The sequence below is a fragment of the Kutzneria sp. NPDC052558 genome, from assembly GCF_044547355.1.
Lineage (GTDB): Bacteria > Actinomycetota > Actinomycetes > Mycobacteriales > Pseudonocardiaceae > Kutzneria.
Genome location: NZ_JBIUAG010000030.1, coordinates 1 through 115,343, shown reverse-complemented (window position 1 = coordinate 115,343; position 115,343 = coordinate 1). Strand labels below are relative to the sequence as shown.

Annotated in this window: 55 protein-coding genes (1 of these 55 running past the window's edge); 42 read left to right on the top strand and 13 right to left on the bottom strand. The window is 71.8% G+C overall.

Translation table 11 applies throughout. The annotated features are described in order from the left end of the window. The 4 genes in view from ACIG5F_RS38380 to ACIG5F_RS38365 are tightly spaced (at most 22 nt apart) and all read left to right on the top strand, a layout consistent with a single transcriptional unit that may run on beyond the window. A protein-coding gene (locus tag ACIG5F_RS38380; RefSeq protein WP_396524956.1) for an SDR family NAD(P)-dependent oxidoreductase crosses the window boundary here: on the top strand, positions 1-5,237 show its 3' portion. Its footprint begins 1,012 nt before the window's first position; the window shows 5,237 of its 6,249 coding nt (coding positions 1,013-6,249); its start codon lies off the left edge, out of view; its stop codon occupies positions 5,235-5,237. Between the two features lie 16 nt (positions 5,238-5,253). Next, entirely contained in the window at positions 5,254-10,704 is a 5,451-nt protein-coding gene (locus ACIG5F_RS38375) for a type I polyketide synthase (protein ID WP_396524950.1), read from the top strand. Positions 10,705-10,726: 22 nt separating this feature from the next. After that, positions 10,727-11,734, top strand: coding sequence for a 3-oxoacyl-ACP synthase III family protein (locus ACIG5F_RS38370; protein ID WP_396524949.1), 1,008 nt, complete (start codon positions 10,727-10,729; stop codon positions 11,732-11,734). Continuing rightward, a complete protein-coding gene (locus ACIG5F_RS38365) occupies positions 11,734-13,479 on the top strand; it encodes a 3-hydroxyacyl-CoA dehydrogenase family protein (protein ID WP_396524948.1) in 1,746 nt (581 codons plus the stop codon). The genes ACIG5F_RS38370 and ACIG5F_RS38365 overlap by 1 nt, the downstream gene beginning before the upstream one ends. Before the next feature lie 55 nt (positions 13,480-13,534). Here ACIG5F_RS38365 and rfbA read toward each other — a convergent pair whose 3' ends face one another. Then, entirely contained in the window at positions 13,535-14,407 is an 873-nt protein-coding gene (rfbA, locus tag ACIG5F_RS38360; RefSeq protein ID WP_396524947.1) for a glucose-1-phosphate thymidylyltransferase RfbA, read from the bottom strand. A 174-nt stretch (positions 14,408-14,581) separates the two neighbouring features. On the opposite strand from rfbA, the gene ACIG5F_RS38355 reads away from it, so the two are divergent. From ACIG5F_RS38355 to ACIG5F_RS38340, 4 genes are all read left to right on the top strand, one after another. Beyond that, positions 14,582-15,193 carry a dTDP-4-dehydrorhamnose 3,5-epimerase family protein gene (locus ACIG5F_RS38355; RefSeq protein ID WP_396524946.1) on the top strand — a complete coding sequence of 204 codons (612 nt, stop codon included), beginning with the start codon at positions 14,582-14,584 and terminating at the stop codon, positions 15,191-15,193. Positions 15,194-15,203: 10 nt separating this feature from the next. Continuing rightward, complete coding sequence (locus ACIG5F_RS38350; RefSeq protein ID WP_396524945.1) at positions 15,204-16,328, top strand: DegT/DnrJ/EryC1/StrS family aminotransferase; 1,125 nt, start codon at positions 15,204-15,206, stop codon at positions 16,326-16,328. Positions 16,329-16,391: 63 nt separating this feature from the next. Then, complete coding sequence (locus ACIG5F_RS38345) at positions 16,392-17,291, top strand: proline iminopeptidase-family hydrolase (protein ID WP_396524944.1); 900 nt, start codon at positions 16,392-16,394, stop codon at positions 17,289-17,291. Position 17,292: 1 nt separating this feature from the next. Then, on the top strand, positions 17,293-18,234 hold the full coding sequence (locus ACIG5F_RS38340; protein ID WP_396524943.1) for an ACP S-malonyltransferase: 942 nt from the start codon (positions 17,293-17,295) through the stop codon (positions 18,232-18,234). A 50-nt stretch (positions 18,235-18,284) separates the two neighbouring features. On the opposite strand, the gene ACIG5F_RS38335 is transcribed toward ACIG5F_RS38340, so the two are convergent. After that, positions 18,285-18,542: an acyl carrier protein gene (locus ACIG5F_RS38335; RefSeq protein WP_396524942.1), complete on the bottom strand. Its 258-nt coding sequence runs from the start codon at positions 18,540-18,542 to the stop codon at positions 18,285-18,287. 180 nt (positions 18,543-18,722) lie between these two features. Here ACIG5F_RS38335 and ACIG5F_RS38330 point away from each other — a divergent pair, with 180 nt between their 5' ends. The 9 genes from ACIG5F_RS38330 to ACIG5F_RS38290 all read left to right on the top strand — a co-directional run bounded on the left by ACIG5F_RS38330 (position 18,723) and on the right by ACIG5F_RS38290 (position 42,675). Continuing rightward, positions 18,723-20,225, top strand: a complete 1,503-nt coding sequence (locus tag ACIG5F_RS38330; protein WP_396524941.1) for an AMP-binding protein — start codon at positions 18,723-18,725, stop codon at positions 20,223-20,225. A gap of 119 nt (positions 20,226-20,344) precedes the next feature. Beyond that, positions 20,345-21,835, top strand: a complete 1,491-nt coding sequence (locus ACIG5F_RS38325) for an AMP-binding protein (RefSeq protein WP_396524940.1) — start codon at positions 20,345-20,347, stop codon at positions 21,833-21,835. Then, entirely contained in the window at positions 21,832-23,073 is a 1,242-nt protein-coding gene (locus tag ACIG5F_RS38320; protein WP_396524939.1) for a type III PLP-dependent enzyme, read from the top strand. Before ACIG5F_RS38325 ends, ACIG5F_RS38320 begins: the two co-directional genes overlap by 4 nt. Before the next feature lie 37 nt (positions 23,074-23,110). Continuing rightward, entirely contained in the window at positions 23,111-35,764 is a 12,654-nt protein-coding gene (locus tag ACIG5F_RS38315; RefSeq protein ID WP_396524938.1) for an SDR family NAD(P)-dependent oxidoreductase, read from the top strand. Positions 35,765-35,802: 38 nt separating this feature from the next. Beyond that, positions 35,803-37,002: a cytochrome P450 gene (locus tag ACIG5F_RS38310; RefSeq protein WP_396524937.1), complete on the top strand. Its 1,200-nt coding sequence runs from the start codon at positions 35,803-35,805 to the stop codon at positions 37,000-37,002. Positions 37,003-37,170: 168 nt separating this feature from the next. Next, on the top strand, positions 37,171-38,685 hold the full coding sequence (locus ACIG5F_RS38305; RefSeq protein WP_396524936.1) for an MFS transporter: 1,515 nt from the start codon (positions 37,171-37,173) through the stop codon (positions 38,683-38,685). A 135-nt stretch (positions 38,686-38,820) separates the two neighbouring features. Continuing rightward, the gene (locus ACIG5F_RS38300) at positions 38,821-39,489 is read left to right on the top strand and encodes an ATP-binding cassette domain-containing protein (RefSeq protein WP_396524935.1); all 669 of its coding nucleotides are present in this window, start codon (positions 38,821-38,823) and stop codon (positions 39,487-39,489) included. A gap of 25 nt (positions 39,490-39,514) precedes the next feature. After that, positions 39,515-39,745 carry a hypothetical protein gene (locus ACIG5F_RS38295; protein WP_396524933.1) on the top strand — a complete coding sequence of 77 codons (231 nt, stop codon included), beginning with the start codon at positions 39,515-39,517 and terminating at the stop codon, positions 39,743-39,745. A gap of 200 nt (positions 39,746-39,945) precedes the next feature. Next, entirely contained in the window at positions 39,946-42,675 is a 2,730-nt protein-coding gene (locus ACIG5F_RS38290) for an AAA family ATPase (protein ID WP_396524932.1), read from the top strand. A 58-nt stretch (positions 42,676-42,733) separates the two neighbouring features. On the opposite strand, the gene ACIG5F_RS38285 is transcribed toward ACIG5F_RS38290, so the two are convergent. Next, positions 42,734-44,287 (bottom strand): M4 family metallopeptidase, encoded by a 1,554-nt coding sequence (locus ACIG5F_RS38285; RefSeq protein ID WP_396524930.1) that lies wholly within the window; start codon positions 44,285-44,287, stop codon positions 42,734-42,736. 195 nt (positions 44,288-44,482) lie between these two features. After that, positions 44,483-45,724 carry a CynX/NimT family MFS transporter gene (locus tag ACIG5F_RS38280; RefSeq protein ID WP_396524929.1) on the bottom strand — a complete coding sequence of 414 codons (1,242 nt, stop codon included), beginning with the start codon at positions 45,722-45,724 and terminating at the stop codon, positions 44,483-44,485. A gap of 207 nt (positions 45,725-45,931) precedes the next feature. On the opposite strand from ACIG5F_RS38280, the gene ACIG5F_RS38275 reads away from it, so the two are divergent. Both ACIG5F_RS38275 and eno read left to right on the top strand, forming a co-directional pair. Further along, positions 45,932-46,075, top strand: a complete 144-nt coding sequence (locus ACIG5F_RS38275; protein WP_396524928.1) for a hypothetical protein — start codon at positions 45,932-45,934, stop codon at positions 46,073-46,075. A gap of 28 nt (positions 46,076-46,103) precedes the next feature. Beyond that, the gene (eno, locus tag ACIG5F_RS38270; protein WP_396524927.1) at positions 46,104-47,390 is read left to right on the top strand and encodes a phosphopyruvate hydratase; all 1,287 of its coding nucleotides are present in this window, start codon (positions 46,104-46,106) and stop codon (positions 47,388-47,390) included. Between the two features lie 48 nt (positions 47,391-47,438). Here eno and ACIG5F_RS38265 read toward each other — a convergent pair whose 3' ends face one another. After that, positions 47,439-47,660 carry a hypothetical protein gene (locus tag ACIG5F_RS38265; protein WP_396524926.1) on the bottom strand — a complete coding sequence of 74 codons (222 nt, stop codon included), beginning with the start codon at positions 47,658-47,660 and terminating at the stop codon, positions 47,439-47,441. Between the two features lie 187 nt (positions 47,661-47,847). Here ACIG5F_RS38265 and ACIG5F_RS38260 point away from each other — a divergent pair, with 187 nt between their 5' ends. Together ACIG5F_RS38260 and ACIG5F_RS38255 are read left to right on the top strand one after the other, a co-directional pair. After that, the gene (locus ACIG5F_RS38260) at positions 47,848-48,309 is read left to right on the top strand and encodes a RidA family protein (protein ID WP_396524925.1); all 462 of its coding nucleotides are present in this window, start codon (positions 47,848-47,850) and stop codon (positions 48,307-48,309) included. Next, entirely contained in the window at positions 48,309-49,076 is a 768-nt protein-coding gene (locus tag ACIG5F_RS38255; protein WP_396524924.1) for a glycine betaine ABC transporter substrate-binding protein, read from the top strand. The genes ACIG5F_RS38260 and ACIG5F_RS38255 overlap by 1 nt, the downstream gene beginning before the upstream one ends. Here ACIG5F_RS38255 and ACIG5F_RS38250 read toward each other — a convergent pair whose 3' ends face one another. The 5 genes from ACIG5F_RS38250 to ACIG5F_RS38230 form a co-directional block, all read right to left on the bottom strand. Further along, positions 49,077-50,066, bottom strand: a complete 990-nt coding sequence (locus tag ACIG5F_RS38250; protein WP_396524923.1) for an Lrp/AsnC family transcriptional regulator — start codon at positions 50,064-50,066, stop codon at positions 49,077-49,079. Between the two features lie 79 nt (positions 50,067-50,145). Beyond that, positions 50,146-50,706, bottom strand: a complete 561-nt coding sequence (locus ACIG5F_RS38245) for an NADPH-dependent FMN reductase (protein WP_396524922.1) — start codon at positions 50,704-50,706, stop codon at positions 50,146-50,148. Next, entirely contained in the window at positions 50,706-51,578 is an 873-nt protein-coding gene (locus tag ACIG5F_RS38240; protein WP_396524921.1) for an oxidoreductase, read from the bottom strand. The genes ACIG5F_RS38245 and ACIG5F_RS38240 overlap by 1 nt, the downstream gene beginning before the upstream one ends. Positions 51,579-51,781: 203 nt before the next feature. Then, the gene (locus ACIG5F_RS38235) at positions 51,782-53,899 is read right to left on the bottom strand and encodes a BTAD domain-containing putative transcriptional regulator (RefSeq protein WP_396524920.1); all 2,118 of its coding nucleotides are present in this window, start codon (positions 53,897-53,899) and stop codon (positions 51,782-51,784) included. Between the two features lie 326 nt (positions 53,900-54,225). Beyond that, positions 54,226-55,209, bottom strand: coding sequence for a TauD/TfdA family dioxygenase (locus ACIG5F_RS38230; RefSeq protein WP_396524919.1), 984 nt, complete (start codon positions 55,207-55,209; stop codon positions 54,226-54,228). 190 nt (positions 55,210-55,399) lie between these two features. Between ACIG5F_RS38230 and ACIG5F_RS38225 the strand changes: the two genes are divergently transcribed. Next, positions 55,400-56,341: an ornithine carbamoyltransferase gene (locus ACIG5F_RS38225; RefSeq protein WP_396524918.1), complete on the top strand. Its 942-nt coding sequence runs from the start codon at positions 55,400-55,402 to the stop codon at positions 56,339-56,341. A 42-nt stretch (positions 56,342-56,383) separates the two neighbouring features. Here the strand turns inward: ACIG5F_RS38225 and ACIG5F_RS38220 are convergent, their stop codons facing one another. Beyond that, positions 56,384-56,638 (bottom strand): hypothetical protein, encoded by a 255-nt coding sequence (locus ACIG5F_RS38220; RefSeq protein WP_396524917.1) that lies wholly within the window; start codon positions 56,636-56,638, stop codon positions 56,384-56,386. A gap of 13 nt (positions 56,639-56,651) precedes the next feature. Next, positions 56,652-58,082, bottom strand: a complete 1,431-nt coding sequence (locus ACIG5F_RS38215; protein ID WP_396524916.1) for an amidase family protein — start codon at positions 58,080-58,082, stop codon at positions 56,652-56,654. Between the two features lie 123 nt (positions 58,083-58,205). Between ACIG5F_RS38215 and ACIG5F_RS38210 the strand changes: the two genes are divergently transcribed. From ACIG5F_RS38210 to ACIG5F_RS38150, 13 genes are all read left to right on the top strand, one after another. Next, positions 58,206-80,420 (top strand): non-ribosomal peptide synthase/polyketide synthase, encoded by a 22,215-nt coding sequence (locus tag ACIG5F_RS38210; RefSeq protein ID WP_396524914.1) that lies wholly within the window; start codon positions 58,206-58,208, stop codon positions 80,418-80,420. Next, the gene (locus ACIG5F_RS38205) at positions 80,417-90,202 is read left to right on the top strand and encodes an amino acid adenylation domain-containing protein (protein WP_396524913.1); all 9,786 of its coding nucleotides are present in this window, start codon (positions 80,417-80,419) and stop codon (positions 90,200-90,202) included. Before ACIG5F_RS38210 ends, ACIG5F_RS38205 begins: the two co-directional genes overlap by 4 nt. 72 nt (positions 90,203-90,274) lie before the next feature. After that, complete coding sequence (locus ACIG5F_RS38200) at positions 90,275-91,042, top strand: thioesterase II family protein (RefSeq protein ID WP_396524912.1); 768 nt, start codon at positions 90,275-90,277, stop codon at positions 91,040-91,042. Continuing rightward, on the top strand, positions 91,039-94,704 hold the full coding sequence (locus tag ACIG5F_RS38195) for an SDR family NAD(P)-dependent oxidoreductase (RefSeq protein ID WP_396524911.1): 3,666 nt from the start codon (positions 91,039-91,041) through the stop codon (positions 94,702-94,704). The genes ACIG5F_RS38200 and ACIG5F_RS38195 overlap by 4 nt, the downstream gene beginning before the upstream one ends. A 2-nt stretch (positions 94,705-94,706) precedes the next feature. Further along, positions 94,707-94,922 carry an MbtH family protein gene (locus ACIG5F_RS38190; protein WP_396524910.1) on the top strand — a complete coding sequence of 72 codons (216 nt, stop codon included), beginning with the start codon at positions 94,707-94,709 and terminating at the stop codon, positions 94,920-94,922. Next, complete coding sequence (locus ACIG5F_RS38185; protein WP_396524909.1) at positions 94,919-95,326, top strand: hypothetical protein; 408 nt, start codon at positions 94,919-94,921, stop codon at positions 95,324-95,326. The genes ACIG5F_RS38190 and ACIG5F_RS38185 overlap by 4 nt, the downstream gene beginning before the upstream one ends. 16 nt (positions 95,327-95,342) lie before the next feature. Then, positions 95,343-98,453, top strand: coding sequence for an amino acid adenylation domain-containing protein (locus ACIG5F_RS38180; RefSeq protein WP_396524908.1), 3,111 nt, complete (start codon positions 95,343-95,345; stop codon positions 98,451-98,453). A gap of 19 nt (positions 98,454-98,472) precedes the next feature. Beyond that, complete coding sequence (locus ACIG5F_RS38175) at positions 98,473-99,432, top strand: TauD/TfdA family dioxygenase (RefSeq protein WP_396524907.1); 960 nt, start codon at positions 98,473-98,475, stop codon at positions 99,430-99,432. Positions 99,433-99,452: 20 nt separating this feature from the next. After that, entirely contained in the window at positions 99,453-100,487 is a 1,035-nt protein-coding gene (gene sbnB / locus ACIG5F_RS38170) for a 2,3-diaminopropionate biosynthesis protein SbnB (RefSeq protein ID WP_396524906.1), read from the top strand. 12 nt (positions 100,488-100,499) lie between these two features. Then, positions 100,500-101,465 (top strand): 2,3-diaminopropionate biosynthesis protein SbnA, encoded by a 966-nt coding sequence (gene sbnA / locus ACIG5F_RS38165; protein WP_396524905.1) that lies wholly within the window; start codon positions 100,500-100,502, stop codon positions 101,463-101,465. Next, the gene (locus ACIG5F_RS38160) at positions 101,462-102,364 is read left to right on the top strand and encodes an ATP-binding cassette domain-containing protein (RefSeq protein ID WP_396524903.1); all 903 of its coding nucleotides are present in this window, start codon (positions 101,462-101,464) and stop codon (positions 102,362-102,364) included. The genes sbnA and ACIG5F_RS38160 overlap by 4 nt, the downstream gene beginning before the upstream one ends. Next, positions 102,361-103,173 carry an ABC transporter permease gene (locus ACIG5F_RS38155; protein ID WP_396524902.1) on the top strand — a complete coding sequence of 271 codons (813 nt, stop codon included), beginning with the start codon at positions 102,361-102,363 and terminating at the stop codon, positions 103,171-103,173. Before ACIG5F_RS38160 ends, ACIG5F_RS38155 begins: the two co-directional genes overlap by 4 nt. Before the next feature lie 53 nt (positions 103,174-103,226). Continuing rightward, the gene (locus ACIG5F_RS38150; protein WP_396524901.1) at positions 103,227-103,799 is read left to right on the top strand and encodes a DUF4360 domain-containing protein; all 573 of its coding nucleotides are present in this window, start codon (positions 103,227-103,229) and stop codon (positions 103,797-103,799) included. Positions 103,800-103,811: 12 nt separating this feature from the next. Here the strand turns inward: ACIG5F_RS38150 and ACIG5F_RS38145 are convergent, their stop codons facing one another. Next, entirely contained in the window at positions 103,812-105,359 is a 1,548-nt protein-coding gene (locus tag ACIG5F_RS38145; RefSeq protein WP_396524899.1) for an aldehyde dehydrogenase family protein, read from the bottom strand. Between the two features lie 153 nt (positions 105,360-105,512). On the opposite strand from ACIG5F_RS38145, the gene ACIG5F_RS38140 reads away from it, so the two are divergent. The 7 genes from ACIG5F_RS38140 (at position 105,513) to ACIG5F_RS38110 (ending at position 115,123) form a co-directional block, all read left to right on the top strand. Next, the gene (locus ACIG5F_RS38140) at positions 105,513-106,370 is read left to right on the top strand and encodes an SAM-dependent methyltransferase (RefSeq protein ID WP_396524898.1); all 858 of its coding nucleotides are present in this window, start codon (positions 105,513-105,515) and stop codon (positions 106,368-106,370) included. 217 nt (positions 106,371-106,587) lie between these two features. Then, positions 106,588-107,688, top strand: coding sequence for a glycoside hydrolase family 19 protein (locus ACIG5F_RS38135; RefSeq protein WP_396524897.1), 1,101 nt, complete (start codon positions 106,588-106,590; stop codon positions 107,686-107,688). A 95-nt stretch (positions 107,689-107,783) separates the two neighbouring features. Beyond that, a complete protein-coding gene (locus ACIG5F_RS38130) occupies positions 107,784-109,025 on the top strand; it encodes an ROK family transcriptional regulator (RefSeq protein WP_396524896.1) in 1,242 nt (413 codons plus the stop codon). Positions 109,026-109,265: 240 nt separating this feature from the next. Next, positions 109,266-110,594 carry an ABC transporter substrate-binding protein gene (locus tag ACIG5F_RS38125; protein WP_396524895.1) on the top strand — a complete coding sequence of 443 codons (1,329 nt, stop codon included), beginning with the start codon at positions 109,266-109,268 and terminating at the stop codon, positions 110,592-110,594. Between the two features lie 7 nt (positions 110,595-110,601). After that, a complete protein-coding gene (locus tag ACIG5F_RS38120) occupies positions 110,602-111,528 on the top strand; it encodes a carbohydrate ABC transporter permease (RefSeq protein ID WP_396524894.1) in 927 nt (308 codons plus the stop codon). A gap of 47 nt (positions 111,529-111,575) precedes the next feature. Continuing rightward, a complete protein-coding gene (locus ACIG5F_RS38115) occupies positions 111,576-112,382 on the top strand; it encodes a carbohydrate ABC transporter permease (RefSeq protein WP_396524954.1) in 807 nt (268 codons plus the stop codon). A 26-nt stretch (positions 112,383-112,408) separates the two neighbouring features. Beyond that, entirely contained in the window at positions 112,409-115,123 is a 2,715-nt protein-coding gene (locus tag ACIG5F_RS38110) for a hypothetical protein (protein WP_396524893.1), read from the top strand. Positions 115,124-115,343: the final 220 nt, after the last annotated feature.

The following is a 115,343-nucleotide window of genomic DNA, read 5'->3' as shown; positions in this document are numbered from 1 at the left end:
CCGATGTGGACGTTGTGGAGGGGCACGGCACCGGCACCACGCTGGGCGACCCGATCGAGGCGCAGGCGCTGTTGGCCACCTACGGGCAGGGCCGGGACGTGCCGCTGCTGTTGGGCTCGGTGAAGTCCAACATCGGGCACACCCAGTGCGCCGCCGGCGTCGCCGGGGTGATCAAGATGGTGTTGGCGTTGCGGGAGGGCATCGCGCCGCGCTCGCTCAACGCCGACCTGCCATCGTCCCATGTGGACTGGACGACCGGTTCGGTTGAGCTGCTGGGCAAGCAGACGCCCTGGCCGCAGACGGAACGACCCCGTCGGGGCGCGGTCTCCTCGTTCGGCATCAGCGGCACCAACGCCCATGTGATCCTGGAACAGGCGCCGGAGCGCGAACCGGCGACGGTCGTGCCCGATCCGCCGGCCGCCTACCCGCTGGTGCTGAGTGCGAGATCCGAGGCGGCGCTGCGCGACCAGGTCGCGAATGTGCTGGCACGCCTGGACGACAACGTCTCGTTGCTCGACCTCTGCTACTCCCTGGCCACGACCCGGGTTCCCTTCGAGCGTCGGGCCGCCGTGGTCGGGACGGACCGTGCGGAACTTCGCGACGGCCTGCGCGCGCTGTCGGGCGGGACCGCTGTGGCGCCCGAGGGCAAGGTGGCGTTCCTGTTCACCGGCCAGGGTAGCCAGCGGTTGGGCATGGGGCGGGGCTTGTACGAGGCGTTTCCGGTTTATGCGGCCAAGTTCGACGAGGTTGCGGGGTTGTTGGGTTCGGCCGTGGGGGATGTCGTCTTTGGTGATGACGTGGCGTTGCTGGATCGGACGGAGTACGCGCAGCCGGGGTTGTTCGCGGTGGAGGTGGCGCTGTTCGCGTTGCTGGAGTCGTGGGGTGTGCGGCCGGACTACCTGGTCGGGCACTCGGTCGGCGAGATCGCGGCGGCGCATGTCGCCGGCGTGTTGTCCCTGTCGGACGCCTGCCGGCTGGTGAGCGTGCGCGGTCGGCTGATGCAGGCGCTGCCCGAGGGTGGCGCGATGATCGCCGTGCAGGCCACCGAGGCCGAGGTTCTGCCGTTGTTGCCGGACGGTGTGTCGATCGCGGCGGTGAACGGTCCGGAATCCGTTGTCGTGTCGGGCGAGCAAGCCGGTGCGCTGGCCGTCAGGGATCACTTCGAGCAGTTGGGGCGCAAGACCCGCCGGTTGCGGGTGTCGCACGCGTTCCACTCGCCGCTGATGGAGCCGATGCTGGCCGAGTTCCGGGCGGTGGCCGAGTCCCTGGCCTACGAGCAGCCTCGGATCCCAGTCGTGTCAACGGTTTCCGACCAGGGCGACCTGACAACCGCCGACTACTGGGTCCGACAGGTCCGGGAGGCGGTTCGCTTCGCCGACGCTGTGACCACCTTGGCGTCACGCAACGTCCGGACGTTGCTGGAACTCGGTCCCGACGCCGTGCTGACGGCCATGGGACAGGACTGCGTCGACGGCCAGGAACACGGTTTCGTGCCGCTGCTGCGGCGCGACCGGGACGAGGCCCGCGACGTGATCGCCGGGTTGGCTGCGGCCCATGTGCGCGGCGTTTCCGTTGACTGGCAAGCATTCTACGCCGGCACCGGTGCGCAGCCGGTCGACCTGCCCACCTACCCGTTCCAACACGAGCGGTACTGGCTCAACCAGCCCCGCCTCGACGACCCGACCTCGCTGGGACTGGCCAGGGCCGGGCATCCGCTGCTGGGCGCGGCGGTCGAGCTGCCCGAATCCGGCGGTTGCGTGTTCACCACCACGCTGTCCACCCAGGCCACGCCGTGGCTGGCCGACCACGAGGTGGTGGGCGCGGTGTTGTTCCCCGGCACCGGATTCGTCGAACTGGCCGGCTACGCCGGTGATCACGTGGGCTGCCCGGCCATCGCCGACCTGACGATCGAGGCCCCGCTGGTGCTCCCGGCCGGCGGCGGGGTTCAGGTGCAGGTCGCGGTGGGCGCCCCCGACGACACCGGGGCGCGGCCGCTGAGCGTGCACTCCTGGGTCGAGCAGACGTGGGTTCGCCACGCCACCGCGACCCTGGCCCCGACCGCGGGCGACGCGCGGTTCGAGCTGACCGAGTGGCCGCCGACCGGGGCCGAACCGGTGGACGTGACCGGGCTCTACCCGCGCCTGGCCGAGTACGGCCTCGCCTACGGCCCGGTGTTCCAGGGGCTGCGGCAGGCCTGGACCCGCGAGGGCGAGGTGTTCGCCGAGGTCGCCCTGCCCGACGACGTCGACGCCGCGTCGTTCGGCCTGCATCCGGCCCTGCTCGACGCGGCCCTGCACGCCCTGGAACTCGCCGGCGCCGGCTCGGACCGGGCCAGCCTCCCGTTCGCCTGGTCCGATGTCGTCCTGTACGCCACCGGGGCGTCCATGCTCCGGGTGCGCCTGGCGCCCACCGCCGCCGACGCGCTGCGGCTGGAGGTCGCCGACGGGCAGGGCAAGGCGGTGGCGTCGATCGGCTCGCTGGTGTTGCGACCGGTCGCTGCCCCGGCCCCGACCGGCGTCCGCCGTTCGCTGTACCACCTGGAGTGGACGCCGGTGCCGGCCGGTGTCTCCGACGCCACGTGCGTTCTCGTCGGCCCGGACGAGTTCGGGCTCGGCGTCGACACCGTCGGCTCCCTGGCCGAGATCGGCGAGCCGCCCGCCCTGGTGCTCGCCGGCCTGACCGAGCCGGACCTCCGGTTCGCGCTGGCCCGGGGGCTCGACCTGGCCCAGGCCTGGCTGGCCGAGGACCGGTTCGCCGACTCGCGGCTGGTGCTGGTGACCAGGGGAGCGGCGCATCCGGCCGGCGACCTGGCCGCCGCCGCGGTCGGCGGTCTGATTCGCGCCGCCCAGACCGAGAACCCCGACCGGTTCGTGCTGGTCGACATCGACGACGACTGCACCGCATCACGGCTGCTGGCCGCCGTGGCCACCGGCGAGCCGCAGGCCGCCGTGCGCGGCGACACCGTGCTGGCCCCGCGTCTGGCGCCCGCCGCGACGGAGACGCCACTGGAGGGATCCTGGCGGCTGGACAGCAAAGCCAAGGGCAGCCTGGAAAACCTGGAGTTCATCGAGGCGCCGGAGGCGGTCGCGCCGCTGGCCGCCGGGCAGGTGCGCATCGCCGTGCGGGCCGCCGGCCTGAACTTCCGGGACGTGCTCAACGCCCTGGACATGTATCCCGGCGACGCCGGGGCCATGGGCCTGGAGGGCGCCGGCGTCGTGACCGAGATCGGGCCGGACGTGACCGGGCTGGCGGTCGGCGACCGGGTGCTGGGCATGGTCGACGGCGGCGCGTTCGGGCCCCGGGCCGTGGTCGATCGCCGGACGGTCGCGCCGATGCCCGGCGACTGGACGTTCGCCGAGGCGGCGTCGGTGCCGATCGTGTTCCTGACCGCGTACTACGGGCTGTTCGACCTCGCCGGCCTGCGCGCGGGGGAGAAGGTGCTGATCCACGCCGCCGCCAGCGGTGTCGGCATGGCGGCCGTGCAGCTGGCCCGGCACGCCGGCGCGGAGGTGTTCGCCACCGCGAGCCCCGGCAAGTGGGATGCCCTGCGCGAGCTGGGAATTCCCGACGACCACATCGCCTCGTCGCGGACCCTGGAGTTCGAGGCCAAGTTCCCGCGCGTGGACGTGGTCCTCAACGCGCTGGCCGGCGAGTTCGTGGACGCGTCCCTCGGCCTGCTCGCGGACGGCGGCCGGTTCGTCGAGATGGGCAAGACCGACCTGCGCGAGTCGCTGACCCGGCCCGACGTCCGCTACCTGCCGTTCGATCTCGGCGACGCCGGCCCGGACCGGATCGGCGAGATGCTGCGCGAGCTGCTGACCCTGTTCGAGACGGGCCCGATCCGGCCGCTGCCGGTGACCGCGTGGGACCTGCGCCGGGCCGGCGAGGCGTTCCGATTCGTCAGCCAGGCCAAGCACATCGGCAAGGTGGTGCTCACCGTGCCGACGCCCATCGACCCCGACGGCACCGTGCTGATCACCGGGGGCACGGGCGGTCTCGGCAGCCTGGTGGCCCGGCACCTCGCCACCCGGCACGGCGTCCGCAACCTGCTGCTGGTCAGCCGCAGCGGCCCGGCCGCGCCCGACGCCGACCGGCTCCGGGCGGAGCTGGTCGAGGCCGGGGCCAGCCCGCGGATCGTGGCCTGCGATGTCGCCGACCGCGAGGCCCTGGCCGGGGTCGTGGCGGCGGCGGGACCGCTGACGGCGGTGATCCACACGGCCGGTGTGCTCGATGACGGCCTGGTCGACTCGCTGACCGAGCAGCGGCTGGACCGGGTGCTGCGGCCCAAGGCCGACGCCGCCGCCCATCTGCACGACCTGACCCGAGGCGCCGACCTGTCGGCGTTCGTGCTGTTCTCCTCGGTCTCGGGCCTGTTCGGCGGGGCCGGCCAGGCCAACTACGCCGCCGCCAACGCCTTCCTCGACGCCGTGGCCGAACACCGGGTGAGCCGGGGCCTGCCGGCGGTCTCGCTGGCCTGGGGGCCGTGGTCGGCCGAGACGGGCATGGTCGGGACGCTGGACGACGCGGCCGTGCAGCGACTGGCCCGCGAGGGTTTTGTGCCACTCACGCCAGAGGCCGGACTCGCGCTGTTCGACGCGGCCTGGCAGGGACCAGAGCCGGTGCTGGCGCCGGTTCGCCTGGAGCCGCGCAGCCTGGGCGGACAGCCGTTGCTGCGCAACCTGGTCCGCACGCCGGCCCGGCGGGCCGCGGCCGGCGGACCCGGCGCCGGGCCGGACCTGGCGGCGAAGCTGGCGCGAATGTCCGAAGTGGAGCGTCGGGAGACCGTGCTGGACCTGGTCCGCTCGCACGTGGCGGCGGTGCTGGGCCACCCGTCCACCGAACGGGTCGAGCCGGACGCCGCGTTCGACCAGCTCGGCTTCGACTCGCTGACCGCGGTGGAGCTGCGCAACCGGCTGGGGACGGCGGTCGGCTCGCGGCTGCCGGCGACGCTGGTGTTCGACCATCCCAGTCCCGTCGCCCTGGCCGAGTTCCTGACCGGGCTGCTGGTGCCCGACGACGAGCCCGACGGCCCGCGGGCCCTGCGCGAACTGGACGAGCTGGGCCGGCTGCTGGCCCGGATCCGGACGGACGAGGAGACCAGGTCCACGATCACCGCCCGCCTGCACGCCCTGCTCGGCGACTGGCGCGGCGAGCAGGACGCGCCGGCGGGCCAGACCGTCGGCGTGGCCACGGCGACCGCCGACGAGCTGTTCGAACTGATCGACAAGGGCCTGTAGGAAGGGGTGGCGTGACGTGGCGGACGAGCAGAAGCTCCTCGGCTATCTGCGGCGGGTGACCGACGATCTCCAGACGGCGCAACGGGAACTGCGCGCCGCCCGGGCCCGGCAGGCCGAGCCGGTCGCGGTGGTGGCGATGAGCTGCCGCTTCCCCGGCGACGTGCGGTCCCCGGAGGACCTGTGGCGGCTGGTGGCCGATGGCCGGGACGCCATCGGCCCGTTCCCGGCCGACCGCGGCTGGGACCTGGCCGGGCTGTACGACCCGGACCCGGACGCGCCGGGCAAGCTCTACACCCGGCGCGGCGGGTTCGTGGCCGACGCCGACCGGTTCGACGCCGAGTTCTTCGGCGTCAACCCGCGCGAGGCGCTGTCCATGGACCCGCAGCAGCGGCTGGTGCTGGAGGCCTCCTGGGAGGTGTTCGAGCGGGCCGGGCTGGACCCGACCGCCATGAAGGACAGCCAGACCGGGGTGTTCGTCGGCGCCTTCGCGACCGGCTACGGCGAGGGGCTGACCGAGCTGCCCGACGGCGTCGAGGGCTACAAGATGACCGGCGTCACCACCTCGATCATCTCCGGCCGCATCGCCTACGTGCTGGGCCTGAAGGGACCGGCGCTCACCGTCGACACCGCGTGCTCGTCCTCGCTGGTGACCCTGCACCTGGCCTGCGAGTCGCTGCGGCGCGGGGAAAGCACGATGGCGCTGGCCGGCGGGGTGACGGTGTTGTCGTCGCCGGAGCTGTTCGTGGAGTTCTCCCGCCAGCGCGGGCTGTCGCTCGACGGGCGGTGCAAGGCCTACTCCGACTCGGCCGACGGCACGGGATTCGCCGAAGGCGTCGGCATGCTGCTGCTGGAGCGGCTGTCGGACGCGCGGCGCAACGGGCACCCGGTGCTGGCGGTGGTGCGTGGTTCGGCGGTCAACCAGGACGGGGCGTCCAACGGCCTGTCCGCGCCGAGCGGTCCCTCGCAGCGGCGGGTCATCCAGCGGGCGCTTGCCAACGCCGGCGTCGCGGCGTCCGATGTGGACGTTGTCGAGGGGCACGGCACCGGCACCACGCTGGGCGACCCGATCGAGGCGCAGGCGCTGCTGGCCACCTACGGCCAGGACCGGCAGACCCCCTTGTGGCTGGGCTCGATCAAGTCCAACATCGGGCACGCCCAGGCCGCCGCCGGGGTCGCCGGCGTGATCAAGATGGTGCTGGCGATGCGGCACGGGGTGCTGCCCCGCACCCTGCACGTGGACCAGCCGTCGTCCCATGTGGACTGGTCGGCCGGCGATGTCCGGCTGCTGACCGAGAACCGGCCGTGGGACAAGGAGTCGCAGCCGCGCCGGGCCGCCGTCTCGTCGTTCGGCCTGAGCGGCACCAACGCCCACGTCATCCTGGAGCAGGTCGCCGACCCGGAACCCGCCCCGCCGGCCGAGCGGCCGGCCGCCCTGCCCTGGACGGTGTCGGCGAAAACCGAGGCGGCGCTGCGGGACCAGCTCGCCCTGCTGCACGGCCATGTGACCGCCGACCCGGACCTGGACCCGGTCGACATCGCGTATTCGCTGGCCACCACCCGGGCTTCGCTGGGCCGGCGGGCCGTCGTGGTGGGCCGCGACCGTGACGAGCTGCTGGCCGGCGTGCGCGCGCTGGCCGAAGGCGACGATGCCGCCAATGCCGTGAGCGGCGCCGTCCTGGACGACAGCAAGCCCGTGTTCGTGTTTCCCGGACAGGGAGCGCAGTGGGTTGGCATGGCGGTGGAGCTGCTGGACACCTCGCCGGTGTTCGCCGCCCGGTTCACCGAATGCGCCGCCGCGATCGAGTCCCTTGTGGACTGGAAGGTCGTCGACGTGGTGCGCGGGGTCGAGGGCGCGCCGTCGATCGAGCGGATCGACGTCGTGCAACCGGTGCTGTTCGCGGTGATGGTGTCGCTGGCCGCGGTCTGGGCGTCGATGGGAGTGCGGCCCGCCGCCGTGGTGGGCCATTCCCAGGGCGAGGTCGCCGCCGCGTGCGTCGCCGGCGCGCTGTCGCTTGAGGACGCCGCGCGGGTGGTTGTGTTGCGCAGCCGCCTGTTCGCCCGGGAACTGGTCGGGCGGGGCGGCGTGGTCGCGGTCGCGATGGGCATGACCGAGCTCTCGCCGGCCCTGTCGGCCTGGGCCGGCCGGCTGTCGATCGGCGGGATGAACGGTCCGCGCTCGTCGACCGTCGTGGGCGAGGTGGCCGCGTTGGCGGAGTTCGCGGCCTGGTGCGAGCAGCGGGAGATCCGGGCCCGGATGATCGCGTCCTCCGTCGCCTCCCACTGCGACCAGGTCGACCGGCTGCGCACGGAGCTGGTCGGGCTGCTGGCCGGGATCACGCCGAGCTCCACCGACGTGCCGCTGGTGTCCACGGTGACCGGCGCGCTGGTCGACGGCGCCGATCTCGGGCCCGAGTACTGGTACGAGAACGCCCGCCGCCCGGTGGACTTCCATGGCGCGGTCCGCCGGCTGATCGAGGCCGGCCGGCGGGTGTTCGTGGAGATCAGCCCCCATCCGGTGCTCACCGTGAGCGTGACCGACACCCTCGACGAGGCCGGTGTCACCGGAGTCGCGGTCGGCTCCCTGCGGCGGGACGACGGCGGCCTGCCTCGACTGTTGTTGTCGGCGGCCGGACTACACGTGAGCGGCGTGACGGTGGACTGGGGCCTGGCCGGCCGCCGGGTCGACCTTCCGACCTATGCCTTCCAGCGTCGCCGCTACTGGCTCGACCCCGGCCCGGGCACTTCCTCCTCGGCCGCCGACGACGCCTTCTGGGACGCCGTCGAGCGGCGGGACGTCCGGTCGCTGTCGGCCGGTCTCGACCTCGACGCCGCGGCCTTCGACGCCGTGCTGCCGGCCCTGGACGAATGGCGTCGCAGCAGCCGCGACCGGGCCGCCGTCGACGACCTGCGCTACCGCGTGACCTGGACGCCGATCACGGTGCCGGACAAGGCGAAGCTCGCCGGAACCTGGCTGATCGTGACGCCGTCGGGCGACGCCGCCGACGAGCTGTCCCGGCTGGTGCAGAAGGCGCTGTCCGAGCGCGGGGCCGAGGTGCTGACCGTCGAGATCGACGGCCGGGACCGCGAGTCGCTGACCACTCGGCTGCCGGCGGAGCCGCTGGCCGGCGTCCTCGCGCTCACCGGCCTGGACGACCGCCCGCATCCCCGGCACGACACGGTCTCCCGTGGCGTCGCGGACACCGTCACCCTGGTCCAGGCCCTGCACGACGCCGAGATCTCCGCCCCGCTGTGGTGCGTGACCGCCGGCGCCGTGCCGGTGGCGGACCCGGCGGAGGTCACCAGCGTGTTCCAGGCCCAGCTGTGGGGCATGGCCGCCGTCCTCGGGCTCGACCACCCAGGGACCTGGGGCGGCGTCGTCGACGTGCCGACCGATCCGGACGAGGCCGCGGTCGACGGGCTGTGCGCCGCACTGTCCGGAGTGGACGATGAGGACCAGCTGGCGGTCCGGCCCGACGGGGTGTTCGCCCGGCGCATGACCAGGGCCCGCCCGGCCGGCACGACCGGCGAGCAGCCGTGGCGGCCGCGCGGGACCGTGCTGGTCACCGGCGGCACCGGCGGTGTCGGCTCGCACGTCGCCCGCTGGCTGGCCGGCGCGGGCGTCGAGCACCTCGTGCTGACCAGCCGTCGCGGCATGGCGGCCGAGGGGGCCGAGGCACTGGCGGCCGAGCTGACCGGGCTCGGGGCCGAGGTGACGATTGCCGCCTGCGATGTCACCGACCGGGAAGCGTTGGCGGCGCTGGTGTCCGAGCACCCGCCCAACGCCGTCGTGCACGCGGCCGGCGTCGTGCACGACCCGGCGACGCTGCCGGAGACCACCGTCGAGGAGTTCGCCGACACCGGCCGGGCCAAGATCGCCGGCGCGCTGCTGCTGGACGAGCTGCTGGCCGACCACGAGCTGGACGCGTTCGTGCTGTTCTCCTCGGGCTCGGCGGTCTGGGGCCAGTCCGGCCAGGCCGGCTACGCCGCCGCCAACGCCTTCGCCGACGCGCTGGCCGATCGCCGCCGCGCCGCCGGCCGGCCGGCGACCTCGGTGGCCTGGGGCGCCTGGGGCGGCGGCGGCATGGTCGACGCCGACACCGAGACGATGCTGACCCGCCTCGGCGTGCTCACCATGCCGCCGGAGGTCGCCACGGCCGCGTTGCGCCAGGCCGTCGACCACGACGAGTCGCACCTGGTCGTGGCGGCCATCGACTGGCGGCGGTTCGCCCCGGCCTACACGCTCAGCCGGCCGCGTCCGCTGCTGCGTGAGCTGCCCGAGGTCGCAGCCGCCCTGGCCGAGCCCGAGCCGACCGACGCCGACGGCGCCGGCCTCCGGGCCAAGCTGGCGGAAATGACCATGGAGCAGCAGAAGGAGTTCCTCCGCGGGCTGGTCGCCGAGCAGGCGGCCCAGGTGCTCGGCCACACCGGCGCGATCGGCGTCGACCAGAACTTCCTGGAGATCGGCTTCGACTCGCTGACCTCGATGGAACTGCGCAACGCCCTGAACAAGGCCACCGGCCTGCGAATGCCGGCGACCGTGGTCTTCGACTACCGCAACCCGGCCGCTCTCGCCGCCCACATCGGCGCCGAGCTCGACACCGGCCCGGCCGGCGGCGCGACCGTCGACCCGTCGGACACGCTCAGCGGGCTGCTGCGCGAGGCCGCCGGCAACGGCCGCATCCACGAGGGCCTGGCCCTGCTCGGGGCGGCGGCCGGGCTGCGCGAGTCCTTCACGAAGGTCACCGAGCTCGACGACGTTCCCGCGCCGCTGAAACTGGCCTCCGGCCCGGCCGACACCCAGATCTTCTGCTTCAGCACACCCATGGCCCTGGGCGGGGCCACGCAGTTCGCCCGGCTGGCCGCCAACTTCCAGGGCGTGCGGGACCTGTACGCCCTGCCGGTGCTCGGATTCGCCCGGGAGGAGCGCATTCCGTCCACTGTGGACGCTGCCGTGGGCTTGTGGGCCGAGAGCGTGCGACGGGTGGTCAGCGCCGACCGCCCGTTCGTGCTGCTGGGCTACTGCGCCGGCGGCAACTTCGCCCACGCCGCCGTCAAATACCTGGAGGACGCCGGACTCCCGCCGGCCGGCCTGATCCTGCTCGACACCTTCCTGCCCGGCAACGCCGTCATCGACGACCTCGGCGCGCAGATGGTCGAGGGCATGTTCGACCGCGAGGCGGCGTTCGGGCCGTTCACCAGCACCCGGCTGTCGGCGATGGGCCGCTACTACGAGCTGTTCACCAAGACGGCCATCGGCGAGATCCGGGCGCCGATCCTGTTCCTGCGCCCCGACACGCCGCTGCCACCGGTCCCGGGGACCGCCCCCGCCGATGCCGGCGAGTGGCGCGCCTCCTGGCCCACCGAACACGTCCTCGGCGAGGTCGAGGGCGATCACTTCACCATGCTGGAGGACCGCGCGCCGTCGATGGCCCGGGCCATCGAGCACTGGCTGGCCACCCGAGCCTGACCCAATCCCCTGGAGCTCACCGATGGACGTTGCCCGCGACCGGAACATCGGCATCCTCGGCACCGGCTCGTACCTGCCGGCTGAGAAGGTCTCCAACGACCGGATCGCCGAGTGGACCGGCGTGACCGAGGAGTGGATCCTGCGCAAGACCGGGGTCCGCCACCGCTGGTACGCCGCCGAGCACGAGGCCACCTCCGACCTGGCCGCCCACGCCGCCCGCGCGGCGCTGGCCGACGCCGGCATCCGGCCCGAGCAGGTCGGCTGGATCCTGGTCGCCACGTGCACCCCCGACCACCCCATGCCGCCGACCGCCTGCCTGGTGCAGGACCGCATCGGCGCGGTCAACGCCGCCGCGTTCGACGTGAACGCCGTGTGCAGCGGATTTGTCATCGCGCTGGCCGCGGCGGCCGAGCTGATGGACCCCTCGGCCGAGAACTACGCGCTGGTCATCGGCGCGGACATCTACTCGCGCATCATCGACCGCACCGACAAGCGCACCGCCGTGCTGTTCGGCGACGGGGCCGGCGCGGTGGTGCTCGGCCCGGTGCCGGCCGACCGGGGCTTCGTCGGCGCGGACGTGCGCAGCCACGGCGACCGGCACGAGCTGATCACAGTGGAGGCCGGCGGCAGCCGGCTGCCGGCGTCGACCGGGACGCTGGCCGACGGCCGGCACTTCTTCCGGATGAGCGGGCGTGCCGTCCGCGAGTACGTCGACGACGAGGTGCCGGCGGCGGTGCGGCGGGTGCTGGCCCGCCACGGCGTCGAACCGGAGCGGGTCGACCACTTCCTGCCGCACCAGGCCAACGCCGTGATGTTGCAGGACATCCGGCCGCGCCTGGGCCTGCCGGCCGCGCGGCTGCACCTGACCGTGGCCGACCACGGCAACACCAGCGCCGGATCCATTCCGCTCGCGCTGGACGAAGCCAACCGCGGCGGGCTGCTGCGCGACGGCGACATGCTGCTGCTGGCCGGGTTCGGCAGCGGCATGACGGTCGCCACGGCGCTGCTGCGCTGGGGAGGAGACACATGATGGGCAAGCCCTTTCCGACGGTCGCGGTGATCGGCCTCGGCACGGTCGGCTCGGCGCTGGCCGTGGCCATGGCGGCCACCGGCCGGCGGGTCATCGCGATCGAGGCCGACGACGCGGCGCTGTTCGCCGGCCGCCACCGGATCCGCCGGCGCATGGAGGAGACCGTGCCGGCCCAGCGGGCCGCCGAGGTGGCGGCGCGGATCCAGCCCACCGCCGAGATCGAGGCGGCGACGGTGGCGGCGCTGGTCATCGAGGCGGTGCCGGAACGGTTGCCGGCCAAGCTCGACGTGCTCACCAGGGCCGACGGGTTCTGCCCGGCCGACACCGTCTTCGCCACGACCACCACGGGCCTTTCCGTCACCGAGATCGCGTCCCGGTGCGGGCGGATGCCCAAGACGGTCGGACTGCACCTGTTCCCGTCGGCCATGCCGGCGGAGAACGGCACGGTCGAGCTGGTGTCGACGGCGGTCACCGAGTCCGGCGTGCGGGAGGCGGTGGCCGACCTGGTGGGGGAGTTGGGGTTCACGGCGATCTACGTCCGCGACCACCCCGGATTCGTCGGCGGGGCCCTGCTGATGGGCTACCTCAACGGCGCGGCCACGATGTTCGAGGAGGGCTACGCCTCCCGGGACGACATCGACACCGCGATGCGCCTGGGCTGCGGCCTGCCGAGCGGACCGCTCAGCCAGATCGACGAGATCGGCGTGGACGTCGTGCACGACACGCTGCGGGCCCTGCACGAGCGCACCGGCGACCGGACCTTCGCGCCGGCCGGCGTCCTGACCCGCATGCGGGACGGCGGCCAGCTCGGCCACAAGACCGGGCGCGGCTTCTACCAGTACGGCTGGACCGAGAAATCCCCGGCGCGGCAAGACGAAACGCCGCTCCCGCCGGTGCGCTCGATCGGCGTCGTCGGCGCCGGCACCATGGCCACCGGCATCGCCGAGGTGTGCGCCCGCGCCGGCTACCGGACCGTGCTCGCCGCGCGAAACGACGTGCGGGCCAAGGAAGCGCTCGGCGTCGTCGACGAGTCGCTGGCCCGTGGTGTCCGCCGTGGCCGGCTGACCGAGGCCGACCGGGCCGCGACCATGGACCGGCTGCTCGGCGTGGGAGCGCTCGGCGGCCTGGACGAATGCGACCTGGTGATCGAGGCGGTCGCCGAGGACCTCGACCTCAAGCGCCGCGTGTTCACCGAGCTCGACCTGGTGTGCGACGAGAAAGCCGTGCTGGCGACCTCCACGTCGAGCCTGCCGGTGCTGGCCTGCGCCGCCGCCACCGGCCGGCCGCAGCGGGTGATCGGCCTGCACTTCTTCAACCCCGCCCCGGCGATGCGCCTGGTCGAGGTGGTGCGCACGACGCTGACCTCGCCCGGCACGGCGGCCACCGCGCACGCCGTCGTTGCGTCGCTGGGCCGCACCGCCGTGGACTGCGGCGACCGGGCCGGCTTCATCGTCAACGCGCTGCTGTTCCCCTATCTCAACCGGGCGGCGGCGATGCTCCAGGAGCGCTGGGTCGGCGCGGCCGACATCGACGACGTGATGACCGGCGGGCACGGCTTCCCGATGGGGCCGCTGGCCCTGCTCGACGTCGTCGGCCTCGACGTGTCCCTCCAGATCCAGCTGAGCCTCCAGGCGGCGTTCGGCGATCCCGCGCTGGCCCCGGCCCGATCCCTGGTCGGTCTGGTCGACGCCGGCTGCCTCGGCCGCAAGGCCGGCCGCGGCTTCCACGTCCACCAACCCCGCTGAGCACCCCGCGCGACCGGTCCCGTCGCCCGCCACCGCGGGCGACGGGACCTTCGCGTCAGCCCAGTTCCCGGGCGATGGCCATCACGTAGCGGCCGTAGTCGGAATTGCCCATCCGGGCCCCGAGCCGATAACACGAGTCGGCGTCGATGTAGCCCATTCGCAGCGCCACCTCCTCGACGCAGGCGATGCGCACGCCCTGCCGGCTCTGGAGCGTCTGCACGTATTCGCCGGCCTGGAGCAGTGATTCCGGGGTGCCGGTGTCCAGCCAGGCGAAACCGCGGCCCAGATCGACCAGCCGGGCCCGGCCCTGGTCCAGGTACCGGCGGTTGAGATCGGTGATCTCCAGTTCGCCACGGGCCGACGGCGTGAGTTCCCGGGCCAGGTCGACCACGTCATTGGCGTAGAAATAGAGCCCGGTGATCGCCCGGTTCGACCGCGGCCGCGCCGGCTTCTCCTCGATGCTCACCAGGCGGCCGGTCGAATCGGTCTCGCCGACCCCGTACCGCTCCGGATCGGTCACCGGATAGCCGAACAGCACACAGCCGTCCACGTTCTTGGCGTTCTCGACGAGCAGGTCCGAGAACGCCGGGCCGTGGAATATGTTGTCGCCGAGCACCAGCGCGGCCGGGTCGTGGCCGATGTGCTCGGCCCCGATGAGGAACGCCTGGGCCAGCCCGCCGGGCGTCGGCTGCACGGCGTGGTCCACGGCCAGGCCGAGATCGGATCCGTCGCCGAGCAGGGCGCGGAAGTGCGGCTGGTCGGCCGGCGTGGACACGACCAGGATCTCCCGAATCCCGGCCAGCATCAGCACCGAGAGCGGGTAGTAGACCATCGGCTTGTCGCCGACCGGGAGCAGTTGTTTGGACATGGCGAGCGTCATCGGATGCAGACGGCTTCCTGAACCGCCGGCGAGGATGATTCCCTTCATGGAAATACCCCTTGTCCTCGTGATAACGACGAGCGGTGAATAGGGGGATGGCTAGGGGTGCCTACCCGGCCCGTGAGGGGGTTGTCGGGGATGCGTCGATGTCTTGAGAATTATCGACGACCGCTCGAATTGTAGCGGCTTGGCGGTGGTTTTCGGACCGGAGGAAGGTGTCGTGTGGAAATAGAACAGCTCGGCATCCAGGGTGTTTTCCTGGTCACGCCGACAGTGTTCCCGGACGATCGGGGCGAGTTCCTGGAGATGTTCAGCCTGCCCGCGTTCGAGCGGGCCGTCGGCCACCCGCTGGGCGTGGCCCAGGTGAACTGCTCGGCGTCGGTGCGCGGCACGGTCCGCGGCCTGCACGGCATCGCGCTGCCCGGCCAGGCCCGCTACATGACCTGCCCGGCCGGGGCGATGGTCGACATCGTGGTGGACACCCGGACCGGCTCGCCGACCTACGGCGAGCACGTGGCGGTGGAGCTGAGCGCGGCCAACCGGCAGGCCCTGTACCTGGCCGAGGGCCTGGTGCACGGCTTCGCGCCGCTGTCCGAGCTGGCCACCGTGGTCTACCTGTGCTCAAGCACCTGGTCGCCCGGCACCGCGTTCCAGATCAATCCGCTCGACGCCGACCTCGCCCTGCCGTGGCCGACCGACGTGCCGCCGGTGCTGTCGGCCAAGGACCAGGCCGCCCCGACCCTGCGCGAGGCCGAGCGGCTCGGCGTCCTGCCGACCTGGGCGCAGTGCCAGGACCGTTACGCCGAGCTGGCCGCCCTGGCCACCGTCGCCTGAGGAGACCGCGATGATCCCCTTGTTCCAGACGCCGATGAGCGAGCTGGCCGCCGCCGCGGCGGCCGACGTGCTCAGCAGTGGCCAGATCGGCCAGGGCGCCAAGGTCGCCGAGTTCGAGCGCCGGCTGGCCGAGCAGATCGGCAACCCCCGGGTGGCCACCGTCAGCAGCGCCACCGCCGGCCTGCACCTGGCCCTGCACCTGGTCACCGGCGGCGTCGGCCGCGGCCACGACCCGGACGGCGAGGTGCTGACCACGCCGCTGACCATGGAGGCCACCAACTGGGCCATCCTGGCCAACGGGCTGCGCATCCGCTGGGTGGACATCGACCCGGCCACCCTCAACGTGGACCTGGACGACCTGGCCCGCAAGATCTCGCCCCGCACCCGCGCGATCATGGTCGTGCACTTCGCCGGCTACCCGGTCGACCTGGACCGGCTGGACGCGATCCTGGACGAGGCCGAGACCCGCTTCGGCTTCCGCCCCACGGTGATCGAGGACGCCGCGCACGGCTGGGGCGCCACCTACCAGGGCCGCCCGCTGGGCACGCACGGCAACGTGACGGTGTTCAGCTTCCAGGCGGTCAAGCACCTGACCACCGGCGACGGCGGACTGGTCGTGCTGCCGAACGACGAGCTGTGGGAACGGGCCCGCCTGCTGCGCTGGTTCGGCGTGGACCGCACCGCCGACCGGCTGCGCAACCCCCCTGACGTCACCGAGTGGGGCTTCAAGTTCCACATGACCGACATCAACGCCGCCATCGGCCTGGCCAACCTGGAGTGGTCGGGGCAGGTGGTGGCCCGGCACCGGGCCAACGCCGCCTTCTACGACCGCGAGCTGGCCGACGTGCCCGGACTCCAGCTGACCGAGCGCCGCCCCGACCGCGAGTCCTCGTACTGGATCTACCCGATGAAGGTGGACCGCCGGGACGCGTTCATGAAGCGGATGGACGACGCCGGCGTGATGGTCAGCAACGTGCACGAGCGCAACGACCTGCACACCACGGTCCGTGACTACGCCGCGCTGCTGCCGGGGCTGGACCGGGTGGCCCGAAACATCGTGTGCGTGCCGGTCGGGTCCTGGGTGACCGACGAGCAGCGGGAACACATCGTCGCCACGATCCGTGAGGGCTGGTAGGGGAAGGACAGGGGAACGGTAGGGGGCCGTTGATCCCCTAGCGTCGAGAGAGTGGTTGGTGCAATGACTGTTTCTCCCACCTCCAAGGGGACCGTGCCGTTCGGCCCGCACCGGACGTGGTACCGGGTGACCGGGGACCTGGGTGTTGCCGCACCCGCCCTGGTCGCGGTGCACGGCGGCCCGGGCAGCACGCACGACTACCTGGTCGGCCTGGCCCGGTTCGCCGAGCTGGGCTGGCCGGTGGTGCACTACGACCAGCTCGGCAACGGCGGATCGACCCACCTGCCGGACCGGGGCGCGGACTTCTGGACGCCGTCGCTGTTCCTGGACGAGCTGGCCAACCTGCTGGCCCGGCTGGAGATCCGCGACTACGTGCTGTTCGGCCAGTCCTGGGGCGGGCTGCTGGCGGCCCGGCACGCCGCCGCCCGCCCGCCCGGCCTGCGCGGGCTGGTGGTGGCCAACGCCCCGGCCTCCTACCCGTTGTGGCTGCGGGAGATGAAGGTGCTGCGGGACCAGCTGCCGGCCGGCGTCGACGACACGCTGCGGCGGCACGAGGCGGCCGGCACCACCGACTCGCGCGAGTACTTCGAGGCCATGATGGTGTTCTACAACCGGCACGTGTGCCGGCTGACGCCGTGGCCGCGCGAGTTCATGGCCACCTTCATGGAGATCTACAACGATCCCACCGTCTACTACACGATGAACGGGCCCAGCGAGTTCCACGTGGTCGGCAGCCTGCGCGACTGGGGCGTGGTGGACTGCCTGCCCGACATCGCGGTGCCGACCCTGCTGATCTCCGGCCGGCACGACGAGGCCACACCGGCCACCGTGCAGCCCTACCAGGACCTGATCCCGGACGTGCGGTGGGCGCTGTTCGAGGAGTCCAGCCACATCCCGCATCTCGAGGAGCCGGAGCGCTTCACCGCGGTGCTGACCGAGTTCCTCACCGAACTGGGGCGATGACATGGAAAGCGCCTTCCGCGCCGGCACGGCGATGGTGTTCCCCGGCATGGGGCCGACCACCTTCGCCGAGGCGTCCGGCTTCATGCTCAACGACCCGACGGCGATCGAGCTGACCGCGATCGCCGACGGGGTGCTCGGCTACTCGCTGGTCGACCGGTTCCGCGCCGCCGAGCACGACTACACCGAGGCCGCTCAGGTCGCGTTCATGCTCAACTGCGTCGCGCTGGCCCACTGGGCCCGGCGCGAGCTGGGCACGACGCCCGACGTGGTCGCCGGGCCGAGCTTCGGCGGCAAGGCGGCGGTCGCCTTCGCCGGCTGCCTGCCGTTCGCCCAGGCCGTCCGGCTGACCGCCGAACTGGCCCGGTGCACGGAGGACTACTTCCGCACCGCGCACGCCGACATCGTGACCTACTCCTTCGCCCGCACGCCCGAACCGGCGCTGCGGGCCGTCCTGGCCGAGCTGGCCGAGCGGGGCTCGTGGCACGAGGTGGCCGGCCGCGTCGACCACGACTTCCACATGATCTCGTTGCCCGACAAGGAAACCGACTGGCTCTCGGGCCGGGTCCGGGCGGCCGGCGGGCTGCCGCTCTACACCATGCGCCCGCCCATGCACGCGGCCGCGTTCGCCGAGCTGCGGGACCGGGCCGAGCGCGAGGTGCTGTCCGGGCTGCGGTTCTCCGATCCGGTGCTGCCGCTGGTCGACGACCACGACGGCACGCTGGTCACCGACGCCGCCGGGGTGCGTCGGATGCTGCTCGACGGCATCACCCGGGCCCTGAGCTGGCCCTCGGTGGTCGGCACGCTCAAGCGCGCGGGCGTCGAGGACATGGTGGTGTGCGGCCAGGACCGTCTGTTCGGCCGGGTTCCGTTGAGCCGGAACAGCTTCCGCCTGCTCGCGGTCACACCGCGCCTGGCCGCCGGCGGCGCGGCCCTGAAGCGCTGATGCCGAGGAGACCATCGCGGGTCCGGTCTCGGCCGGACCCGCGCCGGCGGTCAGCTCCGCACGACGTCGCCGTCCCGCAGGCCGGCCACCGCGGTCCAGAGCACCTTGGGCGTCCGGAAGGTGTCGGCGGTCAGCAGGTCCTCGGTGAACCGGATCTGGAAGGCCTGCTCCAGCGCCCCGAGCACGTCGACGATGCCCAGCGAGTCGAGCCCGAAGTCGCGCAGGTCGATGTCCGGGTCCAGCGGCTCGTCCGCGGGAAGGAAGGGGAGGTATTGACGGAGCACGGTGTCGAACTGCTCGTTCCACATGGCGATTGTCGTCCTTTCCGGCAGCGTTCGAAAAGGGGATTCCCTGAAAGGCAACGGTATCGCCTCGCTGAGACGGTGTCCATGATTTTCCAGAATTTCTCGGGATTTCCCGGGTAGTGAAAATGGGTCGCCCGTGAATGGCTTCGCGCCAGGTGTCCACGGGCAGAGAATGGAGGAAGAATGGGGCACGCGCTGTACGAGCGCTTCCGGCGCGGACTGGCCGCGGCCCGGGACCGCGCCGCGTTCCGGGCCGGGAGCGAGCAGCTGACCTACGAGCAGGCGGACCGGCTGGCGCTGCGCTGGGCCGGCGCGCTGGCCGACCTGGCCGGCGGACGGCCCCGGGCGGTCGGCGTGCTGGCCGGCAAGGGCGTCACCGGCTACGTCGGCATCCTGGCCGCGAGCTACGCCGGCGCGGCCGTGGTGCCCCTCAACCCGGACTTCCCGGTCGTCCGCACCCGCCGCATGGCGGCGGCGGCCGGCATCGACGCCCTGATCACCGACGCGGCCGGGGAGAGCCTGGTCGACCAGTTGCCGGCGGTCCCGGTGCTGGCCACCCACCGTCCGATGCCCGGCCACACCGAGGCGGCTCCGGTGGCGGTGGCGCCGGACGACCCCGCCTACGTGCTGTTCACCTCGGGCTCGACCGGCCGGCCCAAGGGCGTGCCGATCACCCACGCCAACCTGGCCCACTACTTCGGCCTGGTCGACTGCTGGTGGACGGTGACCCCGCGGGACACCTTCTCGCAGACCTTCGACACCACCTTCGACTGCTCGATGTTCGACCTGTTCACGGCCTGGGGCGCCGGGGCCACAGCGGTCGCGGTCCCGCCGGTGGCCTACCGCGACCTGCCGGCGTTCGTCGCCGACCAGGGCATCACCGTGTGGTTCTCCACGCCCAGCGCCATCGGCCTGGTGCGGCGGGCCGGCGGCCTGCGGGCCGGCAGCCTGCCCGGGCTGCGGCTGAGCCTGTTCGCCGGCGAGGCCCTGAAGTGCGTGGACGCCGCCGACTGGCAGCGCGCGGCCCCGGACTCGGCGCTGGAGAACCTGTACGGGCCGACCGAGCTGACCATCACCGTCACCCGGCACCGCTGGTCGCCGGACTCGCCCGGCCTGGGCGTCAACGGCATGGCCCCGATCGGCCGGCCCAACGCCGGGCACGAGCACCTCCTGCTCGACGCGGCCGGCCGGCCGGCCGACACCGAGGGCGAGCTGTGGCTCACCGGGCCCCAGCTGACCAGCGGTTATCTGGATCCGGCCGAGGTCGGCGGCTACGCCCGGCGGGACGGCCGGCCCTGGTACGCCACCGGGGACCGGGTCCGGCGGGCCGACAACGGCGAGCTGGTCTACCTCGGCCGCGCCGATTCCCAGGTCCAGGTGCGGGGCTGGCGGGTGGAGCTGGCCGAGATCGACCACGCCGTGCGCGGCTGCGCCGGCGTCGAGGACGCGGTGACCGTAGGGGTGGCGGCCGGCGACTCCACCGAGCTGGTCGTCTTCTACACCGGTCAGGACTGCCCGGCCGGCCGGTTCGCCGCCCAGCTGCGCGACACCCTGCCGGTGGGGCTCATTCCACGGCATTACCGGCGGCTCGCCGATATGCCGCTCAATGCCAATCGCAAGGTCGACCGGGTGGAACTGCGGGGCCGGGCGGAAAAGATCCTGGTCGAGGCGGGCCGGGTCGATTAGGGGGACGTTAGGGGTGTGAATCGCGGTGTCGGCGCACGTACCGTCGCCGCGAGCCGGAAAAGCATTCTCAGTCACCGAGGGGTGGGTCATTGAACGGCGTGGTTTTCGACAATTCGGACGTGCTCGTTCATTCGCTGCTCGACCGGGCCGCGGCCGCGGCTCCCGACGCCGACGCGGTGCGTGACGGTCGGGGCCGCTGGGCCTATCGCGAGCTGGCCCGGCTCAGCCACGCCTTCGCCGCGTGGCTGGCCGAGCGCGGGGTGCGCACCGGGGACCGGGTCCTGGTGCGGCTGCCCAACAGCCGGCACTTGGTGGGCGTGGTCTACGGGGCGTCCCGGGCCGGGGCCGTCCTGGTGCCGCTCAACCCGGGCATGAAGGAGTTCCACCTCCGCTCGGTGCTGGCCGACAGCGAGCCGGCCCTGGCCATCGTCGCCGACGAGGACGCCTCGGCCGTGCGGAAGCTGACTTCGGTTGCCGTGCACGGGATCGGCGACGTGTGGCGCGAGGTAGAGCGGCTGGCCGACGACGGCCGCCAGGCGCCCGCGGCCGGCCCGGCGCCGCACGACATCGCGTTCCTGATCTACACCTCGGGCAGCACCGCCGCCCCCAAGGGCGTGGTGTGCCCGCACCGGCAGGTGACGTTCGCCGCGGCGGCGATCAACGCCGTGCTCGACTACCACCCGGGCGACGTGGTGTTCACCCGGCTGCCGCTGTCCTTCGACTACGGCCTCTACCAGATCTTCCTGTCCGCGTTGGGCCACGCCGAGCTGGTGCTGGCCGACGACGCGTCGGACACCGCGCTGGTCAACCGGATCCGGTCGTGCGGGGCGACGATCGTGCCGGTCGTGCCGTCGCTCGGCGCGATGCTGTCCAGCCTGGGCCGCCGCGATCCCGGCTCCACGCCGACCGTGCGCATGTTCACCAACACCGGGGCGGCGCTGCCGGCCGCCACGGTGGCCGGCCTGCGCGAGGCGTTCCCCGGCGCGCGGGTGGTCCGCATGTACGGCATCACCGAGTGCAAGCGGGTCACGATCATGCCGCCGGCCCAGGACCGCGAGCGTCCCGACGCGGTGGGGCTGCCGCTGCCCGGCACCGAGGTGCTGATCCTCGACGCCGACGGGAATCCGGCGCCGGCCGGGCAGGTCGGCGAGATCGTCGTGGCCGGCCCGACCGTGATGGCCGGCTACTGGCGCGCCCCCGAGCTCACCGACCGGTGCTACCGGCCGGCCCCGGACACCGGCGAGATCCGTCTGCACACCGGCGACTACGGCCTGCTCGACGAGGACGGCTACCTCTACTTCGAGGGCCGGCGCGACGACATGTTCAAGCGCAAGGGCCATCGCATGAGCACCGTCGAGATCGAGGCGGCGGCGATGGACGTGCCCGGCGTGCGCGCGGCCGCGGTGCTGCCGCCGACCGACCGCCACGACCTGACCCTGTTCGTGGAGAGCGATCTGGCCCCGCAGGCCGTCCTGCGCGAGCTGGCGACGAGGCTGGAGCCGCCCAAGGTGCCGGCCGTCTGCCACGTGCTGGAGCGATTCCCGTTGACGCTCAACGGAAAGAACGAGCGCCAGCAGCTGACGTCGTTACTGGAGGGCAGCACGGCATGAGTCGCAACGCCGACCTCGCCCGCCGCTTCGGTTCCCCGCTCTACGTCTACGACCTCGACCGGGTCACCGCGGCCCGGCGTGACCTGTTCGCCGCCCTGCCCGACGGCGTGGAGCTGTTCTTCTCCTTCAAGGCCAACCCCCATCCCGAGATCGCCCGCGCGCTGCGGACCGGCGGTGACCGGGTCTGCCAGGCGGAGGTCAGCTCCACCGGCGAGCTCGCGGCCGCGCTCGACGCCGGCTTCGACCCCGCCGACGTGCTCTACACCGGGCCGGGCAAGACCCAGGACGAGCTCAGGGCCGCCATCGCCGCCGGTGTCCGCACGTTCTCCGTCGAGTCGCTGTCCGACCTGCGCCACGTCGGCGCGGTCGCCACCGCGCTCGGCGCGACCGCGGACTGCCTGCTGCGCATCAACAGCGCCACCGCCAGCGCGTCGACGAGCATCCGGATGACCGGCGCCCCGTCGCAGTTCGGCCTGGACAGCGAGACGCTGCCGGAGATCCTGCCGGAACTGCGGGCCGTCCCGGGCACGCGGCTGGCCGGCATGCACCTGTTCTCGTTGAGCAACTCCCAGGACGAAGCCGGCCTGATCGACGAGTTCCGGCACACCATCGGGGTGGCCGCCGACCTGCACCACCGGCTGGGGATTCCGGTGCGGCTGCTGGACATCGGCGGCGGCTTCGCCGCCCCCTACCTGGTGCCCGGCGACCGGCCGTCCTATCCGGGGCTGCGCCCGGCGCTGGCCGCCACCCTCGACGCGCACTTCCCGGGCTGGCGTGCCGGCGCCCCGCGGGTGGCCTGCGAGTCGGGCCGGCACCTGGTCGGCGACGGCGGGCAGCTGGTGTGCACGGTGGTCAACGTCAAGCAGAGCCGGGGCCAGCGGTTCGTCATCCTCGACGCCGGCATCAACATCCTGGGCGGCATGTCCGGGCTGGGCCGGCTGCTGCCGGTCACCGTGGGCTTCGACCCGGCGGCGATGGCCGGCGACGTCGACCTGGACCAGTTGGCGCCGGCCCATCTCGTCGGCCCGCTGTGCACACCCGGCGACGTCCTCGGCCGGGGCGTGCCCACCCCGGCGCTGCTGCCCGGGGATGTCGTGACCATCCCCAACGCCGGCGCGTACGGCGTGACCGCGAGCCTGCTGATGTTCCTGGGCCGGCCGGCGCCGGTCGAGGTGGTCGTGCGCGGCGACGAGGTCGTGTCCGCGTCCCGAATCGAGTTCCACCGCAAGTACGAGTGACCTCCGACTGCCGACCGAGCACCGTGGAGCGCGCGCGATGAGCGAACCCGACCTGACCAGTTCCCCGAACGCCGCCGAGGCGCCGTTCCTGCGCGAGCTGCGGGCCGCGCCGGCCGAGGACCGCCGCCGTCGGCTGGTGGACCTGGTCGCCGGGCTGACGCGGGAGATCCTCCAGGAGCTGGTGCCCGACGCCCCCGACCGGATCGACGCCGAGCTGGGCTTCCGCGACCTCGGCCTGGACTCGTTCGGCGCGGTCGACCTGCGGGACCAGTTGGCCGATGCGGTCGGACTGCCGCTGCCGGTGACGATCGCCTTCGACCACCCGACGCCGGCGGCGGTCGCCGACTCCCTGCTGGCCGACCTGTTCGGCGCGGCCGACGGCGAGCAGGCGGTGCGGGCCGTCATCGCCTCCGACGAGCCGATCGCGATCATCGGCATCGGCTGCCGCTACCCGGCCGGCATCGACACCCCCGAGCAGCTGTGGCGGTTCGTGGTCGAGGGCCGGGAGAGCCTGACGCCGTTCCCGACCGACCGCGGCTGGGACCTGGACCGGCTGTTCGACGACGATCCCGACGCCGTCAACACCAGCTACGCCCGCGAGGGCCACTTCCTGCACAACGCCTCCGAGTTCGACCCGGACTTCTTCGGCATCAACCCGCGCGAGGCGGTCGCCACCGACCCGCAGCAGCGGCTGGTGCTGGAAACGGCCTGGGAGGCGATCGAACGCGCCGGCATCGACCCGCGGTCGCTGCGGGGCAGCCAGACCGGCGTGTTCATCGGGGCCGAGCCGCAGGACTACGGCCCCCGGCTGCACGAGGCCCCGGCCGAGGTCGAGGGCTACCTGGTCACCGGCAACGCGCCGAGTGTGGTGTCCGGCCGCGTGGCCTACGTCTTCGGCTTGCAGGGTCCCACTTTCACCGTCGACACCGCGTGCTCGGCGTCGCTGGTCGCACTGCACCTGGCCTGCCAGTCGCTGCGCACCGGGGAGACGGGGCTGGCGCTGGCCGGCGGCGTGACGATGATGTCCACGCCCGGCACCTACACCGCGTTCAGCCGGCAGCGCGCCATCTCCCCGGACGGGCGCTGCAAGGCGTTCGGGGCGGGGGCCGACGGCACCGGTTTCTCGGAAGGCGCCGGCATTCTGCTGGTGGAGCGGTTGTCGGACGCGCGGCGCAACGGGCACCCGGTGCTGGCGGTGATCAAGGGGTCCGCGATCAACCAGGACGGGGCCAGCAGCGGGCTCACCGCCCCCAACGGGGTCGCCCAGGAGCGGCTGATCCGCCAGGCGCTGGCCAACGCCGGCCTCGAACCGTCCGATGTGGACGCCGTGGAGGCGCACGGCACCGGCACCCCGCTCGGCGACCCGATCGAGGCCCACGCCCTGATGGCCACCTACGGGCGGGGCCGGGCCGAGGAATGGGCCCTGCGGCTGGGCTCGGTCAAGTCCAACATCGGCCACACCCAGGCGGCCGCCGGCTCGGCCGGCGTGATCAAGATGGTGATGGCGATGCGGCACGGCGTGCTGCCGCGCACCCTGCACGCCGACAAGCCGTCGCCGCACATCGACTGGTCGCTCGGGGCCGTGCGGCTGTTGACCGAGAACACGCCGTGGGACAAGGAAACCGGCCCGCGCCGGGCGGCGGTGTCGTCCTTCGGCGTCAGCGGCACGAACGCGCATGTGATCCTCGAAGAGTCCCCGGCCGAGCCGGCCGAGCCGTTCACGCCGTCCAGCGGTCCCGTGCCGGTTGTGGTCTCCGGTCGCACCGAACGGGCGTTGTGGGCGCAGGCCGGGCGGCTGGCCGAGCAGGTGGGCGAACTGTCCCTTGTGGACCTCGCGTACTCCTCGCTCACCACCCGGACGCAGTGGGAACACCGGGCCGTCGTGGTGGCCGACGACCGGGCGGAGCTGATCGCCGGCCTGTCCGCGCTCGGCGCCGGCGAGCCCGCGGCCAACGTCGTGCGGGGCATCGCGCGGACGGACGACGCCGGGCCGGTGTTCGTCTTCCCGGGCCAGGGATCGCAGTGGGTCGGCATGGCGGCCGAACTGCTGGACTCCTCGCTGGTGTTCGCCGAGCGGTTCCGGGAATGCTCGGAGGCGGTCGAGCAGTTCGTGGACTGGTCGGTCGCCGACGTGCTGCGGGGCGATGTGTCGCTGGACAGCATCGAGGTCGTGCAACCGGTTCTGTTCGCGGTCATGGTGTCGCTGGCCGCGCTGTGGGAGTCGATGGGGGTCAAGCCGGCCGTCGTGGTCGGTCACTCCCAGGGCGAAGTGGCCGCCGCGTGCGTGGCCGGCGGCCTGTCGGTGGTCGACGCCGCCTGCCTGGTGGTGCTGCGCAGTCGGCTGTTCGCGCGTGAGCTGGTCGGCCGGGGCGGTGTGGTCGCGGTGGCCCTCGGGGCCGACGAGCTGGCCGACGCGTTGACGCCATGGGCGGATCGCCTGTCGATCGGCGGCATGAACGGCCCGCGATCGTCCACAGTGGTCGGTGATCTCGACGCCCTGGCCGAGCTGGTCGCCTGGTGCGAGTCGCGGGACGTCCGGGCGCGGATGATCGCCTCCACCGTGGCCTCGCACTGCGCCCAGGTCGATCCCCTGCACGACGAGCTGGTCGACATGCTGGCCTGGGTCGCGCCCCGCTCCGGCGACGTGGCGTTCTTCTCCACGGTGACCGGAGAACTGATCGACACCGGGGAGCTGGGGCCGGAGTACTGGTTCGACAACGCCCGCCGCCCGGTGAACTTCCACGGGGTGATCGACCAGCTGGTGGCGGCCGGCCACCGGGTGTTCGTGGAGGTCAGCCCGCATCCGGTGCTCACCGTCAGCATCGAGGACACGCTCGCGGCGGCCGATGTCGACGGCGTGGTGGTGGGCTCGCTGCGGCGCGACGAAGGCAGCCTCAAGCGGTTCCTGCTCTCGGTGGCCGGGGCGTACGCCGGCGGTGTGAGCGTCGACTGGGGTATCGCCGGCAACCGGGTGGAGCTGCCGACCTACGCGTTCCAGCGTGAGCGCTACTGGCTGGACGAGGTCAAGCCGGTCGCGGATCTCGGGTCCGCCGGGCTGACCGCCGCCCGGCACCCGCTGCTCGGCGCGGCGCTGGCGCTCGCCGACTCCGACGGAGTGGCGCTGTCCGGGCAGGTGTCGCTGCGGTCGCACCCATGGCTGGCCGATCACGCCGCCAACGGCCAGATCCTGTTCCCCGGCACCGGGTTCGTCGAGCTCGCGGTCCGCGCCGGTGACCAGGTCGGCTGCGGCTTCCTGGAGGAGCTGACGCTGGAGGCCCCGCTGCCGCTGCCCGCGACCGGCGGCGTCCAGTTGCAGGTGCTGGTCAGCGGCCCCGACGACGCCGGCCGCCGGTCGGTGAGTGTGCACAGCCGGGTCGATGAAGGACAGCCGTGGACCAGACATGCCAACGGTTTTGTCGCCGTCGACCGGTTGCCCGAGGCGTCCGCCCGCGAGCCCTGGCCGCCGGCCGACGCGCAACCGGTTGACCTGCAAGGCTTCTACGAGGGGCTCGGCGATCAGGGCTACGGCTACGGCCCGGCTTTCCGGGGCGTGCGGGCGGCGTGGCGGCGCGGCGACGAGATCTTCGCCGAGGTGGCGCTGCCGGACGACGCCGACGCTGCGGCCTTCGGCCTGCACCCGGCCCTGCTCGACGCTGCCCTGCACGCCGAGGCGTTGCTGAATTCCCGGGCCGAGGGCGTGCGTCTGCCGTTCGCGTGGAGTGGCTATGCCCTGCACGCCGTCGGCGCTTCCGCCTTGCGGGTACGCCTGTGGTCCCCGTCGCCGGACACGGTGTCGCTGCGGCTGACCGACTCCTCCGGCGCAGCCGTGGCCACAGTGGAGTCGCTGGTCTCGCGGCCAGTCGGGAAGCCGGTGGTGCGGACCGACGCGCTGTACCGGGTCGACTGGACGCCGGTCTCCACCGACACCCCGTTCCGCGGCCTCGCGGTGGCGCTGGACGCGAACGTGCCGGGGCTGCCGACCGTCGAACGCGCCGAGGCGGTCGACGCCGACCTGGCCTTCGTGTCGTTCGCCCCGGCCGCGGATGTGCTTGGCGCGGCTTACGAAGACACCCATCGAGCCCTCCTGCTGGCCCAGTCCTGGCCGCCCGACAGCCGGGCCAAGCTGGTGTTCGTGACGACCGGCGCGGTCGCCGCCGACAGCGACGCGGCGCAGCTGGCCCACGCGCCGCTGTGGGGCCTGATCCGGACCGCGCAGACGGAGAATCCCGACCGTTTCGTGTTGCTGGACCTCGAATCGGCCGACGCGCCGATGGACGCGGTGCTGGCGGCCATCGCCGCCGGCGAGCCGCAACTCGCCGTTCGCAGCGGCACTGTGCTCGCGCCGCGGCTGGCCCCGGCAGCCACGACCGAATCGCTGGTGCCGCCGGCGGGGTCGGCGCAGTGGCGGCTGGAGTCGGTCCGGAAGGAGAGCCTGGCCGACCTGGAGCTGGTGCCGTGGCCGCGGGCGGCCGCCGCGCTGGCGCCGGGCGAGGTGCGGGTGGCGATCCGGGCCGCCGGGTTGAACTTCCGGGACGTCGTCGTGGCCCTGGGCATGGTGCCGGAGAACGACGAGCCGATCGGCGGCGAGGTCGCCGGCGTCGTGCTTGAGGTCGGCTCCGAGGTCACCGACCTGGTGCCCGGCGACCGCGTGATGGGCTTGCTGGACGGGGCTTTCGGGCCGGTCGGCGTCACCGATCGCCGCCTGCTGGCCCGTGTGCCGGAGGGCTGGTCGTTCACCCGCGCCGCCTCGCTCCCGGTCGTCTACCTGACCGCGTACTACGGGCTGTTCGACCTCGGCCGGCTCCGGGCCGGCGAGTCGGTGCTGATCCACGCCGGGGCCGGTGGCGTCGGCATGGCCGCCGTTCAGCTGGCCCGGCACGTCGGCGCGGAGGTGTTCGCCACCGCGAGCCCGGCCAAGTGGGACACGCTGCGCGGCCTCGGTCTCGACGACGACCACATCGCCTCGTCGCGGACCCTGGAGTTCGAGGCCAAGTTCGGCGACGTCGACGTGGTGCTCAACTCGCTGGCCGGCGAGTTCACCGACGCCTCGCTGCGGCTGCTGTCGCCGGGCGGCCGGTTCCTGGAGATGGGCAAGACCGACAAGCGGGATCCCGCCGACCTGCCCGGCGTCGAGTACATCCCGTACTCGCTGATGGAGGCCGGGCCGGACCGCCTTCGGGACATGCTGACCACCGTGCTGGCGCTGCTGGAACAGGGCGCGGTGCAGCCGCTTCCGGTGCTGACGTGGGACATCCGCCGGGCTCGCGACGCGTTCCGGCTCATGTCCCGGGCCCAGCACACCGGCAAGGTCGTGCTGACCATGCCGCCGACCCTGGACCCGAGCGGGACGGTGCTGATCAGCGGGGCCGGCACGCTCGGCGGCATCGTGGCCCGGCACCTGGTGACGGCGCACGGCGTGCGGAACCTGGTGCTGGCCAGTCGCAGCGGCGCCGGCGCGGACATCGTCGCCGAGCTGGCCGAGCTCGGCGCCTCGGCGACGGTTCGCGCGTGCGACCTCTCCGACCGGGACGCGCTGGCCGGCCTGCTGGCGGACATTCCGGCGCTGACCGGGGTCGTGCACACGGCCGGCGTGCTCGACGACGGCACGCTCGGATCCCTGACCCCGGACCGGATCGACACCGTGTTCCGGCCGAAGGTCGACGCCGCCTGGCATCTGCACGAGCTGACCCGCGACCGGGACCTGGGGCTGTTCGTCCTGTACTCCTCGGCCGCCGGCATCCTCGGCGACGCCGGCCAGGGCAACTACGCGGCGGCCAACACCTTCCTGGACGCCCTCGCCGCGCACCGCCGCGCCGTGGGACTGCCGGCGGCGTCGCTGGCCTGGGGCTTCTGGACGCAGCGCAGCGGCATGAGCGCCCACCTGGCCGACGCCGACGTGGCCCGGATGGAACGCGCCGGCAGCCGGGGCATCACCGCCGAGGAGGGCATGGCGCTGTTCGACCAGGCCCTCCTGATCGACGAGCCGCTGCTGGTGCCCATTCCCTTGCACACCAAGGCCATGCGGGACGCCCCGGCGCTGCTGCGCGGGCTGGTCCGCGGGCCGTCGCGACGGGCCGTGGCCACCGACGCCACCGCCGTCACCGGCTCGGCCCTCGAACAGCGGCTGGCCGGATTGCCGGCTACGGAACAGGATCGCCTGCTGGTGACCCTGGTCCGCACCCAGGCTGCCGCCGTGCTCGGCCACGCCACGCCTGACGCGGTGGATGCCCGCCGCGCGTTCCGTGATCTGGGCTTCGACTCGCTCACGGCGGTGGAGCTGCGCAACCGGCTCAACGCCGCCACCGGCCTCCGGCTGCCGGCCACCGTGGTGTTCGACCACCCGAACGCCGTCGAGCTGGCGAGACTGCTCCGGACCAAGGTGCTCGGCGCCGTCACGGCCGTGGAGACCGCGGCCCCGCCAGCGGTGTCGAACGACGACGACCCGATCGTCATCGTGGCCATGAGCTGCCGCTATCCGGGCGGCGTCGAGTCGCCGGAGGACCTGTGGCGGCTGGTGGTCGACGGCGGCGACGCCATCTCCACCTTCCCGTCCAACCGCGGCTGGGACCTGGCCGGGCTGTACCACCCGGACCCGGCCAACCCCGGCACCAGCTACTCCCGCGAGGGCGGGTTCCTGCACGACGCCGGCGAGTTCGACGCCGCCTTCTTCGGCATCTCGCCCCGGGAGGCCCTGGCCACCGATCCCCAGCAGCGGCTCACGCTGGAGGCCGCGTGGCAGGTGCTGGAACGGGCCGGCATCGACCCGCATTCCCTGCGCGGCAGCGCCACCGGCGTGTTCGTCGGCGCGACGGCCACCGGCTACGCCGAGGGCCTGTCCACCCTGCCCGACGGTGTCGAGGGGTACCTGACGACCGGCGTGTCGACCTCGGTGATCTCCGGTCGGGTGGCGTATGTGCTCGGCTTGGAGGGGCCGGCGGTCACCGTGGACACCGCCTGCTCGTCCTCGCTGGTGACGATCCACCTCGCCGCCGAGTCGCTGCGGCGCGGCGACAGCACGCTGGCCATCGCCGGCGGCGTGACCGTGCTGTCCTCGCCCGGGCTGTTCGTGGAGTTCGCCCGACAGCGGGGACTGGCCGCCGACGGGCGCTGCAAGGCCTACTCCGACGCCGCCGACGGCACCGGCTTCGCCGAGGGCATCGGGATGGTGCTGTTGGAACGGCTGTCCGACGCCGAACGCCACGGCCACCCGGTGCTGGCGGTCGTGCGGGGCTCGGCGGTCAACCAGGACGGCGCGTCCAACGGCCTGTCCGCGCCCAGCGGCCCGGCGCAGCAGCGGGTGATCCGCCGCGCGCTGGCCGCCGCCGGGATCTCGGCGTCCGATGTGGACGTTGTCGAGGGGCACGGCACCGGCACCACGCTGGGCGACCCGATCGAGGCCCAGGCGCTGCTGGCGACCTACGGCCAGGACCGGCCCGACGGGCGGCCGCTGTGGCTGGGCACGGTCAAGTCCAACATCGGCCACACCCAGTGCGCGGCCGGGGTCGCCGGCGTGATCAAGATGGTGATGGCGCTGCGCCACGCGGTGCTGCCGCGCACCATGCACGCCTCGCCCCGATCGTCCCATGTGGACTGGGAACTGGGCTCGGTCGAACTGCTGGGCGAGAACCGCCCGTGGGACAAGGACTCCGGCCCCCGCCGGGCCGGCGTCTCCTCGTTCGGCATCAGCGGCACGAACGCCCACATCATCCTCGAACAGGCGCGGCCCACGCCGGTCGTGGACACCGCCGAGTTCGCCGGGCCGCTGCCGGTGCCGGTCTCGGCCCGGTCCGAGGCGGCGCTGCGGGCCCAGGCCGCCCGCCTGCTGGAGATCGACCGCCCGAACCTGAGCGACCTCGCCTATTCCCTGGCCACCACCCGATCCGCCTTCGAGTGCCGGGCCGTCGTGCTGTCCGACGACCTCACGCGGGGCCTGACCGCGCTGGCCGACGGAGCGGCGTCGGCCGAGGTGATCAGGGGCGAGGTGTCCGAGGGCAAGGTGGCGTTCCTGTTCACCGGCCAGGGCAGCCAGCGGCTGGGCATGGGCCGTGGCCTGTACGAGAGGTTTCCGGTCTACGCGGCGAAGTTCGACGAGATCCTGGCGTTGCTGGACCCGGCGCTGCGTGACGTCGTCCTCGGCGACGACGCGGAGTCGCTGGACCGGACCGAGCACGCCCAGCCGGCGTTGTTCGCGGTGGAGGTGTCCCTGTTCGCGTTGCTGGAGTCGTGGGGCATCCGGCCCGATCACCTGGCCGGCCACTCGATCGGCGAGATCGCGGCGGCACACGTCGCCGGCGTCCTGTCCCTGCCCGACGCCTGCCGGTTGGTGAGCGCCCGTGGCCGGTTGATGCAGGCGCTGCCCGGCGGCGGCGCGATGATCGCCGTGCGGGCCACCGAGGACGAGGTGCTGCCGCTGCTCACCGATGGCGTCTCGATCGCCGCGATCAACGGCCCGCAAGCCGTTGTCGTGTCGGGTGAGGACGATGCCGCTGAGGCGGTGGCTCGGCACTTTGCCGCCCTGGGGCGCAAGACTCGGCGGCTGCGGGTGTCGCACGCGTTCCACTCGCCGCTGATGGAGCCGATGCTGGCCGAGTTCCGGGCGGTGGCCGAGTCGTTGAGCTACAAGGAACCGAGCATCTCGATCATGTCCACTCTGGACGGTTACGCCGATGTCACCGACCCGGAGCACTGGGTCCGCCAGGTCCGCGGCGGCGTTCGCTTCCTCGACGCGGTGCGGCGCCTGGACGAGGCCGGGGTGACGACCTTCCTTGAGCTCGGGCCGGACGGTGTGCTGTCGGCGATGGCCCAGGACTGCCTGCCGGGCGACGGGAACCGCGCGTTCACGCCGCTCCTGCGCAAGGACCGCGACGAGGCCCAGACCGCCGTCGCGGCGCTGGCCTCGGCTTTCACCCGTGGTGTCGAGGTGAACTGGGCTGGCGTGTTCGGCGGCGGGCGGCGGATCGACCTGCCCACCTACGCCTTCCAGCGGGAGACCTTCTGGCTGACCGGTGACGGCGCGGTGGGCGACGCCTCCGGGTTGGGGCAGCGGGCGGTCGAACATCCGCTGCTGGGTGCGGCCGTGGCGCTGCCCGGGTCCGATGGCGTGGTGCTGACCGGCCGGTTCTCGGCCGGCGCCCAGCCGTGGCTGGCCGATCACGTCATCCTCGACACGGTCCTGTTCCCTGGCACCGGCTTCGTCGAGTTGGCGCTGCGGGCCGGCGACCAGGTCGGGTGCGACTCGATCGAGGAGTTGACACTCGAGGCGCCGCTGGTGCTGACCGGTCACGAGGCCGTGGACGTGCACGTCACGGTCGACGCCGCCGACGATGCCGGCCGGCGCTCGATGTCGGTGCACTCGCGAGCCCTTGGCGGACCGTGGATCCGGCACGCCGCCGGTGTGCTGGCCCCCGCCGGCGACCAGCCGGAATATGACCTGGGGGAGTGGCCGCCGGTCGAGGCGGTCCCGATCGAGATCGACGGCCTGTACGGCCGAATGGCCAGCGAGGGCGCGGCCTACGGCCCGTCGTTCCGTGGGCTCAGCGCGGCCTGGCGACGCGGGGACGAGGTGTTCGCCGAGGTCACGCTGCCGGCGCAAGCCGGTGACGCCGGTCGGTTCGGGGTGCATCCGGCGTTGCTCGACGCCGCCCTGCACACGATCGAGCTGGACGGGCAGTCCGCCTCCGACCAGCCGCTCCTGCCGTTCGCGTGGACGGACATCGCCCTGCACGCGACCGGCGCGACGAAGGTTCGGGTCCGAATGGTTCGAACCGACAGCGGGGCGGCCGCGTTCCAGCTGGCCGACACGACCGGCAAGCCGGTGGCGACGGTCGGCATGCTGGCCATGCGCCCAGTGTCCCCGGACCAGCTCGGCGCCGTCACGGACGACTCGCTGTTCCGGGTCGAGTGGACCCGAGTGCCGCCCGCGCCCGCCGGTTCCGACGCTGTTGTCCTCGTTGGGGAACCGGGCCGGCTGGCCGCTGCCCTGCGCTCCGCCGGGGTCGCCGTGGCGGACTCCGACGGGCCCGCCCTGTTCGACGCGGGCCAGGCGTCGTCGGCCAAGGAGCTCACCCGACGCACAATGGAGTTCCTGCAAGGCCGGCTGCGAGACGAGCAGGCCCCGGTCCTCACCGTGGCGACATCGGCGGCGGTCACAGCCCGCCCGGAGGATGCCCTGGTCGACCCTTCCCACGCGGCGCTGTGGGGCCTGGTGCGGGCGGCCCAGGAGGAGAACCCCGGCCGCTTCAGGCTGATCGACATCGACGACACCGAGGCGTCCTACCGGGCACTGCCGGCGGCGCTGGCCGGTGACGAGCCGCAGCTGGCCCTGCGGGAGGGCGAGCTGCTGGCGCCGCGCCTGGCCCGAGCGTCCGATGCGGACATGCTGGCCGTGCCGGCCGGGCCGTGGCGGCTGGGCCTCACGGCCAGCGGGACCCTGGACAACCTCGCCCTGGTCGCCGCCGACAGCGATCGGGACCTGGCCCCTGGCGAGGTGCGGATCGCCGTGCGGGCCGGCGGCGTCAACTTCCGGGACGTCCTGATCGCCCTGGGCATGTACCCGGCGCAGGCCGACCTCGGCTGCGAGGCCGCCGGTGTCGTGGTGGCCGTCGGCTCGGAGGTCACCGAGTTCGCCCCCGGCGACCGCGTGCTCGGCCTGTTCGACGGCGGCTTCGGCCCGTACGCCGTCGCCGATCAGCGGATGATCGTCGCCAAGCCGGCGGGGCTGACCTTCGCCGAAGCCGCGTCCGTGCCGGCGGTGTTCGCCACCGCCTACTACGGCCTGGTCGACCTGGCCGGACTGCGGGCGGGCGAGAAGGTGCTCATCCACGCCGCCGCCGGTGGCGTCGGCATGGCGGCCGTGCAGCTGGCCCGGCATCTGGGGGCCGAGGTGTTCGGCACCGCCAGCGCGGCGAAGTGGTCCGTCCTGAGTGGACTGGGCGTCGCGCCGGATCACATCGCTTCCTCCCGGGATGTCGGCTTCGCCGCGCGCTTCGCCGACGTGACCGGGGGAAGCGGTGTCGACGTCGTGCTGAACTCGCTGGCCCGCGAGTTCGTCGACGCCTCCTTGGAGCTGCTGCCTCGGGGCGGCCGGTTCGCGGAGATGGGCAAGACCGACGTCCGGGAGCCGGAGCGGGTCGCACGCGACCATCCCGGCGTGGCCTACCGGGCTTTCGACCTGTCCGACGCCGGCCCGGACCGGACCAGGGAGATCCTGACCGAGATCGTCGGCCTGATCGAGCGGGGCGTGCTCACGCCGCTGCCGCTGCGGGCCTGGGACGTGCGCAAGGCCCCGGACGCCTTCCGGTATCTGGCCCAGGCCCGGCACGTCGGCAAGGTCGTGCTCACCGTGCCGAACACGGACCCGATCGGCGGCGCCGTGCTGGTCACCGGCGGCACCGGCGGCCTGGGCAGTCTGGTCGCCCGACACCTCGTCACCGAGCACGGCGTGCGGGACCTGCTGCTGACCAGCCGGCGCGGCCTCGAAGCGCCCGGCGCTCGGGAGCTGACCGAGGAATTGACCCGACTGGGCGCGAATGTCCGGGTCGTGGCTTGCGACGTGTCGGACCGCGACCAGCTGGCCGCGGTGATCGACGGGGTCGACCTGACCGCGGTTGTGCACACGGCCGGCGTGGTCGACGACGGCGTGTTCGAGTCGCTCACGGCCGAGCAGTTGGACCGCGTGTGGGACCCGAAGGCCGACGCGGCACGGCATCTGCACGAGCTGACGCGGCACCGCGATCTCGACGCGTTTGTCCTGTTCTCCTCGTCGGCGGGCACGCTCGACGGGGCCGGCCAGGGCAACTACGCGGCGGCCAACGCCTTCCTCGACGGCCTCGCCACGCGTCGCCGGGCCACCGGCCGGCCGGCGGTGAGCCTGGCCTGGGGCATGTGGTCGCCCGAGGTCGGCGGCATGACCGTGAACCTGGCCGATGCCGACATCCACCGGCTCAACCGCTCCGGTGTGCTGCCGCTGTCCGGACAGCACGGATTGGCGTTGCTGGACAAGGCATTGGCCCGCCCCGAACCGACCGTGGTCCCGATCCGGCTCGACCTCGCGGCGCTGCGCTCGCGAACCGAGGGCGGGGCGGCGATCCTGCGCGGCCTGGTGGGCGGGCCCGCCCGGCGCGCGGTCGCGGCCACGGCCGCCGGGGCCGAACTGACCCTGGCGGAGCGGCTGGCTCCGCTGCCCCGGTCCGGCCGGGCCCGCCTGCTGACCGACCTGGTGTGCGAGCACGTGGCCGTGGTGCTCGGGCACGCCGACCGGACGTCGGTGGATCCGGGCCGACCGTTCAAGGAACTGGGCTTCGACTCGCTGACCGCCGTGGAACTGCGCAACCGCCTCAGCGCGGCGGCCGGCGTCCGGCTGCCGGCGACCCTCATCTTCGACTATCCGACCCTGACCGCCGTCGCCGACCTGATCCGGGTCGAGCTGCTGGGCGAGGACGAGCCGGAGCCGTCGCCGATCGAGGTCGGACTGGCCCAACTTGAGTCCATTGTGGACGAAGAGACGGCCGGCGGCGCGCGGCTGGACGACGGGCTGCGCGACCGCGTGGAAGCCCGGCTGCGGGCGCTGGCCATGCGGTGGGCCGAGAAGACCGGCCGGGCCGCCGAGGAGAACGACCGTGAGGACATCGAGACCGCGACTGCCGAGGACCTGTTCGACATCCTCGACGGCGAGCTCGAGACGTTTCGCTGAGCACCGCCCTGGGGGCGTCTCGTGAGAGGAGAACACGAATGACGGGTGCACTACCCGCGTTTCCGATGGGCCGCCAACCGGCGTGCCCGTTCGCCCAGCCCGACGGCTACGCCGAGCTGCGCGGCCCGATCACCCGGGTCGAGCTGCCCACCGGCGGCTCCGCCTGGCTGGTGACCAGGCTGGCCGACGCGCACGCCGTGCTGAGCGATGCTCGCTTCAGCAACAACTCCACCCGCCCGGGCTATCCGGTGCTGCAACCGGGGCAGGCGCCCGCGGCCGACGAGCGCACGCCGATGTTCGTGGAGATGGACCAGCCCGACCACACCACCTACCGGCGGATGCTCATCCCCGAGTTCACGGTGCGGCGGGCCAAGCAGATGCGGGCGGAGATCGAGCGCTACGCCGAGGGGCTGGTCGACGAGATGCTCGCCGCCGGCGACTCCACCGACCTGGTGCAGACCTACTCGCTGGCGCTGCCGTCGCTGGTGATCTGCGGCCTGCTCGGAGTTCCCTACGAGGATCGGGACTTCTTCCAGTCCCGGGTGTCGGCGGCGGTCAGCCTGGCCTCGTCGCCGGCGGACTTCGAGGCGGCGTTCGGCGACATCGTCGCCTATATCGGCAAGCTGGTGGCCGACAAGATGGACCACCCGACCGACGACGTGATCGGCCGGCTGGTCACCGGCCCGATGGCCGAGGGCGCGCTGGACCATGAGCAGCTGTCCAGCATCGGTGCGCTGCTGCTGGCCGGCGGGCACGAGTCCACGGCCAACATGATCTCGCTGGGCATCGTGCACCTGATCCGGTCGCCGCAGCTGCGGGCGATGCTGCGCCGGCAGCCCGAACGCTATCCGGACGTGGTCGAGGAGTTGCTGCGCTACCACTCGATCGCCGATGTCAACGTGGCCCGGGTCGCGCTGGCCGACGTCGAGGTGGGCGGCCGGCTGATCAGGGCGGGCGAGGGCGTCGTGGTGTCGCTGGGCGCGGCCAACCACGACGAGTCGGTGTTCCCCGGTGCGGCCGAGTTCGACCCGGATCGGGGCTACCGGCGGCACATCGCGTTCGGGCACGGCTACCACCAGTGCCTGGGCATGAGCCTGGCCCGGGTGGAGCTGGAGATCGCCTACCGGGTGCTGTTCGACCGGATCCCCGAGCTGCGGCTCGGGCAGCCGTTCGAGGAACTTCCCTTCAAGTACAACGGAATGCTGTTCGGGCTGCACGCGCTGCCGGTGAGCTGGTGACGGCGGAGCGGCCCCCGGTGCGGTGACGAGACGGAGTCCAGGGCCGGTGCGGTCCTGGACTCCGTCGCGCGCCTGTGTCGAGGAGTGCTCGTATAACGATTTCCCTTGACGTGCAATGGTTTCATCCGGCCTGCCCCGGAAAAGCCTTGCCACGCGTAGAGTTTGGCCATGACGAGCGTTGTCGTGAAAGCCGGGCCGCGCCAGTGGCTCGGACTCGTGGTGCTCATCCTGCCGGTGTTGGCGATCTCGGTCACCGCCACCGTGCTCAGCTTCGCGCTGCCCTTCGTCAGCGCGAGCCTGGCCCCGAGCAGCGTCGAGCTGCTCTGGATCGTCGACGTCTATGCCTACGTGCTGGCCGGACTCCTGCTGGTGATGGGCAGTCTGGGCGACCGGATCGGCCGGCGCCGGCTGCTGCTGATCGGCTCGGTCGTGCTGGCGCTGTTCTCGGTCGCGGCCGCGGTCACCACCGTGGCCTGGGTGCTGGTGCTGGTCCGGGCCGTGCACGGGGCCGCGGCGGCGGCCGTGCTCCCGTCCACGTTGTCGCTGATCCGCACGATGTTCCAGGACGGGCAGCAGCGCCGGTTCGCGATCGCGGTGTGGGCCGGCACGTTCGCCGCCGGCGGCGCGCTGGGCCCGATCGCCGGGGGCCTGCTGTTGCAGCATTTCCCCTGGGGCTCGGTGTTTCTGGTCAACGTCCCGCTGCTGCTGCCATTGCTGCTGATCGGCTGGCGCCTGCTGCCCGAGTACCGAGATCCCCGGCCCGGCCCGTTCGACCTGCTCAGCGCGACGCTGTCGCTGGCGGCGGTGCTCCCGGTGATCTACGGGGTCAAGACGATCGCCGCCGACGGCTTCGCCTGGCCGGACATCGGTTTCATCGTGGTCGGGTTGGGCGTCGGCGCGCTGTTCCTGCGCCGCCAGCGCCGGCTGGAACGGCCGATGCTCTCCCTGGCGCTGTTCGGCAACCTGCCGTTCACGACCGCGCTGATCTCCAGCACCATGGCCGTGTTCGCGCTGGTGGGCATGTTCTTCTTCGTCGCCCAGTACCTCCAGTCCGTGCTGGGCTTCGGGCCGCTGGCGGCCGGCCTGTGGACCCTGCCGGCGGCCGTGCTGGCCGGTGTGGGCTCGGCTGGCGCGGCCGCGCTGGCCCGGTGGATCTCCCCCGGCGTGCTCATCGCCGGGGGAATGGTGCTGGCGGCCGTCGGTTTTGTGTTCATCGCCGGCGCCGGCCTGGTCGCCATCGTGGTCGGGCTCTCGTTGGTGGGTCTGGGCATTGGCGTCGTGCAGGCGTTGGCCTCGGACGTGGCCGTGGCCAACGCGCCGGTCGAACGGGCAGGCGCGGCATCGGCGGTGCTGGAGGCCGGTTCGGAGTTCGGCGGCGCGCTCGGGGTGACGATCCTCGGCAGCGTCGGCGCGGCGACCTACCACCTCGAACTGGCCCGGGGCGCCCCGCCCGGCCTGCCCGAGGCCACCGTGCGCGCCGCCGGCCAGACCCTCGGCGACGCGGTGGCGCTCGCCGAGCAGCAGGGCGGGGACACGGGCGCGTTGCTGCTTTCCGCGGCCCGTACGGCCTTCAGCGACGGCATGCACGCGGCGGCGGTGGTGGGAGCCGTCCTCATGATCGCCGCGGCGCTGCTGGCGGCGGTGGTCGCGACCCGGCGGTCGTCCGACGACCGGACCAGTTAGGTTCGGCCGTTGGGGGGTAGGTCTATGTCCCCAGGGTAGTTGAGGGATTACTCGGGGTATCCTCCGGATGTGCTCGTCGGTCGCCGGTCCCTAGGGTCGGTCACGACGAAGTGGTTGTGGCGCATGGAGGTTCTGATGCTCTCTTCGGTTTCGACGGTGTCCCCGCCGGCCCGCCGGCCCCGATCCGCGCCGGCCGTGCTGATCACCGGGCTGCACAAGCAGTTCGGCGACGACGTCGTGGTGACCGGGCTCGATCTGCGGGCCCGGCCGGGAAGCGTGGTCGCGGTCGCCGGCCGGGGCAAGACGACGCTGCTGGCCATGCTGGCTGGAGTGCTGCCGCCGGACGAGGGCAGCGTGCGGGTGTTCGGCGTCGACGTGTGGCGGGAATGGGATCGCGCCACCCGCCTGGTGGCCAGCACTCCGCTGGACGGCGGCGCGCCGTCGCGGGCCGAATCCGGCTGGGCGATGCTGACCGGGGCCGGCCTGCTGCACGGGCTGCGCGCGGAGGAAGTTGTTGCGGCGTCAACGGAACTGCTGGACCTGACCGGGCTCGGCGATGCCGCCGACGAGCCGGTCGCGCACTACACGCCGGGCATGCGCAGCCGGCTGCACCTGGCCCGGGCGCTGCTGACCGGTCCGCGGCTGCTGGTGCTGGACGAGCCCTTTCGCGGCGTGGACCCGGACTCGGCCCGGACGATCGCCGCCCTGTTCGACCGGTTCACCGCGAGTGGCGGGACCGTGGTGTTCTCCGGCGAGCAAATCGATGGAGTCAGCGACGATGTGTGGCTGCTGGGCGCACGCTAACTGCCGGGACGACGTGGAGGCGACCGTGACCAGATCGGGCAACCTGGTGCTGGTCGCCGCCACCGGCTCGCGGTACCGGTGCGGTCCGCTGATGACCGCGATGTGGATCGTGCTGCGCCGGCACGACTGGTGTCGGGACGCGGCCGCGGTCACGCTGGCCGAGGCGTGGCGGACCGACAGTGGTCGAATCCGCCCCTATCTCGACGCCTGCGTGGTGAGTCTGGTCGCGGCCGACCTGATCGACCTGTCGACCTGACCGATGTTGGCGGTTCCCACTGTCTTGAGGGGTACGGGATTGACCGGGACGGCGTGTTGCTTGACCATGGAATTGCGTTATGTGATCAGGTGATCACCTGGGGGTCGTGACGGTGGGTGCGGGTAAATGTTTGCCTGGTGCGAAAGACTCACGGCCGTGGCTGCTGGAACTGGGGATATGAGGCTGGGGACGTGTCGCGGATGTCGTTCGTTCACCGCAGCGAGGAGCTGGTCGCGTTTCGGACCGCGCTGGCCGAGGTCAAGGAGGGCAAGGGCCGGGTCCTGTTGGTGACCGGGGGGTTGGGCGGCGGCAAGACGGCGCTGCTGCGGCGGTGTTGCGACGAGGCGGTGGCCGACGGGGCACGGCTGCTGACCGCCACCGGCGCGCGGGCCGAGCGCCGGCTGCGCCTGGGCGTGATCGACCAGCTGTTCCACACCCCCTCCGTGCCGGGCGAGATCCTGGACCGGGCCCGGCCGCTGCTGTCCGCCGAGCCGGCGGACGGGGCCGACCCCGAGGACGATTCCTCGACCGCGCGGCAGTCCGATCCGCGCACCGTGCGCGCGCTGTGCGACCTGCTGCTGGAGCTGGCTGGCCACGGACCGCTGATGATCGCGATCGACGACGTGCACTTCGCCGACGAGGCGTCGTTGCAGGTCCTGCTGTATCTGCGCCGGCGCGTGACCCGGGCACGGATTCTGTTGGCCATGAACGAGTGGGAGCGCCCGTCGCCGACGCACCCGATGTTCCGCGCCGAGATCATGCGGCTGCCGCACCGGCACATCGGCCTGGGCCTGCTGCCCCCCGAGGCTGTGGCCGAGCTGGTGGCCGCCGAGAGCGGCCGGCCGACGACCGTGGCCTCGGCCCGGGGCTTCCACACGGTGACCGGGGGCAATCCGCTGCTGGTCGGCGCGCTGGTCAAGGACAACCCCGAGCTCGCCTTCGGCGAGGAGCCGGTGGCCGGCCGGGCCTACCGCCAGGCCGTGCTGGCCTGCCTGCACCGCTGGGAGCCGGGACTGCTGGTGGTGGCCCGGGCGGTGGCGATGCTGGACGGTCACGCGACCCTCGATCTCGTGGCGGCGCTGGCCGATCTGCCCGCGGCCGTGGTTGACGCGGAGATCGAGGTGCTGACCAGCGCCGGTCTGCTGGTCGACTTCCGGTTCCGGCACGAGCAGGGCGCGGCCGCCGTGCTCGACGCCATCGCCCCGGCCGAGCAGTCGCCGATGCACCTGCGCGCGGCGGAAGTGCTCTACCAGCACGGGGCGTCGTCGGACGAGGTCGCCCGGCACCTGATCGCCGCCGGTGCGGCGCCCGAGGCCTGGGCCGTCGCCGCGCTGCGGGAGAGCGCGAAACGGGCACTGGCCACCGACAACGTCGACTTCGCGGTGCGGGCGCTCGACCTGGCCGCGGCCGCCTGCCAGGACGAGCCCGAGCACACCGAGATCGTCCTCGCGCTGGTCCGGGCGCTGTGGTGGGTCAATCCCACGCTCGCCGGCCTGCGGCTGACCCCGCTGCTGGACGCCCTGCGGGAGAACCGGCGGTCCGAGATGGACATGTCGATGGTCATGCGGTACGTGCTGTGGCACGGCAACGCCCGCGACCACCACGCCGGCATCGAGCGGGTCATGGCCATGGGCGGGGCGACCGACGATCCCGTCGGGGCGGCGATGTTCCTGGTCGGGCACCAGTGGGTGTACGGCCTGGGGGAGGACTGCGGGTGCGTGGCCCGGGCCGAGCGGATGTGCGCCGCCAGTCCCAGCCCCTGGATCAGGGCCGCGCTGTCGCTGCGCTCGGTGTTCCACGAGAGCCCCAACGAGCAGGTCGTCCGCAACGCCAGCTACATCCTGCGCAGCTACCGGCTCGGGGAGAACATGCTGGAGGCCGTCACGTCGGCTGTGTTCGTGCTGATGTACGCCGGTCGCCCCGACCTGGCCGCCTACTGGTGCGACGGCCTCATCGAGGAGGCGACCCAGCGCGCGTCCGCCACCGGGCAGGGCCTGCTGACCGCGCTGCGGGCGGAAATCGCTTTCCGCATGGGCGATCTGGAGGAGGCCGTCGCGCTGGGCCGGCGGGCGCTGACCGTGCTGCCCGCGCCGAACTGGGGCGTGATGATCGCCCTGCCGCTGTCGGTGCTGCTGTTGGCCACCACCGCGCTCGGCCGGCACGAGGAGGCGGCCGAGCTGGTCGGCCAGGCCGTCCCGGCGGCCATCAGCGATTCCACGCTGGGGCTGTCGTACGTGCGGGCCCGTGGCCTGCACTACCTGGCCACCGGGCAGGTGCTCGCGGCCGTGGCCGACTTCACCCACTGCGGCGACGTCGCCCGGCAGCTGCGGATCGACATCCCCGAGCTGGTGCCGTGGCGCGGCGACCTGGCCGAGGCGCACCTGGTGCTGGGCAACCGGAAGTTCGCCCTCGAACTCGCCCGTGAGCAGCTCGAACTGGCCACCAGCAGCCACAGCCGGGCCCGGTCGCTGCGGGTGCTCGCGGCGTGCAGCGACCTGCGGGAACGGCCGGCCCTGCTCAACGAGGCCATCGACGCCCTCCAGGAGCACGGCGACCGCTTCGAGCGCGCCCGGGCCATGACCGAGCTCAGCCAGGCTTACGACGAGCTCGGCGACTTCTCCCGGGCCCGCACCGTCGCCCGCTCCGCCGACCACGAGGTCAACGACCAGCTCGCCGTCACCCGCTCCACCCAGGTCGTCCGGGACGGCGACGCCGACCCCGGCCACGACACCCCCCTGCTCAGCGACGCCGAACTCCGCGTCGCCCGCCTCGCCGCCCGCGGCCACACCAACCGCGAGATCAGCAACCGCCTCAACATCACGCCCAGCACCGTCGAGCAGCACCTCACCCGCATCTACCGCAAGCTCAAGGTGAACAGCCGCGTCGACCTCCCCGACCGCCTCTCCGCCGTCCCCACCGTCGACTCCTGAGGCCTCACGCCGAGAACGGGGAGACGGCCGAGGCCGTCTCCCCGTCCTGTGTGGACGGTCAGCTACAGGTCGGGTCGCCCGACTGGGCCGGCACGCTGATCGCGTTCCACGCCGCCTTGACCGTGTTGAACTCGGTGCAGCTGCCCGGGAACAGGTTCTTGGCCGCGGTCAGCGTCCAGGTCCGGTACTTCAGGTAGGAGCTGCTGGAGGTCTTGAGCAGCATGGCGTTGTAGAAGATCTTCAGCGCGTTCTGCACGCCCAGGCCGGTGACCGACGTGTTGTTGCAGGTGGTGCTGGTGGGCTGGCCGTTGGTGGGGTTCGTGCCCTCGGCCAGCAGGTAGAACCAGTGATTGCCGGGGCCGGCGGCGGCGTGCACCTCGGTGCTGGGGATGGAGCTGTCGTAGCAGTTCTTGTCGCCCAGCGCGGACGGGTTGTACATGTTGCGGATCGGACCCGAGCCGACGAGGTTCACCTGGTTGCCGACCAGGAAGTCGGGCTTGGCGTAGGGCGCGGCCTCGTTGGCGAACCACTCGGTCGAGGCGCCGAACACGTCGGCGACGAACTCCTGGGTGCCGTTGCCGGAGATGCCGCCGGGGGTGTGGTCGTCGATGCCGTGCCCGTGCTCATGGGCGATGACGTCGATGGCGGGAATCCACTGCCCGGCCTCGTTGTGCCCGATCTGCACCTGGCTGCCGTCGTAGTAGGCGTTCTCGTCGTCGAGCCCGACGCGGATCGGCCAGCCGCCGCCGTTGCCGTCAAAACTGTTGCGGCCCAACCACTGTGACAGCATCTTGTTCTCGGCCTGGATGCTGTAGATGGCGTCGACGCAGCCGGTCTCCTTGTCCGTCTCGTCGCCGTTGCCCCAGCTGTCGGTGGACTTGGTGAACGTGGTGTTGGTGTCGGCGTCCTGGCAGCTGACGTTGGTCAGGTTCGGGTCGGTCATCGAGTAGCCGCCCGAAGTCTGGCTGGTGTCGATGTGCAGCGGCTCGGGGCCGTTCCACACGCCCTGCCCGTCGCCGTAGAGCACGTGCTCCTGGGTGTGCAGCACCTTGCCGGTGGTGGCGTCGACGACGACGTCGAGTTTGCTCGGCCCCTCGGCGTTGCGGCCGACGACGGTGCTCTGCCAGGCCAGCGCGGGCGTGCCGAGCGCGAATGCGACAAGATGAGCAGCGCTCACACTGTCCACTGTGGGCACTTGCGTGCGGGCGATCGCCTCGGCCTGGGCGGCGGTCAGCTTCGGGGTGGTGGAGGCCAGGTTGATGGTGCTGTCCTGGGCCACGGACGTGGACACGACCTGGCCGGTGGAGTTGGTGGCCACCACGAAGTCGCCGCCCACCACTGGCAGTCCCTTGTAGGTGCGGTCGTACGGCACGTACTTGAGGCCGTTGGTCGAGGAGATCACCTTGTGCGGCGCGAAAGTGTCGTCGGCGCTGGCGTGCAGGGCGGTGGGACGGGAGGCGACCAGGCTCTGTGCCGCGGTGACGGCCATGGCGTCCGCGGTGAGCGGGGACGCCGTGTTCGGGGCGGTTCGGGCCTGGGCGACCGCGGCTGTGGTCGCGGCCGCGGCCAGCACTCCGGCGGTGAGCAGGATCAGTGGTCGTCGCAAAACCATCGGCGGTGTTCTCCTTCGGGCAGGGGCGATCACGGCCCCGGGTGGGGTCGTGGTCGGCGTGAAGGTGTCGGCCGCGACCCACACTCCTGGTTGCGGTGAACGGCGTACAACCCGACGAAGGTCGTTAATTTGACGAAAAATATGAGCACACCACACCAAAACGGACATTGGTGCGGTGTGCTCGGGTTCCGAGGGCTACCCGCCTATGGTCTTCGGGCGGGCGGCCAGCGCGCCGAAAACGGTCTGGACCACCACCAGCGACAGCAGCACGGCCAGCGGCGGGGACCACGACGCGGTGGCGTCGTGCACCGCGCCGATGGCGATCGGCCCGATCGCAGCCAGGGTGTAGCCGGCGGCCTGGGCCATGCCCGACAAGGCGCCGGCCTCGGCGTGGTCGCGGGTCCGCAGCCCGAACAGGGACAGCGACAGGGCCAGCGTGATCCCGCTGGACAGGCCGGCGATGATCGCCCACGCCATGGCCATGCCCGGCGCGAACAACCACCCGGCCAGGGCGACCATCAACAGCAGCGACCCGACGACCGCGACCGGCCGCTGGTCGGGCAGCCGGTGCACGAGCGCGGCGCAGACCATGCTGCCAATGAGACCGAACAGGTTGAACAGCAGCTGGTGGAAGCCCGCGACCGTCGGGCTGATGCCGGCGGCGTGCTCGATGGACGACAGCCACGTCACCAGCACGTAGAAGGCCAGCGACTGTAGGCCCATGAACAGCGTGACCTGCCACGCCAGCGCGCTCTTCCACGGATTGCCGGCTCGGGTCGTCGGCACGAATCGAGCGCGCCGGCGCAGTTGCGGGGCGAAAAAGACCAGCGCCAGGACCGCGAGCCCGGCCCAGATGCCCAGCGACACCCGCCAGCCGCTGGATTCCTGGCCCGCCAGCGGAACCGCGATGCCCGCGGCGATCGCGGCGACCCCGGACTGGGTGGCGGTGTACGCGCCGGTGATCGGGCCGATGCGGTCCGGGAAGTCGCGTTTGACCAGCGACGGCAGCAGCACGTTCAGCATCGCCACCGCGATCCCGAGCAGCGTGGTGCCGGCCCACAGCAGCGGCTGGGGCGGCGTCGAACGCAGCGCGACCCCGACGGCCAGCAACGCCAGCGCCGCGCCGAGCGCGCGTTCCAATCCCAGCCGGGCGGCGATCGCCGGGGCGACCGGGGAGAACGCCGCGAACGCGATCAGCGGCACGCTGACCAGCACCGACGCCGCCACCGACGAGAGTCCCTGATCCGACTGCACGATCCCGATGACCGGCCCGAGGCTGGTGATCGCCGCCCGCAGATTCGTCGCGATCAGGAAGACCCCGAGCAGGATCAGCGCGGGGCGCGGGTCCGAGGGCGGCCGGGCGGCCACGGACTCCGCGTTTCCCCGGGTCGGAACGGGCGGCCGGGACATCCCCGAAGCGTCACGGTCGGCAGGCATCGATTCCTCCCCGTCGTCGGCCGCGGAAGCGAGCGGGCGCCCCCCGGGCAGAAGTCCGAGGCTACCGAGTGCCCGCCCAACCCGGGCAACCGCCGATCACCCGAACCCGATTTCCCGAGTCGAGCTCAGGCGTGCTCGGCCGGCCGGCTGCTGCTGACCCAGGAGGGCGGCTACGCGCTCGGCTACCTGCCGCTGTGCTTCCTGCGGGTGCTGGAGGCGCTGTCCGGTGGCCGTTCGGGGATCGAGGATCCCTTCCTGACAAGATGGGGCGAGGACTTCGCCGCGACGGTCACCGTCGAGGCGGAGGCGGTGCTGGCTCGTTGCGCCGAGTACGTGCAAGATGTTTCTTGACCGATACACCCACATCATGAGGAGCGACATGACCGCGATCGAGCGCGTCGTGGGACGGCAGGTCCTGGACAGCCGGGGCAACCCGACCGTCGAAGTCGATGTTCGGCTGAAGGACGGCTCGTTCGGCCGCGCCGCGGTGCCGTCGGGCGCCTCGACCGGCACCAATGAGGCCGTCGAGCTCCGCGACGGCGACAAGTCCCGGTACCACGGCAAGGGCGTGCGCAAGGCGGTCGACGCGGTCAACGGCGAGATCGCCGAGGCGGTGCGCGGCCTCGACGCCGAGGACCAGGCCGTGGTCGACCGGACCATGATCGAGCTGGACGGCACGCCCAACAAGGGCCGCCTGGGGGCCAACGCCACCCTCGGCGTCTCGCTGGCCGTGGCCAAGGCGGCCGCCGCCGCGCACCAGCAGCCGCTGTACCGCTACGTCGGCGGCGTGTTCGCGCACGTGCTGCCGATGCCGATGATGAACATCATCAACGGCGGCGCGCACGCCGACAACGCCATCGACTTCCAGGAGTTCATGATCGCGCCGGTCGGCGCGGAGAGCTTCGAGGAGGCCGTGCGGGTCGGCTCCGAGGTGTTCCACACCCTGCGCAAGACCCTGCACGACGCCGGCCACAACACCAACGTCGGCGACGAGGGCGGCTTCGCGCCCAACCTGAACTCGGCCGACGAGGCGCTGGAGTTCGTGGTCGGCGCGATCGAGAAGGCCGGCTACACCCCGGGCGAGGACGTCGCGCTGCTGCTGGACCCGGCGGCCTCCGAGTTCTACGCCGACGGCGTCTACGACTACAAGGGCGAGGGCCGCAAGCGCTCGGTCGAGGAGCACGTCGCCTACCTGACCGAGCTGGTGAACAAGTTCCCGATCGTGTCGATCGAGGACGGCATGGCCCAGGACGACTTCGACGGCTGGAAGCAGATCACCGACGCCATCGGCGACCGCTGCCAGCTGGTCGGCGACGACCTGTACTGCACCAACGTCGAGCTGCTGCGCAAGGGCATCGACCTGGGCATCTCCAACTCGATCCTGGTCAAGGTCAACCAGATCGGCACGCTCAGCGAGACGCTGCTGACCGTGAACACCGCCTTCCGGGCTGGCTACTCGGTGGTCATGTCGCACCGTTCGGGCGAGACCGAGGACGCCACCATCGCCGACCTCGCGGTCGCGGTGAACTGCGGCCAGATCAAGACCGGCTCGCTGTCCCGGTCCGACCGGACCGCCAAGTACAACCAGCTCATCCGCGTCGAGCAGGAGCTGGGCTCGCAGGCCGAGTACGCGGGCCGCAGCGCGCTGGCCGGCCGCCGCCGCTGAGGCCGCCCGGTCGGACGCGGGCGCGGCCCGCGTCCGACCGCCGCCGGCTCAGGCCCAGGAGTCCGGGTCCGGGTTGGCGATCAGCTTCGTCTCGCCGGGTTCGTCGCACACGATCAGGCTCGCGCCCACGGTGGCGAGATCCCAGTGATCGACCGTCGCCCCGCTCTCGCGCACGGCCTCGGCCACCTCGATCCACGCCACGGGCTCGTCCGGCTTGACCATGAGCAGCGCGTGCCGGCGCAGCACCTCGCCCACCCGGTCACCGAGCACCGGATCACGATGGCCGAGCTGGGGCGGCACCCGACGATCCGCGGCTTGGTCGAGCACCTGGCCGGCCGCGACGACGGCGCGCCATAACCGGAGTTTATCGACGGCAGACGTACTACTTGTTGGACAACGCCCGGTTGTGCCGTGAGGATGGACGCGGCGCGGAAACAACTCTCGGGTGGTGTGGCGAATGAATGCGCTCCAACGTCTGTCCGACCTCGGACTGGTGCTGCCGGCGGCGGCTTCCGGCCTCGGCTCGTATCTTCCGTGGTCGCGGACGGGGTCGGTGGTCACGACCTCGGGGCAGTTTCCGTGGTCGGGCGTCGATCTCGCTTATCAGGGCCGATTGGGCGAGGTTATTTCCATCGCCGACGGTTATCAGGCGGCCCGGCTGTGTGCGCTCAACGCGATCGCGCAGCTTCGGGACGCGGCGGGCGGGGATCTGGAGAATGTGGCCCGTGTGCTGCGACTGGAAGGCAATCTGCTCTGCACGCCGGATTTCGTCGACCACGCGGGCGTGCTGAACGGGGCGTCGGATCTGATCAACGACGTGTTCGGCGAGCGCGGCCGGCACAGTCGGGCCGTGACCGGAGTGGCGAGCATGCCGCTGGGGTCGCCGGTGCTGCTCTACGTGCAGGCCGAGGTGAAGTGATGGCCGTGATCACCGTCGGCAACATCGCCCTGTCCTTCCACCGCGCCGCGGCCGCGGTCACGCGACGGGTGCTGGAGCGTCACGGCCACGAGGTGCGAACCGTCGAGGCGCCGCACGAGGAAATGTTCCGGCTTCAGGCCGACGGCCACGTCGACGTGCTCAATTCGGCCTGGCTGCCCGACAGCCACGGCCGGTATCTGGCCGACTATCGGGATCAGGTCCGCTTGCTCGATCCCCATTACACACCGTTTTGTGTGTGGGCGGTGCCGCCGTACGTGCCGGAAGACGCGGTTGCCGAGGTGGCCGATCTTTCCCGGCCGGACGTCGTGACACGGATGAATCCCGTGATCGACGGCATCAATCCCGGCGCCGGAATCAGTCGCTTCTCGGCACGAATGGTCGTCGACTACGGTCTCGATTCGCACGGCTACGGCTTTGTTCCTGGCACGGAGGACGGTTTCATCAAGCGGGTCGAACAGGGGATCGCCGACCGGGAGTGGTTCGTCATTCCGCTCTGGCGCCCGCAGTTCCTCAACCGTCGGCACGGCCTTCGCGTGCTGGCGGACCCCAAGGGGCTGCTGGGTTCCATCGACGCCGCGACGCCCGTGATCCGCCTCGACGCGCTCGACCGCATCGGCCCCGAGGCGCTGGCCGAGATCGACGCCGTCGACCTGGGCAACGACGGCGTCGAGGAACTCGACGTCTGGATCAACGCGGACGGCCTGACCCCGTTGCAGGCGGCCGACCGCTACCTGGCCCGCCGTTGATCAGGCGCGGGCCAACCGCTCGTTGCGGACCAGCGTGCCGCCCTGCTTGAACCGGTGCAGCACCGGGACGACCTCGATCTGCCGGATCGCCGGCAGGGCCCCGATCTTGGACGTGACAAAGAGGTACAGCGCCTCCAGGTCGCGGCAGGTCACCGTGACGAGCAGGTTCGCCGTTCCCGAGACGGCGGCGGTGAACGTGGTCTCCGGCATCAGCGACAGCGCCTTGCCGGTCTCGTCGATCGCGCCGGGCACCACCGTCAGCCAGAGATAGGCGGTGGCGTCGAACCCGAACTGCACCGGCGCGAGATCCACGGCCACGTGCGCGGCGCCGGTGGTCAGCAGTTCGTCCACCCGCGCCGCCACCCGCGACTGCGGCATCCCGGTCGCGCGGCTCAGCGCGGTCACCGTGGCCCGGCCGTCCGCGGCGAGCTCCGCGAGCAGGGGTTCGTCCTCCTCGCGGAGCTCGGTGCCGGGCCGCGGCGTCTTCGGCGGCGCGGTCGCCGCCCGCCCGGCCAGCAGTGCAGTGGCCTGCGCGGGGGTGAGCGGATCGTCGAACGCCAGCCACTTCGTCGCGCTGCCGACGTACATGTGCAGCACGGTGAAAGCCGTGAAGCTCAGCACCTGGCTCGTGCGCGGCAGCCGGTGCAGCACCGACCGGTCGACGCGGGCCGGGTCGCTGAACGACACGCAGATCACCTCCGACCCACCCGAGGTGACGCTCACCCAGGACACGTCCGACCGGGCCGCCAGCGTCTCGGCCAGCGCCCAGGCCGCGTCCGGCCGGCACTGGATCCGGACGAACCAGCGCCGCAGGCCCAGCGCGTGCTCGTTCGGGGCCACATGAACGCGGATCGCCCCGTCGGAGTGCATGGCCCGGTAGCGCCGGGCGACGGTCTGCTCGGACACGTCGAGCACCTCGGCGATCCGCCGGAAGGCGACGCGACCGTCCCGCAGCAGGCAGTGCACGATCTGCCGATCCAGTCGCTCCATGGTGGAGGTTTACCCCCTGCGTGGTCGGATCCGCGCCGCTTCCCGGCGAGGCGGCACCCTCGAGTGACGGAAAATCTGCTCAGACCGACAGTGCCTGGCCGTCGGACACGAGCGCGGCCAGCGCGGCGGCGACCGCCTCGTGGGCCGCCGGCACCTCCGCCGGATGCCGGCCGCCGAACTGCTTCAGGCTCAGCCCGCGCCCGGCCGACCCGACCACGTGCGCGCCGGCCGCCTCCAGGACGAGGTGCAGGTGCTCCACCACGCCGTCGACCCGGAACCCGGTGACGATCAGCGCGGCCGGCTTGCCCTGGATCGCCGGCGACTCCCGCGGCCGCGACAGCCAGTCGATGGCGTTCTTCAACGCCGCGGAGATGCTGCCGTTGTTGGCCGGGCTCAGCAGCAGCACCGCGTCGGCGTCCGCGACCTCGCGGCGCAGGCGGGCCACCGACTCCGGCGGCTGCCAGGTGTCGAGGTCGGCGTTGAACAGGGGCAGCGAGCCCAGGTCCTCGGCCAGTGTGGCGGTGACGTCCGGGAGGCCGGCGGTCAGCGCCAGCGACGCGACCTGGGTCGTCACGGCGTCGGCCCGCAGGCTGCCGGACAGCACCAGAACGTTGGTGTGGCGGGGAAGTAGCGAGGTCATCAGTGCTCCCACGGCATGCGCGCCTCGGTGCTGCCGACCGCGTTCAGCTTGGCCACGGCCTCGGCCGGCAGCGTGATGTCGGCGGCGGCCACGTTCTCCCGCAGGTGCTCGACCGACTGCGTGCCGGGGATGAGCAGGATCGTGGGGGAGCGCTGCAACAGCCAGGCCTGCGCCACCTGCAACGGGGAGTGGCCGAGCTCGTCGGCGACCTCCTGGAGCGCGTCCGACTGGAGCGGCCGGAATCCGCCCAGCGGCCAGAACGGCACGAAGGCGATGCCCTCCTCCGCGCACAGGTCGACCAGCGCGTCGTCCTTGCGCACGGCCAGGTTGAAGAAGTTCTGCACCGAGCGCACCGGGGCGATCCCGCGGGCCGCCGCCAGCTGCTCGACGGAGATGTTGCTCAGGCCCAGGTGCCGGATCAGGCCCTGCTCCTGGAGCTCGGCCAGCACGGTGAACGGCTCGACCACGTCGGCCGCCGCCGTGGTGTCGGTGATCCGCAGGTTCACCAGGTCCAATGTGGACAGACCGAGGTGCTCGAGGTTGTCGTGCACCGCCGCGGTCAGCTCGTCCCGGGAGACCGCCGCCGGCCACGACTTGTCCGGCCCGCGCCGGGCCCCGACCTTGGTGACGATGCGCAGGTTCGCCGGATACGGGTGCAGCGTCTCGCGGATCAGGTGGTTGACCGTGTGCGGGCCGTAGTAGTCGCTGGTGTCGATGTGGGTGATGCCCAGCTTCACGACCTCGTGCAGCACCGCGACCGCCTTGTCGTGGTCGCGGGCCGGTCCCCAGGCCATCGGCCCGGCCAGCTGGAGCGCGCCGAAGCCCACCCGAGTCAGACTCAGGTCCTCGGCCAGTTCGAGCGTGGTGTTCATGTACGTCCCGTCCTGCTGTTCGTGGTGATGCCATCAGCATCGCCCGTGAGCCCGGTTGCTCTCACGCCAGCGGGCCGAACCGGGCTCAAACCTCCACGACGGGTCGTCCGGATCGTGAAATCCACCATCGAGCCGGGTGTATGGACGGCGAACCGGGCCAGGAGGTCCTGGCCCGGTTCGCCGTTCGGGGGAGTGGCGGCAGGTCAGCCGGTGCGGGCCACGCAGAGCTCGTAGGCGGGGTCCGCGTCCCGGCTGGTGGGGATGATGGCCAGCGAGGTCAGGCCGTGGGCCAGGTCCTCCATGCGCAGCCGCGAGGCGTGGACCATGGCGGAGCGCAAGGCGGTCTGCTCCTGGTCGAGCCAGGAGTCCGGGTCGAGCAGCAGCGTGTCGACGTGCTCCTTGCCCAGCCGCCAGGCCGGGCGGGAGCGCAGCGTGTGCGGGGTGCGGCCGGCGGAGCGCCAGTGGGCCTCGACGGCCAGGGTGAGCCAGCCGGCCAGGGCCCGTTCGCAGGCGGAGTCCCGCTGCTGCGGGCTTTCCTCGGCGAGGGCGTGTTCCCGGGCGTGCAGGCGGACCAGGTCCTGGAAGTGGTAGCGGGTGCCGGTGCCGGGGGAGACCTCCAGCAGCCGGGCCTCGACCAGCTGCTCGATCAGCTCGTCGGCCTCCTCCAGGCCGACGTCCAGCACGGCGGCGCCGACCCACGCGGCGAAGTCGGGGCTGGTGATCAGTCCGAGCCGCCGGTACAGGCGCTGGGCCTGCGGCTCCAGCGCCCGGTAGCTGGCCTCCATGCTGGCCCGCGGCCCGGTGCCGTCCCCGTCGAGCTCGTCGAGCCGACGGGAGCGGTCCTCCAGCCTGGTGACCAGGCGGCGCACGGTCCAGTGCGGACGGGACGCCAGCCGGGTGCCGGCGATCTGGAGGGCCAGCGGCAGGTGGTCGCACAGCTCGGTGAGCCGGGCGACGCCGGCCGGGTCGCCGTCGACGCGGTCCGCGCCGATGACGTTGTTGAGCATGGCGGCGGCCTCGTCGTTGTCGAAGACGCCGAGCCGCACGGCCACGGCGACGTGCCCGCCGACCAGCTCGCCGAGCGGGCTGCGGCTGGTGACCAGCACCCGGCACCGGCCGTTGCCCGGCAGCAGCGGCCTGACCTGGGCGAAGTTGCGGGCGTTGTCCAGCACGATCAGCACCCGCCGGCCGTCCAGCATGCTGCGGTAGAGCGTGGCCCGCTCGGTCGGGTCGGCCGGGATCTGCTCGTTGGTCACGCCCAGCGCCCGCAGCAGCGACCCCAGCACGGCGGCCGAGTCGGCGGGCGTGCCGTCGTGGTAGCCGCGAAGATCCACGTAGAGTTGGCCGTCGTCGAACCGCTCGGCGGCCCGGTGCGCCCAGTGCAAAGCCAGCCCGGTCTTGCCGACGCCGCCGGGCCCGGTCACCACGGCGACCGCGGTCTGCTCGGTCAGCAGGTCGTCCAGCACCGAAAGCTCGGCGGCCCGGCCGGTGAACGCGGGCGGCGCCGGCGGCAGCTGCGCCGGGACGACGGTGGAGCCGACCGCGGCCGGCCGGACCAGGGTCAGCGCCGGGTCGTCACGGAGAATGGCGTCGTGCAGGTCCCGCAGCGCGGGGCCGGGCTCGATGCCGACCTCCTCGATCGAGGACTCGCGGCCGCCGCGGAAGGTCTCCAGCGCCTCGGCCCGCCGGCCGGCCCGGTACTGGGCCAACATGAGCTGTCCTCGCGCCTGCTCCCGCAGCGGATGCTCGCGCACCAGCGCCGCCAGCTCGCTGATCAGGGCCCGGTGCTGGCCCAGCTCCAGCCGCAGCGCGGAGAACGACTCGTACGCGGCCAGCCGCTGCTCCTCCAGCCGAGCCGCCTCGGTCTCGGCCGGGTAGCCGGCCACGCCGGCCAGCGCCGGGCCGCGCCACAGTTCCAGCGCGGCCGAGTACATGTCCGCGGCCTCGACGTGGTTTCCCTGCTCGGCGGCCTGATGCGCGGCGACGACACGGTTGTCGAACTCGGCGGCGTCGATGCGATGGCCTCGCGACACCAGTTGGTAGCCGGGGCTGGTGGTGACGATCACGTCGTCGGCGCAGCCGGCCGCCTTGAACGTCTTGCGCAGCGCGGCCACACAGATGGCCACCTGCGTCCGCCCGGTCGCCGGCGGCGAACCGTTCCACACCGCCTCGACCAGGCTGTCGACCGAGACCACCCGGTCCGCCGACAGCAGCAGCATCGCCAGCACGGTCCGCTGTCGCGGCCCGCTGACGGCCACCCGACCGCCGTCGGCCAGGACCTCCAGTGTCCCGAGCAGACGAAAGTCCAGTTGAACGCCCATCGAACCCCCCAGATCCCCAGTTCTCACGGGTTTTTCGCAGCGCCTTTCGTGTTTCTGATGAAATTTGTCAGCAACTCGCTGCCGGACCCACCCCAGGCCGACACCCTTCGTGCTTGTCGCTGCCGCCGACACTATCCAGGCCGCGCTCGTACGTGCAAGCGAACGCCTGAGTAGTCACGGAAATCGAGTCTGACTCACCGCCGACCTGCTGCTCCGCGTCATGATCAAGGTCACGCCGGCGTGAAGTGCGAGTGAGCTTCGTGTTCTACGAATAACCGGCCAATAAGACGGGAATAAGGAGGTGAATCATCGGTAACGATTACCGGTCAGACCAGGACGTAGCCGTCGGACGGACGCTGGTGGCGGGACCGCCGCAAATCCGCCATCACGAACGTGCGCTGGAGCCAGCGGTCCCGGCCGTCATAACGCGGTGTGAAAGCGGTGCGTCCGTGCACGGTCACCCGGTTGTCCACGATCGCCAGGTCGCCGGGCCGCAGCACCAGCGTCTGCGCGGCGTCGTTGAACCGACCCTGGAGCTCGGTCAGCGCGGCGGCGGCGCGGTCGGTGCGGGCGGTGGTGGCGGCCAGGTCCACCTGGAGGTTCGGGTCCTCCGGCGCGCCGGTCAGCACGGCGTGCTCGACGGCGCCGGCCGCGCCCAGTCCGAACGACGGCGGCGCCTGCGTGACGAACTCGTCGCGGAACAACGCGTCCCGCGCCTCGTCGGACAGCAGCGGCAGCACGGTGCGGATGCACGAGGTGCGCAGGCCGGCGATGCCCTCGTGGTCCTGGCGCAGGCACAGCAGCATCACGAAGTCCGGGCGGTTGGGGTGAAACGCGTTCTCGGTGTGCCACTCCAGCAGCACGGAGCCGGCGTTGCCCTGGAAGGACTCCTTGCCCGGCACCGGAACCACGTCCTGCACCAGCGCGCCGGTCTTCTCCGGCCGGTAGGCGGCCGGGTCGCCGAGGCCGGCGGCGATCATCATCAGCACCGCGGCCGGCACGGCGGCGGCGCGCTGCACCGAGCCGGCGACCGACGGGGTGTCGGGCAGCTGGTCGTGGTCGACGGGCAGGCCGCCGAGCAGCATGGAGCCGTGCGGGCCCGAGTCGCGGCGGAACTCCCGCAGCGGCCGGCGCAGGCCGACCGGGCACTCGTCCCAGGCCTGCCGGGCCCGCGCGACCCAGGCCGGGTCGTCCACGGGTTCGGCCCGGGGGCCGGTCAGCCGCCGGGCGATCTGGTCGACCCGACTGCGGTCGGCGTCGTCCAGCACGACCGCGATCGGGTCGACGATGGTCTCGGTGACCAGGCTCATCGGTGGAAACCTCCGGTCCTCAAAGCGGGTACGCGGGCAGCGCGGGCCGCCGCTGCCAGCACGCTAGGTCGGCGGGTTTTTGGCCGGTTATCAAAGCCATTTCCGCGCAAGGCCGGGAGAGATAACCGGCTGAAAACCGGCGGCGTTAGCGTCGCGGTGCCCTGGAGACGACTGTGGAGGAGTGCTCGACGTGGACGCTTCGGCCGGCGGTGGCTCGCGCCGTCATCTGATCTCACTGTCCGATGTGGACGCCGGTGAGCTGGACCGGCTGGTCGGGACCAGCGTGGAGTACGCCGCCGGCGGCTGGGGCGGGCGGCCGCTGGACGGCGCGGTGGTGGGCGTCTACTTCCGCCGGACCTCCACCCGCACCCGCACCGCCTTCTCGGTCGCCGCGCTGCGGCTGGGGGCGCAGATCATCGCGTACGGGCCCGACGACCTCCAGCTCAACACCGGGGAGACGGTGGAGGACACCGCGAAGGTGTTCGCCGGCATGCTGGACGGTCTGGTCGCGCGGACGGCGGGGCCGACCGAGGAGCTGCGGGCGCTGGCCGACCAACAGACGATGTCCGTGGTCAACGCCATGTGCGCGGTGGAGCATCCCACCCAGGCGCTGGCCGATCTGACCACGATGACGCAGAAGTTCGGTCGGCTGGAGGGTTTGCGCGTCGTGTACGTCGGCGAGGGCAACAGCACCGCGGTGGCGCTCGCGCTGGCGCTGAGCCGGTACCCGGGGGTGCGGCTGGAGCTGCGGACGCCGCTGGGTTACGGGCTGGACGCGGAGACTTCGTTGCGGGCCAAGGAGTACGCGGCGATGAGCGGGGCGTCGGTCGAGGAGCGCCACGATCTCGGCGAGCTGCCGGCGGACGCCGATGTGGTGTACACGACGCGCTGGCAGACCACGGGTTCGTCGAAGGCCGATCCCCGGTGGCGCGACGCGTTCGAACCGTTCCGAGTGGACGGTTCGGTGCTGGCGGCCTGCCCGGAGGCGGTGTTCATGCACGACCTGCCGGCGCACCGGGGCGAAGAGGTGACGGCCGAGGTGCTGGACGGGCCGAGGTCGATCGCGTTCGCCCAGGCCAACAACAAGCTCTACAGCGCCATGGCCGCGCTGAAGTGGTGCATCGCCGGATGAGAAACGGGGTTGGGCCGATGTCGGTCGGCCCAACCCCGTCGGTCAGCGTGTGTCCTCGGCCATTGCGAACGACACGGCCACCACGGCGGCCCGGGCCGCGCCCAGGGCCTCGCGCAGCGGTTCCTCGCGGTTGTCGCCGTGCCGGTGCGCCGCCACCGCCGAAGCCGCTCGAACGGCGCACTCGACCAGGCACAACACTGTCTCCGCCAAGGGATCCGACCGGTCGGTCGTCACCATCAGGGCTTCCAGCGCCGTGGCCGCCTCGGTCGGCAGCACCTCGGCATACGAGATCGTCATGACCCACTCCGCCTCAGATGACCTCGGGCGCAAGGAACTCCGGCGCCCGTCGCACCACACTCGCCTGCTCGAACCCGTGTGCCAGCCGGATCAGCGTCGATTCGCTGCCCGCGCCGCCGGCGAAGGTGATCCCGACCGGCAGGCCGTGCACGAACCCGGCCGGCACGTTCACCGCCGGATACCCCGCCAGCCCGGGAACCAGGGCGCTGCCGGTGACCGGCGGATCCCCGTTGATCAGATCGATCTTCCACGGCGGCGCCATCGTCGGCATCACCAGCGCGTCCAGCTCGGAGCCGCCCAGGGCGGCGTCGATGCCCTCGTCCCGCACCAGCCGGCGCAGCAACGCCACCGCGTCCCGGTAGTCCACATCGGACACATCGGCGCTGAACCCGTTGACCATCTCCAGCGACTCCTGCCCGAACCAGCGCAGCTCCACGTCCGCGTGCTCGCGGTTGTAGGCGATCAGCTCGTCCAGGCTGCGCGGGTGATCCCCGGGAGTCCCGGTCAGGTAAGCGTTCTTCCAGTGCTTGGCTTCCCGGAACTGGACCGTGGCCAGCGCCGCACCGTGCTCCATCAACTCGTCCGGGGTCGGCAGTCGCACATCGTCGACGATCACCGCGCCGGCCGAGGCCAACACCTTCAATGCCGATTCGGCAACCGCGTCGGCGTGATCGCTGAAGCCGAAGTACCCGTCGCGGGGAACACCGATCCGGGCCCCACACAGGCCGTCAGCGCCCACCGAATAGTCACGGCCGGTCAGCACGCCCAGCATCAGCGCCGCGTCGGCGACAGTGCGGGTCAGCGGCCCGATCGAATCCATGCTGTGCACACCGGGGATCAGCCCGTCCCGGCTGGTCAACCCGACCGTCGGCTTCAACCCGACCACGCAGTTGGCGCTGGCCGGCCCGAGGATCGACCCCACGGTCTCCACGCCGAGCGCCGCCGCACAGAGGTTCGCGGCGACGCCGACGGCCGAACCCGCGCTCGAACCCAGCGGTGACCGGTCCAAACGGTACGGATTGCGACACTGGCCGCCGCGCGGGCTCCACCCGCTCGATCCCGTGATCCACGTGGTCAGATTGGTCTTGCCCAACACAATCGCGCCGGCAGCCCGCAGTCGCGCGACCACGTCGGCGTCCCGCGCCGGCCGTGAGCCCAGCAACGCGAAAGAGCCGCCGGACGTGTGCATCCGGTCGGCGGTGTCGATATTGTCCTTGACCAGCACGGGAATCCCGTGCAGCGGCCCGCGGGCCGGCCCGGCGTCCAGCGCGGCGGCGATGGCCTCGGCGTCCGGGTTGGTCTCGATGACCGCCCGCAGCTCGGGGCCGTTCTCGTTCAGCGCGGCGATCCGGTCCAGGTAGAACCGGGTCAGCTCGACGGCGCTCAGCTCGCCGGCGGCCATCCGGGCCCGCAGCTGCGCGATGGTCGCCTCCTGGATCTCCACGACACGCACCGTAGGCAGCGGCCGTTTCGTCTTGTTATCGGGCGCGCGATAACAAGACGAAACGGCCGCTCACTAGCGTCCGGCGCGGCACGAAGTCGGTGAGGTCACGAGGAGTTGGCAGCGATGCGGGGTAGCGACGACACGGTGCGACCGGTGTTCGGGGAGAACCTGTCGGCACTGGTCGAGGCGCAGGCGGCCGGCACGCCCGAGCGGCCGGCGCTGGTGTCCGGGGGAACGACGCTCAGCTACGGCGAGCTGGAGGCGCGGGCCAACCGGTTGGCCCATTTCCTGGTCGACCGGGGCGTGACGCCGGGCCAGCGGGTGGCGCTGGCGCTGCCGCGCCGGCCCGAGATGGTCGTGGCGATGCTGGCCGTGGCCAAGACCGGCGCCGCCTACGTGCCGGTGGACCCGGGCTACCCGGCGGACCGGATCGCCTACATGGTCGAGGATTCCGCCCCGGCGCTGATCCTCGCCGACGGCTCGGTCACGCTGCCCGACGGTCCCCGGGTCGATGTCGACGCCATCGACCTGAGCGGCTATCCCTCCACCAAGCTGGAACTTCGCGTCGACCCGGCCTCGGCCGCGTACGTGATCTACACCTCCGGTTCGACCGGCCGCCCCAAGGGCGTTGTCGTCCCGCACGCCGGCGTGGTCAACCACATGCTGTGGCAGGCCGCGGAATGGGACGTCACCGCGGACGACGTGGTGCTGGCCCGCACGGCGTTCAGCTTCGACGCGTCCGGCTCCGAGGTGTGGCTGCCGCTGCTGGCCGGCGCGACCATCGCCCTGGCCCCCGGCGATGTCACCAAGGACCCCGAGGCGCTTGTCGCCTACGCCGCCGAGCACGGCGTGACGGTCGCCCAGTTCGTGCCGTCCCTGTTGGCGGTCACGGCCGACGCCATCGCCCGGGCGGAGAACCTGGCTCTGCGCCTGGTTTTTGTCGCCGGCGAGGTGCTGCCGCCGGCGCTGGCCGAGGAAGTCGTCTCCGTGTGGGGCGTCCGCCTGGCCCACCTGTACGGCCCGACCGAGGCGTCGGTGGACGTCACCGGCTACGAGTGCTTCCCCGGCTGCGGCAAGGCTCCGCTGCCGATCGGCCGCCCGGTGTGGAACACCCGCGCCCACGTGTTGGACGAGAATCTCCAGCAGGTCGACCTCGGCGTCACGGGCGAGCTCTACGTCGCCGGCATTCAGCTGGCCCACGGCTACCTGAACCGGCCGGGCCTGTCGGCCGAGCGCTTCGTCGCCGACCCGTACGGCGAGCCCGGCGACCGCATGTACCGCACCGGCGACCTGGCGCGCTGGAACGTCGACGGCGAGCTGGACTTCCTGGGCCGCGCCGACGACCAGGTCAAGGTCCGTGGCTTCCGGATCGAGCTGGGCGAGATCGAGGCGGCGCTGAGCGAATGCGAGGGCGTGCGCCGGGTGGCCGTGCTGGTCCGCGAGGACCAGCCGGAGGACAAGCGGATCGTCGCCTACGTGGTGTCCGATGTGGACGGCAACGAGCTGAAGGACCGGCTCGGCGAGCGGCTGCCGGAGTACATGGTTCCGTCGGCGATCGTCGTCCTGGACGACTTCCCGCTGGCCCCCAACGGAAAGCTGGACCGGCAGGCGCTGCCCCGCCCCAACCACGGGACCACCCGGGCCGCCCGCACTGAGCGGGAAGAGCTGCTGTGCGGCCTGTTCGCCGAGGTGCTCGGCGTGGACGAGGTCGGCGCGGAGGACGACTTTTTCGAGCTCGGCGGCCATTCGCTGCTGGCCGCCCGGCTGATCGCCCGACTGCGGGCCGAGCTGGACCTCGAACTACCGGTGCGCCTGGTGTTCGAGACGCCGACGGTGGCCGACCTGGCCCGCCGCCTCGACGCCGCCGCGAGCGCCCGCCCCAAGCTGGCCAAGCAGGAGCGCCCCGAGCGACTGCCGCTTTCCCCGGCCCAGCAAGGCCTCTGGTTCCTCGACCGGCTTGAGGGCCCCAGCGCCACGTACAACATCCCGCTGGCCCTGACCCTCACCGGCGAGCTCGACCGCGAGGCCCTGCGGCTGGCGGTCGACGACGTCGTCGCGCGGCACGAGTCCCTGCGCACGGTTTTCCCCGACGACGACGGCAAGCCGTACCAGGAGATCCGCGAAGCCGGCCAGGAACTGGTCTTCGCCGCCCTCGAACGTGGGGCCGTCGAGCAGGCCGCGCGGCACACCTTCGACCTGGCGACCGAAACCCCTTTGCGGGCAACGCTGTTCACCGGTGACGACCAGCACGTTCTGCTGCTGCTCATGCACCACATCGCCAGCGACGGCTGGTCGGAGCGTCCGCTCATCGCCGACCTGAGCACCGCCTACCAGGCGCGGCTCCAGAACAGCGCGCCGGGCTGGTCGCCGCTGCCCGTGCAGTACGCGGACTACACGCTGTGGCAGGACCACGACGTCAGCGACGGCGTGAAGTTCTGGCGGCAGGCCCTGGACGGCGTGGCCGAGCTGGCCGAGTTCCCGACCGACCGGCCGCGCCCGGCGGTCGCCTCGCACCGGGGCGACGAGCTGACCTTCGCCTTCGACGCCGACCTGCACCGCGCGGTCACCGACCTCGCCCGCAGCACCGGCAGCACGGTGTTCATGGTGGTGCAGGCCGCCCTGGCCACGCTGATGACCCGCCTCGGCGCGGGCACCGACATCCCGATCGGCACGCCGTCGGCCGGCCGTGACGACGAGGCCCTGACCGACCTGGTCGGCTACTTCGTCAACACGCTGGTGCTGCGCGCCGACACCGCCGGCGACCCGAGCTTCCGCGAGCTGCTGACCCGGGTCCGCGAGTTCGACCTCGCCGCCTACGCCCACCAGGACGTGCCGTTCGACCGGCTGGTGGACGAGCTCAACCCGCAGCGCTCCTTGGCCGGGAACCCGCTGTTCCAGGTCATGCTGACGTTCGAGAACCTCGGCCTTGCCGTGCCGGCGCTGCCCGGCGCGACCGCCGTGGTGAGCGAGATCCCCACCGGGGTCGCCAAGTTCGACCTCGACCTGCGCCTCCAGGAGCGGCACAACGCCGACGGCGCGCCGGCCGGCGTGACCGGCATCGTGGAGTACGCGACCGACCTGTTCGACCGCGCAACCGTCGCCGCCATCACCGAAGCCCTGGCCGGTGTGCTGCGGGCCGCGACCGCCGAGCCGGACCGCGCGATCAGCGGCATCGAGGTGCCGAAGATCGGCGCCGAGCCGGTCGGCGAGCACGTCCGAATCCGTGGCGCGCTGGCCGACCTGGGCCGGCTGGCCGAGGTGCTGCGCCGCCACCCGGCCGTGGCCGACGCCACGATTAGCCCGGTCTCGGACAAGCTCGCCGCCTACGTCGTCGCGCTGCCGGGCCTGTCCGTGCGCCCGACCGACCTGCGCGAGCACGTCGCCCGTGAGGTGCCGGAATACCTTGTCCCGGCTGCCTTCCGCGTCGTCGACTCGCTCGCCGGAGACCTGCCGGAGCCCGACTTCGGGGCCGCCGAGCAGCGGCCGATGACCCCGCGCGAACGGGTGCTGGCCGACCTGATCGCCGACCTGCTCGGGCTGCCCTCGGTCGGCCTGGACGAGGGCTTCTTCGACCTCGGCGGCGACAGCATCGTCTCCATCCAGCTGGTGTCCCGGGCCCGCCGTGCCGGTCTGGTGATCACCCCGCGGCACGTGTTCGAGCACAAGACCGTGGCCCGGCTGGCGGCGGTCGCGACGGACGCGGCCGAGCCGGTGCGCCCGGCCGTCGAGGACGTCGCCGTCGGCGAGATCATCCCGACGCCGATCATGCGCACCCTGCACGGCCCGACCGACGCCTACCACCAGTCCATGCTGGTGCGAGTTCCGTCCACTCTGGATCGTGATCACCTGGTCAAGGCCCTGCAGGCGGTGTTGGACCGGCACGACGTCCTGCGCCTGAAGGTGACCGACCGTATGGAGGTCCTGCCGGTCGGCGCGGTGAAGGCAACCGTGCACGTCAACTCCACTGTGGACGAATCGCAGAACCGCCTGTCACCCAAGGACGGCGTGATGGTGCAGGCCGTCCACTACCCGGACACCTCCAGTGTGCTGCTTCTGGTGCACCACCTCGTGGTCGACGGCGTGTCGTGGCGGATCCTGCTGCCCGACCTGCAAGCCGCCTACGAGGCGATCGCCGCCGGCAACCAGCCGGAGCTGGCCCCGGTCGGCACTTCCTTCCGTCGCTGGACCCAGATCCTCGGCCAGCAGGCCACCGAGCGGGGGTACGAACTCCCGCTGTGGCAGGGCATTCTCGACGGCGACGACCCGCAGCTCGGCCGCCGTCCGCTCGACGCCACGACCGACACCCGGGCCACCGCCAAGGCCGTCACCGTCACGCTGCCGGCCGAGCACACCAGCCCGCTGCTGACGACGCTGCCGGCGGCCGTGCACGGCAACGTCAACGACGTGCTGCTGACCGCCCTGGCGCTGGCCGTGGCCGACTGGCGTCGGGACCGTGGCGAGGACGTCGCCGGGCTGCTCCTCGAACTCGAAGGCCACGGCCGCGAGGACATCGCCGACGGCATCGACCTGTCCCGAACGGTCGGCTGGTTCACCAGCTCTCATCCGGTGCGACTGGACGCGGCCGTCACCGATCTTGACGACCTGCGCGCCGTTTCCCTTGGCCGCGCGGTGAAGCGGGTCAAGGAGCAGCTGCGCCGGATCCCCGACCACGGCATCGGCTTCGGCCTGCTCAAGCACCTCGCCGAGCACGACCTCCCGGGCGCCCCGCAGATCGGCTTCAACTACCTCGGCCGGTTCACGGCCGATGACGCCGAGTGGACGGGCGCCTTCGGCGGCGGCGCGGATGCCGGCATGCCGCTGGAACACGTGCTGGAGATCAACGCCGTCACCGAGGACACCGCCGACGGTCCGCGCCTGTCGGCGACCTGGACCTTCCCCGACGGCGTGCTCACCGAGGCGGAGGTCGACAAGCTCGCCCGCACCTGGCTGCGGGCCCTTGAGCTGCTGGCCACCCACGCCGCCGACCAGGAGGTCGCCGGCCACACCCCGTCCGACCTGCCGCTGGTCGACCTCGTGCAGCACGAGATCGAGCGGATCGAAGCCGCCGTGCCGAACCTGGCCGACGTGCTCCCGCTGGCGCCGCTCCAGGACGGCCTGGTCTTCCACGCCCTGTTCGACGACACCGCGCCGGACCTCTATGCCGTGCAGGAGGTTTTCCATCTCGACGGCCCGCTCGACGCGGCGGCGCTGCGCAACGCCGCCGCCACCGTGCTGCGCCGCCGGGACAACCTGCGGGCCGGCTTCTGGCACGACGGCGTCCGCCGGCCGGTGCAGTTCGTGCCGGCGACGGTGGACCTGCCATGGACCGAACACGATCTGTCCGATGTGGACAAGCAGGACGACGCCGTCGCGACGATCACCACCGAGGACCGTCGGCGCCGGTTCGACCTGGCCGCGCCGCCGCTGCTCCGGTTCACGCTGGTCAAGCTGGCCGACGACCGGCACCGCTTCGTCATCACCAACCACCACGTGCTGTTCGACGGCTGGTCCATGCAGTCCCTGCTGGACGAGCTGTTCGACGCCTACGCCGGCCGCGAGCTGCCCCGCCCGGCCCAGTACCGGGACTACCTGTCCTGGCTGTCCGCGCAGGATGCCAAGACCGCCGAGGAGGCCTGGCGGACTGCGCTGGCCGACCTGACCGGCCCGACCCTGCTGGCCCCGCACGCCGCCGGCGCGCCGGTCCGGCCCGAGCAGCACCTGCTGCGCCTGAGCGAGCAGGAGACCGCCGAGCTGCTGGCCGCCGCCCGCCGGCACGGCCTCACGCTGAACACGCTGGTCCAGGGCGCGTGGGCGATGCTGCTGGCGCTGCGCACCGGCCGCACCGACGTGGTGTTCGGGGCCACGGTTTCCGGCCGCCCGTCGGAGATCCCCGGCATCGAATCCATGATCGGCATGTTCATCAACACGCTGCCGGTCCGCGTCCGTCTGGACCGCGCCGAGGGGCTGAGCGCGCTGTTGGCCCGGGTCCAGGACGAGCAGTCGCAGCTGTTGGCGCACCACCACATCGGCCTGGCTGACCTGCAACGCATCGTCGGTGTCGGCGAACTGTTCGACACCCTGACGATCGTCGAGAACTACCCGCACGAGGCCGGCAGCACCTGGACTCCCGCGCCGGGGCTGGAAGTCACCGGCTTGGAGGACCACGACGCCACCCACTTCCCGCTGACCCTGTCCGTGCTCCCCGGCGAGCGCCTCGGCCTGCGCCTGGAGCACCGCCCCGACCTGCTCGACCGCGACACCACCGTCGAGCTCGGCGGCCACCTGGAGCGCCTGCTGCGGGCGTTCGTGCGCACACCGGACGCCGTGATCGGCGACCTCGTCGCCATCGACTGGGACCGCAAGCAGACGGCGGAATCCGTTGACGCGCCGCAGGTTCAGCTGCGCCGCGCCCCGCGCACCCCGCAGGAGGAGATCCTCTGCGGCCTGTTCGCCGACGTGCTGGGCGTGCCCGAGGTCGGCATCGACGACAGCTTCTTCACGCTGGGCGGGCACTCGCTGTCGGCCATCCGCATGCTGAGCCGGATCCGCTCGATGTTCGGCGTCGAGCTGACTATCCGGAACCTGTTCGAATCCCCGACGATCGCCGGCCTGGTCGAGCGTTTCCGCAGTGCCGGTAAGGCCCGCGTTCCGCTGGCCCGCGCGGAGCGGCCCGAGGACCGTGTGCCGTTGTCGTTCGCGCAGTGGCGGCTGTGGTTCATGCACCGCCTCGAAGAGGACTCCGCCACCTACACCGAGCCGTTGATCCTGCGGCTGACCGGTGAGCTTGACCGGCCCGCGTTCAAGGCCGCTGTCAAGGATGTCGTGGCCCGGCACGAGACCCTGCGCACGATCTACCCCGAGCACGACGGCACGCCGTACCAGCTGATCATGCCCACGGTCGACACGGTGATCGAGGAAGTCGCCACCGACAAGGAGAACCTGCCGCGCCTGCTCGACGCGGCCAGCAAGTACAGCTTCGACCTGTCGGCCGAGGTTCCGCTGCGGGTGACCGTGTTCTCCACCAGCGCGACCGACCACGTGGTTCTGTTGCTGCTGCACCACATCGCCAGCGACGGCTGGTCGGACGCCCCGCTGTCCCGTGACCTGTCCACGGCCTACCGGGCCCGGCTGCGCGGCCAGGACCCGGACTGGGCCGAACTGCCCGTGCAGTACGCGGACTACACGCTGTGGCAACAGGAACTGCTCGGCGACGAGAAGGACCCGGACAGCCTGCTCAGCGAGCAGTTGAGGTTCTGGAAGCAGAACCTGGCCGACCTGCCGGAGCAGCTCACGCTGCCCACCGACCGGCCCCGGCCCACCGTCGCGTCCTACCGTGGCGACGAGGTCGAGTTCGAGATCGGCGCCGCCCTGCACGAGGGCCTGGTCGAACTGGCCCGGCAGACCAACGCCACGCTGTTCATGGTGGTGCAGGCCGCGCTGTCGGCGCTGCTGACCCGGCTCGGCGCGGGCACGGACATCCCGCTCGGCAGCGTGTCCGCCGCCCGCACCGACGAGGCGCTGGAGGACCTGGTCGGCTTCTTCGTCAACACGTTGGTGCTGCGGGCCGACACCTCGGGCAACCCGAGCTTCCGTGAGCTCGTCGGCCGGGTGCGGGAGTCCGACCTCGCCGCGTACGCGCACCAGGAGGTGCCGTTCGAGCGGCTGGTCGAGGTGCTCAACCCGGTCCGCTCGCTGGCCCACCACCCGCTGTTCCAGGTGATGGTGCTGTTCCAGAACAACGCCGAGGCCGAACTGGACCTGCCCGGCCTGCGCGCCACCTTCGAGGACATCGGCTCCGGCTCGGCCAAGTTCGACCTGGACTTCGACTTCCGCGAGTCCTACGGTCCGGACGGCGCCCCGCTGGGCATGGCCGGCCTGATCGAGTACGCCACCGACCTGTTCGACCGCGACACCGTGCTGACCATCGCCGGCCGGCTGGTGCGGCTGCTGACCGCCTTCGTCGCCGACCCCGACCGCCCGATCGGCCAGATCGACGTGCTCACCGCGGCCGAGCGGCAGAAGATGGTCGTGGAGTGGAACGGCACCGCCGTCGATTCCTCGAACCAGACGCTGATGGAGTTGTTCGACGAACAGGTCCGGCTGCGCCCCGATGCCGTTGCCGTGGTGTTCGAGGACACTCAACTGTCCTATGTGGAGCTGGATTCCTGGGCCAACCGGCTGGCGCATCACCTCGTCGCGCAGGGGGTCGGCCCCGAGGACCTGGTGGCGCTGGCGTTGCCGCGTAGCGCGGAGATGGTCGTCGCCGTGTTGGCCACGGTCAAGGCCGGGGCCGCGTACCTGCCGATCGACCCGAGCTACCCGGCGGACCGCATCGCGTACGTGCTCGGCGACGCCGCCCCGGCGGCGGTCGTGACCAGCGCGACGGTTGAGCTGGACCTGCCGGCCGGCGCGATCGTGCTGGAGACGGCCGACCTGTCGGCCTACCCGCGGACTGCGCCGCAGATCGACGGCCTCGGCCCGGACAACGCCGCGTACGTCATCTACACCTCGGGCTCGACCGGCCGCCCCAAGGGTGTGCTGATCCCGCACCGCAACGTGGTGCGCCTGTTCAGCGGCACCGAAGAATGGTTCCACTTTGGACCCGACGACGTCTGGACCCTGTTCCACTCCTACGCCTTCGACTTCTCGGTGTGGGAGCTGTGGGGCCCGCTGCTGCACGGCGGCCGGCTGGTCGTCGTCCCGCACGGTGTCACGCGGTCGCCGGAGGAGTTCTTGGCTCTGTTGAGCCGGGAACAGGTCACGGTGCTCAACCAGACCCCGTCGGCGTTCTACCAGCTGGCCCAGGCCGACCAGGAGTCACCCAAGCCGCTCAGCCTGCGGTACGTGGTGTTCGGCGGCGAGGCGCTGGACCTGCGCCGACTGGCCGACTGGTACGCGCGGCACGCCGACGACGCCCCGGCGCTGGTCAACATGTACGGCATCACCGAAACCACCGTGCACGTCACGTATGCGGCTCTGGATGAGGAGATCGCCGCCGGCGGCGCGGCCAGCCTGATCGGCGTCGGCATCCCCGACCTGCGGGTTTATCTGCTGGACGACTGCCTCCAGCCGGTGCCGCCCGGTGTCACCGGTGAGCTTTACGTCGCCGGCGCCGGCCTGGCCCGCGGCTACCTCGGCCGCCCTGGCCTGACCAGCGAGCGGTTCGTGGCCAACCCGTTCGAGCCGGGTCGCATGTACCGCAGCGGCGACCTGGCCCGCTGGACCGCCGACGGCCAGCTCGACTACCTGGGCCGGGCCGACCACCAGGTCAAGATCCGCGGCTTCCGGATCGAGCTCGGCGAGATCGAGGGCGTGCTGGCCGGGCACCCCGATGTCCGCCAGGTGACGGTCCTGGTGCGTGAAGACCGGCCCGGCGACAAGCGCCTGGTCGGCTACGTGGTCGGCGACGCCGACCACGCCGACCTGAAGGTGCACGCCCAGGGTTCGCTGCCGGACTACATGGTGCCGTCGGCGTTCGTGACGATCGACGCGTTCCCGTTGACCGCCAACGGAAAGCTGGACCGCAAGGCGCTGCCCGCGCCGGAGCTGGCCACCGTCGGCGGCCGTGGCCCCCGCACCGAGCGCGAACGAGTCCTGTGTGGACTGTTCGCCGATGTGCTGGGTGTTCCGGAGATCGGCATCGACGACAGCTTCTTCGACCTCGGCGGCCACTCGCTGCTGGTGACGAGGCTGGTCAGCCGCGTGCGGTCCGCCTTCGGCGCGGAGCTGGCGCTGCGGGCCCTGTTCGAGGCCCCGACCGTCGCCGGCCTGGCCGAGCGTCTGGACGCGGCCGACCGGGCGCGCAAGCAGCTGCGCCCGATGCCTCGGGAGGGTCTGCTGCCGCTTTCCTTCGTGCAGCAAGGACTCTGGTTCCTCGGGCGGCTGGAAGGCCCGAGCGCCACCTACAACGTGCCGCTGGTGATGCGGATGTCCGGCGAGCTCGACCTGGACGCGCTGCGAGCCGCCCTGGCCGACGTCGTCGCCCGGCACGAGTCGCTGCGTACCCTGTTCCCGGACCAGGACGGCACCCCGTACCAGCTGGTGCTCGACCCCGAGCAGGGCCGGCCGGAACTGCACATCGAACACGTCACCGCCGACGAGGTGACCGAGGCGCTGCGCGAGGCCTCGCGCTACCACTTCGACCTGACCACCGAGCTGCCGCTGCGCACCACGCTGTTCTGCCTGGGCGACAACGAATACGCGCTGCTGCCGCTGATGCACCACATCGCCAGCGACGGCTGGTCCGAGTCGCTGCTGGGCAACGACCTGTCCGACGCCTACGCGGCGCGGCTGCGCGGCGAGGCCCCGGACTGGACGCCGCTGCCCGTGCAGTACGTGGACTACACGCTGTGGCAACGGGAACTGCTCGGCCGCGAGGACGACCCGGACAGCGAGATCAGCCGTCAGATGGCGTTCTGGCGGGAGGCCCTGGCCGGCCTGCCGGAGAAGATCGAGCTGCCGACCGACCGGGCCCGCCCGGCGGTGGCCAGCTACGGCGGCGACGAGGCCGAGCTGCGGCTGCCGGCCGACCTGCACGCCCGGATCGCCGAACTGGCCCGGCAGACCAACACCACCCAGTTCATGGTGATCCAGGCCGGCCTGGCCGCCCTGCTCACCCGGGTCGGCGCCGGCACCGACATCCCCATCGGCACGCCGATCGCCGGCCGCACCGACGAGGCGTTGGAGGACCTGTTCGGGTTCTTCGTCAACACGCTGGTGCTGCGGGCCGACACCTCGGGCGACCCGAGCTTCCGGACCCTGCTGGACCGGGTGCGGGAGACCGACCTGGCCGCGTTCGCCCGGCAGGACCTGCCGTTCGAGCGCATCGTCGAGGTGGTCAACCCGGTGCGGTCGCTGGCCCACCACCCGCTGTTCCAGATCATGCTGACCTTCGAGAACTTCGACGAGGTCGACGTGCGGCTGCCCGGGCTGGAGGTCGGGCTGGAGGACGTGATCGCCGGCGTGGCCAAGTTCGCCATGGACATCCGGTTGCAGGAGCGCTACGACGCCGAGGGCCGGCCGGCCGGCATCGTCGGCGAGATCGAGTACGCCACCGACCTGTTCGACCGCTCGACCATCGACGGCTTCGGGCAGCGGCTGATCCGGGTGCTCGACCAGGCCGTCAACCAGCCCGATCGGGCCATCGGCGAGCTGGACGTGCTCGACTCGGCCGAGCGGCAGCTGCTGGCCGTCGACTGGAACGGCCCGGTTCCGGCGGCCGGCACGGTCGGGGAGCTGTTCGCGCAGCAGGATCCCGCTGCCATCGCGGTGGTCTGCGGCGACGAGCGACTGTCCTATGCGGACCTTCGGGCCCGCGAGGCCGTGTCGACGGATGAGCTGTCGGTGGACTACGTGGTCGCGGCCCTCAAGGCGGAGTGGGACGCGCCGGTCGTGCCCGTCGAGCCGATCCTGCCGACGGACCGCGTCCTCCTGCACAACAAGGCCACCGCGCGGCGGGACCTGGTGTGGGCGCTGACCTCCGGCGCCGCGGTGGTGATCGGCGAGGGTGAGGTCACCGTCGCGTCCCTGACCCCGGCCCAGCTGACCCAGTCCACTATGGACCTGCGGTTGGTGTTCTGCGGCGGAGAGCCGCTGGCGGCGGCGACCGCGCGGCGGTTCGGTGGCACCGTGGTCTACCTGCACGAGTTCGACGGCAAGCCGGTGGCGGCGGCCAAGTTCGACCCGGCCGACCCGTCGGCGATCGTTCCGCTGGGTCGCCCGCTGGTCGACCTGTCCGTTGTGGACGGTGATGAGCGGCTGGTCGCCCCGGGTGTCGCCGGTGAACTGGTGGTCGGCGATGTCCTGACCGGGCACAAGGTCCGGTGGCGTAACGACGGTCAGCTGGAGTTGGCCGAGGGCGTGGTGGTCAAGGGTCTGCTGGTGTCGACCGCTGAGGTCGAGGCCGTCCTGCTGGAGCGTCCGGACGTCACCCAGGCGGCCGTGGTGCTCAGGGACGACCAGCTCGTCGCGCACCTCGTCGGCCAGCACGTCGACGTCGCCGGGGTGCGCCAGTACGCCGAGGCCGTGCTGCCGGAGTACATGGTGCCGGCGACGATCACCGTCACGGCCGAACTGCCGTTGACCGACAACGGAATCGTCGACCGGGATGCCCTCGGGACGGCGGCCGCCACGGTCGCCCGAAGTGTCCGCAGCCCGCAGGAGGAGATCCTGCGCGGGCTGTTCGCCGAGGTTCTCGGCGTCGACCAGGTCGGCCTGCACGACAGCTTCTTCGACCTCGGCGGCCAGTCGCTGTCGGCCATCCGCCTGCTCAGCCGGATCCGGGCCGCCTTCGGCGTGGAGCTGACCGTGCGGGCGCTGTTCAGCGAGCCGACGGCAGCCGGTCTGCTGGAGCGCCTGAACTCGGCCACCGCCAGCACGCGCCCGCCGCTGAAGCCGGCCGCCCGGCCGGAGCGGGTGCCGCTGTCCTTCGCCCAGCAGCGCCTGTGGTTCCTGCACCGCCTCGAAGGCCCCAGCGCCACCTACAACGTGCCGATGGTGTTGCGCCTGACTGGCGACCTCGACGTGGATGCCTTGCGGGCAGCGGTGAACGACGTCGTGGGACGGCACGAGGCCCTGCGCACGGTGTTCCCCGAACACGACGGCCAGCCGTACCAGCACGTCACGAACGACCGGCCGGAGCTGGACATCGTCAGCGCCGATGAGGCCGGGCTGACCGGGGCGCTGGAGGAGGCGTCCAAGCACGCCTTCGACCTGACCAACGAGATCCCGATCCGGGCCACGCTGGTCCGTTTGGCCCAAAATGACCACGTGTTGGTGCTGTTGGCGCACCACATCGCCACCGACGGCTGGTCCGAGGGCCCGCTGGCGCGGGACGTCTCCTCGGCCTATGCCGCGCGGCGCCAGGGATCCGCCCCGCGCTGGACCCCACTGCCCGTGCAGTACGCCGACCACACGCTGTGGCAGCGCGCCGTGCTCGGCGACGAGCACGACCCGGAAAGCGTGCTGGGGCAGCAGATCGCGCACTGGAAGCAGACCCTGACCGGCCTGCCCGAGGTGCTGGACCTGCCTATCGACCGGCCGCGCCCGGCCGTCGCCAGCTACCAGGGCGACGAGATCGCGTTCGGCATCAGCGAGCGCCTGCACCGGGAGATGGCCGCACTGGCCCGGCGCACCGGCAGCACCGTGTTCATGGTGATGCAGGCCGCGCTGGCCACCCTGCTGACCGGCATGGGCGCGGGCACCGACATCCCCATCGGCACCCCGGTCGCCGGCCGCGGCGACGAGGCGCTGGACGAGCTGGTCGGCTTCTTCGTCAACACGGTCGTGCTGCGCACCGACACCGCCGGCGACCCGACGTACCGGGAGCTGCTGGGCCGGGTGCGAGAGGCCGACCTGGCCGCGTTCGCCCACCAGGACGTGCCGTTCGAGCACCTGGTGGACGCGGTGAACCCGACCCGGTCGCTGGCCCACCACCCGCTGTTCCAGGTGATGATGGTCTTCGAGACCAACAGCGCCGGCGTGTTCGCGATGCCCGGGCTGGACGCGAGGTTCGCCGACGACGTCGACATGTCCGCCGCCCGCTTCGACCTCACGCTGCACCTGGACGAGCAGCGCGGAGCCGACGACTCGCCGGCCGGCATCACCGGCTTCCTGGAGTTCGCCACCGACCTGTTCGACCGGGGCAGTGTCGAGCGCCTGGTGCGCCGCCTGGTGACGGTGCTGGAGTCGGCCGTGGCCGACGCCGAACGCCCGGTGAGCAGCATCGACCTGCTGCTGGACGACGAGCGGCCCGGGTATGAGGCCCGTGCGTTGGAGAGCGTCCGGGAGCGGTTCGCGGCCCAGGTCGCCCGCACCCCGAACGCGATCGCCCTGGTGCACGAGGACATCGAGCTCTCCTACGCGGAGCTGGACGCCCGGGCCACTCAGCTCATTCCGTTGGACGTGCGGGGGTCGGCCGACCTCGTGATCCCGATCATCGCCGCGGTCAAGGCCGGCGTGCCGGCCGTGGTCGACGGGATCGCCTTCCTGGAGAACGAGATCGTGACCCGGGAGCCGGTGCGGACCGCGCTCTACGGCGACTCGGTGGTGACTGAGGTCCTGTCCACGCTGGTGTCCGGCGGGTGCGTGGTGGTACCCCCGGCCGGTATCAGTGACGAGGAGCTGCTGGGCTGGCTGGAGTGGTTCGAGGTCGAGCGGCTGGCCGCCCCCGTGGACGTGATCGAGCGGCTGCGGGCGATCGAGCCGGCCGAGGCGCTGACCGTGGCCGAGCGGCTCGACGCGTACGTGCTGGACCAGGCCCTGAATCCGGTGCCGCCGGGTGTCGTCGGCGATCTCTATGTCGCCGACCAGGCCCTCGGCTACCACGAGGACCCGGCCCGCACGGCAACGCATTTCGTGGCCAACCCCTTCGGCACTGGCACCCGTCTGCACCGGACCGGCGAGCGCGCTCGCCGCACGGTCGACGGCCGGATCCTGCCGCCGCCGGTGACCAAGGCCGTCGCGGTGGTCGAGGAGCGTCGTGAGGCCAACACCCCGCAGGAACGACAGCTGTGTGCGCTGTTCGCGGAGGTGCTGGGCGTCGAGACCTTCGGCGTGACCGACAACTTCTTCGCCTGGGGCGGCCACTCGCTGCGCGCCACGCAGCTGATCAGCCGCATCCGCTCGGCGTTCGACGTCGAGCTGCCGGTGCGGGCGATCTTCGAGTCGCCCACCCCGGCCGAGCTGGCCGGGCACCTCGCCGACGCCGGTGCCGCCCGCGCCGCCCTCGTCCCGGCCGCGCGGCCGGAGCGGGTGCCGCTGTCGTTCGCCCAGCAGCGGCTGTGGTTCCTGTACCGGATGCAGGGCCCGAGCCCGACCTACAACGTCCCGGTCGTGTTGCGCCTGGACGGGCAGCTGGACCGCGACGCGCTCACCGAGGCGCTGCGGGACGTCCTGTGCCGGCACGAGAGCCTGCGCACGGTCTTCCCAGACGTGGACGGGGTTCCGTACCAGCACGTGCTGACCGAGTTCGAGCCGACGGTGTCCTTTGTGGACGTCGAGGACATCGACGAGGCCCTGGAACAGCCGGCCCGGCACGCCTTCGACCTGGCCACCGAACTGCCGATCCGCCTGACCGTGCTGTCCAAGACGCCGGTGGAGCACGCGCTGTTGGTGCTCACCCACCACATCGCCAGCGACGGCTGGTCGACCGAGCCGCTGACCCGCGACCTGATCCGTGCCTACGTGGCCCGGACGCAGAAGCAGGCCCCGGAGTTCACCCCGTTGCCCGTGCAGTACGCGGATTACACGCTGTGGCAACGGGAACTGCTCGGGGCCGAGGACGACCCGGCCAGCCTGCTGGCCCAGCAGGTCGGCTTCTGGCAGCGGCGGCTGGCCGACCTGCCGGAGCTGCTGGAGCTGCCGACCGACCGGCCCCGGCCGCCGGTGGCCACCTATGCCGGCGGGGCGCTGGACATCGCGTTCCCGGCCGACCTGCACCGCGGCCTGACCGAGCTGGCCGAGCGCACCGGCACGACACCGTTCATGGTCGTGCAGGCGGCGTTGTCGGTGCTGCTCACGAAGTTGGGCGCGGGCAACGACATTCCCCTCGGCACGCCGATCGCCGGCCGCACCGACGAGGCCCTCGAAGACCTGGTCGGCTTCTTCGTCAACACGCTGGTGCTGCGCACCGACCTGGCCGGCGACCCCGACTTCGCCGAGGTCCTGCGCCGGGTGCGGGAGTCGAACCTGGCCGCCTACGCCCACCAGGACGTGCCGTTCGAGCGGCTGGTCGAGGTGCTCAACCCGGTCCGCTCGCTGGCCCATCACCCGCTGTTCCAGGTGATGCTGACCCTGCACAACGGCGCCGAGGACGAGCCGGAGCTGGCCGGGCTGCGCGCCGGGCTGGAGGGCGTGGACACCGGGGTCGCGATCGTCGACCTGTCGTTCACGCTCACGGAGTCTTTCGACGCCAACGGAAACCCGGCCGGCATCGCCGGCGACGTGGAGTACGCGACCGACCTCTACGGCCCGGAATCGGTGCGGCTGCTGGTGGATCGCCTGCACCGCGTGCTGGCGGCGGTCGTCGCCCGGCCGGACCGTCCGGTCGGCGAGATCGACCTGCTGACCGGGGCCGAGCGGGAACGCGTGCTGCGGACTTGGAACGACACCGCCCGCGCGGTGTCCCCGGCCGGCGTGGCCGAGCTGTTCCAGGCCCGGGCCGAGGCCGACCCGGAGGCCACCGCGCTGGTCTTCGGCGGCAATCAGGTGTCCTATGTGGAGCTGAACGTCCGGGCCAACCAGTTGGCGCACCACCTGATCACGCTGGGCGTCGGCCCGGAGCAGATGGTGGCCGTGGCCCTGCCGCGCTCCATCGACCTGGTGGTGGCGCTGCTGGCGGTGCTCAAGACCGGCGCCGCCTACCTGCCGATCGACCCGAACTACCCGGCCGACCGCATCTCCTACATCCTCGGCGACGCCAAGCCGGCCTGCCTGCTCACCACCGGCGGCGCGCCCCGCGCGGACATGCCGACGGTGCTGCTGGACTCGGCGGCGCAGCAGGCGGAACTGGCCGAGCTCAACGGTTCCGACCCGGACGTCGACACGCACCCGGCCAACCCGGCGTACGTGATCTACACCTCCGGCTCCACCGGCCGCCCCAAGGGTGTGGTCGTGACCAGGGGCAACCTGGCCAACTTCCTGGCGGCAATGGCCGATCGGGTCGGCATCGAGCCCGGTGAGCGGCTGCTCGCGGTGACCACGGTCGCCTTCGACATCGCCGTCCTGGAGCTGTATCTGCCGCTGGTCAGCGGGGCCACGGTGGTGCTGGCCGCGGACTCGGTTGTCCGCGACCCGGCCGCGCTGACCTCGCAGATCCGGGCTGCCGGCGTCACCGTCATGCAGGCCACGCCGTCGCTGTGGCAGGCCGCGCTGGCCGAGGACCCGGAGTCCCTGTCCAGCCTGCGGATGCTGGTCGGTGGCGAGGCCCTGCCGGTCGCACTGGCCGGGCGGATGGCCGAGGTGGGGGCGAAGGTCGTCAACCTGTACGGACCGACCGAGACCACGGTTTGGTCGGCCGCCGCCGACATTGTCGACGGCACGCCGCCGCCGATCGGCCGCCCGATCGCCAACACCGCCGTGTACGTGCTCGACGCGCGGCTTCAGCCGGCGCCGGCCGGCGTCACCGGTGAGCTCTACATCGCCGGTGACGGCCTGGCCCGCGGTTACGCCAACCGGCCCGGCCTGACGGCGGAGCGGTTCACCGCCGACCCGCATGGCAAGCCGGGCACGCGGATGTACCGCACCGGTGACCTGGCCCGGTGGCGCGCCGACGGGCAGCTGGAGTACCTCGCCCGTGTCGACGACCAGGTCAAGCTGCGCGGTTTCCGGATCGAGCTGGGCGAGATCGAATCCGTGCTGGCCGGCCACCCGGACGTGGCCCGCGCCGCCGTGGTAGTGCGGGACGAGCGGCTGGTGGCCTATGTCGTCGGCAGCGACGACATCGCCGGCCTGCGCACCCTCGCACAGCAGCGGCTGCCGGAGTACATGGTGCCGTCGGCGATCGTGCCGATGGACACGCTTCCGTTGACCCCCAACGGAAAGCTCGACCGCAAGGCGCTGCCCGCGCCGGACTTCGTCGCCGCCACCGCCGGCCGCGCCCCGCGCACGCCGGCGGAGGAGGTGCTCTGCGCCCTGTTCGCCGACGTGCTCGGGGCCGGGAAGGTCGGCATCGACGACAACTTCTTCGAGCTGGGCGGGCATTCGCTGCTGGCGACCAAGCTGATCAGCCGGATCCGGTCGGCGCTCGGCGTGGAGGTGTCGATCCAGGCCCTGTTCGAGGCCCCGACCGTGGAAGGGCTGGCGGTTCGGCTGGCCGGCGGCGCGGCCGTGCGCCGCGCGGTGACGAAGATGCCGCGCCCGCAACGGGTTCCGCTGTCCCACGCGCAGCGCCGGCTGTGGTTCCTGAACCGGCTGGAAGGCCCGTCAGCGACCTACAACCTGCCGCTGGTGCTGCGGGTCGACGGCACGGTCGACGCCGGCGCGCTGGCCGCCGCGCTGGGTGACGTCGTCGCCCGGCACGAGAGCCTGCGCACGGTGTTCCCGGACAGCGGCGCGGATCCGCAGCAGCTGATCCTCGCCCCGGAGCAGGCCCGGCCCAAGTTCCACGCGGAGCCGGTGTCGGACCTGGCGGCGGCGGTCGATGAGGCTGTGCGCCACACCTTCGACCTGGCGCATGAGCTGCCGATCCGGGCCTGGCTGCTGTCCGAGGACGACCGGCGGCACGCGATTGTCGTGCTGACGCACCACATCGCCAGCGACGGCTGGTCGACCGGCGTGCTGGCCGAGGAATTGGCCTTCGCCTACACGGCCCGCTGCCGTGGCGAGGCGCCGAGGTTCGCGCCGCTGCCCGTGCAGTACGCGGACTACGCCCTCTGGCAGCAGGAGGTTCTCGGCGCGGAGGAGGATCCGGAAAGCCTGCTGTCCCAGCAGGTCGCGCACTGGCAGCGGGCCCTGGCCGGCATGCCGGACCTGCTCGACCTGCCCACCGACCGGCCCCGGCCGGCGGTCGCCAGCTACCGCGGCGGCATCGTCGAGTTCGAGCTGGACACCGCCGGGCTAGCCGAGCTCGCCGCCGGCACCGGGACCACGCTGTTCATGATCATGCAGGCCGCGCTGGCGACCCTGCTGGGCAAACTCGGGGCCGGCACGGACATCCCGCTCGGCACCGCGATCGCCGGCCGGCAGGACGAGGCGCTGGAGAAGCTGGTCGGCTTCTTCGTCAACACCCTGGTCCTGCGCACCGACCTGCACGGGAACCCGACCTTCGCCGAGCTGCTGGCCCGGGTCCGGCGGACCGACCTGGACGCCTTCGCGCACCAGGACGTGCCGTTCGAGAAGCTGGTCGACATCCTCAACCCGGCGCGGTCGCTGGCCCACCACCCGCTGTTCCAGGTGCTGCTGACCGTGCAGAACCAGGGCGAATCGGAGCTGCGCCTGCCCGGCGCGGACGTCGAGGCCGACGGTGTCGGCACCGGCGTGGCCAAGTTCGACCTCGCGTTCAGCCTGGACGAATCGGGCGAGGGCCTGGTCGAGTACTCGGCCGACCTGTTCGACGAGGCGACCGTGCGGACCCTGGTCGACCGGCTGGCCCGGCTGCTCAAGGCCGCCGTTGCCGACCCGCACCGCCGGCTCAGCGAGCTGGATGTGGTGTCCGACAGCGAACGCGCCCGGCTGCTGGTCGAGTGGAACGCGACGGACGAGCCGACCGGGCAGGCCACCCTGCCGGAGCTGTTCGCGGCCCAGGTGATCGACAACCCCGACGCGCCCGCGCTGGCGTTCGAGGGCGTCGAGCTCACCTACGGCGAGCTGGACCGGCAGGCGAACCGGTTGGCGCACAAGCTGATCGAGCTCGGGGCCGGCCCGGAGCGGTTCGTGGCCGTGGCCATCCCGCGCTCGGTGGAGATGATCGTCGCCCTGTTGGCGGTGTCGAAGGCCGGCGCCGCGTACGTGCCGGTCGACCCGGCCTACCCGGCCGACCGCATCGCCTACATGCTGGCCGACGCCGCCCCGAGCCTCGTGCTCACCACGGCCGGGACCGGACTGTCCGGTGTGGACATCGCCGCGCTGGAAACCGGCGACCTCTCCGAGGAAGCGCCGTCTGTCGGGGTCACCGGGGCGAACCCGGCGTACGTGATCTACACATCCGGCTCCACCGGCCGCCCCAAGGGCGTGATCGTCACGCACGCTGGCCTGGCCGGGCTGCTGGCCAGCCAGGTGGCGGCCTACGGCGTCGGAGCAGGCAGCCGGGTCCTCCAGTTCGCGTCGCTGAGCTTCGACGCGGCGTCGTGGGAGGTCTGCATGGGCCTGCTCTCGGGGGCCTGCCTGGTCGTCGCGCCGGCCGAGCGTCTGCTGGGCGAGCCGTTGGCCGAGCTGGCGCGGGAGCAGCGGATCACCCACGCCACGCTGCCGCCCACGGCGCTGAGCACGCTGCCGGAGCTGCCCCAGGGCCTCACGCTGGTGGTGGCTGGCGAGGCCACGGCGCCGGCGGCGGTGGAGCGCTGGTCCCGGGATCGCACGATGATCAACGCGTACGGTCCGACCGAGACCACGGTCTGCGCCACCATGTCCGGCCCGCTGTCCGGGGCGATCGTGCCGCCGATCGGCCGCCCGATCGCCAACACCAAGGTGTACGTGCTGGACGCGGCGCTGCGGCCGGTCGCGCCCGGCGTCGCCGGCGAGCTCTACGTCGCCGGCCCGAGCCTGGCCCGCGGCTACCACCATCGGCCGGGGCTGACCGCGGCACGCTTCGTGGCCAATCCCTTTGGCGCCGGCCGGATGTACCGCACCGGGGACCTGGCGCGGTGGCGGGCCGACGGCCAGCTGGAGTACCTCGGCCGCGCCGACGACCAGGTCAAGGTCCGCGGTTTCCGGATCGAGCTCGGCGAGATCGAGTCGGTGCTGGCCAAGCACGCCGACGTCGCCGAGGCCTGCGTGGCCGTGCGCGAGGACCGGCCGGGCGACCGGCGGATCGTCGCCTACCTGGTCGGCACGGCGTCGGCGGCGGACCTCCGGGCCCTGGTCGGCGCGGCGCTGCCGGAGCACATGGCCCCATCGGCGTACGTGACGTTGCCGGAACTGCCGTTGCTGCCCAACGGAAAGGTGGACCGCAAGGCCCTGCCGGCCCCGGACTTCACCGCCGGCACGACCGGCCGGGCCCCGCGCACGGCTCGCGAGGAACTGCTGTGCGGGGTGTTCGCCGAGGTCCTGGGACTGCCCGAGGTCGGCGTGGACGCCAACTTCTTCGAGCTGGGCGGCGACAGCATCCTGTCGTTGCAGGTCGTCAGCCACGCTCGCAACGCCGGCCTGGTGATCAGCGCGCGGGACATCTTCCGCAACGGCACCGTCGCCGCGCTGGCCGCGACTGCCGGCGGTCGAACCGCGCAGGTGGAGGCGCCGGACGCCGGGATCGGGGCGGTGCCGCTCACACCGATCATGCGGTGGCTGCGCGAGCAGGGCGGCCGGCACGCCGGCTTCAACCAGTCGATGGTGCTCCAGGTGCCGGCCGATCTCGGGCTGGACAACCTGATCACCGCGGTGCAGGCGTTGCTGGACCACCACGACGTGCTGCGGTCCAAGCTGACCGACGCGGCGCTGGTGATCGGGCCGCGTGGCTGCGTGCGGGCGGAGGACGTCGTACGCCGGGTCGAGGTGACCGGTGACCTGGCCGAAACCGTTGCCCAGCAAGGCGAAGCCGCTCGCGACCGACTGGCCCCGGCCGATGGCGTGATGGCGCAGGTGGTCTGGTTCGACACCGGCGACTCCGGGCGGCTGCTGCTGATGCTGCACCACTTGGTGGTGGACGGCGTGTCGTGGCGGATTCTGCTGCCGGACCTGGCTGCCGCCTGGCACACCGTGGCCCGCGGCGACGAGCCGGTGCTGGATGCCGTGCCGACGTCGCTGCGCACCTGGTCGCACCTGCTGAGCAAGCAGATCTGGGCCCGGCAGCCGGAAATCGAGCTGTGGAACGGGATGCTGGGCCACGCGGACCCGGTCCTGGGCCGTCGCCCGCTGGACCCGGCTGTCGACCTGGCCTCGACCGTCCGCGAGCTGGAGGTGTCGCTGCCCAGCGAGGACACCGAAGCGCTGCTGACCAGCGTGCCGGCCATGTTCCACGCCGGGGTGACCGACGTGCTGCTCACCGGCCTCGCCCTGGCCGTGACGACCTGGCGGGACCGCCGGGGGATCGGCGGCGACGGCGTGCTCGTCGACCTGGAGGGCCACGGCCGCGAGGAACTGGCCGAGGAGGTCGACCTGTCCCGCACGGTCGGCTGGTTCACCAGCCTGCACCCGGTCCGGCTGGATCCGGGATCCGTGCCGTGGGCGGAGGTCGAGGCCGGCGGACACGTCGTCGGCCAGGCGGTGAAGCAGGTCAAGGAGCAGCTGCGGGCGCTGCCGGATCACGGCATCGGCTACGGCCTGCTGCGCTACCTCGACCCGGAATCCCCGGTCAACGCGGCGAATCCACAGCTCGGCTTCAACTACCTGGGCCGGTTCGGCGCGGGCGAGGCCGCGGACTGGACCATCGCCGAGGACGTGGCCGGCCCGGGCGGGCGCGACCCGCGGATGCCGCTGGCCCACGCCCTGGAGATCAACGCCGAGACCGAGGACCGGGCCGACGGGCCGGTGCTCACCGCCACCTTCTCCTGGCCGGCCGAGGTGTTCCACGAGCGGGACGTGCGCGAGCTGGCCGAGCTGTGGCTGCTGGCCCTGCGGGCCCTGGTGCGGCACGCGGCCACGGCCGACGCGGGTGGCCTCACCCCGTCGGACCTGTCCCTGGCCGGGCTGAGCCAGGACGAGATCGAGGACCTGGAAGAGGAATTGGGGAGCTTCGAGTCATGAGTGCGAACGGACTGCAAGACGTTTTGCCGCTGTCCCCGTTGCAGGAGGGGATGCTGTTCCACGCGCTCTACGACCGGGCGGCCGTCGACGTCTACACCACTCAGCTGGTGCTGGACCTCGACGGTGAGCTGCGGCCGGCGGACCTGCGCCGGGCCGCCGACTCCCTGCTGCGCCGGCACGGCGCGCTGCGGGCGTGCTTCCGGCAGCGGGCCAACGGCCAGCCGATCCAGGTGATCGTCCGCTCGGTCGCGACGCCGTGGCAGGAGGTGGACCTGACCGGCCGCGAGGCCGACCTGGAGGCGCTGCTGGCGGCCGACCGGGTGCGGAAGTTCGACCTGGCCAAGGCCCCGCTGATCCGGTTCACGCTGGTCAAGCTGGGGGAGGGGCGGCACAAGCTGGTGGTCAGCAACCACCACATCCTGCTGGACGGCTGGTCGGCCCCGCTGCTCATCCAGGACCTGTTCGAGCTGTACGCCGGCAAGGAGCCGGCGCAGCCCCGGCCGTACAAGGACTATCTGTCCTGGCTGGCGGCGCAGGACCGGCCGGCCGCCGAGCGGGTGTGGCGGGAGGCGTTGGCAGGCCTGGAGGAGCCGACCCGGGTCCGTCCCGCCGACGCCGGTCGCGTCCCGGAGCTGCCGGAACGCCTCTACGTCGAGCTGTCGCCGGAGCTGACTTCCGCGCTGTCCCAAGCGGTTCGGGCCCGCGGCCTGACGGTGAACACGGCCGTGCAGGCGGCGTGGGGCGTCGCGCTGGGCGAGCTGACCGGCCGGGACGACGTGGTGTTCGGCGAGACCGTGTCGGGCCGGCCGCCGGAGTTACCGGGCGTCGAGTCGATGGTGGGCCTGTTCATCAACGCCCTGCCGGTGCGGATGCGGTTGGACCCGGCGCGGTCGCTGGCCCAGAACCTGGCCCGGTTGCAGGCCGACCGGTCGGCTGTGTTGTCACATCAACACCTCGGGCTGGCCCAGATCCAGGCGGCCGCCGGCCTCGGGGAGTTGTTCGACACCATGACGGTGTTCGAGAACTACCCGGTCAGCGCCGACGATGACGACAGCTACGCCGGACTGCGGCTGTCCGACGCCAGCGGCGGCGGCGCCACGCACTACCCGCTCAGCCTGATCAGCGCCATGTCCGACTCGACGCTGACCCTGCGGCTGGACTTCCGCACGGACCTGTTCGACCGCGCCGAGGTTCAGCGCCTCGGCGACCGGATCGTGCGGCTGTTCGAGCAGTTCGTCGCCGACCCGGACCGGCCGCTGGGCCGGCTGGAGACGCTGTCCCCGACGGAACGTCGCCAGGTCCTGGAGGAGTTCAACCGGACCGCGTTCGATGCCCCCACCGGGACCCTCGCCGACCTGCTGACCGAGCAGGCTCGGCGCACCCCGGGTAATACCGCTGTGGTGTTCGAGGGCATCGAGGTGTCGTACGCCGACCTGCACGCCCGGGCCAATCGCCTGGCAAACCGGTTGCTGGCCAAGGGAATCGGCCCGGGCGACACCGTGGCGATCCAGCTGCCGCGATCGGTCGAGCTGGTGGCGGCGCTGGTCGGCGTGCTCAAGACGGGGGCCGCCTACCTGCCGGTCGACCCCGACTACCCGGCCGACCGCATCGCCTACATGCTGGCCGACGCCCGGCCGCGCGAGGTGATCACCTCTCTCGACACCTCGGAATTCCCCGACACGGAGCCGGATCGGGTCTTCGACGCCGGCCTGCCGGCGTACGTCATGTACACCTCGGGCTCGACCGGGCGGCCCAAGGGCGTGATCGTGCCGCATCACGCCGTGGTCACCCGCATGGCCGGCATGCAGGCCGACTTCGGTCTGTCCACACAGGACCGGGTGTTGCAGAAGACGCCGTCCAGCTTCGACGTGTCGGTGTGGGAGTTCTTCTGGCCGCTCACCCAGGGCGCGACCCTGGTCGTGGCCGCCCCGGACGGCCACCGCGATCCCGCCTACCTGGCCGGGCTGATCCGCGACCAGCGGGTCACGACCGTCCATTTCGTGCCGTCGATGCTGCGGCTGTTCCTCCAGGAGCCGGCCGCCGCCGAGTGCACGGGACTGCGCCGGGTGTACTCCGGCGGCGAGGTGCTCACCGAGGACCTGGGACGGCTGTTCCACGACACGCTCGATGTGCAGTTGATCAACGGCTATGGCCCGACTGAGGCCACGGTCGACGTCACCTTCTCGCCGTGCGTGCCGGACTCCGGCCCGGCCCCGATCGGCGGCCCGGTCGGCAACACGCAGCTGTACGTGCTGGATTCGGCGCTGCGGCCGGTGGCCGTCGGCGTGGTCGGCGAACTGCACATCGCCGGCGACCAGGTGGCCTACGGCTACCACGGCCGCCCCGGCCTGACGGCGGAACGCTTTGTGGCCAACCCGTTCGGCGCTGGCCGTCTCTACCGCACCGGTGATCTGGTGCGATGGCGTGGCGACGGGCAACTGGAGTTCGTCGGCCGTGGCGACGACCAGGTCAAGGTGCGTGGCCTGCGCATCGAGCTCGGCGAGATCGAGCAGGCGCTGCTGGCCGGCGGCGAGGTCCGCCGGGCGGCGGCGATCGTCCGCGACGGCCGTCTGGTCGGCTACGTCGTTCCGTCCACTGTGGACACAGTCGGCTTGAGGTCCGCATTGCGAGACCGGTTACCGGAGTACATGGCGCCGGCGGCCGTGGTGGCCCTTGACGAACTGCCGCTCACCCCGAGCGGCAAGCTGGACCGCAAGGCCCTGCCTGATCCCGACTACGCCGGCACGCACACCCGCCGCGCCCCGCGCACGCCGCGGCAGGAGATCCTCTGCGGCCTGTTCGCCGAGGTACTCAACACCGGGGCGATCGGCATCGACGACAACTTCTTCGAGCTGGGCGGGCATTCGCTGCTGGCTATCCGGCTGATCAGCCGAATCCGCGCCACGCTGGACATGGAACTGCCGATCCGGCTGCTGTTCGAGGCTCCGACCGTGGCCGCCCTGAGCGACCGCATCGAGTCCGCCGGTCAGGCCCGCACGCCGCTGACCCGGCAGCAGCGGCCGGCCGACATCCCGCTGTCGATGGCCCAGCGCCGGCTGTGGTTCCTGCACCGCCTGGAGGGCCCGAACGCGCTCTACACCATCGCCACCGTGATCCGGCTCAGCGGCGTGCTCGACCGGGCCGCCCTGGCGGCGGCGCTGGCGGATGTCGTTGCCCGGCACGAGATGCTGCGCACCGTCTTCCCCGAGACCAACGGCGAGCCGCACCAGGTCGTCACCGAGCACGTGCCGGAACTGCACGTGGTCCCCGGCCTCGACCAGGCTGGCCTCGACCAGGCCGCCGCCTACGCGTTCGACCTCGCGGTCGAGACGCCGCTGCGGGCGACCCTGTTCACCGAGGGCGACGAGCACGCGCTTCTGTTGGTGCTGCACCACATCGCCGGCGACGGCGGCTCGAAGACCGCCTTGCTGGCCGACATCGCCGCCGCCTACGACGCCCGTCGTGACGGCCACGCCCCCAACTGGGCTCCGCTGGCCGTGCAGTACGCGGACTACACCCTTTGGCAGCAAAAGGTTCTGGCCGACGACATGGACCGGCAGCTGGACTACTGGCGCACCAACCTGGCCGGGGCTCCCGAGCAGCTCGAACTCCCGACCGACCGGCCCCGTCCGGCCGTCGCGGACCCGCACAGCGAGACCGTGCAGCTGAGCATCGCGCCCAAGCTCCACACCGACCTGCTTGCCTTGGCGCGCAAGACGAACACCACGCCGTTCATGGTCGTGCAGGCGGCGATCGCCGTGCTGATGGCCAAACTCGGGGCCGGCACGGACATTCCCATCGGCGCCGCGGTGTCCGGCCGTGGTGACGACGCGCTCGACGGCGTGATCGGCTTCTTCGTCAACACGCTGGTGCTGCGCACCGACCTGTCCGGCGACCCGACCTTCGCCCAGCTGCTCGCCCGGGTCCGGCAGACCGACCTCGACGCCTACGCCCACCAGGACGTGCCGTTCGAACGGCTGGTGGAGGCGGTCAACCCGGCCCGCTCGCTGGCCCGGCACCCGCTGTTCCAGGTCATGCTGACCTACCAGGACCCGGACGAGGGCGAGTTCGCCCTGGCCGGCCTGCGCACGCGACTGGACCGCGCCGGGGCCGGCTCGGCCAAGGTCGACCTGTCCTTCCACCTCCAGGAGACGTTCACCGCCGACGGCCGCCCCGACGGGGTCGACGGCCTGGTGGAGTTCGCCACCGCGCTGTTCGACCGCGACACCGCGCAAGCCATCGCCGACCGGCTCGTGCACGCCCTCGCCGCCCTCGTCGCCGAGCCCACCCGGCCGGTCGGCCTCGTGGACGTGCTGTCGCCGCAGGAGCGGCGGCTGGTGATCACGGACTGGAACGACACCGCCCACCCGGTCGTGCCGGCCCATCTGCCCGCGCTGATCGAGGCCCAGGCGGCCAGGACCCCGCACGCCGCCGCCGTCCGCCATGACGGTGATTCCCTCACCTACCAACAGCTGAACGAGGCCGCGAACCGTCTCGCGCGGCGGCTGGTCGAGTCCGGCGTCGGCCCGGAGCGGTTCGTCGGCGTGGCCATGGCCCGGTCGGTGCGGCTGGTGGTGACGCTGCTGGCCGTGCTCAAGGCCGGCGCGGCCTACCTGCCGATCGACACCAGCTACCCGGCCGAGCGCATCAAGTTCATGCTCGACGACGTCCGGCCGGTCCTTGTGCTGGACGACGAACCCATTGACACCAAGGGACTCTCGGCCGCCGACCTGACCGACGCGGACCGGCTTTCCCCGCTGCGGCTGGAGAACCCGGCCTTCGTGATCTTCACGTCCGGCTCCACCGGCCGCCCCAAGGGCGTGGTGGTCGAGCACCGGTCGCTCAACGTCTACCTGGCCTGGGCCCGGTCGGCCTATCCGGGCGTGGCCGGGCGGTCGCTGGTGCACTCGGCGGTGTCCTTCGACCTCACCGCCACCGGCCTGTTCGCCACCCTCACCGCCGGCGGCTGCATCGAGCTGATCGAACTGGACGAATCCTCGGTGGCCCAGGTGGAACGGCCCACCTTCGTCAAGGCCACGCCCAGCCACCTGTCGCTGCTGATCGCCCTGCCGAGCGGCTTCTCGCCGACCGAGCAGCTGGTGCTGGGCGGCGAATCGCTGATGGGCGAGGTCCTCGACGAGTGGCGCCGGCGTCACCCCGGCGCGACCGTCGTCAACGAGTACGGCCCCACCGAGACCACCATCGGCTGCACCGAGTACCGCATCGAGCCCGGCGAGACCGTGCCCGGCGGCGTGGTCACGATCGGCCGGCCGGTCTGGAACACCCGGATGTACGTGCTCGACGCCGCCCTCAACCCGGCCCCGGTCGGCGTGGTCGGTGAGATCTACATCGCCGGCGACCTGGTCACCCGCGGCTACCACGGCCGCCCCGGCCTGACCGCGACCAAGTTCGTGGCCGATCCGTTCGGGCCCGGACGAATGTACCGCTCGGGCGACCTGGGCCGCTGGAACGCCCAGGGTGGCCTGGAGTTCGTGGCCCGGGTGGACGACCAGGTCAAGCTGCGCGGCTTCCGGATCGAGCTCGGCGAGATCGAGTCGGTCATCGGCCAGCGGCCGGACGTGGTGCAGGCGGCGGTGATCGTCCGTGAGGACCGGCCCGGCGACCGTCGCCTGGTGGCCTACATCGTCGGCCCGGTCGACCTGGCGGCGCTGCGCGCGCAGCTGGCCGAGCAGCTGCCGGAGTATATGGTGCCGTCGGCGTTCGTGGTGCTGGACGCGCTGCCGCTGACGCCGAACCGGAAGCTCGACCGCAAGGCCTTGCCGGCGCCGGAGTTCGTCGCCGACGCCACGAGTCGCGCCGCGCGGACGCCGGCCGAAGAGGTGCTGTGCGCGCTGTTCGCCGACGTGCTCGGCGTCGAGCGGGTCGGCGTGGACGACGACTTCTTCGAGCTGGGCGGGCATTCGCTGCTCGCGACCAAGCTGGTCAGCCGGGTCCGGGCGGCTTTCGACGCCGAGATGCCGATTCGCGCCGTGTTCGAGGCGCCGACCGTGGCGGGGCTGGCTCAGCGCTTGGCCGATGGCGGAACCGCGCGCACCGCGTTGGTTCCTCAGGTGCGGCCGGAGCGGATGCCGCTGTCGTTCGCGCAGCGTCGGCTCTGGTTCCTGCACCGGCTCGAAGGGCCGTCGCCGACGTACAACATTCCCTTGGTGCTCCGGCTTTCCGGCGCACTGGACCGAGCGGCGTTCGTCGCGGCGGTGAACGACGTGGTGCAGCGGCACGAATCGCTGCGCACGGTGTTCCCGAACGTGGACGGCGACCCGTACCAGGCGCTCACCGACGCGCCCGCCCACGTCGAGTTCACTGTGGACGGTGACCTGGAGTCCTTGGCCCGCTACGGCTTCGACCTCGGCGCCGAAGCGCCACTGCGCGTCACCGTGATTTCACAGGGCGACGAGCACACCGTGCTGATCCTGACCCACCACATCGCCAGCGACGGCTGGTCGGCCGCCCCGCTGGTCCGCGACCTCAGCGCCGCCTATGCCACGCGCCGCCAGGGCCAGCCGCCGGCCTGGTCGCCGCTGCCCGTGCAGTACGCGGATTACACGCTGTGGCAACGGGATCTCCTCGATCGCATCGGCGACGAGCAGATCCAGTTCTGGCGCGACACACTCAGCGGGGCCCCGGAGGCGCTGGAGTTGCCGACCGATCGGCCCCGGCCTCAGGTGCTCACCCACCGAGGCGACTCCTATGTCCTGCACCTCGACGTCGACCTCCACCGGGCCCTGGCCGACACCGCCCGGCGCACCGGCGCGACCCTGTTCATGGTGCTCCACGCGGCGTTTGCGGCCCTGCTGACCAGGCACGGCGCCGGGGCGGACGTGCCGATCGGCACCCCGGTCGCCGGCCGGCTCGACGCCGCCCTGGAGGACCTGGTGGGGTTCTTCGTCAACACGGTCGTGCTGCGCACCGACACCTCGGCCGACCCCACGTTCGCCGAGCTGGTGGCCCGGGTCCGGCAGGCCGACCTGGCCGCGTTGGCGCACCAGGACGTGCCGTTCGAACGTCTGGTCGAGGCCCTGAACCCGCCACGGTCGCTGGCCCACCACCCGCTGTTCCAGGTGCTGCTGACCTTGCAGAACACCGAGGACGGCGAGCTGACGCTGCCCGGCCTGGCGGTGCGGGTGGAGGACATCGGCACCGGGGTGGCCAAGTCCGACCTGTCGCTGAGCCTGCGGGAGTATCCGGACATCGGCGGCATCGACGGTGTGCTCGGCTACGCGGTGGACCTGTTCGACGCGGCGACGATCGAGGCCATGGCCGACCGGTTCGTCCGGCTGCTGACCGCCGTCACCGCGAACCCGGACGTCCGGATCGGCGACATCGACCTGCTCGGCCCGGACGAGCGGGAGCGGCTGCTGCGGAGTGTTCCCGGCCCGGCGGCCCGGACCCTGCCGGCGCTGTTCGCCGACCAGGTCCGTCGCACCCCCGACCACATCGCCGTCGCTGACGCCGTGACAGAGCTGTCCTATGTGGAGCTGAACCGCCGGGCTAACCGGTTGGCGCACCAGCTGATCGCCGACGGCATCGGCCCGGAGAAGCTGGTCGCGCTGGCCATGCCCCGGTCGATCGACATGGTGGTCGCGGTCCTGGCGGTGGCCAAGGCCGGCGGCGCGTACGTGCCGATCGACCCCGACTACCCCGCCGACCGCATCGACCGGATGCTGGCCGACGCCGCCCCCGCGCTGGTGATTCGGTCGCTGGCGGAATTCGGGGACGGCACAGACGACAGCGACCCGGTCGTGGCCGTCAGCCCGGACCACCCGGCGTACGTGATCTACACCTCCGGCTCCACCGGCCGGCCCAAGGCTGTGGTCGTCACGCACGCCGGCATCGCCGCCCTGGTCGCCAACCAGCAGGCCAACTACGGCGTCAAGCCGAGCAGCCGGGTCCTCCAGTTCGTGTCGCCGAGCTTCGACGTGTCGGTGGCGGAGCTGTGCATGGCCCTGCTGTCGGGGGCGTGCCTGGTGATCCCGCCCGGCTCGTTGGCCGGCGACGAGCTGGCCCGGGTTCTGGCCGACCAGCGGATCACGCACCTGCACCTCCCGCCGTCGGTGCTGGCCACGGTGCCGCGGGTCCCGCTGCCGGCGCTGGAGGTGCTGATCACCGGGGCCGAGGCCTGCCCGCCGGACCTGGTGGCGCACTGGTCGGCCGGCCGCCGGATGGTCAACGCCTACGGCCCGACCGAGGCGACCTGCGACGTCAGCTACGCCCTGGTCGGCCGGGACCAGGGCATCGGCCGCCCGATCGACGGAGTGCGGGCGTTCGTGCTGGACCCGGCTCTGCGGCCGCTGCCGCCGGGCGTGACCGGTGAGCTCTACGTCAGCGGCCCCGGCCTGGCCCGGGGCTACCTCGGCCGGCCCGGCCTGACCGCCGAGCGGTTCGTGGCCAGCCCCTTCGGCGGCCGCATGTACCGCACCGGCGACTTGGCCAAGCGGCGGGCCGACGGCCAGCTGGAGTTCGTCGGCCGGGCCGACCACCAGGTCAAGATCCGGGGCTTCCGGATCGAGCTCGGCGAGATCGAGTCCGTGCTCACCGAACACCCGGCGGTGCGGCGGGCCGTGGTCGTCGTGCGGGAGGACCGGCCGGGGGACAAGCGGCTGACCGCGTACGTGGTCCCCGAGCACGAGTTCGACCGCCCGGGGCTGCGGGTGGCCGTCGCCGAGCGCCTGCCGGCGCACATGGTGCCGTCCACGTTCGTGCCGATCGCGGCGATTCCGTTGACCCCGAACGGAAAGCTCGACACCGCCGCGCTGCCGGCCCCGGACATCGCCCGGACTCCGAGCCGGTCGCCGCGGAGTCCGCGCGAGCAGGTGCTGTGCGGGCTGTTCGCCGAGGTGCTGGGCATCGACGACATCGGCATCGACGACAACTTCTTCGAGCTGGGCGGGCATTCGCTGCTCGGGGCCCGGCTGGTCAGCCGGATCCGGGCCACGCTCGGCGTGGAGATCGGCGTGCAGACGTTGTTCCAGGCGCCTACCGTGGCCGGGCTCACCGCCCAGTTCGACACCGGCGACCAGGGCGGCGGCCTGGACGTGCTGCTGCCCATCCGCACCGAGGGCAGCCGGCCGCCGCTGTTCTGCCCGCACCCGTCCACCGGCCTGAGCTGGGCGTATTCGGGGCTGCTGCGGCACATGGACGTTCCCCTGTACGGCCTTCAGGTCCGTGGCCTGGCCGAGAAGTCCACGCTGCCGGCGAGCCTGGACGACCTGGTCGCGGACTACGTGGACCAGATCCGGAAGGTCCAGCCCCAGGGCCCGTACCACCTGCTCGGCTATTCGCTCGGCGGCAACATCGCCCAGGCGATCGCGGCCCATCTGCGGTCGCAGGGCGAGGAGGTCGGCCTGCTGGCCATTCTCGACGCCCAACCCGGCGGTCTGGCCGAGGTCGACGTCCTCGGGCGGCTGCACGCCGACCTCAGCGGCGGCCAGCCCGGCGATGAACGGGCCACGGTGCTGGAGTTCCTGCGCCGGGACGTGTTGCCGGACGTGCCGGATGAGCAGTTGGAGCGGGCGCTCGACGCGATGGTCAATAGCATCGCGGTCACGATGGCCGCGCGGCCGGCGGTGTTCGACGGCGACGCGCTGTTGGTCACGTCCACTAGCACCCCCGACGGCGGCGTGCCGCTGGTCGAGGCGTGGGGGCCGTACATCGGCGGCGACATCGCCGAGCACCGCGTGGCGTGCGTGCACTCCGACCTGCTGGACAGCGAGTGGATCGGCGAGGTCGCGGGCGCGGTTATCGCCCGGATGAACGATCGATAAGGGTGCGATAAGCGCCCTGCCTAGGTTGGAAACCAGAGAAAACCACTAGCTCACAAGGTGGTCCGGAACGTCATGGCTGATGTCGACAGGTTCGTGGTGGAGTCCCCGTACGTGCGCCGCGCGCGCCGGGCGCACTGGCGCCACCGGCTGATCTGCTTCCCGTACGCGGGCGGCGGCGCGGCCGGGTACGCGGAGTGGCCCGCGTGGCTGCCCGACGACATCGAGCTGATCGCGGTGCAGCTGCCCGGACGCGAGGACCGCGTCAAGGAGCAGCCGCTGACCACCATGACTGCGGCGGTCCGGACGATCGCGCTGGCGCTGCGGCCCTATCTCCAGGGCAGCTTCGCCCTGTTCGGCCACAGCGTCGGCGCGCTCCTCGCCTACGAGCTGGCCAAGGCGTTGCGGGACAAGCGACGCATCGAGCCCGCGCAGCTGCTGCTGTCCGGGCACGTCGCCCCCGACTACCCGATCTCGTTGCCCCAGCTGCACGAACTGCCGGAACCCGAGTTCCGCGCCGCGGTGCGCGGGCTCGGCGGCACGGCCGGCGCGGTCGACGAGAACCTGATGAACGTGCTGTCACCCGCGCTGCGGGCCGACTTCACCCTCGGCGAGACGTACAGCTACCAGGCAGGCGAGCCGTTTTTCGCGCCGATCACCGTGTTCAGCGGTCACGACGACGAGCGCGCGCCGGTCGACGGCCTGGACGAGTGGCGGCACCACACCACCGGTCCCTTCGCCCGGCACATGTTCGAGGGCGGCCACTTCTACCTCAACGATTCCGGCGCGGACCTGGCCCAGGCCATCGGTTCCGTGCTGCGCCAGGAGGTTCGGATCCCATGACGGTCACCGACAACGGCGTCGACCCGGCATTGCTGGCCGACCTCGCCGCCGCCGTGCGCGCCGAGGACGGCGTCACCGACGCGGTCGCGGTCGTCCGCCGCGAAGCCCGCGTGACCCGCGCGGCCAAGCCCCGCGCGGCGAAGCCGGCCGAGCATCGGTCCACAGTGGACTCTGACGGCTTGTCCCCGGCCGAGGCCTTCGGCGGCGACTACGCGCCCCGGCCCGGCGACCCCGCGACCCTTCAGGAAGCCCTGAAGCTGGCGGCGGAACTGGTGCCGGACAAGGGAGTCGCCTACATCGCGGCCAACGGAGGCGAGGAGTTCCAGAGCTACCCCCGACTGCTGGCCGAGGCGCAGCGCGCCCTGACCGGCCTGCGTGACCTGGGCCTTCAGCCCGGCGACCCGGTGCTGTTCCAGTTCGGCGACAACCGCAACTTCCTGGTGGCGTTCTGGGCCTGCGTGCTCGGCGGTCTCCTGCCGACGCCGGTCGGCACGCCGCTGGGCTACGACCGCGACAACGCCGTCACCCGCAAGCTGTTCAACTCCTGGGAGCTGCTGGACCGGCCGCTGATCCTGACCGACCAGCGGCTGCTGGCCGCCGCCCGCGGCCTGTCCGTGCTGTGGGACGTCGAGGACCTGCGGATCGAGGCCTTGGAACCCTTGCTGGGCAACGAGGAGTCGACCGACTGGTTCCCGGCCACCCCGGACGACCCGGCGCTGCACCTGCTCACCTCCGGCAGCACCGGCGTGCCGAAGTGCGTGCGGCACCTCAACCGCAGCATCGTGGCCCGCAGCGTCGGCGACGCCATGGCCAACGACTTCACCGCCGACGACGTGGCCCTGAACTGGATGCCGCTGGACCACGTCGGCGGCATCGTGATGTTCCACGTGTCGGCGGTCGTGCTGCGGCAGAAGTACGTCAACGCCGAGATCGAGGCCTTCCTGGCCGAGCCGGCGAGCTGGATGGAGTGGACGCACCGGCACCGCGCCACCCGCACCTGGGCCCCGAACTTCGCGTTCGCGCTGTTCAACGAGCACGCCGACAGCGCGGCCGGCCGCGACTGGGACCTGTCGTGTCTCCGGTATGTGCTCAACGGCGGCGAGGCCGTGGTCAGCCGCACCGCCCAGCGCTTCGGCCAGATCCTCCAGCCCTACGGCCTGCCGGCCGACGCCATTCGCCCGGCCTACGGCATGTCCGAGACCTCGTCCGGCATCGTGTCCTCGGCACTGTCCAGTGTGGACCCCACCATGGGGACTTTGCGCTTCCGCAAGGACTCCATGTCCGGCCGGCTGCGCCCGGCCGTCGACGACGACCAGGACACGGTCACCTTCACCGAGGTCGGCCGGCCCCAACCGGGCGTGCGGCTGCGGATCGTGGACCACGAGGACCGGGTGCTGCCCGAGGACCACATCGGACGGTTGCAGGCCGCCGGCCCCACGATCATGACCGGCTACCACCGCAACCCGGACGCCAACGCCGCCTCGTTCACCGCCGACGGCTGGTTCACCACCGGCGACCTGGCCTTCCTGCACGACGGGCGGCTCAGCATCACCGGCCGCGAGAACGACCTGATCATCATCCAGGGCGCGAACTTCCTCAGCTACGACATCGAGTCCATCGTCGAGCAGGTCGACGGGGCCGAGGTCACCTTCGTGGCGGCCTGCGCCTACGCCGAGTCCGACGGCGACACCGACCAGCTCGTGGTGTTCTTCGTGCCCAGCTCCGACCGCCCGGCCGAGCAGCGCGCCACCGTCAACCAGATCAAGGCCACGCTGTCCGAGCAGATCGGTCTCCAGCCCCGCCATGCCATCCCGGTGCCGCGCGAGTCGTTCCCCAAGACCGCCAGCGGCAAGATCCAGCGGTCGCAGCTGGTCAAGGACCTCAAGGCCGGCGAGTTCGACGACGTGATCAGCGAGCTGGACGGCGGCCACGAGCCCGAGGGCGCGCTGCCGAACTGGTTCTTCGACAAGGCCTGGCTGTCCACCGAGGACGCTTCCGGTGAGCCGCCGGCCGGCCCGTGGCTGGTGCTGGCCCCCGACGGCGCCGAGATCGACGACCCGGAGATCGTAGTTGCCAATGCCGAGAACTTCACTCGGCTGCTGGAAGAACGCCAGCCGACGGTGGTTGTGCACGCTCTCGGCCTGCACCATTCCGGTGGCTCGCTCGACATCACCGTCCACTCGGTACGGTCGGCCGTCAAAACCCTGACCGGCCAGCGGTTCCTGGTGTTGACGGCCAACGGCGTCTGGGCCCGGCCCGGCGACGAGCTGGACGTGGCCAAGGCGACTCTGCCCGGCCTGATCCGCACCGCCGCCGCCGAGCGTGTGGCGCCGCTGGTTCGGCTGGTCGACGTCGACACCGACGACATCGCGTCCGTCATCCGCACCGAGCTGAAGTCCCCGGCCACGGCCGATCTGGTCGCCTACCGCGACGGCCAGCGGCTCACACCGAAGCTCCGGCCGGTGGCGCTGGGCGATGAGCGACCGGCAGCCATCGAACCCAGCGGCCTGTACCTGATCACCGGCGGTCTGGGCGGCATCGCCCGGGAGATCGCCCAGTACCTGCTCGCGGCGTACCAGGTGAAGTTGTTGCTGGTAGGCCGGTCCGAGGTCGACGCCGACGACGAGCGGCTCCAGGACCTCCAGATCCTCGGCGATGTCGAGTACCACGCGCTGGACGTGGCCGATGCGACGGCGCTGGGCGCGGCGGTCGCGGCGGCCGAGGAACGGCACGGGCCGCTGGCCGGCGTGCTGCACCTGGCCAGCGCCGACGTCTCCGGCCAGTGGTCGGAACTGGAGCGGCACAAGATGATCATCGAGTCGCGCCAGGCCTTCGACGACAACTACCGGGCCAAGGTCCTGGGCACGCTGGCCATCGCCGAGGTGCTCACCGAGCGCCCGGACGCGTTGCTGGTGCTGTTCTCCTCGGTCAACGGGGACTTCGGCGGCAGCTCGTTCGGGGCCTACTCCTCGGCCAACAGCTTCCTCAACGGCTTCGCCGACCACTGGGGCCGCCAGCTCGGGCGGCCGGTGCGCTGCCTGGCGTGGAGCATGTGGTCCGACGCCGGCATGAACCAAGGGGCCCCGGCCGACGCGGCCAAGGCCCGCGGATTCCGTGCCATCACGGCGGAACAGGGCCTGGAGTCGCTCCTGGTCGCGCTGGCGGCCGAGCACGTGCACCTGCTGGTCGGCCTCGACGGCAGCAACGAGCACATCGTCGCCGAGCTCGCCGCCGACCAGTCCCGCACCAGCGAGATCGTGCTGGCCTACACCGGGGACGCCAAGCCCGGCCTGCCTGACGCCGCCCATCGCAGCCCGGTGCCGGTGCGACTGGTCGCCGTGCCGGAGATTCCCCGCGTGGACGGCGAAATCGACCAGGCCCAGCTGCTCGCCGCCGCCACCGTCGCCCGGCAGGACAACTACGTCGCACCGGCCACCGACCTGGAGCGGCAGCTGGCGCAGCTGTGGGCCGAAGTCCTTGGCCGGCCCCGAATCGGCCGTGACGACCGCTTCTTCGACCTGGGCGGCAGCTCGCTGCGCGCCGCCCAGCTCGTCGCCCGCACCAACAGCGCGCTGGACGCTTCCCTGCTGGTGCACCAGCTCTACGAGCACCCGACCGTCGGCGAACTGGCCACCGTACTGGCCAAGGAACTGAAAGGCTAGCCATGACCAACCCGTTCGAGAACAACGACGGCACCTATCTGGTGCTCGTCAACGACGAGGGGCAGCACTCGCTGTGGCCCGAGTTCGTCGAGGCGCCGGCCGGCTGGACCAAGGCCCACGGCCCGGCCGCCCGCCAGGAGTGCCTGGACTACGTGGAGCAGAACTGGACCGACATGCGGCCCAAGAGCCTCGTCGAGCGCATGGCGGCAGCCCAGTGATCACGAAGATCGCGCCGGCGGTGCTGGCCCTGACCGTCATCGCCGCCGGCACCGCGCAGGCCGCGACCGCCGCCGGCACGCCCTGGAGCGTGAACTACCAGCAGGCGAGCGCCAGCGGCGCCATCACGTCCGACCACGCGCAGTTCCCGCAGGTCAAGGCCACCGGCACGCTGACCGTCACCGGTGGCAGCGGTTGCTACCACGTGACGATGGTGAGCTACAAGGTCCCGGACAAGCCGGTGCACACCCAGCGCACCAAGTCGGGGCCGCAGTGCGGCAAGGGCAGCCTGCCGGTCTCGCTGTCCGCCGTGACCAACGCGTTCTTCACCGAGGTCATGTTCAAGGTCTGCGCGGACGACAACGACACCGTGTGTGGCCCGGCCACCACCGTCACGCCCAACTAGGAGAGGAAAGACCCCGATGGCTACCGGCCGGGAGTTCTGGCAGGGCGTGCTCGCCGCGGGCGGGTTCACCGCCGTGCCCAGGTGGGTGCTCGGCGGCGGCGACGGCCGGATCGCCGAGTTCGAGGTGAAGCTGCCCGTCGACCTGCGCACCGGGCGCGTCGCGCTGATCGCCGCGCACGCCAAGGTGATCGCCGCCCTGTCCGGCGACCGGGACGTGGTCACCGGGTACGTGCCGGAGGCCGGCCGGCCGCTGCCGTTCCGGGTCAGCACGGACGTCGACAGCTGGGACGAGCTGCTCGACGCCGTGCGCCGGACCGAGCGGGAAGTGGTGGCACACCAGCCGTTTGACGTCGCGACCGACACGCCGCCGTACGAGATCGAACTGGACCTGGTCGGCGCGGCGCCGGCCAAGGACACTGTCCTTTCCGTTTCCCAGCAAGGGGAAACGCTGACCATCCGGTACCGCACCGATGTCATCGACGCCCCGATGGCCGAGCGCATCGCCGGCTACCACCTGGCCGCGCTCAAGGCGCTGCGGGCCGGGGACTGGCAGCGCAGCCTGCTGTCCGAGGAGGAACTGCACCACCAGATCCACGGCCTGGCCGGCCCTCGCCGCGAACTTCCGGACCAGCGCTTCCACGAGCTGTTCGAGCAGCAGGTCCGTGAGAACCCCGATGCCATAGCCGCCGTGCACGGCGACACTGAGTGGACCTACGCCGAACTGAACCGCCGCGCCAACCAGATCGGCCGGGCGCTGCTGGCCCGGGGCCTGGCGCGCGAGGACGTCGTCGCCGTGGTGACCGAGCGGAACCTGGACTGGATGGCCTCGGTGCTGGCCATCTTCAAGGCCGGCGGGGCGTATCTGCCGATCGAGCCGCACTTCCCGGCCGACCGCATCGCCCGCACCCTGGGCCGCGCGGCCTGCCGGCTGGTGCTGACCGAGGCCGGTAGCGACCGGGCTGTCGGTGACGGAACCGAGATCCTGTACGTGGAAAAGGCTTATGCGGAGGGCCACGCCGACACCGATCTGGGTGTCACCGTCACGTCGGACCAGTTGGCCTACATCTACTTCACCTCCGGCTCCACCGGCGAGCCCAAGGGCGCGATGTGCGAGCAGGCAGGCATGCTCAACCACCTGTACGCCAAGATCGACGACCTGGCCATCGAGCCCGGCAGCGTGGTGGCCCAGGTCGCGCCGCAGTGCTTCGACATCTCCCTGTGGCAGCTGGTGTCGGCGCTGCTGGTCGGCGGCCGGACGGTGCTGGTCGAGCAGGACGTGATCATGGACGTGGCCCGGTTCGTGGACCGGATCGCCACCGGCCGGGTGAACATCCTCCAGGTCGTGCCGTCCTACCTCGAGGTCGTGCTGTCCTATTTGGACGAACACCGGCGCGAGCTGCCGGACCTGCGCTGCGTGTCGGTGACCGGCGAGGCGGTGAAGAAGGAGCTCACCCAGCGCTGGTTCGCCATGACCACGGGCGTCAAGCTGGCCAACGCCTACGGCCTCACCGAGACCTCCGACGACACCAACCACGAGGTCATGGACCGGGCGCCCGACCGGGACCGGGTTCCGCTCGGCCCGGCCATCGGCAACGTGCACGTCTACATCGTCGACGAGCGCCTGAACCCGGTGCCGCTGGGCGCGCCCGGCGAGATCGTGTTCTCCGGCGTCTGCGTCGGCCGGGGCTACGTCAACGACCCGGACCGCACCGCGGCGGCGTTCCTGACCGACCCGCACCGGGCGGGGGAGCGGCTCTACCGCAGCGGCGACCACGGCCGCTGGCTGCCCGAGGGCAAGCTGGAGTTCCTCGGCCGCCGCGACAGCCAGGTCAAGATCCGCGGCTTCCGCATCGAGATCGGCGAGATCGAGAACAAGCTGCTGCTCGTTCCCGGAGTCCGCGACGGCGCGGTGGTCGTCGCCGAACGTGCCGACCACAGCAAGCACCTCGTCGCGTTCTACGCCGGCCCGGCGGAGATCCCGGTCGATCTGCTGCGCGAGACGCTGGGTGAGTCGCTGCCCGAGTACATGGTGCCGACCACCTACCACCACCGGGACACGCTGCCGCTGACGGCCAACAGCAAGATCGACAAGAAGGCGCTGACCACGCTGGCCGCCGAGCTGGCCGAGACCGAGACCGGCGAAGCCCCGGCCACGCCGACCGAGCACCGGCTGGCCGCCGCCTGGTCCAAGGTGCTGGGTGTGCCGGTGGACCAGATCGGCCGGGACGACCACTTCTTCGACCGGGGCGGCACATCGCTGTCCGCGGTGAAGTTGGCGATCGCCCTCGAACGCGCCGTGTCGCTGAAGGACATCACCAGCAACCCCGTGCTGACCGACCTCGCCGCGCTGCTGGACGGCCTGAACGGCAAGGACACCGGGATCCTGCACCGACTGTCCGAATCGGACGGAACCGCGGGCACGCTGGTGTGCTTCCCCTACGCCGGTGGCAACGCGGTGAACTTCCAGCCGATGGCCAAGGCGTTGCAGGGAAGTGGACTCGGCGTTTACGCGGTGGAGCTGCCCGGCCACGACCTGGCCGCCGAGCGGGAACCGTTCGCCCCACTGGACAAGGTCGTCGACCAGGTCGTCACCGAACTCGGCCAGCGGGAGAACGTGCTGCTGTACGGGCATTCCAGCGGCACTGCCTTCGCGCTGGCTGCCGCCCGCGAGCTCGAACGCCGTGGCGTCACCGTGCGCCGGGTGATCCTGGGCGCGCAGCTGCTCGGCCAGGCCGCCGACCGTCGCGCGACCATCGCCGAGCTGGAGACCCGCACCGACGCCGAGATCGCCGCCCGGCTGAGCGCCGACCAGGCCTACACCGAACTCGGCGAACTCGACGCCCAGCGGGCCGAACACGTCGGCGCGGCCTACCGGCACGACTGCGTGACCGCGCACACCTTCTTCGCCGACGCCATCGACAACCCGCCGGCCAAGCTCGCCGCACCCGTCACAGCCCTTGTCGCACAAGACGATTCGGCCACGGCCGGCCGCGTCGACTGGGACCTGCTCGCCGACGAGGTGACCGTGCGCGAGCTGTCGGACGGCGGCCACTACTTCCTGCGCACCAGGCCCGAAGCTGCGGCCGAGGCCGTGGTGCTCGCAGCCGAGCTGATCCCCAGTTCCTGACCACGAAAGGCGATTCACGATGTCCAGCTCAATCGAGGTCGTGGCGGCGGACGCCGCCGGTGACGCGGCCGGCTGGGCCGCGGCCAACCGCGAGCACCTCAAGGCCGTCGTCGCCGAGCACGGCTCGGCCGTCGTCCGCGGCCTTGGCCTGCGCGACGCCGACACCGTCGGCTCGGTCTTCCGGGCGCTCACCGGCTCGCTGATGGCCGAGAAGGAGGCGTTCGCGCCGCGCTGGAACTACTCCGACGGCGTGTACTCGTCCTCCAAGTGGCCGCCCAACCAGCCGATGTGCATGCACCACGAGCTCAGCTACTCGCTGGAGTTCCCCAGCCTCATGCTGTTCGCCTGCCTCAGCGCCCCCGACAGGGGCGGCGCGACCGCGGTCAGCGACTCGCCGACCGTGCTCGACGCGCTGCCGGCCGACCTGGTCGAGCGGTTCGAGCGCGAGGGCTGGCTGCTGACCCGCAACTACAACGACGAGATCGGCGTGCCCTACGCCGAGGCGTTCGGCACCGAGGACCGCTGCGCGGTGGAGAACTACTGCCGCGCCAACGGAATCGCCTTCGAGTGGCAGGCCGACGGCGGCCTGCGCACCCGCCAGCGCCGCAGCGCGGTCATCACTCACCCGGGCGCCGGCCGGCGCTGCTGGTTCAACCAGATCGCCTTCCTCAACGAGTGGACGATGGCCCCCGAGGTGCGGGAGTACCTGGTCGAGGTGTACGGCCCGGAGGCGCTGCCGTTCAACACCGCCTTCGGTGACGGCGAGCCGATCGGCGAGGACGTCGTGCAGCTGCTGAACAAGGTCTACGAGGCCAACACCGTGCGGGAGCCCTGGCAGGCGGGCGACCTGATGCTGGTGGACAACATCCGCACCGCGCACAGCCGGGAGCCCTACGAGGGCGCTCGCGAGGTGCTGGTCGGCATGGGCGACCCGGTGCGGCTCGCCGACTGCGCGCCGACCGTCCAGACCCACGGGTGACCCCCGTCCCTCCCACCACCATGGAGACCGCTGTGCCGGACACACCCACGTTCGCCGTCATCACCGGCGCCCAAGTCCAGGAAGCCCTGGAGGGCCAGGAGAAACTGGTCGCCGACCTGGTCGCCCGCACCTACGTCACGCACGGCGCCGGCGACTCGGTGAACCCGCCGTCGTACTTCCTGCGCTTCCCGGACCGGCCGAGCTCCCGGATCATCGCGCTGCCCGCCTCCATCGGCGGCGACGTCGCCGTGGACGGCCTGAAGTGGATCTCCAGCTTCCCGGAGAACGTGCAGGCCGGCATTCCGCGCGCCTCGGCGGTGCTGATCCTCAACGACCGCGAGACCGGTTATCCGTTCGCCTGCCTGGAAAGCTCCATCATCAGCGCCACCCGCACCGCCGCGTCGGCCGCGCTGGCCGCGAGCGTGCTGGGTGACGCCCGGGGCGTGCGGCCGCGCAGGGTCGGCTTCATCGGCACCGGCCTGATCGCCCGCTACATCCACCGCTACCTGGTCGGCACCGGCTGGGACTTCGACGAGACCGGCGTGTTCGACCTGTCCGCCGACAGCGCCGCCGGCTTCGACGGCTACCTGGGGACCACCGGCGCCAAGGCGACCATCCACGACAGCGCCGAGTCCCTGATCCGGGCCAGCGACCTGGTCGTGTTCGCCACCGTCGCCGGCGAGCCGCACGTGCACGACCCGAAGTGGTTCGAGCACAACCCGTTGGTGCTGCACGTGTCCCTGCGCGACCTGTCGCCGGAGATCATCCTGTCCGCGGTCAACATCGTGGACGACGTGGAGCACTGCCTGAAGGCCAACACCTCGCCGCACCTGGCCGAGCAGCAGACCGGCAGCCGGGACTTCCTGGACGGCACGCTGGCCGAGGTGATGGCCGGCGAGGTGACCATCCCGGCCGACCGTCCGGTCGTGTTCTCCCCGTTCGGTCTCGGCGTGCTGGACCTGGCCGTGGGCAAGCACGTCTACGACGAGATCACCGCCAACGGCCAGCTGCGCGTCGTGGACGACTTCTTCCACGAACTGCGCCGCTTCGGCTGAGGGGACCGGGCCGTGCCTGTCATCACCGCTCCGCACGAGCACAACACCGAGGACCTCTACGTGGACCTCGAGCCGGTGTTCGACCGGTCGCTGTACCTGAAGGTCGAGGGCTTCAACTTCGCCGGCTCGATCAAGCTCAAGGCCGCGGCCGAGATGGTGGCCGACGCCGAGCGCTCCGGGCTGCTGGGGCCGGGCTCGGTGCTGGTGGAGTCCTCGTCCGGCAACCTGGGCGTGGCGCTGGCGATGATCGCCGCCAGCAAGGGCTACGGCTTCCTGTGCGTCACCGACTCGCGGTGCAACCTGTCCACCCGGCGGCTGATGGAGGCGCTGGGCAGCCAGGTGCACATCATCGCCGAGCCGGACCCGGTCGAGGGTTTCCTGGGCGCGCGCATCACGTTCGTGCGCTCCCTGGTCGACTCGGACGACCGGTACGTGTGGCTGAACCAGTACCGCAACCAGAACAACTGGAAGGCCCACCGGCGGCGCACCGCCCCGGCCATCGCGCGGGCGTTCCCCAAGCTGGACGTGCTGTTCGTCGGGGCCGGCACCACCGGCACCCTGATGGGCTGCGCGCGGTTCTTCCGCGAGTGGCACCGGCCGGTGCGGGTGATCGCGGTGGACAGCGTCGGCTCGGTGACCTTCGGCGGCCCCGCCGGCCGCCGCATGATCCCCGGCCTTGGCACCAGCGTGCGGCCCGCGCTGCTGGACGAGTCCTATGTGGACGAAGTCGTGATGGTGGCCGAGGACGACACCATCCGGGCCTGCCACCGGCTGGCCCGGCGCGGATTTCTCTTCGGCGGCTCCACCGGCACGGTGGTCAGCGGGGCGATGTCCTGGCTGGCCCGGCACGGCGACGACGGTCTGACCGCCGTCGCCATCGCGCCCGACCTGGGTGAGCGGTATTTGGACACTGTGTATCAGAGCAACTGGGTCCACGACCTCTACGGCGACCTGTCGGAGAAGGAGCTGGTCCGGTGATCAAGGCCGAGGGGCTGGTCAAGCGGTTCGGCCGGGCCACCGCCGTCGACGGCGTGGACCTGGTCGTGCCGACCGGGACCGTGCTCGGGGTGCTCGGGCCGAACGGCGCCGGCAAGACCACCACCGTCCGGATGCTGACCACGCTGCTGCGCCCCGACGGCGGGCGGGCCAGCGTGCACGGCCACGACGTGGTGCGGGAGGCCGACCAGGTCCGGCGCATGATCGGGCTGACCGGCCAGTACGCCACCGTGGACGAGGGCATCTCCGGCCGGGAGAACCTGTATCTCATCGGCCGCCTGCTCGACCTCTCGCGGCGGGGCGCCCGGCAGCGAACCGAGCAGCTGCTGGAGCGGTTCGACCTGGTCGACGCGGCCGGCCGGCCGGTGCGGACCTACTCCGGCGGCATGCGGCGGCGGCTCGACCTGGCCGCCAGCCTGGTGGGGGAGCCGTCGGTGCTGTTCCTCGACGAGCCCACCACCGGGCTGGATCCCCGTAGCCGCAACGGTTTGTGGGACGAGGTGCGGGCGCTGGTCGCCGGCGGCGCGACCGTGCTGCTGACCACGCAGTACATGGAGGAGGCCGAGGCCCTGGCCGACGAGGTCGTTGTCATCGACGGCGGCCGCGTCGTCGCCGCCGGACCCACCGAGCAGCTTCGGGCCCGCGTCGGCGGCCAGGTCCTGCACGTGCGCCCCGCCTACGACCGCGACCTGCCGGCCATCGCCCGGCTGCTCGGCGGCGTCCTCGACGACGACCACGTGCGGCTGCCGCTGCCCGACGACACCGCTCTCACCCGGGCGCTGTGGCTGCTCAGCCGCTCCGGGCTGGGCATCGCCGCCGTGGACACCAAGGTGCCCAGCCTCGACGAGGTGTTCCTGACCCTGACCGGGAGGACGTCGTGACCACCGCGACCCAGATCCCCGCCTTCGCCGACCGGCGCTCCGGCGGCGGTCCGCGGGCCGTGCTCCGCCATTCCCTGGCCATCACCCGCCGCAACCTCGTGCAGGTGCGCAACGATCCCGGTCAGCTGCTGGACGCCACCCTGATGCCGATGGTGTTCACCCTGATCTTCGTCTACGTCTTCGGCGGGGCCATCGCCACCGACCAGCACACGTATCTGCAGTACCTGATGCCCGGCATCATGGTCCAGACCCTCGCCTTCGCCTCGCGGGCGTCCGGCATCGGCCTGTCCGTCGACTTCGGCAACGGCCTCATGGACCGCTTCCGCTCGCTGCCCATCGGCCGCTCCGCCGTCCTCACCGGCCGGGTCCTGTCCGACCTCTGCCGCCTGGCCCTCGGCCAGCTGGTCATGCTCACCTTCGCCATGATCATCGGCTTCCGCGTCCAGACCGGCCTCCTGGAGGTCCTGTTCGCCCTCGGCCTCCTGATCGTGTACGGCTTCGCCCTCTGCTGGGTGTCGGCCTACATCGGCCTCGCCGTGCGCAGCCCCCAGACCGTCCAGACCGTCGGCTTCCTCTGGACCATCCCCCTCCAGTTCGGCAGCTCCATGTTCGTGCCCACCGCCACCATGCCCCCCTGGCTGCGCGCCTTCTCCGCCATCAACCCCACCACCCTCGTCACCGACACCGCCCGCGCCCTGCTCAACGGCGGCCCCTACGCCGCCAGCCTGCTCGGCGCGTTCGGCTGGATCGCCGGCCTGCTCCTGGTCTTCGTCCCCCTGTCGGTCTGGCAGTACCGCCGCCGCACCTGATCGTGCCGATCGGCGGTGTCGGGCCCTCGGCCCCGGCGATAAGGTCCGCCACCATGCGCACTGTGCTGGCCGCGGCGGTGTTCGCGGTGTCCACGGCCGTCACGCCGCCGCAACCGGTCACGATCGACGTGCTCACCGTCAGCGGATCGGGGTGCCTGCCGAGCACCACCGCGGTCGCGATCTCGCCCGACAACACCGCGTTCACGGTGACCTACAGCGACTTCCTCGTGCAGGGGCACGGGCAGGCGGCGCACAAGGACTGCACGCTGACGCTTCGCGTGAACCAGCCCGCGGGCTTCGCCTACGGCATCGACGAGATGGACTACCGCGGCTTCGCCCACCTCGACGCCGGCGCCCGCGGCGTGGAGGCGGCGACCTACCACTTCACCGGCCTGCCCACCCGGCGCAGCAGCCAGACCTTCTCCGGTCCGATGGAGGACGACTGGCAGGTCAGCGACCAGCCCGCGGCCGGATCGGTGGTGCACGGGCCGTGCACCGAGCGCCGGCCGCTGACCGTGACCGCCGACCTCCAGCTCAACGGCGCCTCGGCGACCAGCTTCATGTCCATGGACTCCACCGACGGCAGCGTCAGCGCGCGGTTCCACCTGTCCTGGCTGGCCTGCTGACCACCGATCGGCTCAGCGGCGGAAGCGGCGGCGAAGGTCGCGGGCGACCATGGCCCGGAGCATCCGGGACACGACCCGGCCACGGCCGGGCCGGTACGGGTACCAGAGGATCTGTTCCTGGAGCTCGGGGCCGCGGGGAGCGGTGATCGCCTGCATCCGGGTGTACTTGCGGATCCCGCGGGCCCCGCCGAGGCGGGCGCCGATGCCGGAGGACTTCCAGCCGCCGTGCGGCAGGGTGAGGGCGAACAGGTTGAACAGGGCGTCGTTGATGTTGACGGCGCCGACGTCGAGGCGGCGGGCGATGCGCTCGCCGCGGGCGCGGTCGCGGGTCCAGACGCTGGCGGACAGGCCGTACTCGGTGTCGTTGGCCAGCCGGACGGCCTCGTCCTCGTCGGCCACCTTGATCACCGGGATGGTCGGCCCGAACGTCTCCTCCCGCACGCACGACATGCTGTGGTCGACGTCCACCAGCACGGTCGGCTCGAAGAAGGTGCCGGCGCCGGTGGGCTTGCCGCCGGTGAGCACCCGCGCGCCGGCCTGCACGGCCTCGGTGACGTGGCGTTCGACGATGTCCCGCTGGGCCTGGTTGGCCAGGGCTCCGACGTCGACCCGGTAGCCGCGGCCGTCCGCGCCCTGCCGCAGCGATTCGACCACGGCGGTCAGCCGGGCGACGAACTGGTCGTACACGGGCGCCTCGACGTAGACCCGCTCGACCGAGAAGCACACCTGGCCGGCGTTGAACAGCCCGCCCCACGCCACCCCGGCGGCCGCGTGCTCCAGGTCGGCGTCGGCGAGCACGATCGCCGGGTCCTTGCCGCCCAGCTCAAGACCGCACGGCACGAGTCGGTCGGCGGCCGCCCGGGCGACCTGCCGGCCGGTCCGGGTCGAGCCGGTGAACTGGATGTAGTCCACGGTGTCCACCACAGCCGCACCGGTCGCGCCGGCCCCGGTGAGCACCCGCAGCACCGGCGGCGCGCCGATCTCGGCCCAGCCCGTGGCCAACTCCACCGCGGACAGGGGCGTCACCTCGGACGGCTTGAGCGCGACGGCCGCGCCGGCCAGCAGGGCGGGCACGATGTCCAGCCCGGGCATGGCGAGCGGGAAGTTCCACGGCGTGATCACCCCGACCACGGGGTAGGGGCGGTACACCGTGCGAAGCCGCTTGGGCAGGCTCATCGGCCCGGACGCCCGCACCTTCTCGTCGGCGAGGAACGCCGGCGCGTTGCGGGCGTAGTAGTTGATGACGTCGCAGATGAACGGCACTTCCAGCGCCGCCTCGGCCCGCGGCTTGACGGTCTCGGACTGGAGCACGTCGGTCAGCCGGGACTCGTTGTCCAGCAGCCAATCGCGCAGCTTGCCCAGCCACACCCCGCGTCCCTTGGGGCCCAGCGCCTCCCATGCCGTCTGAGCGGCGCGCAGGGCCGTCACGGCGTCGGCGACGACCTTCGGACCCTCGTTGGGAACGCGTCCGACCACACGGCCGTCGGCCGGGTTGCGCACGTCGAGCAGTTCTCGTTCTGAATCGAGCACGCCGACCTCCTGGACCACGATCGCGGCCATCGTCCCACAGCGACGGACGGCCGGCCCGATCCGGTGGGAAGAGACGATCCCGATACCCCGTCCCGGTGATTGACGCGGGCGGTCGTTGCGCTTCGCACCCGACCCGTTACGGTTGAGGGCCTTGAAAAGGCGTCCGGTCGCGGGAGGGGCGAAATGTCGTCGTCGGATCTGGAGTACACCGCGCCGAGCTCGGTTCCGGTGGGAGTGGACCCGACGCGGGCCAGCATCGCCCGGGTGTACGACGCGGCGTTGGGCGGCAAGGACAACTACGAGATCGACCGCCTGGTGCTGCAGCAGGTCGCCACCCGCGCGCCCGAGGTCCGCGACCTGGCCTGGTCCAATCGCAACTTCCTGATCCGGGCGGTGCGGTTCGTGGCCGAACAGGGCGGGATCACCCAGTTCCTGGACTGCGGCTCCGGCCTGCCGACCGCCGAGAACACGCATCAGGTCGTGCAGCGCATCAACCCCGACAGCTCCGTGGTCTATGTGGACAACGACCCGGTGGTGCTGGCCCACGGCCGCGCGCTGCTGGAGGACGCCCCGCACACCCATGTCGTGGCCGAGGACATCTTCAACCCCGCGCGCGTGCTGGGCAACGAGGAGATCCGCCGCTACCTCGACTTCGAGCAGCCGCTGGCGTTGTTGCAGGTGGGCACGCTGCACCACTACAACGCCGACGACGGCGCCGACCTGATGCGCGAGTACATCGACGCCCTGCCCAGCGGCTCGTTCGTGGTCATCGCGCACTTCTTCGACCCGGAGACGCCCGGCCTGACCGAGCTGGCGCAGAAGATGGAGCAGCTGTTCATCCACAGCCCGATGGGCTCGGGCCGGTTCCGCACCGAGAGCCAGCTGCTCGCCTTCGTCGAGGGCCTGGAGATCATGTCGCCCGGCCTCAACAAGGCCCCCGGCCTGGCGCTGTGCGACGAGTGGTGGCCGGACGGCCCGCGGCTGCGCCCGCTCAACGAGGTCGAGCAGTGCATCGCCGGCCTGGTCGCCCGCAAACCCTGACCCGACAGTCCTTCCGGCGTCCGATTCTTCCGCTATTGCCCGCGTGGTCCAGACCAGCCATACTGCTGTTCCGACGCCGGGCCGGAACCGGTGCCGGAGCGTAAAAACGCTTGTCTGACAACGTGTTCGGTCGTTCGCACCCTGACCCGCGAGCGGCCGGGCCGAGCCTTGCCCTTCGGCGGCAATCCCTGCCATCGGCCTCACCTGAAGGAGCACGATGCTGCGAAGAACCTCTGCCCTGCTGGCCGGCGTCGCCGCCGCCATCGCCCTGGTCGTCGTCCCCGCCCTGCCGGCCGCGGCGGCCACCGGCACGATCACCGGCCTGGCCGGCAAGTGCGTCGACGTCGCCGGGGCCAACAGCGCCAACGGCACCGCCGTGCAGCTCTACGACTGCAACGGCACCGGGGCCCAGCAGTGGAACGTGGTCGGCAACGGCCAGATCCAGGCGCTGGGCAAGTGCCTGGACGTCGCCAGCGGCGGCACCGCCAACGGCTCCCTGGTGCAGCTGTACGACTGCAACGGCACCGGCGCCCAGAACTGGACGGTCAGCGCGGCCCGCGACATCGTCAACGTCGCGTCCAACAAGTGCCTCGACGTCACCGGCAACAACTCGGCCAACGGCACCCGGTTACAGATCTGGGACTGCGCCGGCACCGCCAACCAGAAGTGGAACGCCCCCGGCAGCGGCGGGGGAGGCGGCGGCAGCTTCGTGGTCAGCGAGGCGCAGTTCAACTCGCTGTTCCCCAGCCGCAACGGCTTCTACACCTACAGCGGCCTGGTCGCGGCGCTGAGCGCCTACCCGGCGTTCGCCACCACCGGCAGCGACACGGTGAAGAAGCAGGAGGCCGCGGCCTTCCTGGCCAACGTGGCCCACGAGACCGGCAACCTGGTCTACGTGACCGAGATCGACAAGTCCGGCAACTACTGCGACGCCAGCCGGCCCTACGGTTGCCCGGCCGGCGCCGCGTACTACGGCCGCGGCCCGATCCAGTTGAGCTGGAACTTCAACTACTACGCCGCCGGCCAGGCCCTCGGCCTGGGCAACACCCTGCTGAACAACCCGTACCTGGTCGAGCAGGACTCGGCGATCGCCTGGAAGACCGGCATCTGGTACTGGATGACGCAGACCGGCCCGGGCACCATGACCCCGCACAACGCGATGGTCACCGGGGCCGGCTTCGGCCAGACGATCCGCAGCATCAACGGCAGCCTGGAGTGCGACGGCCGCAACCCCGCCCAGGTCCAGAGCCGCGTGGACAACTACAACCGGATCGTCGGCGTGCTCGGCGTCCCGGCCGGCAACAACCTCTACTGCTGACCGACCGGCCCGGGGCGTCGTGTTCGGCGCCTCGGGCTGTTCCGGCCGCGTGACGCTAGGCTGGCGGCGGGCGACGGTCGGTGAGGAGGTTGGCGGTGGATCACCGGGGCACGAATCTGCCCGCCGTCGGCGAGTACAACCAGACGGTCGTGCTCGACGCCATCCGCCGCCGGCCCGAGGGCAGCACCCGGTCGGAGATCGCCGCCCTGACCGCGCTCAGCGCGATGACCGTGACGAAGGTCTGCCGGCGACTGCTCGACGCGGGCCTCATCGAGGAACAGGGCATGCGCACCGGCGGCCCCGGCAAGCCGGCGGCCGTCGTCAAGCTCAACCCCGGCGGCGGATTCGCCGTCGGCGTCCACATCGACCCGGCCGCCGTGAGCTACGTGCTGATGGATCTGTCCGGGGCGATCCTGGATCACTCGCGCACCGGCACGCCGACCGCCGGCGACGCGAGCGTGGTCATCGCCGAGATGGCCGCCGCGATCGACGCGCTCATCGACGGTTCCGGCGTCGACCGGTCCCGCGTGCTCGGCATCGGCATCGCCTCACCCGGGCCGGTGACCGTGGACGACGGTGTGCTGCTGAACCCGCCGATGATGCCCAACTGGCACCGGGTCGCGCTGCGTAGTTCGCTCGCCGAGGCCACCGGGCTGCCCGTCCTGTTGGAAAAGGACACCACCGCCACCGTCATCGCCGAACTCTGGTACGCCAGCCCCGGCACCCGCCGCGACTTCGCGTTCATGTACTACGGCACCGGTCTGGGCACGGGTCTGTCGCTGTCGGGCGAGGTCGTCCGCGGCGTCAGCTCCAACGCCGGCGACGCCGGCCATATCACTGTCGATCCCGACGGTCCCGTGTGCACCTGCGGCCGTCGTGGCTGCGTCGGCTACGTGACCGTGCCGCGGGTGGTGGTGGAACGCGCCGTGCGGGACGGTGTGCTGACGCCGGCCGAGGTCGGCGACGTCGACGATATGTCCGATGTGGACTCCTCGTTGCGCCGATTGGCCGAGCTGGCTCAACAGGGCCACTCCGCCGCGGTCGCCATCCTCGCCGACGTCTCGCGCGCCCTGGCCCGGGCCATCGTGGTGATCGTGAACCTGCTCGACATCGACGAGGTCGTGTTCGGCGGTCCCTTCTGGGCCAGCATCTCCCCGGTCATCCTGGCCGCCCTGCCGGAGGCGGTCCGGGCCGACCCCGCGCTGGTGTCGCCCCATCCCGTCCGCATCGTCGAGTCCGCGATCCCGGTCGACGTCGCCGCCGTCGGCGCGGCCACCCTCATGCTCGACAACACCTTCTCGCCCCGCCCCTCCGCCCTCCTCCTCACCGCCGAGTAACCGCGCCCCTCCTTCCCCCTCTCACGTGCGGCACGCTGTTTCCCTTTGCGCACAAGCGATTACCGGCTGCGAGTTTGCGATAGCAATCGTTGCCGGTAATTACGATATATGGTTTAGTAACTCCGGTCACGGGAGCCCGGCGGCCGTGTCCCCGTCTCGAGGCCTCGCGACCCCTTGAGTGAGAAGCGTCAACGTCGACCCGGCGGCGTCGTTCGCCTGCCGTTCTCCGTGAGGAAGAATATGAGCAAGAATCGCTTGGTGGGGGTAGTCGCCGCGGTCGCCACCGCCGTGACGGCACTCGCCGCCTGCTCGTCGCCGGCGCCGTCGGACAGTTCGACCGCGGCCTCGTGCACGCCGTCCCAGGGCAAGGTCACCCTCCAGTACTGGAACACGGTGTCCGGTATGGACCAGGTGGTCGCCTTGTGGAACAAGGAAAACCCGAACATCCAGGTCCAGACCAAGAACATCGCCAACGACCAGTACGGCGCGATCGGCAACGCGCTCAAGGCCGGCACCGCGCCGGACCTGGCCCAGGTCGGCTACGACGAGCTGCCCGACCAGCGCACCCAGGGCGCCTTCGTGGACGCCTCGGCCTGCGCCGACGCCATGGCGGCCAAGGACAAGTTCGTGCCGTGGACCTGGTCGCAGACCAGCTTCGGCGGCACCGGCGTGTTCGCGCTCCCGCAGGACACCGGCCCGATGGCCCTGTACGTGCGCAGCGACATCTTCAGCCAGCACGGCCTGACCATCCCCAAGACCTGGGACGAGTACGCGGCCGACGCGCAGAAGCTGCACGACGCCGACCCCAGTCTGACCATCACCTTCTTCGACCCCAACAACGCCGAGTGGTTCAACGGGCTTCTCTGGCAGGCCAAGGCGAAGATGTACAGCTACAGCGGCGACACCTGGCACGTCACGGTGGATTCCGCGCAGAGCAAGCAGGTCGCCGACTACTGGCAGAAGCTCATCGACGCCAAGCTGGTCCGCACCGACCTGGCCAACACCTCCACCCCGATGTACGCCGCGTACGAGAAGAACCAGGTCGCCACCTATGTCGGCGCCGCATGGGGCTACGGCAACTTCCGGGACAACCTGCCCGACCAGGCCGGCAAGTGGACGGTGGTGCCGATGCCGACCTGGAGCGGCAGCACGGCGTCCGGCGACTGGGGCGGGTCCAGCGTGGCGTTCATGAAGGGCGGCCAGCACCTCTACGAGGCGGTCAAGTTCTCCCTGTGGCTGAACTCCGACCCGGAGGCGCTCGCGCTGGAGAACAAGGTGGGCGGGCTCTACCCGGCGGCGACCGCCGGCCTGGCGCTTCCCCAGCTGTCGCAAGGGGTTCCGTACTACAGCAACCAGAAGATCTTCGACGTCTTCGCCGAGTCCTCCAAGCAGGTCGACACCAGCTTCACCTGGGGGCCGACGCAGAAGGCGGTGAACGTGGCCTTGCAGGACGCGATGGCCAAGGCCACGGCCGGCGCCGGCAAGCTCACCGACGCGCTGGCCACCGCCCAGTCGACGGCCCTGTCGTCGATGAAGGCGCAGGCGATCCCGGCCGTGGCGGGAAACTGACCTCGGCATGACTGACCTCAGCATGCCCGTGGGTGGCCGTCGCCGTCGTGGCGTCGGCCGCCCACGGGCGGCCACGATCCTCGTGTTCGTGCTGCCCTTCGTCCTGCCGTTCGTGCTGTTCTACCTGCTGCCGGTGATGTACGCGCTGTGGCAGAGCTTCCTGGTCCAGCGCCGCACCGGCGGCATGTACGGCACGCTGTACACGACGTTCGGCGGCTTCACCCAGTACGCGCAGGCGTTGCAGAACACCGAGTTCTGGGGCAGCCTCGGCCGCATCGCGCTGTTCGGCATCGTGCAGGTGCCGGTGATGCTGTTCGTGGCGCTGGCGATGGCGCTGGTGTTGGACGCGCCCTTGTTGCGGCTCAAGTCCTTCTTCCGGATCGCGGCGTTCATGCCGTACGCCGTGCCCGGGGTGATCGCCGCGATCATGTGGGCCTTCCTGTACTCGCCGCAGTTGAGCCCGGTGGTCGAGCTGTTGCAGAACATCGGCCTACAGCCGGACTTCCTCGGCCCCGGCGCGGTGCTGTGGTCGGCGGCCAACGTGTCGACCTGGCTGTGGACCGGCTACAACATGCTCATCATGTTCTCGGCGCTGCAAGCGATCCCGCAGGACCTCTACGAGGCGGCGCGGCTGGACGGGGCCGGCGACTGGGCGATCGCCTGGCGGATCAAGGTGCCGATCATCGCCCCGTCGATCGTGCTGACCACGGTGTTCTCGATCATCGGCACGTTGCAGCTCTACGCCGAACCGGCGGTGCTGCGCCAGATCTCGTCCACCATCTCCAGCACCTTCACGCCGAACATGCTCGCCTACACCGTGGCCTCGGGCAACAACTACCAGCAGGCGGCGGCGATCTCCGTGCTGCTGGCGGTGATCACCTTCGTGCTGAGCCTCGGCTTCATGCGACTGACCTCGAGGAGGACCGGGCTGTGAACGGCGCCACCGCGACCCGGCAGCGCCTGGCCAGCCGCACCGCGTCGATGGCCATCATGTTCGTGCTGGCCATCTACTTCCTGCTGCCCATCTACTTCCTGTTCGTCGCTGCCACCAAGCCGCAGGGCGACCTGGCCTCCACGTTCGGCCTGGCGTTCGCGCACTTCCAGCTGTTCGAGAACCTGGGCGACCTGTTCTCCCGAAGCGGTGGGATCTTCGCGCAGTGGGCGCTGAACAGCGTGATCTACGCGGTGCTCGGCGCCGGCGTCGGCACCCTGATCTCCGCGCTGTGCGGCTACGCGCTGGCCAAGTTCCGCTTCCGTGGCCGCGAATTCCTGTTCTCGGTCATCCTCGGCGGCGTGCTCGTGCCCACCACCGCGCTGGCGCTGCCGCTGTTCCTGCTGTTCTCGGCGGCCGGGCTGGTCAACACCTACCTGGCGGTGTTCCTGCCGAGCATCGTCAGCCCGTTCGGCGTGTACCTGGCCCGGATCTTCGCCGGCGCCGCCGTGCCCGACGAGATCCTGGAGGCGGCCCGGCTGGACGGGGCCGGCGAGCTGCGCACGTTCTTCTCGGTGTCGGTCCGGCTGATGACGCCCTCGCTGGTGACGATCTTCCTGTTCCAGTTCGTGGCCATCTGGAACAACTTCTTCCTGCCGATGGTGATGCTGCAGAAGGAGTCGCTGTTCCCGATCACGCTCGGCCTGTACGAGTGGAACGGCCAGACCGTGCACATTCCCGACCTCCAGGAGTCGGTGATCACCGGCGCGCTGGTGTCGATCATTCCGGTGATCATCGTTTTCGTCCTGCTGCAACGGTTCTGGCGGTCCGGGCTGGCCGCCGGTTCCGTCAAGTGAGTCACGTCGTCTCTGGGGAGCAAGCCTTGTCGAACAACGCCGTCTTCGTGCCCCATTTCCACTGGGACCGGGAGTGGTACGAGCCGTTCCAGGTGTTCCGCCACCGGCTCGTCGCCGCGTTGGACACGGTGTTGGCCACGGCCGAGGCCGATCCCGACTTCCGGTTCACTGTGGACGGTCAGCTGGCCGCGGTCGAGGACTACCTGGAGATGCGGCCGGAGAACCGCGATCGGGTCGCGGCATTGGTCGCAAGTGGACGGTTGGCGATCGGCCCGTGGCTCATCCTGCTCGACGAGTTCCTGTGCTCGGGCGAGACCATCGTGCGCAACCTCCAGCTGGGCTGGGCGGCGGCGGCCAAGCTCGGCGGGGCGATGCCGATCGGCTATCTGCCGGACATGTTCGGGCACGTCGCGCAGATGCCGCAGATCCTGGCCCGGGCCGGCTTCGAGCACGCGGCCCTGTGGCGGGGCGTCCCGTCTTCCGTGCAGGGCCACGCTTTCCGCTGGCGCGGCCCCGACGGCTCCGAGGTGCGGACCGAGTTCCTGTTCGACGGCTACGACAACGGCCTCGACGTGCTGCTGGTGCCGGACGAGATCGGCCGTGCGCTCGACGAGTACGCGGAGATGACCGCGCAGCGGTGGGGAAACGACCCGGTGCTGGCGATGGCCGGCACCGACCACGTCGCCCCCGACCCTCGGCTGGCGAGCTGGCTGCGACGCGACGCCACCGACGAACGCCCGATCACCATTGCGACGCTGGCCGAATACGTGCAGGAACACGCCCGGGACGAGGTGACCACTGTCGTCACCGGCGAGCTGCGCAGCCATGTTCGGGGCAACATCCTGCCCGGCGTGCTGTCCGTGCGGCGCCCGCTCAAGCAGCGGATGGCCGTCGCCGAGCGCACCATCGATCACGCCGAGCGCGTGAACGCACTGTGGTCGGCCAAGGACGAGTCGCAGTTCCTCGCCCTGGCATGGCACAAGATCATCGAATCGACGGCGCACGACTCGGTGGTCGGCTCCGGCACGGACGAGACGGCTGACCAGGTCGAGGCCCGCCTGGCCGAGGCCGCGCACATCGCGCGGGCGGTTCGGGATGGCGCACTGGCCGAGCGTGCCGCCGCGGCGCCCAGCGACGGCTATCTGGTGGCCAACCCGCTGCCCATCCCGCGTACGACGCTGGTCGAGGTGGATGTCCTTACGCCGCAAGACGAATCGGCGCTGGTCGCGACCGCCGCCGACGGTTCGACGCGACCGGTGCAGCTGACGTCGCTGGCCCCCACCGTGCTTGGCGACGAGCGCGTCGACGCCTCGCAGCTCGAACGCGTGCTGCGCCGCATTCACCGCCGCGAGCTGTTCGGCCGTCAGATCGATCGCTACGAGCTCACCCCGGGCAAGCTGGTCTTCCATCTCGCCGAGGTGCCCACCAGCGGCCCGTTCGACCTCATGATCCTCCGCCGCGAGGTCGCCGCCGCGGCCGCCGCGCACCCGGGGGAGTGGACGGTGCTGACCCTGGCCGAAGCCCGCGCGACCGCCTTGGTGCCGGTCGACGTCCCCGCATCGGGATTGGCGAGCTTCCGCGTCGAACCCGGATCGGCGGCCGAAGTGGCGTCTGCGACAGTGGCGTCTGCGACGGCGACGGCTCGTGGGCTGTCGAACGGGTTGGTTTCCGTCGAGTTGAACTCCGACGGCACCTTCGATATCACAGGGGCCGACGGCACCGTGTTGCGTGGTGTTGGGCGGCTCGTCGACGGCGGCGATCGCGGCGACAGCTACAACTACGGCCCGCCGGCCAAGGACGTGCTGGTCAGCGATCCCACCGATGTCGTGGTCGACGTGCTGGAGACCGGGCCGCTGCGGGCGCGGGTGCGGATCACCCGGAGCTACCCGTTGCCGACCGCGCTGTCCGATGACCGTGACGTGCGCGGGGACGAGATTGTGTCAACGCCCGTGGAAACCGTGGTCGAGGTGTGGGCCGGTGAACCGTTCGTGCGGGTCTCGACCTCGTTCCTCAACCGGTCCGCCGATCACCGGCTGCGCTGGCATGCGCCGCTGCCCTCGCCCGTCGACGGTTCGGCGTCCTGCGGCCAGTTCTCCGTCACCGAGCGGGGGCTGACCGCCGAGGGCGGCTGGGGCGAGTTCCCGATCCCCACCTTCCCCGCCAGCTCGTTCGTGTCGGCCGGCGCGGCCACCGTGCTGCTCGACCACGCCACCGAATACGAGGTCGTCGGCGGCGACGAGCTGGCGATCACCCTGCTGCGGGCCATCGGCTCCATCAGCGTCAACATCCATCCCCTGCGCGACGAGCCCGCCGCCTCCGAGATCCCCGCCCCCGGCGCCCAGGAACTCGGCGTCCGCATCGACAACCGCTTCGCCCTCCTGCCCTCCGCCGCCGGCTGGCAGGCCGCCGAGGCCGTGGCCCACGCCGAGGCCTTCCGTAACGATGTACTCGTTACTCGCGGCACCGGCGCCGCCGGCGGTCCGCTGCCCGAGGACGGCACCGGCATTCGGGTCGACGGGGCGGACATCTTCGTGTCGAGCATCCGCCGTATCCCTGACGTCGGCACCGAAGTTCGGTTGGTTGCCATGACCTCTGGCGGGTCGACCGCTCGGATCAGCGGTTCGTTCACCGAGGGCACGACTGTTGATCTGCTTGGGCGGCCGCTTTCCAGCGTTCCTGCGCCAGAGGGGCTTGAGCTGACTCTTGGTCCTTGGGAGATCAGGTCGGTGGTGCTCCGGTAGTGGGTGTGGTTGTGGTTGTGTGTGTGGGTGCTTTGGGTGCCCGCGCCGCGCGGTTGCCGGGGGGTGGGGATTGCGGTGAGAGGTGGGGACGTTGTTCGGTTTAGGGGGCGGGGTGGGGTGGTTAGTGACTCCGGGTGGATTTTGCGCGGAGGCCTCTGGGCGATGGCGTATCAAGGCGCTATCGGGCAGGCTCCGCCTGCCTCGATACGCAAGAAGCTTA

What these genes read in the sequence shown, in the direction of transcription:
- ACIG5F_RS38345 (WP_396524944.1), top strand. Translation starts at nt 16,392, where the DNA reads ATGACTGTTTCTCCCACCTCCAAGGGGACCGTGCCGTTCGGCCCGCAC.
- ACIG5F_RS38120 (WP_396524894.1), top strand. Translation starts at nt 110,602, where the DNA reads ATGACTGACCTCAGCATGCCCGTGGGTGGCCGTCGCCGTCGTGGCGTC.
- ACIG5F_RS38315 (WP_396524938.1), top strand. Translation starts at nt 23,111, where the DNA reads ATGAGCGAACCCGACCTGACCAGTTCCCCGAACGCCGCCGAGGCGCCG.
- ACIG5F_RS38340 (WP_396524943.1), top strand. Translation starts at nt 17,293, where the DNA reads ATGGAAAGCGCCTTCCGCGCCGGCACGGCGATGGTGTTCCCCGGCATG.
- ACIG5F_RS38210 (WP_396524914.1), top strand. Translation starts at nt 58,206, where the DNA reads ATGCGGGGTAGCGACGACACGGTGCGACCGGTGTTCGGGGAGAACCTG.
- ACIG5F_RS38290 (WP_396524932.1), top strand. Translation starts at nt 39,946, where the DNA reads ATGTCGTTCGTTCACCGCAGCGAGGAGCTGGTCGCGTTTCGGACCGCG.
- ACIG5F_RS38370 (WP_396524949.1), top strand. Translation starts at nt 10,727, where the DNA reads ATGGACGTTGCCCGCGACCGGAACATCGGCATCCTCGGCACCGGCTCG.
- ACIG5F_RS38260 (WP_396524925.1), top strand. Translation starts at nt 47,848, where the DNA reads ATGAATGCGCTCCAACGTCTGTCCGACCTCGGACTGGTGCTGCCGGCG.
- ACIG5F_RS38190 (WP_396524910.1), top strand. Translation starts at nt 94,707, where the DNA reads ATGACCAACCCGTTCGAGAACAACGACGGCACCTATCTGGTGCTCGTC.
- ACIG5F_RS38255 (WP_396524924.1), top strand. Translation starts at nt 48,309, where the DNA reads ATGGCCGTGATCACCGTCGGCAACATCGCCCTGTCCTTCCACCGCGCC.
- ACIG5F_RS38150 (WP_396524901.1), top strand. Translation starts at nt 103,227, where the DNA reads ATGCGCACTGTGCTGGCCGCGGCGGTGTTCGCGGTGTCCACGGCCGTC.
- ACIG5F_RS38300 (WP_396524935.1), top strand. Translation starts at nt 38,821, where the DNA reads ATGCTCTCTTCGGTTTCGACGGTGTCCCCGCCGGCCCGCCGGCCCCGA.
- ACIG5F_RS38365 (WP_396524948.1), top strand. Translation starts at nt 11,734, where the DNA reads ATGGGCAAGCCCTTTCCGACGGTCGCGGTGATCGGCCTCGGCACGGTC.
- ACIG5F_RS38145 (WP_396524899.1), bottom strand. Translation starts at nt 105,359, where the DNA reads ATGGCCGCGATCGTGGTCCAGGAGGTCGGCGTGCTCGATTCAGAACGA.
- ACIG5F_RS38125 (WP_396524895.1), top strand. Translation starts at nt 109,266, where the DNA reads ATGAGCAAGAATCGCTTGGTGGGGGTAGTCGCCGCGGTCGCCACCGCC.
- ACIG5F_RS38245 (WP_396524922.1), bottom strand. Translation starts at nt 50,706, where the DNA reads ATGACCTCGCTACTTCCCCGCCACACCAACGTTCTGGTGCTGTCCGGC.
- ACIG5F_RS38205 (WP_396524913.1), top strand. Translation starts at nt 80,417, where the DNA reads ATGAGTGCGAACGGACTGCAAGACGTTTTGCCGCTGTCCCCGTTGCAG.
- ACIG5F_RS38305 (WP_396524936.1), top strand. Translation starts at nt 37,171, where the DNA reads ATGACGAGCGTTGTCGTGAAAGCCGGGCCGCGCCAGTGGCTCGGACTC.
- ACIG5F_RS38115 (WP_396524954.1), top strand. Translation starts at nt 111,576, where the DNA reads ATGGCCATCATGTTCGTGCTGGCCATCTACTTCCTGCTGCCCATCTAC.
- ACIG5F_RS38195 (WP_396524911.1), top strand. Translation starts at nt 91,039, where the DNA reads ATGACGGTCACCGACAACGGCGTCGACCCGGCATTGCTGGCCGACCTC.
- ACIG5F_RS38285 (WP_396524930.1), bottom strand. Translation starts at nt 44,287, where the DNA reads ATGGTTTTGCGACGACCACTGATCCTGCTCACCGCCGGAGTGCTGGCC.
- ACIG5F_RS38335 (WP_396524942.1), bottom strand. Translation starts at nt 18,542, where the DNA reads ATGTGGAACGAGCAGTTCGACACCGTGCTCCGTCAATACCTCCCCTTC.
- ACIG5F_RS38140 (WP_396524898.1), top strand. Translation starts at nt 105,513, where the DNA reads ATGTCGTCGTCGGATCTGGAGTACACCGCGCCGAGCTCGGTTCCGGTG.
- ACIG5F_RS38330 (WP_396524941.1), top strand. Translation starts at nt 18,723, where the DNA reads ATGGGGCACGCGCTGTACGAGCGCTTCCGGCGCGGACTGGCCGCGGCC.
- ACIG5F_RS38135 (WP_396524897.1), top strand. Translation starts at nt 106,588, where the DNA reads ATGCTGCGAAGAACCTCTGCCCTGCTGGCCGGCGTCGCCGCCGCCATC.
- ACIG5F_RS38240 (WP_396524921.1), bottom strand. Translation starts at nt 51,578, where the DNA reads ATGAACACCACGCTCGAACTGGCCGAGGACCTGAGTCTGACTCGGGTG.
- ACIG5F_RS38200 (WP_396524912.1), top strand. Translation starts at nt 90,275, where the DNA reads ATGGCTGATGTCGACAGGTTCGTGGTGGAGTCCCCGTACGTGCGCCGC.
- rfbA (WP_396524947.1), bottom strand. Translation starts at nt 14,407, where the DNA reads ATGAAGGGAATCATCCTCGCCGGCGGTTCAGGAAGCCGTCTGCATCCG.
- ACIG5F_RS38350 (WP_396524945.1), top strand. Translation starts at nt 15,204, where the DNA reads ATGATCCCCTTGTTCCAGACGCCGATGAGCGAGCTGGCCGCCGCCGCG.
- ACIG5F_RS38220 (WP_396524917.1), bottom strand. Translation starts at nt 56,638, where the DNA reads ATGACGATCTCGTATGCCGAGGTGCTGCCGACCGAGGCGGCCACGGCG.
- eno (WP_396524927.1), top strand. Translation starts at nt 46,104, where the DNA reads ATGACCGCGATCGAGCGCGTCGTGGGACGGCAGGTCCTGGACAGCCGG.
- ACIG5F_RS38230 (WP_396524919.1), bottom strand. Translation starts at nt 55,209, where the DNA reads ATGAGCCTGGTCACCGAGACCATCGTCGACCCGATCGCGGTCGTGCTG.
- ACIG5F_RS38310 (WP_396524937.1), top strand. Translation starts at nt 35,803, where the DNA reads ATGACGGGTGCACTACCCGCGTTTCCGATGGGCCGCCAACCGGCGTGC.
- sbnB (WP_396524906.1), top strand. Translation starts at nt 99,453, where the DNA reads ATGGAGACCGCTGTGCCGGACACACCCACGTTCGCCGTCATCACCGGC.
- ACIG5F_RS38320 (WP_396524939.1), top strand. Translation starts at nt 21,832, where the DNA reads ATGAGTCGCAACGCCGACCTCGCCCGCCGCTTCGGTTCCCCGCTCTAC.
- ACIG5F_RS38250 (WP_396524923.1), bottom strand. Translation starts at nt 50,066, where the DNA reads ATGGAGCGACTGGATCGGCAGATCGTGCACTGCCTGCTGCGGGACGGT.
- ACIG5F_RS38235 (WP_396524920.1), bottom strand. Translation starts at nt 53,899, where the DNA reads ATGGGCGTTCAACTGGACTTTCGTCTGCTCGGGACACTGGAGGTCCTG.
- ACIG5F_RS38180 (WP_396524908.1), top strand. Translation starts at nt 95,343, where the DNA reads ATGGCTACCGGCCGGGAGTTCTGGCAGGGCGTGCTCGCCGCGGGCGGG.
- ACIG5F_RS38280 (WP_396524929.1), bottom strand. Translation starts at nt 45,724, where the DNA reads ATGCCTGCCGACCGTGACGCTTCGGGGATGTCCCGGCCGCCCGTTCCG.
- ACIG5F_RS38175 (WP_396524907.1), top strand. Translation starts at nt 98,473, where the DNA reads ATGTCCAGCTCAATCGAGGTCGTGGCGGCGGACGCCGCCGGTGACGCG.